We start from the raw sequence: 92,152 nt of genomic DNA on the forward strand, positions 1-92,152 counted from the left end.
CCGCGCGCTGACCGCCGCGCCGCGACCGCCGCGGATCCCGCTGTCGCTGGCGCAGCAGCGGATGTGGTTCCTCAACCGCTTCGACACCGCCTCGGCCGCCTACAACGTGCCGATCGCGGTGCGGCTGAGCGGTGCGCTGGACGTCTCGGCGCTGCGGGCCGCGATGGCGGATCTGGTGGCGCGCCACGAGATTCTGCGGACCGTGTACCCGCAGACCGACCAGGGCCCGGTGCAGGTGATCCTGCCCGCGACCCAGGCGATTCCGGAGCTCGAACTGCGCGTGGTCGATGCCGCCGCGGTCGAGTCCGAGGTGGTCGCGCTGATCAACACCAGCTTCGACGTCACCACCGAGGTGCCGGTACGGGTCGCGCTGTTCGAGGTCCGTCCCGACACCGAAACCGCAAGCGGCACCGCTGAATACGTGCTGGCCATGGTCGTGCACCACATCTCCGGCGACGGTTCGTCGGTGGGCCCGCTGACTCGCGATCTGATGACCGCCTACGCCGCCCGCGCGGCCGGGCTGGCGCCGAACTGGGCCCCGCTGGAGGTTCAGTACGCCGACTACAGCATCTGGCAGCGCGAACTGCTGGGCAGTGAGGACGATCCGGATTCGCTGGCCTCCAAGCAGGTCGCGTACTGGAAGCAGGCACTGGCCGAGTTGCCCGATCAGCTCGATCTGCCGTCGGACCGCCCGCGTCCGGCCGTACAGAGCTTCGCCGGCGGCAAGGTCGAGGTGCGCATCGATGCCGAACTGCATAGGGCGCTGATCGACCTGGCCCGCACCGAGGGCGCGACGCTGTTCATGGTCGTGCACACCGCGCTGGCGGTCCTGCTGTCGCGGCTGTCGGGCTCCGACGACATCGCCATCGGCACCCCGATGGCCGGTCGTGGCGAGGCCGTGCTCGACGATCTGATCGGCATGTTCGTCAACACCCTGGTGTTCCGGACCCAGGTCGACGCCGGTGCCGGCTTCACCGAACTGCTGGGACGGCAGCGCGATATCGACATCCAGGCCTTCGCCAACGCCGACGTGCCGTTCGAGCGGCTGGTCGAGGTGCTCAACCCGGTACGCTCCACCGCGCGGCATCCGCTGTTCCAGGTGGGTCTGTCGTTCCAGAACCTCGCGCAGGCCACGCTGGAGCTGCCGGGCCTGCGGGTCAGCGGACTGGACTTCGATACCCAGCTCTCGCAGTTCGACCTGCACCTGATCGCCACCGACCGCTACAGCGAGACCGGTGCGCCCGAGGGCATCACCGGATTCTTCACCTACGCGACCGACCTGTTCGACCACGACACGGTGGCGGGCTTCGTGGATCGGTTCGTGCGGATGCTGGGCGCGTTCGTGGCCGCACCGCATACCGCGGTCGGCGATATCGATCTGCTCGACGCCGCCGAACGCGGTGCGCTGATCTCCGCCCGCAACGCCACCGAGCACCCGGTGGACCGGTCGGCGACGCTGGCCTCGCTGCTGGACGCGACGGTCGAGACCTACTCCGAGCGCGACGCCCTGGTCGGCGCCGACGGCACCCGGGTGACCTACGCCGAACTCGACCGGCGGGTGAATGTGCTGGCACGGCACCTGATTTCGCTCGGTGTGGGACCGGAGTCGCGGGTCGCGCTGGCGATGCGCCGCTCGGTCGATCTGGTGCTCGCGATGTACGCGGTCACGGTGGCCGGCGGCGCCTATGTGCCGGTGGATCCGGATCAGCCGGCCGAACGCACCGGCTACATCCTCGACACCGCCGACGTGGTGTGTGTCCTCACCGATGCCGACGCCGGATTCGAGACCGATGTCGCACCGGTGGTCCGGGTTGACGACATCGACACCGCGGGTGACGATTCGCCGATCGAGGACGACGAGCGGGTCGCGCCGCTGCTGCCGCAGCACACCGCCTACGTCATCTTCACCTCCGGTTCCACCGGGCGGCCGAAGGGTGTGGCGGTTCCGCACGCCGCGGTGGTCAACCAGTTGCTGTGGAAGATCGCCGAATTCGGCCTGGGCGCCGAGGATTCGGTGCTGCTGAAGACCGCGGCCACCTTCGACCTGTCGGTCTGGGAGTTCTGGTCCGCGGCCGTCTCCGGCGGACACCTGGTGATCGCGGCGCCGGACGGCCACCGCGACCCGGCCTACCTCAACGAGCTGATGGCCCGCGAAGCGGTCACCACGCTGCACGTGGTGCCCTCGATGCTGGACGCGCTGCTCACCGAATCCGATGGGAAGCTGACGAATTCGCTGCGTCGCGTGCTGGCGATCGGTGAGGCGCTGCCGGGTGCGACCGCCCAGCGGTTCCGCCGCGACAACGCCGCCGAACTGTTCAACCTGTACGGCCCGACCGAGGCCGCGGTCTCGATCACGAGCCATCGCGTCACCGCGGACGAACAGCAGTCGGTGTCGATCGGTGCGCCGGAGTGGAACAGCCAGGTCTACGTGCTGGATTCACGTCTGCACCCGGTGCCGGACGGCGTCTCCGGTGAGCTGTATCTGGCCGGTGCGCAGCTGGCCCGCGGCTACTTCGCGCGGCCGGATCTGACCGCGGACCGGTTCGTGGCCAACCCCTTCCAGCCGGGCGCCCGGATGTACCGCACCGGTGACCTGGTGAGCTGGAATGCCCGGGGCGAACTGGAATATCAGGGCCGCACCGACTTCCAGGTCAAGATCCGCGGCTTCCGCATCGAACTCGGCGAGATCGAGTCGGCGCTGCTCGGCCTGGACGAGGTCGCGCAGGTCGCGGTGCTGGCGAAGTCGGACCCGCGCATCGGCGACCGGCTGGTGGCGTATCTGGTCCCGGCCGGCGACAGCCTGGACATCGACGCGGTGAAGGCGGCACTGAACGCGGCGCTGCCGTCGTACATGGTGCCCTCGGCCTTCGTCGAACTGGACGCGTTGCCGCTGAACATCAACGGCAAACTCGACCGGCGCGCGCTGCCCGAACCGGAATTCGAGACCACTGCCTTCCGGGCGCCCTCGACACCGATCGAAGAGGCGGTCGCCTCGGTGTACGCCGATGTGCTGTCGGTCGAGCGCGTCGGCGCCGACGACGACTTCTTCGCCCTCGGCGGTAACTCGCTGCTGGCCACTCAGGTCGCCGCGCGCCTCGGTGCGCTGCTCGACACCCGGGTGCCGGTGCGGGCGCTGTTCGAATCCTCGACGGTGGCCGGGCTGGCCGCCAAGGTCGAACAGCAGGCCGGTGCCGGCGGTCGCCCGCCGCTGACGGCCGGACCGCGCCCCGAGCACATCCCGCTGTCACTGGCGCAGAACCGCATGTGGTTCCTCAACCAGTTCGACACCACCTCGTCGGTGGACAACATCCCGGTAGCGATCCGGCTCTCCGGCGCGCTGGATGTGTCCGCGCTGCGCGAGGCGGTCGCCGATCTCATCGCACGCCACGAGATCCTGCGGACGGTCTACCCCGAGACCGCCGCCGGTCCGGTGCAGCGGGTGCTGTCGCCGGCCGAGGTGGCGATCGATCTCGAGCCGGTGCGGATCGAGGAGTCCGGCGTGGTCGAGGCCGTCACCGCCGCGGTGACGACCGGCTTCGACGTGACCACGCAGATTCCGTTCCACATCCGTCTGTTCCAGGTCACCGACACCGACTTCGTGCTGGTCTTCGTCGCGCACCACATCGCGGCCGACGGCTGGTCGATGGGCCCGCTGACCCGGGATCTGATGGTGGCCTACGCCTCGCGCGCCGAGGGTGCGGCACCGGCGTGGGCGCCGATGCCGGTGCAGTACGCCGACTTCAGCATCTGGCAGCGCAATCTGCTCGGCTCCGAGGACGATCCGGAGAGCCTGCTCAGCGCCCAGGCCGACTACTGGCGGCAGGCGCTGGCCGGAATTCCGGACGAGCTGAACCTGCCCGCGGACCGGCCGCGGCCGACCGTGCAGTCGTTCCAGGGCGGGCGGGTGCTGTTCCCGATCGGTACCGAGCTCTACGAGGGACTGCAGCGCACCGCGCGCGAGCAGAACGCGACGCTGTTCATGGTCGTGCACACCGCACTCGCACTGTTCCTGGCGCGGATGTCGGGGACCGACGACATCGCGATCGGCACCCCGATCGCGGGCCGCGGCGAGGCCGAACTCGACGATCTGATCGGCATGTTCGTCAACACGCTGGTGCTACGCACCCACGTGCGCGGCGAGCTGACCTTCGGTGAGCTGCTGAGCCACGCCAAGGACGCGGACCTGCAGGCCTTCGCGCACGCGGACATCCCGTTCGAGCGGTTGGTCGAACTGCTCAATCCGGAGCGCTCCACCGCGCGGCATCCGCTGTTCCAGGTGGCGCTGTCGTTCGAGAACCTGCCCGAGAGCACGTTCGAACTGCCCGGATTGCACGTCTCGGCGCTCGATTTCGACGTCGACACCGCGAAATTCGATCTGTCGCTGACGGTTCGCGAATCCGACGACGATCGCAACGGCATGTACGCCGAATTCTCCTACGCGCGTGACCTTTTCGACGACGCCACGGTGGAGGTCTTCGCGCAGCGGTTCACCCGCCTGCTCGAGGCGATCGTCGGGCAGCCGCAGACCCCGGTCGGCGATCTGTCGCTGCTGGCCGCCGAGGAGTACGAGCTGCTCACTCACGTCCACGGCGACGAGGTGATGGCCACCGGACTGCTGCCGGATCTGATGAGCCACGGCGTCCGGCTCGGCCGCGATCGAATCGCGGTGCGCTACAACGGTGAATCGATCACCTACGGCGAACTCGACGACCGGTCCTCGCGCCTGGCGCGGGTGCTGATCGAACGCGGTGTCGGACCCGAGCAACTGGTCGCGGTCTCCTTCCCGCGTTCCTACGAGATGGTGCTGGCCGTCCTGGCCGTCACCAAGGCCGGTGGCGCGCACGTGCCGGTGGATCCGAACTATCCCGAGGATCGGGTGCGGCATATGCTCACCGATTCCGGTGCGCTGCTGGGCATCACCGGTTCGGCGTATGTCGGCGACCTGCCCGGCGACGTGGAATGGCTGGTCCTCGACGACCCCGCGACCGACGAACTGTGCGCCGCGCAGTCGGCGGCGCCGGTGACCGACGCCGATCGGCGCACTCCGTTGCAGATGGCGCATCCGGCCTATGTCATCTACACCTCGGGCTCGACCGGTAAGCCCAAGGGTGTCACCGTGACCCACGCCGGTCTCGGCGGCCTGGCGGATGTGGCGACGAGCCTGTACGGCCTGGAGCCGCAGCATCGGTTCCTGCACATCTGCTCGCCCAGCTTCGACCCGTCGGTGCTGGAGTGGGTGTGCGCGTTCTACATCGGCGCCACGCTGGTGATCACGCCGCCGCAGATCATCGGTGGCCCGGAGCTGGCGGAACTGCTGCGCACCGAGCAGGTCACCCACACCATCATCACGCCCGCGGTGCTGGGCACGATGGATCCGGCCGACCAGGAGCAGTTGCTGGTGACGTCGGTGGGTGGCGATGTGACCACGCCGGAACTGCTGGCGAAGTGGCAGCCGGGGCGTAAGTACTTCAACGCCTACGGTCCGACCGAGACGACGATCATCTCCTCGTACGCGCGGTTGTTCCCGGGCAACCACATCACCATCGGCACCCCGGTGCACGGCATGTCGGCGCTGGTTCTCGACGCCCGCATGAACCCGGTGCCGCCGGGGGTGGCCGGTGAGCTGTTCCTCTCCGGTGGTGCGGTGGCCCGCGGCTACCAGCATCGGCCGGGGCTGACCGCGGAGCGGTTCGTCGCCAACCCGTGGGGCGCGCCCGGAACCCGGATGTACCGCACCGGTGACGTGGTGCGGTGGTACGCCGAACCGGATGTGCGCGCCGGCAATATCGCCCGCCCGGAGGTGCCGTGGGAGCTGGATTACGTCGGCCGCACCGACTTCCAGGTGAAGATCCGCGGTTTCCGCATCGAACTCGGTGAGATCGACGCGGTGCTCGGCCGGCACCCGGATGTCGAATTCGCGATCACCATCGGCCGCGAAACCGCCGCCGGTGCAACGATTCTGGTGTCCTACGTGCTGGGTGTTCCGGGACGTGCGGTCGACCCCGCCGCCGTGACCGACCATGTGGCCGCGGTGCTGCCGCCGCATATGGTGCCCTCGGCGATCGTGGTCCTGGACGAGATTCCGCTGACCCCGGTCGGCAAGCTCGACCGCAAGGCGCTGCCGGAACCCCAGCTCGCGCCGCGCGAGTTCCGGGCGCCGACCAGTGCGCTCGAGGCGACCATCGCCGAGGTGTTCGCCGAGGTGCTGGGCGTCGAACAGGTCGGACTCGACGATTCGTTCTTCGCGCTCGGCGGTGACTCGATCCTGTCGATCCAGCTGGTCTCGCGGGCCAAGGCGCGCGGTGTGCTCTTCACGCCGCGGCAGGTCTTCGAACGGCGCAGCGTGGCCGCGCTGGCGGAGATCGCCACCCGCGCGGGTGAGGCCGAGCAGCAGGTGCTCGCCGAACTGCCCGGTGGCGGTGTCGGCGAGATCCCGCTGACGCCGATCATGGCCTCGATCCTCGGCACCGGATCGTCGTATCAGCGGTTCTCGCAGGCCATGGCGCTGCGACTGCCCGACGACACCGACCGGGAGACGCTGGTCGCGACCGTCGCCGCGGTCGTCGATCACCACGATGTGCTGCGGACCCGCTTGCGGCGCAACGAGTCCGCCGCCGTGGACAGCCGGGACGGGTGGACCTTCGAGGCCCTGGAACAGGGCGCGATCGACGTCGATGCCCTGGTACATCGGATCGACCTGCCCGGTGACATCTCCGACGCGGAACTGTCACGCCGGGCGAGCGTCGAATACGACGCCGCGCTGGGCCGCCTCGATCCGGCGAATGCGGTGATGACGCAGTTCCTGTGGTTCGCCTTCACCGGTGCCGGCTCATCCCGCCGGGACGTGCTCGTGATCGTCGCCCACCACTTCGTGGTCGACGGTGTGTCGTGGCGCATCCTCATCCCGGATCTCGCGGTGGCCTGGTCGCAGCTGAGGTCGGATCAGGCCGTGGCGCTGCCCGCGAACGGCACGTCCATGCGCCGCTGGGCGCACGCCCTGGTCGACGCCGCGGCCGCGCGAGCCACGGAACTGCCGTTCTGGCAGCAGATCGCGGCGTCCGAGGATCCGGTGCTGGGCGAGCGGGCCTTCGACCCGGCGGTCGACACCTTCGACACCGTCGATCGGGTCGAGGTGCTGCTGCCGGCCGAGGTGACCGATGCGGTGCTGACCGGCGTGCCGGACAAGTACCGGGCCGGTGTCGACGACGGCCTGCTGTCGGCGCTCGCGCTGGCGGTCAGCACCTGGCGCGGTGACGCCGCGGGCGGCGCCGCGCTGGTGAAGCTCGAGGGACACGGCCGCGAGGAGAGTGTGGTCCCGGGCGCCGATCTGTCGCGGACGGTGGGCTGGTTCACCAATGCCTATCCGGTGCGGCTGGATCTGGGCCACGCCGACGTCGCGGCCGCCCTGCGTGGTGGAAAAGCCCTGGGCGACATCGTGAAATCGGTGAAGGAGCAGTTGCTCGCGGTGCCGGACAAGGGCATCGGATACGGCTTGCTGCGCTACCTGAACCCGGAGACCGGTTCGGAGCTGGCGGCCGGTACCGCGCCTCAGATCAGCTTCAACTATCTGGGACGCGCGGACACCGGTGCGGGCCCGCAGACCGCAGAGACCGCCGAGAGCGGCTCGGAGCCGGTCGGATTCGACTGGGCGCCGGTGGTGGATCTGGGACAGCTGGATGCCGACATGGATCCGGATATGCCCGCCAACGCCGCGATCGACATCAACGCGATCGTCACCGACGGGCCGGAGGGCGCGCAGCTGTCCGCATCCTTCGCGTTCCCGACCGGGCTGTTCGGCAAGCAGCGCGTGCAGGAGTTCGCGGATCTGTGGGTGGCGGCGCTGACCGCGCTCGCCGACCATGTCCGGCAGCCGGAGGCGGGCGGTCTGACGCCGTCCGATCTGCCCCTGGTCGAGGTCGCGCAGTCCGAGATCGACGAGTGGGAACGGCAGTATCCGGGGCTCTCGGACGTCTGGCCACTCTCGCCGCTGCAGTCGGGTCTGCTGTTCCACGCGATGATGACCCAGCAGACCGTGGACGTCTACACCATGCAGGCCGTGGTGGATCTCGGCGGCGCGGTCGACGAGGACCGGCTGCGCGCGGCCGGTCAGGGCATCCTGGACCGGTACCCGAACCTGCGTGCCGCCTTCGTCACCGACGCCGGCGGCCGCGCGGTCCAGCTGATCTCGGATCGCGTCGAGGTGCCGTGGCATACCGTCGATCTGACGGATCTGCCGCAGCAGCAGCGGATTCCGGAGTTGAAGCGCCTGCTCGAAGAGGATCGGGCCACGCACTTCGACATGTCGCGGGCGCCGCTGCTTCGGTTCACGCTGTACCGGACCGACGGCAACGCCTTCCATCTGGCGATCACGACCCACCACATCCTGGTGGACGGCTGGTCGATGCCGCTGCTCATGCGCGATCTGCTGGTGCTCTACGCGGTGCGCGGTGATACCGCCGCACTGCCGCGGGTGTCCTCGTACCGGAACTTCCTGAGCTGGCTGGCCGGGCGCGACCGCGAGGAATCGCTGCGCACCTGGTCGCGGGCGCTGGCCGGTGCGGACGAGCCGACCCAGCTCGCACCCGCGGCGCGGGGACCCGAGCACTACGAGATCGAGAAGTTCGTCGCCGAGGTCGACGAGGCTCGCACGCGCCGGATCACCAAGTACGCCGCCGAGGTCGGGGTCACGGTCAATACGCTGGTGCAGGCCGCGTGGGGCATTCTGCTCGGCCGGCTCACCGGCCGCGACGACGTGGTGTTCGGCGCGACGGTCTCGGGCCGCCCGCCGGAGCTGACCGGGGTCGAATCCATGGTCGGCCTGTTCATCAACACGCTGCCCGTGCGCGTCGGCGTGGACGACCGCTCGTCGGTCGGTGAGTTGCTGCAGGGCCTGCAGCGCGATCAGGCCGATCTGCTCGACCACCACTACGTGGGCCTCACCGATATCCAGCGAATCGCCGGCGCCGGAGCACAATTCGACACGCTGCTGGTGTTCGAGTCGTATCCGATGGATACCGATGCGATCGCCGCGGCGAGTTCGATCGACGGCATGTCGGTGACCGGTGTCGGCACCAACGACGCGACCCACTACCCGCTGACCCTGCTGGTGACCGCCGAATCGACGATCGAGGTGACCTGGAAGTACCTGACCAGTCGCTTCACCGCCGAGGAAGTGCACACCCTGGCCGAGCGGCTGGACCGGGTGCTGGACGCGCTGACCGGCGATCCGGCGGCCGCGGTCGGCGATATCGACATCCTCGATGCCGACGAGCGGGCGCGGATCCTGGCCGGCGCGGCGGTGGCCGCCGATCCGGTCGCCGAACCCGGCCGGGTCGGCAGCCGGACGGTCGCCAAGGCGCTCGGCGATGTGGTCGAGGAGGATCCGCAGGCTCCCGCGCTGCTGTCCGGCGACGCCGAAATCGCCTATCACGAGGTGGATTCGCGGTCGTCGAAGCTGGCCCGGGTGTTGATCGGACGCGGCGTCGGCCCGGGCGACATCGTCGCGGTGGCCCTGCCGCATTCGGTGGATGCCGTGGTAGCGCTGTGGGCGATCCAGAAGGCCGGCGCCGCGGCGCTGTTCGCCGACGGCCTGTCCTTCGGGGAGATCGTCGCCGCGGGTGCCGGCTGGGGTATCGCCCTGGAGCCGGCGGCCAAGTCGGTGCGCTGGGTGGTCCCGACCGATCCGAAGGTGCGCGCGGAAATCGATGCGGCACAGGCACATCCGGTGTCCTACGCCGACCGCGTCCGGCCCCTGCAGGACGAGCATCCGGCCTTCGTGGTGCGGGCGGCCGACGGCACCCTGCGCACGCTGACCCAGGAGCAGGCCCTCGACCACGCCGACACCCTGCGCGCCGACCACGAGATCGACTACGAGTCGACCACGTACACCACGGCGACGGCGGGTCCGGCAGCGCTGGCGGAATTCCTGACCTCCGCGACCGCGGGCGCACTCTCGGTCCTGCCCAGCGGTGATATCTCCGGTGACCTGGCCGAGGGCGAGGTCAGCCACTGGTTCACCGCGGCGGGTGAGGCGACCGACGCCGCCGACGGCGAAGTGCGAGTGATCGAGTCGGAGTGAGCCGGAAAGGCCGGTGCACGGGGTGCGGTCGCATCTCGGCACCGGCTTTTCCCATCCGCCACTGCTGAACTCGGGCAGCGCTCGGAAGAAGCGTTCGCTGCGCCTTTCCACCGGAAACGGGTAGGACCGTGAGCGCCGACGTAGAGTCGAGACAGTTCACAGCACAGACCGGGCGGGGCGGCTTCTCCTCGCGTGGGCCGTGGCGAGGCTCTGCAGAGGAGGGGGACATGGAAACAATCACCGCACCCGCGCTGGAGTTGAGCGGGCTGTACAAGCGGTTCGGTGGGCCGTGGGTTGTCGACGGGGTGAGTCTGGCGGTGCCGCCGGGGTCGTTCTTCGGGCTGGTGGGGCCCAACGGCGCCGGGAAGACCACCACGTTGTCCATGGCCGTCGGATTGTTGCGGCCCGATGCCGGGCAGGCGCGGATCTTCGGCGCCGACGTGTGGGCGGATCCGGTGCGCGCCAAGACGATCGTCGGCGTATTGCCGGACGGTCTCGCGCTCCCGGAGCGGCTCACCGGACGTGAATTGCTCACCTACACCGGGCTTCTGCGCGGTCTGCCGCCGGCGACGGTGGCCGAGCGGGCGCAGGAACTGCTCGCGGTCCTCGAGCTGATCGAGGCGGAAAACACTCTGGTCGTGGACTATTCGGCCGGTATGCGCAAGAAAATCGGGCTCGCCACCGCACTGCTGCACGGACCCAAGCTGTTGGTGCTCGACGAACCGTTCGAGGCGGTGGATCCGGTGTCCGCCAGCACTATTCGCACGATTCTGCGGCGGTTCGTCACCGCCGGTGGCTCCGTGGTGCTGTCGAGTCATGTGATGGCGTTGGTGGAAAACCTGTGCGATCACCTCGCCGTCATCGACAAGGGGAGGGTGGTCGCCGCCGGTTCGGTCGCCGAGGTGCGGGGGGAGGGCAGCCTCGAGGAGGCGTTCGTCCGGCTGGTGGGCGGACGCATCGGGGGAGACGAGGGCCTGTCGTGGTTGGCGTCCTGATCCGCATGCGCTGGCGGCTGACCGTCCGCGCGATGAACAACGGACGGGCTGCGGTCGGCTTCTGGCTCGGTCTGGTCTTCGGGATACTCGCCGCCGTCGCCACCGCGGTGGTGATGGCGGCGGCCGGCCACGCCTGGGATACCCGCGCGGCGATCAATGTGGCCGCGACGCTGTACGCGGTGTGGACGCTCGGCTGGCTGGCCGGCCCGATCATCACCGGCAGCAGCGACGAAACACTGCAGCCCGAACACTTCCGGCTGCTGCCGCTGAGCTATCGCCAATTGGCGATCGGTCTCGCGGCGGTCGCCTTCACCGGGCCGGCCGGTGCGGTCAACCTGATCGCCTTCGCCGGACTGGTCGCGCTCGCAGCACAATTGGGGGTGGTACCGACCCTGTTCGCGGTGGCCGGGATGTGCCTGCAACTGATCTTCGTGGTGCTGCTCTCCCGCGCGGTACTCGCGTGGATCGGCGCCGCGATGCGTTCGCGCCGCGGTCGCGATCTCGGTGTCGTCCTGGCGGGCCTGACCGGCCTCGCCTACTACCCCCTGCAACTGCTGGTGTCCTATCTCGGGCCGCGCCTGGAGCACGTATCGCCCGGCCTGGGCGCGACCCTGCGAATCCTGCCCTCGGGATGGGCGCCCTACGCGGTCCAAGCGGCCGAGGAAGGTCACTGGTGGTTCGGCGTCGGGGCCCTGGCGGGACTCGCCGCGCTGTCGGCGCTGCTGTGGCAGGCGTGGGCGGTACTGCTGCGCCGGCGCCTCACCACCACGGCCGCGCCCGCCGGACCCGTTCGCGCACAGGCGGGTTCGGGACGCCTCGACCGGCTGGTCCGCCCGACACCGGTCGGCGCGGTGGTACTCAAGGAATTGCGCACCTGGTCGCGCGACGGCCGGCGGCGGGCGGCGCTGCTACCGCTGATGCTCATCGGCGTGGTCCTGCCGCTCTTCCTCGGACTGCAGAACGGTGGCGCGAGCCTGCCTTTCGCGGGCGTGTTCGTGGTGTGGATGGCCGCGATGGCCAGCGCCGACATGTACGCCTTCGACGGCACCGCCCTCTGGCACACCCTGGTCATTCCGGGTGCCGTGCGCGCCGACGTCCGCGGCCGCATGATCGCCTGGCTCCTGATGGTCGGCCCGCTCGCCGTGGTGCTCACACTCGTGCTCCCGGGTGCGGCCGGGCGCCCGCAGATGTATCCGTGGGCGGTATCGACGCTGCCGGTGGTGGTGGGCGTCGGCGTGGCGGCGTCGATGTTCCTGTCGGTCTACGCCGCGTATCCGCTTCCGCAGCAACGCGGTAACCCCTTTGCCGGCAATTCCGGTAATCCGGGATGTGCGCGGGCGCTGGTCCAGTTGGCGGTCGGCTTCGGTCAGCTCGTGGTGAACCTGCCGGTGCTCGGCCTGCTCGCGCTGGGCGCCTATCTCCACAACGCCCTCGTGCAATGGTCGGCGCTGCCGGTCGGAATCGTCCTGGGTGCCGGCGCCGCACTGCTCGGCGCACAGGTGGCCACCCGCCGCGTCGAAGCCCGCGGGCCGGAACTGCTGGCCGAGGTGAAACCGCGCTGAACCCCTCCGGGAGATTCGCCGGAATCTGACGATTTCGGCCGCGCCCCTGACCCTTCCGGCCGTCGCCATCGACCGGCCCGGATTCCTGGCGTTCCATTTCAGCAGGCCGCATGTGCGACCGGATGCTCCCGCTGGAAGGAACGATGATGACCGAGTACGTGACGCTCGAACACGGACGGCTCGCCTGCGATCTGGTCGGGGACGGACCGCTGGTGGTGCTGTCGCACGGCATGGGCACCCTGCGCCAGGACTTCCGCTTGCTGCTCGGGCCGCTGGCCGCGGCGGGGTACCGGGTGGTCAACGTCGATATGCGCGGGCACGGCGAGTCCGGTACGGAGTGGCCCTCGGTGACCGGGAAGGCCGCCATCAGCCGCGCCGATGTAGCGGCGGACCTGCTGGGCGTGATCCGGCACTTCGGCGGCCCGGCGGTGATCGTCGGGCACTCGCTGTCGGGCGGTTCGGCGACGATCGCCGCGGCACAGGCTCCGGAGCTGGTGAGCGGGATCGTCGAGATCGGACCCTTCACCCGCACACAGCGGCTGCACGTCGGCGCTCTGCTCGGCAGCCGCCGATACCGCCGCGGCATGGTTCGCCTCGCCCTCACCATGACACTGAAGTCGATGCCCTGGTGGCGGCGCTACCTCGACGTCGCGTATCCGACCAAGCCCGCCGACTACGACCGCTACCTCGCCGACGTGGAGAGCATGCTGCGCCGGCCCGGCCGGTTTGCGGAATTCATGAAGACCGGACAGACCACTCCCGCCGACGCGCATGCCCGATTGGCTGAGGTCCGCTGTCCCGCCCTGGTGATCATGGGTTCGGCCGACCCGGATTTCGCCGATCCCGAGGCCGAGGCGAATGCTATCGTCGCCGCGCTGCCGGACGGTGTGGGTCGCGTCGTCATGATCGAGAACGGGGGACACTACCCGCATGCGCAATCGGCAGATGATGTTGCGGCAGCGATCATTCCGTTCCTCCGCCGGTGCGCGGCGCGGGACGAGAGCGCCGAGGTCCGGCGCGCCGTGTGACGTGCGCGCCCTGGTGCGTCCCTGCCGGATGCGCGGGGGAGTCTCGCCACGGTTGGCCGTCGACCGTGGCGGCCGCCCCGCCCGGCTGCGATGATGGCGAAATGCCCGCGCCGCGCACCATCGTCTTCGTCGTCTACGAGGGCATGCAGTTGGTCGAATTGGCCGGGCCGATGGACGTTTTCGGCACCGTCAACACGATGAGCGCCGAAACCGCCTACCGACTCCTCACGGCGTCGCCGCACGGCCGGTCGATCGAGGCCGACGGCGGCCTGACCCTCGGGGTCGGGCATTCGCTGCACGACCTCGCCTCCTCCGCCGCCGAGATCGACACCCTGGTGGTCGTCGGCGGCCGGATCTCCGGGCCGGTTTCGGCGGAGGTGGTTCGCGAATTACCCGCCCTCGCAAGGAAATCCCGTCGGGTCACCTCGGTGTGTTCCGGCGCGCTGCTGCTCGCGGCGGCCGGCCTGCTCGACGGCTACCGGGCCACGACCCACTGGGGTGCGGCCGATCTACTGGCCCGCTCGTATCCTCGCGTCGTCGTCGAACCCGACCGCATCTATGTTCACGATCGCAACCGCTGGACCTCGGCGGGTGTCTCCGCCGGCATCGACCTCGCGCTGGCCCTCGTGGAGGACGACCACGGCCGGGAGATGGCTCAGCAGGTCGCTCGCGCTTTCGTCGTCTTCACCCGGCGCTCCGGCGGTCAGACGCAATTCAGCGCCCAGTTGCGCATGCAGCCGGCGCGCACCCCCGCGATTCGCGCCGTCCAGCAATGGCTGCCCGATCACCTCGCCGGCGATCTGGCGGTGTCCGCGCTGGCTCGGCGCGCGGGCATGAGCGAACGTCATTTCGCCCGCGCGTTCCGTGCCGAAACCGGTAGTACCCCAGCGGCGTTCGTCGCCGAACTGCGCCTGGAAGCGGCCCGGCGCCTGCTGGAGTCCACCGAACTCACCGTCACCGCCATCGCCCGCGTGGTCGGCTACCGCCACGGCGAAACGCTGCACCGAGCCTTCGTCCGCCGCCTCGCCACCACGCCCGAGGCCTACCGCCGGCAGTACGCCGACGCCGGCCTCGGCACGCCGGCGGCAGAGCCGGTGGTCAGCGCAGCCCGGGGATCCGCATCGTCTCCGCCATGATGCGGGCGCCCTCGTCGTTGAGGTGCAGGCCGTCGCCGCTGTCGAGATCCGGGTGGATGAAGTCGGGCCGCTCCGGATCCGCGACGGCGGCCGCCACATCGAAGACGGCGTCGAAAACCGTTGTGGTCCGCAGCCATTCGTTGACGACGACGCGCACCGGCAGGGCCGGAGCCACATTGACCTCCGGATAGATCACCCCGGCGAAGGGGCCGATCGTGTTGGCGTAGATCGGCAGTCCGGCGGCGTGTGCCCGCGCGGCGAGTTCGGTGTACCCGGCGATCAAATCTTCGGCCGCGGCCACCTCGCCCAGCCCGATGTCGTTGATGCCGAGATTGACCACCACATGGGTGACGCCCGGTACGTCGAGCACGTCGCGGTCGAACCGAGCCAGAGCGCGTTCGCCGACCTCGTCGGTGAGCAACTGGTTGCCGCCGATGCCCTGGTTGACCACCCAGCCGCGGGTCAGCATCGAATTCAGCGCGTCGACGGAGCGGCGATTCGCGCCGAGCGTGGTCCCGGCGCCGTCGAACCAGGAGTCACCGAAAGCCACCACGACGGGGGTGTCCGCGTCGGCGAGCACGTCGACACCGGTGACGTAGAAGCGCGAGGCGACCTCCTCCACCTCGGAGAGGTCCGGATCGGCGGTGTGATCACCGGCGACCACGGCGGCGATCTCCATCGGCTGATGCGAGAAGGTGGCGAGTCCGGTCGCCCCGGGCAGATACAGGCTCAGCAACAGATCGTCGCCGCCGTTCACCGCGAGATCGACGGTGTCGCTGACCATTTCGCCACCCGCCGGGATGCGCACCGTGTCCACCCCGTCGAAACGCAACACGGTATCGGTTTCGGCGATCGTGGCGAATCCGTTCTTGCGCAGGGCGATTCGAGCCGCGCCGATCTCCAGTGTGTCGCGTCCGTACCGATTGCTCAATCGCACCCGAAGCCGTCGGCCGCCACCGGCCATGTGCAGCACCTGACGCACGGTCTGATCGGTGAACTCCCGGGGTTCGGTCAACTGGAACTGCTCGTAGGGGCTGATGATCGCGGAGCGGAATCCGGCGAGCCAGGTGCTGGTCATGACATCTCCATTTAGTTGACGTGAGGAATATCCTCGCAGCAATAATATGAAAGATATTCCTCATGTCAACTATCCGCACGGCAACTGTGCGTTAGGCTGACGGCGTGGAGCACACGCACGACGCCGACGTCTTCGACGACCCGCGCCTGACCGATATCGGGATGCTGTTCGAAGCGACCAACGGGATCCGCCGCAAACTCGAGCCGAGTTGGACTGCGAACGGGCTGTCGCTGCTGGATTTCGCCGCGCTCATGCGGCTGAGCCGCTCGCCCGGCCGCCGGCTGCGGATGACCGATCTGGCCGATCAGGCACAGCTGTCGACCAGCGGCGTCACCCGTCTGGTGGACCGGCTCGAGCGCAACGGATTCGCCCGGCGCCAGCCCGATCCGAACGATCGCCGCAGCTCCTACGCCGCCCTCACCGCCGCCGGCGCGACCCGGCTGGCGAAGGTACTGCCGGAATATCTGAAGATCCTCGACACCTGGTTCTACGGTCAGCTCACCCCGGAGCAGTGCGAGGCACTGATCGGCGGCCTGCGGATCATCCGTGACGCCACCTTTCCGGAGGCGGGCCGGATCTCCGAGTGACACCTCGGCCCCGAGCTGTCGACCGGTCGCCGACCGTTCCGCAGCCGCATAGCCGAATGCTCGCGTTCACCGCACGGTCCGGTATCGCCCGGTCCCTATTGCCGAGATTCGCCCGGTTCGACTCGTAGACTCGACCGATACGAGTTACTTCCCAGCGACACCGGTCGACGACGGGAGCGGCGCATGGCTGATCACGTTCGAACAGACGCTGAACTCGGTTCGCCACCCACCGGTGCCAGACGGTGGTACGCCCTCGCGGTCCTCGCGCTGGGGCTTGCGATGGTGACGCTGGACGGCACAGTCGTCGGTGTGTCGCTGCCGACGATCATCGGTGATCTCGGACTCGATTTCACCCAGGCGCAGTGGGTCTTCTGCGTGTATTCGGTGGTGCTCGCGGTTCTGCTGATCGTCGTCGGCCGGATCGGTGACCGGTACGGCCGGCGCGTGATCTTCGTGCTCGGGGTGCTGATCTTCGTCGGCGGCAGTCTGTTGTCCGCCTCCGCGGATTCGGCGAGTCCGCTCATTTGGGGCCGGATCGTGCAGGGGATCGGCGGTGCGGCGGTCGTGGCGGGATCACTGGGCACGGTTGCGGCGATGTTCCACGGGCGCGCGCGCGTCATCGCGTTCACCGCGTGGGTGGTCGCTCCGGCCGGAGCGGCGGTCGTCGGCGCGGCGCTGGCCGGGTGGTTCATCGACTCCTTCACCTGGCCGTGGATCTTCCTGATCAACGTGCCGATCGCGGTGGTCGTGCTGCTCGGGACGGTTCTCGTGCCCGAAACCCGCATCGGCGGTTCGGCCACCGGACCGGATGTGGACGGCTGGCTGCTCAGTACGGCCGGGTTCGCGCTGGTGATCTTCGCTCTCATCGAGGGCGAGCGTTACGGCTGGGTGCGGCCGCGGCGGGAGTTCACCGTGTTCGGGGTGACCTGGTCGATGCAATCGGCGAGTTCGCCCATACCGTTCGTGCTCGCTGTCGGCGTGTTGCTGCTGGTGCTGTTCGTCTTCTGGGAAAGACACCGGGTGAGGGTGGAACATGCCGCGCTGGTGGACTTCTCGCATCTGCGCGATCCCCGGCACTGGGGTGACGGCGCGGCCCTGCTGATCGCGGCGGCACAGTTCGGAGTGCTCTTCGTGCTGCCGCTGTACCTGGTGAACTGCCTCGGGTTGTCCACGCTGCGAACGAGTTCGATTCTCGTGGTGCTGACCGGCTGCGCGCTGATCTCGGCGATCCTGACCGCCGGGCCGCTGCGGGCGGTACCTCCGCTGTGGCTGATCCGGATCGGCCTGGCGATCGCGTTGCTCGCGATGGCGGTGACCGCGCTGGCATTGACCTCGACTATTCCGGCGTGGGCCCCGACCGTGCTACTCGCCTGCTACGGAATCGGACTCGGGCTGGCCTCCGCCCCGTTGACGGCGAATATCCGGCGCACCGGCGCGGGCACCGTGGCATCGGATCCGGGATCGATCACCGCGGCCACCGCCCGGCCCGCCGGTGCCGCGCTCGGCGTGGCGGTCCTCGGCAGTATCCTCTCGATCGGTCTCGGCCACTTCCTGCCCGATCGGCTGAGCTACGTCCCCGGCCTGACCGCGCGGGCCGCCGGCGCCGTGGGTGCGGCCACCCGCGATTCGGCGGGCGACGCGATCGTCGGACTGCGTACCCAGCACGCGCCGACCGCGGTCACCGACGCGCTGGCCAACGGCTTCGCCGACGCGACTCGGGTGGCGCTGCTCGGCGTCGCGGTGGTGCTGCTGCTGGCCTTCGTGGTGGCCACGCGCATCCCGCCCGAGGCCCAGCAGATCGACACCGATCAGATCGATGCCGAACCGCCCGGTGCCGAACCGCCCGGTGCGGTGGCCCGCCACCGGGTCACCGAGCGGCCGGAGGCGGCGCGCCGGATCACCGACGAGGAGGGCGCCGCGCCGGTCGAACGCGGCGAAGCGACGTAGCGATCCCGGCGGCCGACATTCCCCCGGATCACCAGTCGATCAGATCGAGTTCGTGCAGGCGCCGGAAGACCAGCATCGAGCCGGGCGCGACATGCGGCATGGCCGCGTACTCGCCGACGGTGAAATAACGCAGTTCGGCGATCTCGCTGGTCGGCGTCGGTTCGCCGGTGAGGTCCGCGATGAAGCAGGTCATGTGCAGCGCGGTACCGGGCGTGTGCCCGTACGCCTCACATTCGAAGACGCCGAGTTCGTCGTGGGCCGCCACGTCGACACCGAGTTCCTCGCGCACCTCGCGGTACAACGCCTGCACCGGTGATTCACCGGGGTCGATCTTCCCGCCCGCCATGTAGAACACCTCTTTGCCGGTCGAACGTGCCTGCAGCAGACGGCGATTCCGGATGTGCGCGAGTGCGGCGGTGCGAATCATAAAGGGAGCCTTCACGATACGGTCGGTGCGGGCGGGGAGCTCACCGGGTGGCAGGCGCGAGCTTCCAGTGTTCGTGCAGGGCCGCGGCGATCTCGGGCAGCACGGTGACCGGGATACGCTGCTCACGCAGGATCCGGCGAATCTCGGCGACCTGTTCGCGCTTGCGGTGTTCGTAGGCGTTGGAGACCGGATGCCGCACCGGCGGAATGCTGAGCAGTACCAGTTCGTCGTGCGGTTCGTCGCCGCCGGTCAGATCCAGCGCGAGCGACCAGCGGGCGCGCTCGTCGAGGGCGAACCGCCCGGCCACCACCCGATCCCACTCCAGCCGCGATTCGGCCCACGGGGTGCGCCGGTAGATCGCGCGGTCGGTGAGAACGACGACATCGCGACCGAACAGCGCCACCAGCAGCGCGATACCCGCCACCGCGCCGGCCAGCAGTCCCGTGAAGATCCGGTTCACTCCGAACAGGGCCACCACGGCACCGCAGATCACCAGCACCGACAGCACGGCGAGCGCACTGTAGGTGAAGGTGCGGCGGCCGGTGACGACACCGGCCCGCACCGCCCGGACCGGTCCGCGGGACCGCCGGGAGATGTCGGGTCCGGATACGGGCGGGACGTCGTCGCTCATGGTGACACCTCGGAGTTCGCTCGCGTCGGACTCAGCCGCGCAGCGGGACGGCGGCCTCGGCGGTGTAGACCAGGAAGGTCAGGCTTTCCTGGAAGTACAGCTGCACGCTCTCCGCGTCGTGGGACAGGTAGCCGATCGACAGGTCCTGACCCAGTTGCAGATCGAAGTCGCCGCCGCGGGTGGTGAGCACGAAGGCACCGTCGATGGCGGGCGCCCAGATGATCTCGCCCTCGGGGATCAGCCGCTCGATATGTGTGCGGATCGGATGGCCGTGGTCGGAGGTCTCGCTCACCGCGGTGTACAGATCGGCGCTCAGCAGCACCGAATACGGCCCGTCGACACCGGCGAGGCGCAACTTGCTCAGTGCCTGTGCGATGGCCTCCGGGATGAGTCGCGGATCGCTCGGCGCGGTGACAGGGGTGTTCGACACGGCCGCGCGGATGCCGGTGATACCGGCGGCGGGGTAGCCCTCGAAGACGGCGCGGTCCTCGGCGAACGCGATCTTGCGGGCGGCATCCTTGACCGGATCCAGATCCGCGTCCTGTGCGCCGCGCTCGACGTTGTCGAGTTCCTCGCGCGAGAGAGTGAACGGCACGCGCAGCTCGACCAGCGGCGCCACCACGCGCTGGCGAGCCTGGACGCCCTGATCGGGCGCGTCGATGAGGGTGGTGCGTCCCAATCCGACCGCGGAATAGTCGGTGCCGTGCGGGCCGGACAGATCCACCACCCGGCGACCGGCGATATGACGCCGGAAGGTGCGCGTCGCCTCCTCCTCGATGGCCGACCACGCCTCGGAGGTGATCGGCGCGAGTTCACGGTGCAGATTGTTCATTGAGGGATCCTTTTCAACGTGCCGATACCGAGGGAGCCGTCGCCGGAAGACGCGGCCGCGGGCAGCTCGGCGATTCCGGCTGCCTCGAGTTCCAGGTCCTGCTCCGAAGCCGCCTCCTGTGCGGGGGCGTCCGGAAGGTCGTCGAAGAAATCGTTGGCCGGGGTGAAGAACAGGGTGCCGGTGATCGCGGTGGAGAAATCGAGAATGCGGTCGTAGGGCGCCTCGTCGCTGCCGAGGAACATGCGGACCAGCATCCGTTCGGTGACATCCGGGGTAGCGGCGTAAGCGATGTAGTACGTGCCGAATTCGCCCTCGCGGACACTGCCGAAGGGCATGTTGGCACGCAGGATCTGGCGCTCGGTGCCGTCCGGATCGATCAGGGTGTTCACCGCGACATGGGAATCCGCCGGCTTGTCCTCGTCGGACAGCTCCAGATCCTCGAGTTTGGTACGGCCGATGACGAGTTGCTGCTCCTCGACCGTCAGCGAACTCCACGCCTCCAGATCGTGCAGATATTTCTGGACGATGACATAACTACCGCCGGCGAACTCGGGATCCTCGTCGCCGATGAGTGCCGCGGCGACGGCGGCAGGACCCTCGGGATTCTCGGTGCCGTCGACGAAGCCGAGCAGATCACGCTGTTCGAAATAGCGAAACCCGGTCGTCTCGTCGATGATCGTGGCCGCACCCTTCAACCGGGAACCGATCAGCATCGCCAATTCGAAACAGGCGTCCGGCAATTCGCCCTTGATGTGAAACAGCAGATCGCCCGGCGTGGCCGGGGCCTGATGCTTCTCCCCGGCGTAGCCCGGAAATTCGTGCAACTGCGCGGGTTTCGGGCCGGCGAACAGCCGATCCCAGGCGGCGGAACCGATACTCGTCACACAGGACAGCCGCGTTTCCGGCACCCGGAACCCGATCGAGCGCCGCAGTCCCGCCAGATCCGCGAGAAGGTCGCGCACCACCGGCTCACCGCCCTCGTCGATCGTCGCGACGAGGAAGATCGCGGCGCGCGAAAGCGGATCGAGGATCGGCTGCGGCTCACCCATGATCAACAGGGTACGGTGCCGGGCCGACAGCGCGTGCGGACGGCCCGACCTCGCGAGACCGGCCTCACTTCGCGACGGTCAGCAGGAATACCGCGTCGTCGATGGCCTTCACACTGTGCCGAGCCGAGGGAATGACGAGCAGATCGCCGGGCGAGCCCTTCCACTCGTTGGTGCCACAGATCAGAATCAGGGTTCCGGTCAGGACCTGCAGGGTGGCTTCGCCGTGAGTTTCGTGCTCGGCCAGGCTCTGGCCGGCGGTCAGCGCGATGAGGGTCTGGCGCAGGCTGTGGGTGTGGCCGCCGTAGAGGGTTTGCGAACTGCGTCCACTCGTGGCGGACGCGGCCAGCTTCAGCTGCTGGCGAGCCGCCGCCGTCAGCGATTTCTTGTCCATGATCTGCCTCTCGCGGTTCAGCCGGGATCGGGGCTGTGGTCACAGGCTGGATATGGCTGAGTATGCCGGACCCACCTCGCGCGGTCGGCCGTTTCGCCGATGCGATTCGGGTTCGATACCTGCCGGGCGCGATTCAGCCGGCGGTGGCGGGGGCGGTGTCGCGGGCGAAGCGCCGGATCCGGTAGCGCAGCCCCGACCGCGACTGCGACCAGGGCGCGTCCTCCACCTGCCAGTCGCCCTCGATCGCGGGTGCGTAGGCATCGCCGGGGATATCGGCGTCGATTTCGGTGACCATCAGATCGGTCGCGTAATCCATTGCCTGCCGGTAGATTTCGCCGCCACCGATGATCCACACGGTCTCCGCGGCGGCCAGTGCGATGGCGCTCGCCACCGAATCGGCGCGTTCGGCGCCCGCTGCCGACCACTGCGATTGGCGCGTGATCACGATATTGCGCCGTCCGGGCAGCGGCCGGAAACGCGCGGGCAGCGAATCCCAGGTGCGCCGGCCCATCAGTACCGGATGATCGGCGGTGACCATTTTGAAATGCGCCACATCCTCGGGCACTCGCCACGGAATGGCGTTGTCCGCGCCGATCACGCCGGCCCGGGTCTGCGCCCAGATCAGCCCGATGCGGCTCATACCGCCACCGGTGCCTTGATCGCCGGATGATGGCGGTAGTCGAGCACTTCCACGTCGTCGAAGGTGTAGTCGAACAGGCTCGGCGCGGGCCGCAGATGCAACCGCGGGAACGGGTACGGCTCGCGGCTCAGCTGTTCGCGAACCTGCGTCAGATGGTTGTCGTAGATGTGGCAGTCGCCGCCGGTCCAGATGAAATCGCCGGGCTCCAATTCGGTCTGCTGCGCGACCATCTGGGTCAGCAGCGCGTAGCTCGCGATATTGAACGGCACCCCGAGAAAAAGGTCGGCGCTGCGCTGATACAGCTGGCAGGACAGTTTTCCGTCCGCGACGTGGAATTGGAAGAACGCGTGGCACGGGGCCAGCGCCATCTTGTCCAGATCCGCCACGTTCCACGCCGAGACGATGATCCGCCGGGAATCGGGATCGGTGCGCAGCGTCTGCAGAACCTGCGCTATCTGGTCGATGTGGGTGCCGTCCGGAGTGGGCCAGCTGCGCCACTGAACCCCGTAGACCGGCCCGAGTTCACCGTGCGCGTCGGCCCATTCGTCCCAGATCGTGACACCGTGCTCGTGCAGCCAGCGGACATTGGAATCGCCGCGCAGGAACCACAGCAATTCGTAGACGATCGATTTCAGATGCACCTTTTTCGTGGTGATCAGCGGGAAGCCGGCGGAGAGGTCGTAGCGCAGCTGATGTCCGAAAATCGAACGCGTACCCGTCCCGGTGCGGTCGGATTTCGGCGTACCGCGCTCGAGTACCAGCCGCAGCAGATCCTCGTACTGGGTGTCGTTTCCGGGCGCGCCGTCCATATCCGCAAGCCTAGCCTTCGGGCGACCACCGCCTCATCGCGTGGTGGTCCGCTGGCTAGCCTGGGGCACCGTGCGCATGCTCTATGTGATCGGAATCGGCGCCGGGGATCCCCGGCAGGTGACCGTGCAGGCGGTCGAGGCGATTCGGCAGGTCGACACGTTCTTCGTCATCGGCAAGGGGGAGACCAAGCGGGAACTGACCGAGGTCCGCGCCGCGATCCTCGCCGCACACGCCGATCCGGAACATCGCGTGGTGGCCATCGCCGATCCGCCGCGCGAACGCACGGTCTCCGGCTCCGACGACTATCGCGAGGTGGTCGAGGACTGGCATCGCCGCCGTGCCGAACTGCTGGCCGAGGCGTTCGATGCCACCGAGGGGGTCGGCGGCATTCTGGTCTGGGGCGATCCCTCGCTCTACGACAGCACCCTGCGGATGGTGCAGCGAGTGCTGGACGCGGGAACGCGATTCGAGTACGAGGTGATCCCGGGCGTCACCAGTGCCCAGGCCCTGGCGGCGGCCCACCGCATCGTGCTGCACGAGATCGGCGAACCGGTGCACATCACCACCGGTCGCCGCGTGCGCGCCGAGGGCGTGGCGGCGGACGGGCCGACACTGGTGATGCTCGACGGCGAGTGTTCGTTCACGCAGGTGCCGGGCGACGATCTGCACATCTGGTGGGGCGCCTACCTGGGGATGCCGGACGAGACGTTGATCGAGGGGCCGCTGCGCGCGGTGGAGGATCGAATCGTGCGGCGCCGCAACGAACTTCGGGAGGCGAAGGGGTGGGTCATGGACATATACCTTTTGCGCAGAATCGGTTAGCCGCCCCGCGTTCCGCGGACATGTCCGAAATAGCTCCAAAATTGCTGTGGAATAAATCGATACGAATGTGATCCACACCACCGGCCGGTTCGAATCACTGTCAATCGATCGGAATCCGACTGGAGGTTTTCATGGCAGGGCAGCATTCGGCGGCATCGGGACAGTGGTGCCGGCGCGTTGGTTCCTCACTCGTCCTCGGCGCGTTGCCACTGACCGTGGCACTGTGGCAGACGGGCGTGGCAGGGGCGGCCGCGCCGACCACCGATTCGGGTGTGGCACCGGCCGCGGGGATGCTGCCGGACGCCGGAACCGTCGCCGCCGGCGTGTCGAACGCGGCGGATGCGGTGGCACGCGCGGTCGCGCAGACCAACCCCTGGCAGTTCCAGCCGAGCGCGGCGACCGACCCGGCCGTGCCGCCGTTCGCCGCGCCGATCGCGGATCCGGAACCGAATGCCGCCACCGCCGACGCCACCGCGCCGGCCGCCGCACCCGCCCCCGGCTCCATCTCGTCGAACCGTAACGCCGCGAACAGCACTCGGGCGGTGCCCGATCTCACCGCCCCGGCGATGGTGAATCCGGGCGCACTGCATCTGCCCGATCTCGCCCATCCGGCGCCGCCGGTGGCGCCGATCAAGGCGCCCGAAGGCACCATCCGGATCGGTTCGGTCGTGACGCCGCGGCCCGACTTCATCGATCCGCAGCTGACCGGGCAGATCAACGATTCCGCCGCGCAGGCCGAAGCCGGGCTGGCGCAGACCATGGACTCCGCCGGATTCGAGCCGTCGCGTTCGGATCGCATCGCCGCGGACACCCTCGGCGGCGCGGTGATCGGGTCCAGTGTGGGCAATATCGTCAGCAGCCCCATCGCGAGCACCAGCGCGATGGTCGGCGCGGTCGCCGGTCTGATCGCCGGGATCCCATTCCTGCCGGCGGGCCTGGTCGTCATGCCGGTCGTCGGCGCCGCCATCGGTTACGCGGTGATCGCGGCGCCGGCCGCTGCCGCGGGTGCCGCGATCGGCGCCGGAGTGGGCGCGATCGAGGGTGCGGTCGCCCCCGGTGTGGCCACGCCGCAGCAGGGGCCCGCCCAGATGTGACGCGAGTCGCGTGCCGCGGTGATCGAATCGTGTGCCGCGAGGCCGACGGCCGCGTTCTCCCGGTGGGAACGCGGCCGTTCGCATCGGCCGGGTCTCCGCTCGCCGTGTGAAAGCGGCCGGTTGTCGGTGGACGCCGGTAGGCTGCGGGAATGCCCGAGTTGCCGGAGATCATGGCGCTCGAACAGTTTCTGGTCGAGCATGCCGTAGGCGCGGTTGTCGGGCGGGTCGACGTCGCGGCGCTGAGTGTGCTGAAAACGTTCGATCCGCCGGTGACCGCGCTGTCGGGACGCGACGTCACCGGTGCCGGGCACTGGGGTAAACATCTGGGCCTCGACTGCGACGGCCTGTGGTTGATCACGCATCTGTCCCGCGGCGGCTGGCTGCGCTGGATCGACGAACCGGGCGCCGCGCCGCCGAAACCGGGTAAAGGCCCGCTCGCGCTCCGGGTCCACTTCTTCACCCGCGAGGGCGCGACACCCGCCTTCGATCTCACCGAGGCGGGCACCAAGAAGCGGCTCGCGGTCTGGATCACCGAGGATCCGCAGTCGGTGCCGGGCATCGCCCGACTGGGCCCCGACGCGCTCGAGATCTCCGAGGACGGCTTCGCCGAACTCCTCGCCGGCACCTCGCAACGGTTGAAGACCGTGCTGGCCGATCAAACCGTGCTGGCCGGCATCGGCAACGCCTACTCCGACGAGATCCTGCACGCCGCCCGGCTCTCGCCCTTCGCCACCGCGTCCACGCTCGGCGCGGACAAGGTCGCCGAGTTGTACCGGGCCATGCGCGAAATCCTCACCGACGCGATCACCCGCTCCGTCGGCCAGGACGCGGCCCGGCTCAAGGGAGAGAAGCGCTCCGGCATGCAGGTGCACGCGCGGACCGGACTGCCGTGCCCGGTCTGCGGTGACACCGTGCGGGAAGTCGCCTACGCCGACAAATCGTTCCAGTACTGCCCGACCTGTCAGACCGGCGGCAAGATCCTCGCCGACCGGCGCATGTCCCGGCTGCTGAAGTAGGTCAGACCGGCGCGGGAACCCGGACTCCTTGCCAGGCAAGGCGTTTCGCACGATCCGGATCGACCTCCACCCGAGCCGGGCTGTCGATGATGCGGGTGCTGCGGCGCTGCTCGGTGTACTGCGGCCAGGACGGCAGCGGCTCGCCCTTGCGGGCGAACGAGAGCCAGTTGTCCTGGAATTCGCGCTGCACCGCGAGGAAGTCCCGATAGCCGCCGGCCGCGGTGAGCCCGCGCCCGATGGGGCTGTCCACCCCGCCGAACACCGGGATCAGATCGAGGGCGTGGGTGGCGCCGAAACCGGCCAGCTGGACCGCGCGCGGTGCGTAGTCGAGCCGATAGGCGTAGGTCGGGGCGTGGCGGCTGTGGCCCTCGAGCACCTCCACGGTGGGCCGCCAGAAGACGAAGTCGCCGCCCATGCGCACGGCGGCCCGACGCGACGGATACCCGGGATAGGCTGCCACGACCCGCTTTTCGAGGTCGGCGTCGCCGCATCGCGACAGCGCCACGTGCAGTTGTTCGGCGGTGGTGGGCAGGGAGCGATCGAAGCGTTTGAACAGGGTCGCCTCGTGGCGGTTGGTGCCGATGATCAGCGGGACGGCGTGAGCGCGCCCGGCGGCGATGGCGTCGATCGGATCCATCGGCAGGAAGTCGCCGTCGACGACCGGGGCGGCGGGGAAACTGCCCGGCTGCCGCCACAGCACATCGCCGATCGCGCGATCGGCGGCCTTGCGGATGTCGTTCGAGCCGGCGGTGCTCAGCGCCTCGGCCGCCTGTTCCGGCGTGGCGCCGAGGTTGTCGACGCAGCGCCGGGCGAAGATCCGCGCCGCCTCGGCCGTCAGCGACCAGTCCGCCGGCGCGCTCTGCGCGATGCCGCGGTGGAACAGCCCGGCCGCGGCCGGGGTGGCGAGCAGGCTGACCACCGCATGCGCGCCGGCCGATTCGCCGAAGATGGTGACATTGTTCGGATCGCCGCCGAAGGCCGCGATATTGCGCTGCACCCACCGCAGCGCCGCCACCTGGTCGCGCAGACCCAGATTCGATTCGAACGGCCTTGTCTCCGTGGAGAATTCACCGAAGTCGACGTAGCCGAATGCGCCCAGCCGATAGTTGAACGATACGACGATCACATCGCCGCGCAACGCCAGCCGGGCGCCGGAGTACAACCGCAGCGCCGAGGTGCCCAGCACGTAACCGCCACCGTGGATGAACACCATGACCGGCCGGGGTGTGGCGGCCGGTTCCGCGGGCGCGGTCACATTCAGGGTCAGGCAGTCTTCACTCGTCGGCTGCGGGCCGCGTGGTCCGATCCGGGCGCCGTCCCGCTGCTGCATCGCGGCGAATCCGTATTCGGTGGCCAAGCGCACCCCGGACCAGCTCTCGACGGGCTGCGGCGCGCGGAAACGAAGATCGCCGACCGGCGGCGCGGCGAAGGGAATCGAACGCCACTGCACGATGCGACGACGCCTGAGACCGCGGACAACGCCGTCGGCGGTCGTGATGTCAACCATTACCCGATGCTAACCGTTACTGCAGGTACCCTTCGACCTGCTTCACGGGGTTGGCCTGGGCCTCGTCCGGGTTGCCACCCTGATCGATGCGGGCCCGCCGCTGCCGCAGCAGATCCCAGCACTGATCCAGCATCACCTCGAGATCGGCCAGCTTCGCCCGCTCGGTCTCGGGATCGAGTTCCCCGCTGGTGGCCTTGGACCGCAGCTGATGCTCCTGCTTCACCAGGTCCTGGATATGGGCAAGGATGTCCTGTTCGGTCATGAGGCCATGGTACGGCGCGGGTGCGGGATGTAGTTCGGCCCTGCCCTCCGGTTGCGGACCCCTGCGGAGGCGCCACATTGATCACGTGTGCCTACTCGATGGGGCCGAGCGTACTGCTCGATTCGGTCACGCCTGGCTTCCGGATTCCGGGCCGAATTCCTCGACCCAGGCGATGTGGGATTCGGCATCATGACCCACGGATTGCGCGGCGGCCTCCACGTCGGCCAAACGGACTGCGAGACCATCCAGGTAGACCTCGGTCAGTGTTTGCCCGGCGGTGTCGCTGTCCGGGTCGATGACCCAGCTGTCGTCGAGCGCATCGGGGGTGACCTGCCGCATCTGCGCGTGCAACAGCAACTTGGTCAACTTGTCGAGTGTGTCGAGATCGCGAGCCGTCCGGTCGGCCGGGAAGCCCATTTCACGGAATCGGCGAAGGCTCTCATACTTCGACGCAATCACCGTACGCCAGTCGCTCGGAGTCAATTCGTCGTACGGGTGCGGAAGGTTGCGGGCGCCTGGGAGGTTGAGTCTTTCGGCCAGTACGTCCCGCAGGTTGGTGAGTGTCAACACCGCCTCGGCATTGTCGGCTGGTGTGTTGTACCAGGCGCTCGCTTCGATTCGGGCGAGGTTGTCGATCACGTCCTGGTACCACTCGGCTCGGTTGCGCCTATCGTATGCCGCTTTCGACGTGAGTGTTCGTTCCCGGACCGCCTCGAGCTCCGCACGCGGAGTGTAGTGCTTGCGCCACTCGATCTTTTCGTTCACGACTGTGGCGTAGTGAAGGCTGAATCCCCCTGGCGGTAGTGCGTCCTGGTACGCGTTCCCGTTGTCGATCGGCCGAACGATGAAACCGAGCTGGAGTCGCCAGTTCTTGCTCCCGCGCTCGTGTCTGTCCCAGGGGCGGACGAGCGTATCGCCCCGACCGAGCCGCTGCCCGGTCGGAGTGTGGAAGAAATCTCGCCAAGCGTCTTCGAAATCCCCGAATATATCGCTCGCGTCGAATCCGGGCACATACTCGATCAGCAACACCAGTTCGCTGCCGCCAGGCAAAATTTCATCCGCGCCCAGTACCTCGGCAGCCCGCGAGCCGGCGTCCGCGAGGGTGATGGCCGCCAGCTTCTCGGCGTCACGCTGATCGATATCGCGTACCTTCTTCTCGATGTGACGAAATCCGTTGCGGTAGTGAACAATGCACACCCCCGCGGACATCGTCGCATCTCCGGTATCGCCTTTCAGGTGCTCGCGAGCGATCTCACCCGAGACAAGGGCCTCTGCGTATTTCTCGGCGAACGTCCTTTCGTCGGCCAGGTCCTTACGCCACCAGACGTAGTCGCGGTCGCGGTAGTAGTACGCGGTGCGCTCCGGGTCCGGATGTGCTCCGGATATCGTTTCCACGACGAGGCGTCCCTGGTCGTCGATACGAACGTGCCAGTACTCGATCGACACGCCGTTTTTCGGAGCCTGTCGGCGGAACCCAGGCACCTGCAGGTCCAGCAGCGCACGTTGATCGCGCAGTGGCGATGCGACGATCACTCGGCCGTCCGAGGTGTATCCGATCGCCTCCACGATCTGCCCGTCGTCATCGATGAACGGGCTCACTCCGGCAGCTGCGAACAGCTCCGGTACGGCCATGATCGCGAGCGCTGTGCGAACCTCGTCCAGGTATGTTTTCGCGGCTTCGAGATGCCGCGGCAGCGAGCGGACGCGCTCATCCAGTTCGGAAATCGCGTCTTGATGGTCGAGCAGCTCGGTCAACGCGTCGTCGGCTACGAGCCGGCGTAGAACCGATTCGAATCGCCGGCGCTGTCGAATCCGCAGCGCTCGGACCGTGCGCGCGATTGCCTCGGGGTCGCGCTGCCGCAGCTTCGTCTCATCCAGGCCGAGCGCCTGCGCCGGTTGCAGCGCATAGGTGACCACGTCCTCGGCGTCCGCCTCAGCAGCACGAAGCGCACGACCGAGAGCGGGGGAAAGCTCTGTGGGGTCCGGAGTCGAGTCGTCACTGCCGAAGCGGTGCCACACACTCGGGACGTCACCTCGACGTCCCCGTCTGTTCCCCCGATCGACGCCCGGATCGACGAATTCGATCTCGCTCCGACCATCGAGTACTCCATCGAGCGAAGGCGGCCTGGCGCCACGGCCGCGACGTTGCGCCGGGGGCATCAGTAGCGGATCAGGTTGCGGCACGACCGGATCCCATGGCATGCCGTCGTCCGGGCGGTGGTGATAAGCGTTCGGATCGGGGGCTCGTCTCCGGTTCTTTTTCCGCGGCAGGTCGAGCGCCTCTTGGGGGGACAGTGGGTTTCCCGAAGAGGCGGGTGCTGCAGCGGGTCGATCACGGCGCCACGGTGTTGTTGCGATCGGCTCGGACTTCTCCGCAGCAGGTGCGGAGGTTTGCTGGAGTGTGCGTTCGGCGTCGTCAGGTCTGCCGAGGAGTTTGACGGGGTGTGTCCGGTGCCGGAGGGTCCGAATCGGGTGGAAGGCCGGTACGAGGTTGCCGCCACGGCTGGTCCACATCGGTTGGAGCAGGCGGCCCCGGCCCGTGCCGACAGGTACGGGCCGTCCGTCCGTGCTGGTCCAGAAGGCGGCGAAAGCGTTGCCGAACTCGTCGTAGGACGCCGTCCATGCGTTCTCACCGTTCTCGTCGCCGCTGATATTCCGCACATGCATCTCGTCCGGGTCCTCGACGAGGGTGTCGAATACGAGAATTTCGGTACCGGTTTCACCTTCGACTGCGACTACGTAGTGGATGTGACCATCGATGACCACGGCCGCGCTGTCGATGTCGTTGTCCGGATTGCGGATGATTTCGGCGGCCTCGTGGACGGGACTCTTGCCGCCGGTGTCGAACGGGCGGAGTTGGTTGCCCAGGCTCTCCTCGGTGATCCGCCAGTTGTCGCCGGCGTTCCAGCGCCGATCGGTGTCGTCGGGCTCCGATCCGAGGTCGTAGCCGAGTGCGCGGTGGATGCGGGCGACCTGAATGGCGCAGTTCCGGATGACCTCGGGGTCGGGCGCGGCCACCGGCTCGGGGGCGCGGCGTTCGGCAATATTCCGGACGACGAAGCCCGATGCGAGAGCGGTGAGCGCTCCGGCGGATATCCACTGGGCCGGGCCCATACCCAAGTTCAGAAGGCCCGCGCCGACGGCCAATCCGCCCAGTGGAGAGGCGAGTCTGCCGACCATGGCCTGCACGGAATTCGCTCGGGCATAGACCTCGCCGGGAGTGTTTTGCAGTTTGTATTTTCCTACGGATACATTGCCCGCGCCGAGGGTAGCCCAGGCCGCGACCCAGAACGGCGCGACCGTCATCACGTCGTCGGAGAGTGCTTCCGCCAGGCCGACTCCCGCCAGACCGGCGATCTTGGCCGTGAGTATCGTGTCGATGTCGAGCTTTTCACGAAGCTTCGTCGGAATGCGGCCACCGAGCAGTGTTCCCAGCGGGATCGCGGTGAGAATCGAAAATTTCTGCCATTCCGGCATCGGCGCATCCAGGATCCCCATCGAGTAATACGTCCACTCCATGCCCAGGGCGAAATTGGTGAGTCCGTGATTGGTGGCGATACGTTGCAGCATGGGTCTTTTGCGAAGTGCTCGAAAGCCCTCGCCGGCCGATTTCATGACCTGGGTACCGAGGTTCTTGCCGGTCGGCATCGGCGTCGTCGCGGTCTTCGGCATACCCCGCATCGTCCCCAGATTCCAGATTGACGACAGTCCGTTGACCACTGGTGCCAGCAGTGGCGCCGTAGTCGCCACCGCCGGACCGAATCCCGTGATGATCCGCGGTAGATACGCTTGCATGTTGTTGTAACGGGCGAGCTCCTCGGCGTTTTCCACGCCGAACATCTCACGGAAGACCTTTGCGGAGGTCTGGTCGTACAGGATCGCCCCGGCCGACATGGCCGCCGTTGCCAGACTCATCGTCAGCGGCATCGCGGGCGCACCGGTTGCGATGGCGGTGGCTTGGGCTGCCGCAGCCGTGAGTGCCAGGGTCTCGCCCGCCACCATGATCGGCCTCGCCGGTTTGTGCTCGGCGAGAATGCCCGCGAAGATCGGACCGCCCAAATACGGAAGGGTACCGACCAGCCCCACCCAGCTCGCGGCTTCCGGTCCGGCGGTGCTGAGCAGGTAGTACGGCATCATCGACTCGGTCAACAGGCTGCCGAGCGCCGACCCGACCTGACCGGAGCTTCGAAGTGCGATATCCGGCCGATTACGAAGCAACCGCCACAGCGACGATTTCTCCGGTTCCGGCGACTCTTCTGCTTCCTCGCCCCGGCCGCGCCCGTGTCCACCACCGTCGACATTGACGACGGGCAGCGCAGCCACCTGCCGCCGTGTGCGTAGCCAGCTGGGTTGGACAGAGCTGCCGCGGTCACCGAACAGGTCGCTGTCCGGATCGGGGATCAGGTGGAAGTCGGGCAGCTGGCGAGCCGGTGTCCCGGCGCGCAGATGTGTGGCGACGGTGCGGATCGCGCGGATTTCGCGCATCTCGAATGCCGGGAGTCCGGTCTGCGCCGCGGCGGCGGCGCGCCCGCGGGGCAGGCCGTGCACGAACCTCAGGGTCAGTGCCTGCCGATAGGCGGCGTTGGTGAGCTGCGCGATGGCGGGCTCGAGGGTTTGCGTCGATGTTCGCTGGACCAGCTCCCGGTCCGCGTCCACGCCGGGGCGAACCTGGGCATCGCCGAGCAGGAGAGCCGAGAGCCGTTGCACCGCACGGTAATAGGTCGCGTAATGATTAGGTCCGTACGCCTCGACCAGCTCTCGCGTCGGCAACTTCCGCAGCAGCCGCCCTTCGACCGCGGCGCGTTGCTCGGGGCCGAGTTGCGCGAGGCAACGGGTGAACGCATCGAGATCCTGTTCCAGCGCCTCGAGCACTACCTCGAACGGCTGGTTGCCCGCCCGCTGTTCGAGCAGCCGAGCGAGGCGGAGGAACGCGCCTCGCTGCGCTGTTCGTACCGCCCCCTCGGTCCGGCCCATGGCTTCCGCAGTGCGTTGGACCGACATCCCCAGTCCGAAACGCAGATCGAGCAGCCGGCGCGGCCCGGGAGCGAGCTCCTCGATCGCCGCCTGCAACCCCTCCCTGTCCTGGTCGAGCGCATTCCGGACGATCGGCGGTAGGTGCTGCACGGTCCGGCTTCGCCGCAGTGCCGCAGTCAATTCCGCGGTCGGCACTCCGTGCTCAGCTGCTGCGGATCCGGCGGGTTCGGTCGTTGCCGTCCGGATCGGGCTGTGATGCTGGGATATGAGCTCTCCGGCGTTGAGGACGAGCCATTGTTCGATATCCCGGTCTCCGATCCGGCCGATATCGCTGATCGCGCGTCGGCACGCCGCCTCGAATATTTCCTGGGCAGCTTCGGCTGACGGCGTATGGTGGCGCACCCAAGGGAATACTTTGTGCGCGAACTGTTCCCGGAGCAAGGCGACTGCTCCTCGGGTGTCGCCCCGTGCCAGGTAGTCATCGATTCGCGGTCGGACCCGGTCCGCCGGGTTCGGGCGCGCTCCTATGGGTGTGGCGGGCGTGGGGCCGCCCTCGGGTGGGCTGGGGTTCGCGTCGGCGGGGGACGCACCGATGACGTTGGCGATGAACGGAACTCGGGCGACCGCCGTCGGCGAATGACGGCGCAGGACGGTCTCGCGCACGGTCCGGGCATATCCCTCGGTTTCCGGATGGTCGCGACTCTGGAGGTAGTGGCCGAAGTCGTAGTCTCCGCTCAGCAACTCGTGCACTGCCGATACGAACCGCCAGTGCGCATCGTCCGTGGGAACGGACCTACCTGTGCGGCGGCGCAGCTGCGAGTGCAGGGCACGGTGGAGTATCTCAGGAGCGGCATCGGGCGGAGCGGCCAGCACGTCCGCGACGACCGACGTGAACCACTGGGCAATACGATTCTCCGGCGAGGATCTCGTGCCCTGGAATCCGTCGCGCAACTGTTCGGCGTGACGCAACTGATACGGCTCGATCCAGTGGTTCAGGAAGCGGTCGTACACGGGGCGGCAGGCGATCAGCGGAAGCAGGCTGTCGCCCGCGTGCCGCGCTCGGTGGTACGCCGGCGACTGTCGGTCCAGGGCGCGGCAGCCCGGGTAGTTCGCCCCGAATACCCCGTCCCGCGGGATCGGATCGAAATACCAGAACTCGGCCGGTGACTGATACTTCCTGGTCAGATCGCGATCGGCCTGGAGGACCGGCCGCGCCGCCACAGTCGGAAGGTATGCGTACTGCGGAAGTTCGTCCAGCGACAGCTCGCGCTCGACGCGGCCGATGGCGCTGGCATGTGCCGCGGTGTCCGGGCCACTCGGCCGGTCCGGCTCGTCTGCCCGCATCGTTTCGAGTTTGTAGATCGCCATCATCTCGCCGGGCGTCCGGGGCCGCAGTTGTGCGAGCAGCAACCCTCTGCCGCTCGTATTGGGAAGGCCGAGAACGGTTTCGGCTTCGAGGGCGGCGGCGGAGAAAGCAGCGAGCGTACTGAGCCGGGGCCCGCGCTCGGCCAGCCAATTCAGTTGCCATTCCCAGTAATCAGGGCTGTCGATCCAGGCGGGGCCATGCGGTTCGCCTGCCGCGATCCGCATCAGATCATCGATGTAGGCGAAGCTCGGGTCCAAACCGAGTAGTTCCGCTGCGAGCCGGTGGGGTTCGGGTACATACAGGGTCGGCCTGCTGCCGATGGGATCTGTCGGCCGCGATCCGATCTCATCCGGCGATCGGACGCTCGGGAGGTCGGGTGATTGCTCGGTGTTACGAGGCTGATCATGTGGCGCGTCGAGAGCGTCTCGATCCTTGTCGACCGTGATCGCGACCGGCTCGGACCACGGAGTACGCGCATGCGGGTTTACCTGTGGTTCAGCTTCCTCGGCAGCTTCTGTCGCCCGGCTACGGTCGAGCGCATAGGCCTCGGGTATGTCCGGTCGGTTGTGGAAGAAGACGCCGCCGTGTTGGAGTGAGGTGAGGCGTTGTCGTCGTCTGGGGGTGGGTTTGTTGTCCATGGCGTCGTCGAGTTGTGCCATGGCGGTGCGGTGTTCGGCGAGGATGGTGTCGGCGATGCGGAGTAGGTGTTGTGTGGCGGCTTCGGGGTCGGTGGGTTGTTGTTCTCGCTCGGCGCGGGCGTGAGCTTTGGCGGCGAGGTCGCGCGCTAGACGAGGATCGCCGAGTTGGGCCATGAGGTGGTGGTAGACCCGGCTGTTCTCGGCCGAGTGCGCCGGTTCGTCCGAAATCTCGGTGGGCCGGGCCGGATTCGCTGCGGCGCGCTCCTCGTCGGTTCCTTTCCTCGCAGCCGCGATTGCTTCGTCATCAACGGGTCCGGCTGAACCTGGACCCGCCGTTGCCTGAGCAGGTTCGGCTCGGGGCGTGCCGGACCATCGGCTGTTCCAGGGGGTGTGCGCAGTTCGGCCTGCTGATTCAGTTGTGTCGGACGACGGCCGCGCCCCGATGGTGGGTTCGGTCGATGTCATGCCGCGTCGTTCGGCCTCGGCCGCGGCCAGCTCGCTGATGTTGCGGTGGACTATCACTTCGCCCTCGGTCGGTGTCAGGACGTCGACCTCGGCAGCCACCACCGATTCTGCCTCGGCCTCGTCCGGCACGAGAGCGCCGTCCTCCTCGCGGATGCCGTACGAACTGAATTGCTCTGCCCACCATGCCCGCAAAGCTCGGACGTCGTCGGAGCCGTAGCTCTCCTCGAAATGCCGACTGACCACCTCGTGGGCGCTCGGCGCGTCGACGGGCAGGAGCCGGCGCAGTGCATGCGCCAATTCGTGGATGGCCAGGCAGAAGTACACCCGCGCGAGATCGACTCGCAGCCGTCCGGCAGCCACCTGCCGTATCGCCTCGGCATGCATTCGAACCGGTGCCGTCATCCACAATTCGTTGAATTCGATGCCGTCGAAGGAAAATTGGCCGAATACACCGGCATCCTCGGGAATGATCTTGATTTCGGACAAGTCTGCGAGAATCGGGAATCGGGCGATCATGTGCCGGATGCCCGCAATGAGCTCACCGGCGGTGGCCGCAGTGATGCCGGGGTTGTCGAGACCGATGATGTCGATGCCGTGGTCGGCTCGTAGCGTTGCGGCCATAGCCGACTTGGCCCGTTGTTCGGCCGGCGTCACAGGGCGGTACTCGGTCGTGAGTTGCGCTCGGTCCCTGTCCTTCAGGGCTTGGCGCTGCGGCGCGACCTCGGTCAGCAGGTCGTGAAGCACCTGCTCTCCGACGGACGTGTCCCGGGGATCGTGCTCCATGGCCGCGAAGGCTCCCGCCAGCGCGGCCGCTGCATCCAATCTGCCTTTCCCGTTGGGCCCGTAGTCGCGGAATTGGCTGTTCGACCAGGCGAATGCCTCACGCGGAGACCACCGTGTCGGCCCTTGATGACTGCTCTCATGGTGGTCGACAAGCGTCAACTTGGCTTCCCGTTGTGCGGACAGCCGAGTCGCGACATTGAGTGCGTAGCCGAACTCACGTCGGACCAGCCCGAGGACCGGCTCCTCGACGGCCCCCACTGCCCGCCCGCTGTCGATCAGCGCGGCCCATCCCGAAGCGAAGAGCTCGCGGTCGGTTGCGACGGCCTCGGATACCGTGATGGACCGCGTGTACGGGTAACTCGTGTCGGTTCCGTCGACGTGGTCGCTCACGGCGAGCGGACGCGTACCCGGGATGGGGCCGAATCCGATCCGCAGCAGTTGGACGTACGGGTATTTCGTCAACAGTTGGTCTATCGCCCGAGCGAGCTCGCGGGTGACTTCCACTGTGATCCCGGGTAAGTCGAATCCGAACATGCGGACCGCGCGTCTGCGCCACAACTCGGCGGCGACCGCGGCGCCGGTCGCGCAGGACTCGAACGGGTCGGCCGCGGTCCGATCGATAGCGCCGGTCGCGACCACCGCATCGCGTGCCGCGCGAGCCAAGCGCCGATGTTGCTCACGCAGTTTTTCCGGGTAGCCGGGATCGTCGAACGGCAGTCGCTGTTCCGCGGTGGCGATGCGCCAATGGCGTTGAAGCCGCCCATTGTGAATTCGGCTACTCAGGTCGTCGACGAAGTCGTCGGTCGAGACATCTGTCCCGGAGTTCACCGCCGCGAGCACGATCGGCACCGCGCTCTCCGCCAGTCGCACATATTCGGACAGCATGTCGTTCGGAAGATCGTGGAAGTCCGTGGTGGCCCGCGAAATTCGGGTGCTGCCGTCGTGTGCTTCGATCCAGGCCGAGTCGGTCGTCGTGTCGAGCACGGCGCCGTATCCAGCGTCTTCAGGTGGTTCAGTGGCCGCAACCGCGTACAGCCGAGCTGCCGATCCGACGACCAGCGCACGCGGAGGGAGTGTGGGAACGTGGCTGCTCGGCTCTTCGGATCGGGACTCGGAAACGTGTTTCCCCTCCTCGTCCACCTGGCCGGGCGCTTCTCCGGCATCGCGCCGCACGGAGTTCGCTGTCGATGTGGTCGCCGCGGCCCGGTCGGCCTCCGGCGGTGCGGGTGGGTCGGATTTCCGGTCGGGGCCTGTGCGCGCGTTGGGTTCGTGGGGGTCGTCCGGGTTTACGGCGGTGACAATTTCGGGAGCGAAGCGGTTGCCCGACAGCTTTCCGATCCAAGATTCACCGGAGGGCGTCGTGCGAGCGCGACCCGGCCACGATCGCCGAGTCCAAGAGGCAAATCCGTCGCCTTGTGGAGGTGTGGACGAAGGAGTCGCCGGTTTCTCGGAATCGTCGGGTGATCCGGTGATTTCGTGGGAGGCGTGCCGGATGACGACCTCACTGTCGGCAGGCCGGCTGAGCGGCGTGAGCACACCGCCGACGCGGCGGTACTTCGCCGTGTAGGCGAAATCCGCTCTCCGATAGCGGGATCGCCATTCGGTGTAGGGCCTGATGCGGTGGCGTCCGCCGTCGATGAGGGTGTCGTAGACAAAGACCTTGCCCTCGATCTTGTTGAGCAGGTAGGCGTGGGCGCGATTGCGGCTGCCGTCCTCCTCTACCGTGCCGACAACGACGACGACAGTATCGAGCTGAGGGTCGGCGACCAAGTCGTCGTATGCCGAGCGCATCGGGTCGTCGAGTGTGTTGTCGGGGTCGGCCCACAGCAGCCCGGCGGCGATGCCGCGTTCCAGGCCCATGGCATTGATCGCGCCGTTCGGATCGACCACGGCGGTGTCCAGCCCGAGCATGAGCAGCATGCGCGTGATCCAGGGGACGCAATCGAGGACTTGAGATGGAAGATCTCCGGTCGCGTTGTGCGAGTCCGGCGGGTGATGGGTCGACGAGTGTGCGTCGTTGTCCTCGAAGTCGGACGCGGGGCGGGTCAGGTCGAACCAGGTGACCTGGCGCCACGGCCCGGCCGGTTCGTCGAGGATGCGCACACCGGCCCGGAGGAACGTCGAACCGTCCGGTGCCGCAACGGATTCCGGAGGCGTAATGGACTTCTCGTCGTCGACGGCAACCACATCGACGCGCACCCGGTCGGCGGTGTTCTCGGCCACCATCGATACCGGGCCGACGAGTGCGCCCAGCATCAGTCGCAGCGCCGAGAGGATCGAGTCCCGGGCGACGGTTGCGGCGCCCGGCGGCCAGTCGCGGATCTGCGAAAGCAACCACTCGCCGGCCTGCGCGAGATCAGTCGCCGATTCCGATGTGCGAGCGGTCGTTCGAAGAGCAATTGTGTTGCCGGGCGTTGCCGCTATCGGCTCCGGGGCCGGCGGTCGCGCACCGGGGCGATCCTCGGTGGGTACGTCCTCGACCCAAGCGCCACCGGATTCCGCCAGCCACGCTCTCAGCCGCGAGTGCACCGCCGCCAGTGCCGCGGCGGTCCGCACTCGGTCGCTGCCGAGGCGCACCGATTCCCAGCGCGCGGTCACGCCCGAATCGGCCGTGATGAATTCAACCGTGAAGGTAGCCGGTTCGCAGCGCGGCACGAGGAGTTCAGCGGTGACCGCGACGCCGTCGACAGAGCGCGTGATTCCGGTGACCTGCACCGCTACCGAGCGTCGGCGGCCCCAGGGCGCACGAGTGACGAAATAGCCGGAAAGCAGCGGCGCCGAGTTCGTACCCAGTGCTTGCAGCACGGCGGCTGCGGCCGGCGGCGTGCCGCTGTCGTTCCACAGCGATTCCGTGCGATTTCCGGCCGCCGGGGCGCACCGGGACAGATCGGCCCCCGCAGTGTGGAGTGCGTCCAGAACCTGTGCCTGTCCGCGGTAGTCGAGGGCGCGGCTCGGCGACATGACCGGCGAGAGGTCGATCGCGGTGATCGCGCCATGGATGCGCCAGTTACCCATCCCGGCGATGTCGCCGAGCGAACCGCCCTGCGCGAGATACGCCTCGAGCACGTCTGCCTGCCAGCCTGCAGCGGTGATGAACTCGCCGGACGTGGTGAGCAGAAAGCCCTGCGAGCCGAGGGTGTCGATCGCTGCACCGTCCGCGCGGACCGGACGGCCGCGCCGGTCGATATGCAGTCGTACCAGGTCGAGATCGACGGCACCGAGCCCGGGGACGTAGCCGGGTAGCGACATCGGGGTGTACTCGGCGCGGCTCGGCGGCGGCGCCTCCTCGCCCGCATCGATGTCGGCGATGATGTTCTCCGGCGGGTTGAACCCTGCGAAATCGACACCTGAGCGGGCCAGCCAGGGCGCGATTCGATCACGGTGAAAAGATTCGATCGCCGAGCCCACGAATTGGTTGTCGGAACTGTCCTCGCGCACGTAATAGGCGATGGTGGCATCGCGCCCATGAAGCAGGTGCAGGGATATTTGCCCGGGCGTCGCGTTCCCGCGCAGCGAACCGACCGCCAGTTCCACGACCAGACCGGTGTCGGTGGCGTGCCAGTCGGTGATGTCGACCCAGTGATCGGTCGAGGCGCCGGAGAACAGAGTGTCGACCGCCGGATCGCCGTCGAAGACGCCGAGTCCCCGGCGCTCGATCAACTGCTCGACAGTGGGTACCCGAGTCTCGGGTATCCACAGATAGCCCGCTGTCCCGTTCCTGACGGTCAGATTCTCGGCTGGAACTCGATGCGACAGTTCGAACATCGCCTGCGCCGCGAACCGCGCACTCAGTGCCGATCGGGACCCGGCGTTCGCAATGAGGCCGCTGCCGAGCTCGACCTCGATCCGGCGGCCGTCCACGACCTGCCAGGCGCCGAACGCGAACGGTACCTGTCGTGGGTCCGGGAACGAACTCCACAACAGCCAATGCTTGGCCGGAGTGGAGCGGATCGTATTGCCGACGAAGAAGAACTGCTCCCAGCCGCCGGAGTTGTATGGGTTACCGTCCTCGTCGCACAACACCCCCTCGGCGTCGAAATGCAGATCGTGATAGCGGATCCGACGCCCTTCTTCAGGGTGGTAGGAGGACTGGTCTTCCATCTCGACCGTCACGTAGGCGGCCCGCCGAGCGGGGCCTCCCGGATCACCGGGCACCGGAGTCGAAGATTCGGACCGGTCTTCCGGGCGGCGCCCGATCGGGGTGTCGCGCTCGGTGTGGACGCGGGAGTCGCCGACGACGTCGGTTGTGTCGACCTCTTGCACCAGGGTGTGTTCGTCCGCGTCGGGGCCGAAGTACGCCGTGATGGCTCCTGAACCGGAATCATTCTCGGCAACAACGACATGCGACTCCGCCAGCCACGGATCGATCAGTTCCGAACGCAGCTGCGCCCAGGCTGCAGCGACCTCGGTGGCAGCGGGTGACGAGGTGGGCTCGATGAAGGCGGCGGTGATGGTGTCGCCGTGCCGGGTGAGAGTCATCGTGAATTCGACTCTGCCGCCGTTCATCGAAGTGACGGGTAAGGCGATCGACAGCTGTGCCGGCGCCGATTCGACCACGGTGGGGTACACCCAGAATCGGGTTGTGGCACAAGCGAAGACCGACTCAGGATGCGCGTAGGGCTCGGTCATGAGCTCCATGGCCGAATGCATCGGCGCGGGTAAGCGGAAGATGCTGCCATGGAATGTGCCACTGAGGTTCATCGCGGTGAGGTCCACTCCGTGCTCGGCGAGCCAGTGGAGCGTCTGCATGACGAATTTCATGCGCTCCTCGAGCGTGTCCGGGAACGCCCGGCTGGTCAGAAGCGCCTCCTGCGGAACACCGTTGACCATTCGGCCCCAGAGCCCGGCCCCGATCGGAGCGTCGGCGGGATCGGCATAGGTGCTGAACAGGATTTCGTGCGGATGGACGAAGTCGTAGGAATCGTCGTCGTCGTCCAATTCCGGGAAGTCGTCTGCCCCGGCGACCCGGAAATCGTCCGGCTCGACGCCGATCAGAAAGAATTCGTAGTCATCGCTGTTGTGCGGCGTCCCGTCCCCGTCGCAAAACAGGCCGTTCCGGATAATCAGCTTCCGTACTCGCGTATTCTCCGCGAGCCTCGGCTGGTACGCATCGGGTGAAACGGGCGTCGCCACAGCGTATTCCGGCCGTGCCGCTTCGCCACGCGGCCCGTTGATGGAATTGCCCGGCAACGGCCGGTCGGGATCGCCGGAGGGGGCGTGCAGCGCCTCCAGCCTCCCCCTTGTCGTGGTGAGATAGGAAACGAAGGTTTCCTTCGGATCCGATTCGATGTATCCGGGTTTCCAGTCCCGGTAGGGACGGATGCCGGGAGAGGGCAGCAGTGAGTCGAAGACGAAGAGTTCTCCCTCGATATCGAGCAGAAGATAGGCGTGATCGGTGCCCTCCTTGCCGACGACCACCACCGCACCGTCAGCAGGATGGTCGGGGTCGTAAACGTTGTCGGCGATGCTGCGCAGCGGATCGGCCGGGCCGAATTCATCGGCTGCGGGCTCGGTAACGATGTCGTGGGCCGGAACGAGCGTGAGCTCCGCATGGATGCCACGTTCGAGCGAGTGCGGGTCGTCGGCATTCAGCGGGAGCTCGGGGGCCTCCTCGAGGCCGACCGCCCTGGTGAGCCGTGAGACATAGGGGACGCACGCCCGGAGCAACGCGGTGATTTTCCGGATCTTGCGCCGCGCGCTGCCGAGGTGGTCTTCCACCGTATGCGGACTGACACCCAACTGCTCGGCGATCTCCCGCTTCGACAGACCTTGTTCGGACAATGCGAGAATGTGACTCTCGCGGTTTGTCAGCCGCGCTCGGCGAGATGCGTCCGGCTGCTCCGTGACCGGAGACGGCGCTCGTCCCGGCCGGGGGTGTGCGGAATGCCCGGCCGGTGAGATGTCATCGAGCAGGCCCGAGCGACGGGCGATCTCGACGATCTCGGCGCGACCTTCGCCGTGGAGTTCGCGGGTCACATCGGCTACCAGGGACTTCAACGAGTCTACCGAAACGCCCAGCTCGGCAGCGATCTCCCGATAAGTCAGGTCCTGTGCGAGCAAACGGACGAGTCTCCGTTGGTACGGCGTCAGACGGAAATCCCTGGTCGGTCGGGCGGATGGTTTGCCCGACCAGTTGTCGAGGATCCGCCAAGGCTGGTGACCGGTGGGTGCCACCGGGAGGGAAACGGTGACGCCATGGCGTTCGGCGAGCAGAATGGCGAGATCCCGTGCGGTTGACCACAGTTCGAGCGGTTCGGTCATCGGATCCGTGGGAATGTCGTGCGGCGCCGTCGAATCGCGCCGCGCCGGCCAGAACCTGGCGAGCCGTAACTGTCGATTGAGGGAGAGTGCGGCGCGCAGCTGGCGCACTTCGTGGGTGGAGACATTCGCCAGTGTCAGTGCGAGTGTGTCGTCTCCGGACATTCCGGCGCCGCGCAGCACGAAATCTGTCAAGTGCCGCAAGAATTCGGCGGCCGGCCGGTGTTCGGCGATCACATTGCGCGCGACGAGATCCACCCGTTCCGTCACCGTCCGGCCACCCGTCTCGGCCCCGCGCGCCGCCCGCGCACACACTTCCGCGACAATCTGCGATCCCGACGCGGCGCCGACAGTTCTGGTAGCCAGGTCGAAAATTCTGTCGGCGAAGTGGTTTCGGAGCGTATCGGCGGTGATGGGCCAGCTGTCTCGGCGGGTGACAGTCGGTCGGCCCCTGACGACGACGAGATAGCCTTCGTCGCGTAGCTGCCGGTACGCGTCTCGGACCGTGTACGCCTGTATCTTTTCGGGGTTCAGTTGCCGCATCAACAGCCGGGCCGAGGGCAAGGCCCGCCCCGCAACCACGTCGCCCGACAGTATCGCGTGACGCAGTTGATGCACGAGCAATCGGCGCCACTCCGGCTGCCCGGCTTCACGGCCGTCGGTGGCCTCCTCGACCATCCGCAGAATATCGACAATCGCCCGAATATCCTCGCCGGAATCCGGCAGCGCGTCCACGAGTTCCGGCATCGTGTACGTGGCAACGATCGCCTCCTCACGGGAGTGCACACCGAGTTTGACGAAGATCCGGTTGCGATAGGTGACCGCGGTTTGCCGGGTCGTGTTCAGCTCGGCCGCGATTTGATCGTCGGTGCGACCGGAGATGATCAGGCCCAGGGTCCGGAGCTCCTGCGTGCTGAGGCGCACAGCGGTGCCGCGAGTGCCTGAGTGGGACTTCCAGTCGTCGGCATTGACATCCAGCCATCCCGCGCGAATGGCGGCGCCCACCATTCCGGCGCGGTCTCCGATGCGGATCCTTTGCCCGAGGGCGCGCAGGCGCTTGTTCACCGCGTCCTTCCCGACGGGCACACCACGTATGGCGGTGAGCGCGTCGGCGACCGCACGGTTCGACAATCCGGTGGCTACCAGGAACAGCATGGTGTGCTCGTCGGGCGACAAGGCCGGTGTCTGCTCGGGTACCGCCGAAAGTTCGGTGATGTCCAGCAAGCCGTGGCGGACCGCCTCCGGCACCACGGATGCGCGCTTCGTGACATTGAGGGCCTGCAAGACCTGTGAGTAGGTCCTGCGCCCCGTGGCCCGCGACCAGCCGGTCTGTTCGATGACTCCGGACCACGACACGCCACGGGCGATCAGCCTGAGAAGCGTCTGCTGTCGTTCTCGCGATGGATCGCTTGCCATAGGGGTCCCGTTCCGGGCCAGTGATCCGGCCAGCCGGCGCAGCGCACCAGCCTCAGCCGTCCGCACTGCCTGGGGCGTCAGCGCCGAGGCCGCCCAACCCCGCGCGTTCAAGGTGTCCGCTACCTCGTTGTGCGCCAGGCCCTGTTGATAGCGCAGTGTCAGGATGCGTCGCTGAATCGGGCTCAGGGCGCGGAAGTGCTCGTCGAACTGCGATGGGATGGCTCGAGAGAACGATTCGGCGAGAGGGTCCGAGTCGTCGGCATCCTCCAGCTCTCGGTACGCGGTGGCGAGGTCGTCGCGCAACCGGCCGCTTTCCGTCACGGTGTACTGCCTGCGGGTGCTCGGCGGCGGCGGATTCGCCGGGTCCTCCGAGGGTCTGCTGCCGACCGGTGAGCGTTCGTCTCGACGTCGGGCGTTCGACCCGTTTCCGGCAGCATCCAATCGCGCCAGCATCTCCGCGTACAGGCCCGGGTCTGCACTCGAGTTGATTTCGTCCTGCGTGGCCTGCGAAACGGGGGGGCGCTGCGGCAGTTTCTCGGCGTCGGGCGCTGCCGCGCTGAGACGGGGGGCGAGGTTGCCGTCGCGGTCGAACTCGATGGTCCGGAACAGACGCTGTTTCGGTCCCAGCTTCTTGATGTATTTCTCTTGCTCGCGGCGCCAGTCGTCGAATCCTTCGGCTTTGTTCAGCAAGGTGCGGCGGTTGCGCAGATCCTTGGGTCCGTGGTCGTTGTCGGTGTTGCCGTCCCGGGACGCCGCCAGGTCGACGACGACCAGATTCGGCTTGTCGACCGAGGTGCTGTCGTTGACCAGCAGCACCATGTGGTCGTCGGCTTCGATGCTGGTGCCCGCGGCGTAGGTGTCTTTCCATTTGTAGACCAGGACGGTGATACCGCCGGGCCGGGATCTCAGCGATTCGGCCACCTCGTCCAACGATCCGGCACGCTGGAGCTCGGCGCCGAATGTGTCGCGCACCGTGTTGCTGTCGTGGCCCCGGAGCTTGAAGTCCGGCATCCGGAAGCGATTGGCCTTGTCGGGGCACAACACTCGCATGCCGGTGACGGCGTTGTTGACACAGTTGTTGGGGCTGAGGCGGTGGATCTCGAACACCGCGTCGAACAACGCGGCGACGGCCAGATACCGGGAGGCGGCGGCAACGATGTCGTCGGTTGTGGCCGCATCGGGGGTGTGGGGCGGCGCTGCGGTCTGGTTGGGGCCTGTATCCGGGGCGTCGGCGTTCTGGGTGTCGGCGTCCTGGTCGGGTGTGCCTGCGCGGGTCCGATCTGTGGGCGAATCGGTGGTGGAACCGGTGCCGGTGTCTGTGACGGTGGTCGATGAGATGGCGCCGGTCAGCTGATCGCCGACTGCTTCGCCGAGGATGTCGCGGGCGATGATCGGGGTAATGCCGGCGGCCGGGTAGCCCAGCGCCGCTGCGAGGGCATCGCGTGCCTGAGTGTGCAGCGGGTCGAGGGTGCGCAGGCCTTCGGCGCCCTCGAGGTCTGCTATCGGGATTCCGAATTCGGCGGCAAGGTCCCGGCGCAACGTCCCTGGTTGGATCAGCGCGTCCGCGGCGCTCTGCCCCTCCCGCGTACTGGCTGCAGCGGGGGCGGTGGACATGACGTGGTGCTGTAGCGCCACGGCTGTGGCGGGCGCGATACCGGCCCGGTCGAGTAGTTCACGAATCGGGTCGGTGGCACCGTCGCGTTCGAGTTCGGCGATCCGGTCGGCGACGGCCGCAGCCGGGATTCCCAGCAGTCCGGCCAGGCGCGCCGCCGGGTCGGAGTCGGGTTGGTCGTAGAGCCCGGTATCGGCTTCGGCGAGCGCCAGGTAGGCGTTGCCGGTCGAGACGGCGTGATGGCGGACGAACTCGGCAGTCGAGTGCCGCAGCGCCCGCTGCTGCAGTTCGGGCACCAGCTCACGGACGGCTTGTCGCGCCGCCACCAGCGCGTCATGGTTCTGGGGAGTGGGGTCGGTCGCGTGCGCGGCCACCGCCTTCTCGTAGACGACAACGGTCTCCCGTACGCCGCGCAGGTGCATGGCATTGCGGATCAGCGCGTCCTGTGCCGACATCACCACCTGCGCGCTGCCGCGCTGCCCGTTCCGTGCGGTGCGGTTCTTGGCCTGTTCGTGGATGTAGGACTGCTCCGGGGCCTCCGTCATCCAGACGTGCATGCCGCCCTTGGCCTTCACCGCCTCCGACACCGAGATGTCGACCCCGCGCTGGCCCTGCCGGTTGATCACCAGGATCTTGCCCTGCTCACCGGCCTCGTCGAACACCTTCTGCAACTGGGCTTCCCAGTCCGCGCCCCAGCCGATGATCCGTTTGGCGTCCACCGCTTCGATCGCATCTCTCGGCACGCCCGCGCGCACCAGCGCCTCGACCTGACGGGCGACCAAATCGTTGCGGTGACAGAGGATCTCCTGAAACCGGCCCTTGCCGTCGGCTCGCATCTCGTTCGCGTATTCTGCGATCGTGCGCAGTTTGGCGTGTGTGCTCTCGACCACATCGTGCTGGCCCTCCACCAGCTGATGGGTCTGCGACCGCCCGACCTCGTGCGCCGGCTCCAGGTTGTAGATCTTCTGCAGCACCGGGTTCAGGTCGGTGAGAGTGCCGGATGCACCTGTCACTTCATCGAAGAAGGATTCGCTTCCGACACGGTAGATTTCGACCGAATCGATACGCTTGGCGGACTCGGCATCCGCGCGCACGACGATCCGATGCTCCTCGGCGCTCTCCCTGCGGCTCTCGGCCGCGCGGATCTCCTTGGCCTCGATGGCCTGCGCGAGGCTCGCCTTACCCGGCTCCGCGCTCCACCGTGATTCGCTCGAGGTCTTCGGGTTGCGTTGCAGCCCATGTTCGGCCTGATCGATGATGACGATCTTGCCCGTGTCCATTTCGTAGTGGACACCCTTACGGACGAGGAACTCTGCGTGGGCCGCGGTCTCCAGCCGGGAGGCCCCCATTCCATCCAGCCAGTCTTGTCCGCCGGGCAGCGCCTCGACCTTCGCCCGCCCCTCGGGGGTCAGCTCGGGTTGACCGTCGTACCAGTACATGACCTCCGGTGTGCCGTCGGCCTGCATGCCGATTTCCTCGGCTATTCGCCTGAGGCCGAAATCGTCGTGCGTCAGCGACCCGTCCGCCAGTGCCTTGGTGAGAAAGTCGTGTGCGCCGAACACCTGCTGGGCCGTGACCTCCGGCGCCGCCTGCTCGGCACCTTCCGACCGGAGGAACTGCCGTTCGCCCCGGTCGATGATGCCGTCCATCTCGTCGATCAGCGCATGGCGCGGTGGCTTGATACCGGCGTTGCACAGATGCCCGACTGTCTCGCCGGTCGCGACCACGATCGCAGGCCGCCCCTTCGTGATCGGCCCGAAACCGTTCTGCTGATCGGCGCGGAACACGTCGATCCCGAATGTGCCCAGCACATTCGGGATGTCGGCGAATTCCTCATCGCCGGTCAACAGCTTCCGATACGTGCTGACTTCGCGATTGGCCAGTCCATCGGTGGTGGTCACGAGCAGAACCGAGCCGTGTTGCACCGCACGTTGGATTGCGCCGGCCATGAATACCAGCGATTTGCCCTCGCCGGGTTTCATTTCCACCGGACGCGATTTCATCGCGTAGACGGCTTCCGCCTGTTCGACCCGCAACACCATTCCGCCGGGCACTTTCTCGCTGATGGTGCCGCGCCGGATGATCTCCATCGTCGCCAGCAACGACTGGTGCTCATCGCCGCTGTGCAGGCCGGCCATCAGCACGTCGTCCGGAAGGTTGGACAGGCGTTGACCTTCCGGAACATGCTCGGCGGAGGCCTGGTGGAAGTCGATCAGCAGATCGACCGCCTTGTCGCGGTCGCTGCGCGGCATACCGGCGGCGTCGGCGAGACTGTCGTGATCGGCCGACGGAACGCTCTGCTCGTCGTGCACCGACGACGAATGTTCTTCCACGGCAGGTGTTTCGGTGCCGTCCGCCTCGGTCCGGCCGGAGCCTTCGGGTCTTTCCTGACCGGACTGCTCGGCAGTCTCCTCTCGCTGCGGGGTCGCATGCTCTTCGCCACTCGACGATCCGGGTTCGCCACGAGCACTGGACGATCCGGGTTCGCCGCGAGCACTGGGCGATCCCGGTTCGCCGCGAGCGCCGGGAGTTCCCGCCTCGCCCGCAGCAGCTGGATGGGGTCGTGCCGATGTTTGCGTACCGGCACCGTCCGCGACCGCCGTGTGTTCTCCGGCCGGGCTCGGCTCGGCTTTCGCGTCCGCGCTGTTTCCTGTTGGCGCGCCGGCCTTTTCGTGAAACTCGCCGACCGGGCGTGGCGGGGCGCTCGTCGGGAGCTTCGGCGGCGGCGAGGTCTCGCCCACCGCCTCGACCGATCGGGGTGCGGTCGCCTTCCCTGCGGCGACCGGCTTCTCGGCCGGTGGCCGCTCGACCGGAGCCGCCGTCTCGGAATGTGTTCCCGACCGCGCCGCGGCGGCGTCGGAAGATGCGGGACGGATGGGTTGCCCGGGCTGTCGACCACCGGCTCCGTCGGCCGCGATCGTTGGGCCCTGCTCGCGTGAGGGTGGTTCCGCGGCCCCGGTCTTTTCCGTGGTTCCGCCACGCTCACCTGCGGTCTTCGTGGTCTCCGCGGTCGAGCCCCAGGCCTTCTGCGCGTCCGCCCACGCCCGTTTCGATTCCGCCGACACCTCGACCGGTCGCCGAGGTGTCGCGGCTTTCCCGTCGTGCCCTGCCGAGATCGCGTCGGGCGGTGTGAATGTCGCGCCGCCGTCGATCGCCGACGGATGGGCTCCGCTGCGGGAATACACGCCCCCGGCGAATGCGCCGTTGAGCAGCGGCGCGAGCACCTGGTCGTAATGCTGCGGCCAACCAGCCACCAGCGACGCCGCACCCAAACCCGATATCGCGCCGGCGGTACCGTGCACCAGGCCCAAGGCCAAGCGACTGCTGCCGATCCGGGGGAACACCATCGGCGCGAACTTGCCGGCGACCATGCCGCCCACCGCTCCACCCGCGCCGGCCAAGGCGGCGACTTCGATCGACTTCAGATCGATTCCGGTCGGATTCGTGCCGTCCGATCCGATGATGTCGGCGGTGCGATCGCCGGTGGCGACCTGCAGCGCCTGCACACCCGCGTCGACGCCTACGGGCAGCGCGGCCGCCTTGCCCAGCATGGTGACGAACTGCAGGGGCCCCATGCTGCTCAGCCGTGCAGCCGCCTCCGCGCCGCCCGTCGCAATTGCCCGCTCCATACTCGTGCGCATCACGGCAGCCTCGGCGCGTCCCTCGGCCAGCACGGTCTCCACGGCCGGTGCTGCCGCAATCTGTCCGGCCGGCCCCGCTGCTGCAGCCCCGGCCATCAATCCGTAGATCTTCCATGCCAAGTGGATTCCGAACGCGAACATCACGCACAGCCACTTCTCCGCGTCATTGGCTGCTTGCTGCGCTTGATCGGCCAGGGTGTTCACGTCATCGCCGAGCCGGGCCGCACCCTTTCGGTACGACCGCAATGCCTCGCGCAATTTGTCGGCCAGCTCTCCGGCTGAATCTTCTTGTGCCAAAAGGTCTTCGATATCGGTCGAATGGTTTTCCAGCTCGCGGGCGCGGGCCCGGAACTCTGCAACCATGCGGCGCATCTCGGAAATGTCGGCGCGCGGGAGCTCTCCGCCGAACACCACCATCTCGATCGGAGTCCGCAGGAATCCGGGCAGACTTTCGAAAGTGTTCCGCAGCTCCACGACCGGGCTGAACAGCGAACCGTCCACCGGCACCACCTACACCGGTCGAGACGCCGCGGCGACCAGCACCGCATGGAGCAATCTCGCCTGTATGCCCGCTTCCTCGCCGTGCTGCACCACCTCGGCGAACGCGATGCCGAGCGCCTCACCCACATCGAATTCGCTCGAGGCTGAGGTATTCCCGGCCAGCCCGGCTCGCCAGTCCCGGTAACCGCTCACCACTTCGGCGAGGGTGCGGTCCGGCTGCAGGCGCAGGTATTCCGCGATCAGAACACGTTGCGCCTGCTTGCGCGCTACGCCGCCGCCTGCGGCGTCGAGGGCCCGGCCGAATTCCCGAAGCGTCGCCGGATAGATGTCCGATCGCGCCGGCTCGCCGTCGGGTTCCACGGTGGGGGCGGCTGCCGCCGGCTCTTGCGCGGTGCGCCGGTCGAGCGTCATCGAGCCGGCGGCGTCCTCGATGCCCGGTTCACGACTCCATCGCACCGTGCCGAGTTCGCCGCCGAGCTCCGCCACCGCGATCGAATCCAGACCGATCATCGGATAGTCGGTGAGCACCCGGTCCACCGCCGCCACGAAGTCTCGTATCGGCGGCAGCTGGAGGCCGGGTGTGTCGAACCCGGTCACCTGTACACCGTGGCGCTCGGCCAATGTGCGCGCCAGCCAACCGATCATCGGGTCGGACGCCTGCTGCTGGCGAGAGCGGCGCCGATCACCCGCACGTGCCTTGTCGCGGGACGAGCGGTCGGATCGTGGCGGGGAACCGTGCCGGGGATTTGCCTCCGGCTTGCCGGGAGATCCGGGCTTTCCAGGGCCTTCGGCTCTTCCTGGTGTGCCGGGATGGCGAGGCGGCTGTTGCCCGCCCCACGGAGTATCGCCCCGTTTCGTAGGTCCCGCGCCACTCCCGGACGAGGCGTCCGCAGCTCGCGGCGCGCCGCGCCGGTCGGCCGGAGGTAGCCCCGACGAGGAGGAGGGCGGTGCCGAAACGGATGAGGGCCGGCGACCGGAGTCGCCGGAGGGAGGGCGCCCGTCCCGCCCGGAAGGATCGGACTCCGGCCGGTCCCGATTCCACGGCGAGCGGGACTCCGTCCCGTCCTGTGGGTCGGTCGGAGAACCGTTCGGTGACCGCGAACCACCGGCCGGGGGCTGGTCGGCGCCCTGCGCCCCGCCGGTGGGATGCGCCGGACCGCCGGCGACCGGAGAGTTCCGCGCCGGGGAGACCGCGGCGGGGTTGTACGGGACCTGTGGACCGGCATCGGCCGGCGACGGCCGGTCGACCGGGGTATCCGGCGCAACCGTGGCCGAACTCCCGGTGCCCGGATCCCGATTCCCCGCGGCGTCGGCCAGCCGGGCGGCGCCGCCGGCATCCTGCGCGTCGAATTCGTTTGCGACACCGATTATTCCGGATGCCGTGCTGTGCAGCCCCTTCTCCATCGCGCGCACGTTGGCGAGCATCTGATCGGCATGCGGTGTGAACTGCTCGGCGAACTGACGGCCCATATAGTCGTCGCCCCAGCTGCCCTGGGCCTGGTCCAGGCAATCCCGTAGTCCGGCATAGGTCTGCCCCACCCGGTCGGCGAGTTCGGCCAGCCGGGCACCCCGTTCGCGCAGGCCGGCCAGGTCCAATCGAAGTTCGCCGCTCATATCCCGCCTCGAGCCGTCACATCCGGTCGCCGACCCGCAGGCGGAACCGTCGCTCGAAGTCGGTCACGAAAACCGACAGCGGCACCGACGAACTCGATCGCTCCACGGCGCCGTCGTCGGCGACATAGAAGACCGCACGGTCCAGGGCGATGTCGTTGTCCGGCACCGGCGATCGCACCATCCAGCCCACGCTGATCCGGTCGGCGCGCAGGGACGACGGAGGATAATCCGCGGTGTCGTACCCTCGCTCGCGGATGTGATCGCGAACCAGTTTCAACGCCTCCGCTTCGCTGATCCCCGCGACCGCGCCGGCCGTCAGATCCGCGAGTGCGAACTGGAACAGCGCACCGGCGACGTCGACCTCGGTCTCGTCACCGACCGCCTGCACGATCGCCTCCCGTGTCACCGCGGCGGCCTGCGCCGCCGACACCAGCAACTCGGCAGCATCCGGCGACGACTGCTCCACCACGTCGGCGACCACTCGCGCCACCGTGTCGGCAGTCCACACCGCGGGCAGCGCCGCCGCGCATTCCGACATCGGAGCGGATCCGCCCCGGTACCACCGCCCCTTCTCCCACCAGTAACAAAACGACAGCATGCCGGTCATCACCCGCGGATCGAGCACCGGGTCGGCCACCCAATCAGGTGCTCCCGCAAACACATTCGGCATCGCGCCACCACCGTTGTAGGCGAGGTCCAACGCGGGGGCCTCCCATACTCCACCCGACAGCACCGCCCGGTCTCCGGGGAGCAGCGTCAACGTCGAACCGCTGTGTCCCGCACTTTCGAAGACGCCCACGGATGGACCGATCCGTGGCCCCCGTTCCGAGCCGGCCGCCACGAAGGCCGAGGCCAGCACCGCCCACCGCGCCCACAGTGTTCGCAGGTCCGGCAACTCGCCGGTCACCGGCACCGCCCGCACGCCCGCACTCCGGTCCGCCCGCATTCCGTCCCAGGCGGCGCGCGGCGGCCTCGACTGGGATTCACCGCGCCCGATGTAAGCCGCCAACCACACCGGCAGCCGGCCGCGCGGATACCTTTCCAGGTCGGCCAGATACGCCTGTGGTGCGAACAGTTGCTCACCGGGAAACGGCTCGGCCCCGTGATCGACGACGACCTCGACGTCCTCCGCGTCGGCGCGCACCACCATCCGCCACCACGGCTCGCTCTCCAGCTCGGCCGAAACCTGCCGGTGCCGGCGCACCGACGCCCACACCTCATCCGACACCTGACACCTGACCGGCCCGTGCCCGTCATCGACCACGAACAACGCCGATTCGGTGACAACGGTCAACGCGAACGATGCCTCCAGCCGCTGCCATCCCGGCGGCGCGAGCTCGCGCAAGCCGGCGGTGATCCGGTCCACCACGTCCGCGAGATCCTCACCCCCGGAACCGCTCACCACACACTCCCCGATCCACGAACCGCCGATACGCGACCACGCTCGCAGCTGCGCACCTCGACCTCGGGAGGAGTAGAAGCAATTTCCACAACCGCCTCGATCTATCGCTCGTCAGGGTCGCACTCGGTTCGAGAATTTCGTACCCCGAGGCCAGCACGCAACCGAGCTGCTATTGCCACCCGTGAAAAGGGGGCCGCATCGGACCGGCGTATGACGCGGCCGCGAGGCATTCGGCGGCGATGGTGATCGCGGCGCGCAGTTCGGCGGAGGGTAGGGCCGCGTAGCCGATCGGGGCGCCGAAGGTGTGCGGTCGATCGGCGTGATGGCGGGCGAGGCCGTCGAGCCGTACCCCGCGATCACGAGCGTGGGCGATCGCGGCTTCCTCGACCGCGGCGGATTCGAGCGGGACGAGCACATGTGATCCGGCATGGTCGCCGACGACATCGAGCCCGCGGGCGCGAAGTTCGGCAACCACGAGTGCCCGGCGCGGCGGCATCTCACGGCGCAGGCGGCGCAGATGACGGGCCAGGTCGCCGTGCCGGGCGAGCTCGGCGAACACCAGCTGACCGGCGGGAGCCGGACAGGTGCCGGTGCTTTCCCGGTGGGCCGTCACGGCGTCCGTGACAGCCCGGGAGGCGACGAGCCAGCCGACGCCGAGCGTGGTGGACAGGATTTTGGAGGTGGTGCCGAGATGGATGACCCGACTCGGGTCGAGGCTCGCCAGCAATGGCAAAGGCGCACTGTCGTAACGCAATTCGCCGTCGTAGTCGTCCTCGATGATCAGCGCGCCGGTACGCCGGGCGAAGTCGATCAGTTCGACGCGGCGGGCGGCGGGCATCCGGGCGCCGAGCGGGAACTGATGGGCCGGGGTGCAGTAGACGGCGCGCACACCGGCGGGAATTCTGTCCACTCGAATGCCCTTGTCGTCCAACGGTATCGGCAGTACCTCGATACCCGCGGCGCGGAAGGCGCCGACCGCGCGGAGGTAGCCGGGATCTTCGACGGCCACGGTGTCGCCGCGGCGCAGCACGGCGTGGGCGAGTTCGCCGACCGCCGAACTGGTGCCGGAGGTGGCGAGGATGACACTGTCGCTGCCGGGAGCGAGGCCGCGATGGCGGAGCAGATGTTCGGTGATCATGGCGAGGTAATCCGGTTCGCCGCCGCGGTCCTTGCGTGCCGACGGCAGCCGGTCACTCGCGGCGCGCCAGGCGCGACGCCAGGCCGCGCGGTCTATCGCCGCCACGCAGGGTGCGCCCGGGGCCAGGTCGAGCAGTTCGCCGACGGCATCCGAAAGAGCGCTCGCCGCAACGGGTTCCGGTACCGATGCCGGTGCGGCGGTGAGGTAGGTGCCCGAGCCGTGCCGTCCCGAGATCCAGCCCTCGGCATGTAATTGGTCGTAGGCGGCGGTGACCACCGTGCGGCTGACGCCCAGGCGTTCGGCCAGAGCGCGGGACGAAGGGAGTCGCTCGCCGCCTCGCAGCCGGCCGGCCGTCGCCGCGGCGCGCAGTTCGTCGGCCACCTGGACCGACAGCGGGCGTGGTGCATCGCGATCGATCGACAGCGGGAGGTCCTCCACGATGCTCCCTTCGGCTCGAATGCCCCACTGCGACGATCGCGCGGCGTCCGCACAAGTGGACTTCCGAAATAGCTCCTGATTGGCCATATGATGATGCCACCCGATCGTAGACCCTGGTCATATGCCAGGAACACCCACGCGCCCGAAGCTCTCGCCGACCCCGCGCAGCACAGTCACCCGCTATCGGGACCGCGCCGCCACCGACCGCTCGGCCCTGGACGAGGTGCTCGACGCCGGACTGATCTGCCATATCGGGGTGACCCTGCACGGCGCGCCCGTCGTGCTGCCGACGGTCTACGGCCGCAGCGCGGACACGCTGTACCTGCACGGATCCACCGGCGCCGGCAACCTGCGCGCCGCCCTCACCGGGGACATCTGTGTCGCGGTGAGTCTGGTCGATGCGATCGTGTACGCCCGTGCGGCCATGCACTTTTCGATGAATTACCGCTCCGCCGTGATCCACGGGCGCCCGGTCGAAGTCACCGACCCCGAGGAGCGGCTACGCGCGTTGCGCGTCATCGTCGACCATTCCGCCCCCGGCGCCTGGGATACCGTGCGTGCGCCCGACAAGAAGGAGCTGGCGGCCACCCTGGTCCTGGCCCTCGACCTCACCGAGGCCTCGGTGAAGATCCGCGCCGGCGATCCCTCCGACGATCCCGCCGACCTGAACAGCGACGCCTGGGCGGGCCTGCTCCCGGTCCGTCAGGTCTTCGGCACTCCGATCCCGGCGCCGGACCTGGTACGCCCGGGCGCCGTCCCGGACCACGTGACGACGCGGATCCTCACCACGCGGTGACCGGTACCTCGAATCGTTCGATCGCCTTCCGTGCGAAATCGACCAGCGCATCGGAGGATTCGATTCGCTCCTGATCCAGGCCCACCAGAGCGAGGGTGTACGTGTGCCCGATCCGGCACAGGTAGGCCGCGAGGCGGGTGCGGGGGAGCGCCGTCGGTTGCAGTCCGGGATGGATGGCCCGGGCGGCGACGCCGGTGCAGCGATGCGGGCCCAGCTGTGCCAGCGAGGCCGGGAGGGTGCCGATGTTCGAGCACAGAATGTCACGTTCGCCCGCACCCCGGGAGAGCCGGTGCGCGACGCGCGCGGGCAGCACCTGCAGCAGTTCCGCGGGCATGCCCGGGGGACCGGACATACGGTATTCGTATGCGGCACGGCACTTCTCACGCAGGGTCGCGGGAGTATCGGTGCGCTCGACCACCACTTCGGTCATGGCCATGTCGTTGTTGACGCGGCGATCGTCGCGGGTATCGACGGGAACGGCGGCGGTTATCGGCGAGTCGGGAAAACCGCTGTCCCACAGCATCTTCGCGACGACGTGGAGGAACAGGCTGTTCGCCGTTCCGCCCCGCCCCGCCGCGGCGAGCTCCCAGTCCGCCGCCGGAAATTGCAGGACCGCATCGGTTGTCGTCGCCGTCTCGGCGCTGCGGCACGCTCCGTCACCGGGTTCCCGTGGCACCCCGTGTCGCAGGGCGCGCGCACTGCCGGACAACACGGTGCTCCACTGCCTGGCCGCATCGGACCAATCCGACTGCGGTGCCGCATAATCCGTGAGCGGCGAGCCGGACAGCGCGTGGTCGACGGCCAGCGCCAGGCCGCGTCCATCGGCGAGGGCATGCGAACACGTCAGTGCCACCACCGAACCGCCCTCGCGCAGCGCCGCCGCGGACAGCCGCCACCCCGGCCCGAATTCCGGATCCAGATCGTAGCCCTGTTCGTCGGCCCAGCTCAGCAGGTCGGCGGTGGCGATACCGCCGCCGGCGATGCGCAACGGATGGGCGCCGTCGTTGCGCCGCCAGTACGGCCGCGCACCCGGAACTCGGGGGCGGACGACGCGGCGGCCGAGGGGGCCGACGCGCAGGGCGGCGTGGATCTGTTCCAGCAGCCGCCTGTCGATCGGGTCGGCGGTGCGCCACAATCCCTGCAGCGCACTGGGAGTGCCGAGACCGCGATGGGCGCGCAGAAAGATCTCGTCGACTACGCTGAGCCGGCCCATCGCCGTTCAGGCCGACGATCCGTGGCGGCCCGCTCCGCCGGCGAACCGCTGCGCGCCCTCGAGCGCACCGTCGGCCAGCGCGGTGAAGCCGTAGCGGAACTCGCGGGCCATCGCCTCCGATTCGTCCAGCCCCCACTGCTCCAGCGCCGACATCCGGTCCGAACGCAGGCAGGTCTGCGGCAGGGCGGCCAGCTCCGCCGCGAGTCGCTCTGCGGCGGAACGGGATTCACCGGGGCCGACGACCCGGTTGACCAGCCCGATCTGCAAAGCCTCGGGTGCGGCGACAGCTCGGCCGGTGAGGATCATGTCCATCGCCCGGCCCGCGCCGACGATGCGCGGTAAGCGCACCGTGCCACCGTCGATCAGCGGGACGCCCCAGCGGCGGCAGAACACACCGAATGTGCTGTCCTGCTCGGCGATCCGCATATCGCACCACAGCGCCAGTTCCAGCCCGCCGGCTACGGCATAGCCGGAGACGGCGGCGATCACCGGCTTGGACAGCGTCATGCGGGTGGGGCCCATGGGGCCGTCGCCGTCCTCGGCCGCCCGGTTGGACTTCTCGGTGCCCAGCGATTTCAGATCCGCCCCGGCGCAGAAGGTACCGCCCGCGCCCCAGAGCACCGCGACCGCCGCGGTGTCGTCGGCATCGAATTCGCGGAACGCGGCGGCCAGCGCCTGTGCGGTCGGTCCGTCGACGGCATTGCGTGCCTCGGGGCGATCCAGGATCACCGTGAAGACCGGCCCGCTGCGCTCGATTCGTACGCTCACGAATTCGACCATACGGCCCGCCCCGGCCCTTGCGTCAAGAAATGAATTTGTGATTCACTTCTTGCGTGGCGTACCGCAGAACCCCCGCCGTGCAGGCGCGACTGGACGCACAGTCGCGCGCGATCGTGCACGCGGCCATGAAGGTGCTCTCGGAGCAGGGCTTCGGCGGGCTGTCGATGGCCACCGTCGCGGCGGAGGCCGGAGTCGCCACGGGAACCGTCTACAAGAGTTTCAGCGGGAAGGCCGAGTTGGTCACCGCTGTGTTCCGGGACGTCGTCACGCGCGAGGTCGCCGCGGTCGCACAGGCCGGGGCGGAGGGCGGCGTCGTCGAGCGCGTCACCGCCGCGGTGGAGACTTTCGCCGGGCGCGCGCTGAAGAATCCCAAACTCGCCTACGTCCTGCTCGCCGAACCCGTGGACGCGAGCGTCGATACCGAACGCCTGCGCTTCCGCAGGGCCTTCGCCGAAACCTTCGAGTCCGCGATCGCCGACGGTGTCGGCGCCGGGCAACTGCCGCCCCAGGACCCGCGCACCACCGCCACCGCCCTGGTCGGCGCCATCGGTGAGGTGCTGGTCGGACCGTTGGCCGAGCAGCTGCAGAGCGAATCCGTGGTGCCCGAACTCGTCGCCTTCGCGCTGCGCGCGCTCGGCGCGCACGAATAGGAGAACTCATATGGCCACCCACGAAGTGTTCAACCAGGTCCCGCCGATCACCCCGTTCGACTTCTCCCGCAACCCGGCCCTGATCGAAGGCCTGCACCGTGAGGGTGCGGGCTGGGCCGAAGCCGAGGTGCGCGAACTGGGCGCGCTGGCAGGAAGTTTCGAGGCGCAGGAGTGGGGCCGGCTGGCCAACGAGTACCCGCCGGTGCTGCACACCCACGACCGCTACGGCAATCGGGTGGACGAGGTGGAGTTCCACCCCTACTGGCACAACCTGATGGACGTCGCCGTACGGCACGGCCTGCACGGCAGCCCCTGGCTCGACGATCGGCCCGGCGCGCACGTCGCCCGCGCCGCGAAGTTCTACACCTGGGGCGTCGCCGATGCCGGACACATGTGTCCCATCTCCATGACCTACGCCGCGGTTCCGGCACTGCGCCACAATCCCGAACTGGCCGCTCGCTTCGAGCCGCTACTCGGTTCGCGCACCTACGATTTCGGCCTGCGTGAGCCCTCGACGAAGGCCGGGCTGATCGCCGGGATGTCGATGACGGAGAAGCAGGGCGGCTCCGATGTGCGGGCCAACACCACCACGGCCACACCGCAATCCGACGGTACCTATCGCATCGTCGGGCACAAGTGGTTCACCTCCGCGCCGATGTCGGATATGTTCCTGACGCTGGCGCAAGCGCCCGGCGGCCTGTCCTGCTTCCTGCTGCCGCGCGTGCTGCCCGACGGCACCCGTAACGCGCTGCGGCTGCAGCGCCTGAAGGACAAGCTGGGCAACAAGTCCAACGCGTCCTCGGAAATCGAGTACGAGAACGCGACAGGCTGGCTGGTCGGCGCCGAGGGCGCGGGTGTGAAGACCATCATCGAGATGGTGAACATGACCCGTCTCGACTGTGTGATCGGCTCCGCGACCGGCATGCGCACCGGCGTGGTCTACGCCGCTCACCACGCCCGGCATCGGGAAGCGTTCGGCGCCAAGCTCGTCGACCAGCCCGCCATGCGCAATGTGCTGGCCGACCTGGTCATCGAATCCGATGCCGCGACGACGGTGATGCTGCGGCTGGCCGGTGCCACCGACCGCGCCGCGACCGATCCCGCCGAGGCGGCGCTGCGTCGAATCGCATTGGCGGTGACCAAGTATTGGGTCTGCAAGCGTGCCCCCGCACACGCGGCCGAGGCGCTGGAATGCTTCGGCGGCAACGGCTATGTCGAGGAATCCGGTATGCCGCGGCTCTATCGGGAGGCGCCGCTGATGTCGATCTGGGAGGGCTCGGGCAATGTGGCGGCGTTGGACGCCCTGCGCGCCATGGGCCGGCAGCCGGAGACGGTCGAGGCCTACTTCAACGAGGTCTCGCTGGCCCGCGGCGCCAACCACCACCTCGACGACGCGATCGACCGGATCGGCAAGGAGCTCACCGACCTCAGTGATATCGAGTTCCGCGCCCGGCGGGTGATCGAACTGATGGCGTTGGTGTTGCAGGGCGCGCAGCTGGTGCGCCACGGCCATGCCGCCGTGGCGGATGCCTTCTGCGCCAGCCGATTCGGTGGCGACTGGGGAATCGCCTTCGGCACCCTCCCGGTGGGAGTGGATACCGAGGCGATCCTGCAGCGCGCCTTCGTCTGATCCGAATTCGTCTGATCCGGATTCGCCCGATCCGGCTCAGCCCACCGGTTCGCTCGACATCTCCCACGGGGCCTGCGGCAGTACGTCGCCGGTCTCGAGCAGGGACTTGAGGTTGGCCAGCACGGCCGGCCAGCCGCTCGAAATGCCTTGCAGCATCTCCTGATTCGGCAGATTCTCGTGCGTGACGGTGAGCCGGACGATATCGCGGTGCGGTTCGACGAGGAAGGTGACCAGCGACGGCGAGCGGTCGGCGTCGGGCATATCCTCGAAGGTCACCACGAGGCGGTGCGGCGGATCCGATTCGATCACCTCGCCGACGACGTCGACGGCCCCCGAGCCGTCGATGCGACGGTGTTCCCAGCTCGAACCCGGTTGCCAGTCCGACACATTCGCGTGTCCCCAGTATCGAGCGGTGAGATCGGCGTCGGTCAGTGCCTTCCACACCTGGTCGGCGCTGGCACGGATATAGGTGACGTAGACGTAGTTGGGCACGGTGGTGCTCATGGCGTACTCCTCAGCCTGGTTTTTGATGGCCCGGATCGCATCCAGTCGCGGCCTGTCGAAGACGGAGATCCATCGTTGTTCGATGTCGTGGATAGGTGCCGGATTGATGTAGTGCACCCGTTCCCGCCCGCGTCGCAGCACGGTGACCAGTCCCGCTCGCACCAGGATGTCGAGATGCTGCGTCAGTGACTGGCGCGCCATCTCCACCCGCTCGCACAGTTCGCGCAGAGTCTGCCCGTTCTGCGCGCGAAGCCGATCCAGCACCAGCCGCCGCGTCGGGTCGGCCAATGCCTTGAAGACCACGTCCAAATCCGGTTCGGGTTGCACGGGGAAAATTATGCAGGCATTTACCTGCATAAGTCAACGGGTCGGGTGAGCAAGCAGGCGAAGATACGGCGCCGTTGGGCGTTACCGATGTCAGGGCGCGGCGGCGATGGCCAGGCCGATCAGCGCGACCACCTTCAGCAGCTCGAGCCCGATGTACCAGTAGTGCGCCGTCGAGCGCGGTCCGTCCTCACCGGCCAGGACCCGATTCGAACGCCGGGTCAGCGGCGGCCGGACCGCCACCACCTGTATCGCCAGCACGACCGCCGCGCCGATCAGCCATCCCCAGGTCGCCCCGCTCGGGCCTACTACGGCTGCCGAAATCAGCAACAGCACCGCCAAGACGGCCTCGGTGATGTTGAGCGCCTTGAACACCAGCCGACCTATACCCAGCCCGAGGGCGAGCGTCACTCCCGGCGCGCGGAACTTCAGCGGCGCCTCCAGGAAGGAGATGGCCAGCACCATGCCGAGCCACAGCATCGGCAGGAACCACAGCAGATGTTGTGCAACCGAGGTCATATTCCGGACGTTACAACGGGGCATCGGGCCAATGGCAGTGCCCTGCTCACATTCCCGGCATGAGATCAATTACGCATCCGGGCGGGGTATTTTCCGTGGTGGTGGGTCAGCGGTGGCCGCGATACCACCGAATCAGCGCATCGGTCGACGAATCCGATTGCGGTGCCGGATCTTCCGCGGAGGTGAGCAGCGGCTCCAGGGCGAGCGCCTGCTGTTTGCCCAGCTCCACGCCCCACTGGTCGAAACTGTCGATTCCCCAGATGGTGCCCTCGACGAAGACCTGATGTTCGTAGAGCGCGATCAACTGCCCGACGACCGACGGGGTGAGTTGCGGGGCCAGGATCGTGGTGGAGGGGCGGTTACCGGGCATCACGCGATGCGGCACCAGGGCCGGATCGAACCCCGGAGTTCCGCCGTCCTCGGCCTCGATCTCCGCCGCCGTGCGCCCGAAGGCCAGCACCTTCGTCTGCGCGAACAGATTGCTCATCAGAATGTCGTGCATGCTGCCGGAGCCGTCGCGCGTCGCGAGATCGTCGGTGGGACGGGCGAATCCGATGAAATCGGCCGGCACCAGCCGGGTGCCCTGATGCAGCAGCTGGTAGAAGGCGTGCTGCCCGTTCGTTCCGGGCTCACCCCAGAAGATCTCGCCGGTCGAGGTCGTCACCGGACTGCCGTCCAGCCGTACCGATTTGCCGTTCGACTCCATGGTCAGCTGCTGCAGATAGGCCGGGAAGCGCGCCAGATCGTTGGAGTACGGCAGCACCGCGCGCGACTGGGCACCGAAGAAATTCGAGTACCAGACCCCGAGCAGGCCGAGCAGGATCGGCGCATTGCGCTCCGGCGGCGCGGAGACGAAATGTTCGTCGACACTGTGCATTCCGGCCAGGAATTCGGCGAACCGCTCCTTCCCGATTACCGCCATCATCGACAGCCCGATCGCGGAATCCACCGAATAACGGCCGCCGACCCAATCCCAGAACTCGAACATATTCGCGGTATCGATACCGAAATCGGCCACCCGCTGCGCGTGGCTGGACACCGCCACGAAATGTTTGGCGACCGCGTCCTCGCCGAGCGCCGCGACCAGCCAGCGCCGCGCCGCGGTGGCGTTGGTGAGCGTCTCCAGCGTCGAAAACGTCTTGGAGGCAACGACGAAGAGAGTGCGCGCCGGATCGAGGCCGTCGAGTTTCGCGGTCAGATCCGCCGGATCGATATTGGAGACGAATCGTGCCGAGATCCCGGCATCCGCGTAGTGCCGCAACGCTTGATACAGCATGGCGGGACCCAGATCCGAGCCGCCGATGCCGATGTTCACCACCGTGGAAATGCGTTCACCGCCGGCGCCGCGCCACTGTCCCGACCGCACCGCATCGGTGAAATCGCCCATCCGGCGCAGGACTTCGTGCACCTGCGCACCCGCGTCGGCGCCGTCGATCATCATCGACGCGCCGGCCGGCAGGCGCAGTGCCACATGTCCCACCGCGCGGTCCTCGGAGGTGTTGATGTGCTCGCCCGCGAACATCGCGTCGCGGCGCCGCGCCACACCCGCCGTCTCCGCCAGATCGAGCAGCAGATCCAGGGTTTCGCGCGTGATGCGGTGCTTGCTGTAGTCGATGTGGAGATCGCCGACCTCGACGGTCAGCTCGCGTCCCCGGTCCGGATCCTCGGCGAAGAATTCGCGCAGATGCCGGTCGGCCACGGCCGAATAGTGATCGTGCAGTTTCCGCCAGGCCGCCGTCGCGGTGATGTCGCTGCTCACTCCCGCGAGATTACAGACCTGTTCCCGTATGCGCAGGGAGTGATGTCGCCGGCTCTCTCGCAGATGGTCACCGCCCACCCGGCAGTTGCCCGCGCCCGCGTCCATCGCGGCCTACCCTGAGCACATGGTGTCGCAAACCGAGTTACTCGAATCCGTCCCCACTCAACTCTGGATCGGCGGGCCGGTGGATGCCACCGGTGGCGCCACCTTCGCGGTCGAGAATCCGGCGACCGGAGAGCCCCTCGCACACGTCGCCGACGCCACGCCCGAGGACGCCGTGCGGGCCCTCGACGCGGCCGTGGCCGCTCAGGACAGCTGGGCGGCGACCCCGGCCCGCGAACGCGGTGAGATCCTGCGCGCGGTCTACGAGCGGATCGTCGAGCGTACCGAGGACTTCGCACTGCTGATGACCCTGGAAATGGGTAAGGCGCTGCCGGAGAGCCGCAACGAGGTGCGCTACGGCGCCGAATTCTTCCGCTGGTTCAGCGAGGAGGCGGTCCGGGTGCACGGCCGCTACCAGACCGCGCCCACCGGCACCGGTCGCATCGTGGTCCACAAGCAGCCGGTCGGACCGTGCCTGGCCATCACCCCCTGGAATTTCCCGCTCGCGATGGGTACCCGCAAGATCGGCCCAGCCCTGGCCGCCGGCTGCACGATGATCGTCAAGCCGGCCTCGGCCACGCCGCTGACCATGCTGCTGCTGGCGAAGCTGTGCAGTGAGGCCGGGCTGCCGGACGGCGTGTTGTCGGTGATCACCTCCAGCCACTCGGGCGCGGTGACCGAGCCGCTGATCAACGATCCGCGGCTGCGCAAACTCACCTTCACCGGCTCGACCGGGGTCGGCAAGAAACTGGTCGAGAAGTCCGCCAACGGCCTGCTGCGCACCTCGATGGAGCTGGGCGGCAACGCCCCGTTCGTGGTCTTCGACGACGCCGACATCGATGCCGCGGTGCAGGGCGCGATGCTGGCGAAGCTGCGCAACGGCGGCGAGGCCTGTACCGCCGCCAACCGGTTCCACGTGCACAACTCGGTCCGCGCGGAGTTCACCGACAAACTCGTCGCCGCCATGCAGGAGGTCAAGCTCGGCCCGGGTGACGACCCGTCGACCACCCTCGGTCCGCTGATCAACCAGGACCAGCTCGACACCGTCAGCGAACTGGTCGAGGACGCGGTCGAACGCGGCGCCGAGGTGCGCATCGGTGGTAAGGCGCCCGGCGGGACCGGGTACTACTACCCGGCGACCGTGCTGTGCGAGGTACCCGAGCAGGCCCGCATTCTCAGCGAGGAGGTGTTCGGCCCGGTCGCGCCGATCGTCGGATTCGATACCGAGGAGGAGGGCCTCGCCGCCGCCAACGACACCGAATTCGGTCTGGTCGCTTACGTGTACACCCGCGATCTGGATCGTGCGCTGCGCATCGCGGAGGGGCTGGAGAGCGGAATGGTCGGCATCAACCGCGGCGTCATCTCCGATCCGGCGGCGCCGTTCGGCGGGGTCAAGGCCTCCGGATTCGGCCGGGAGGGCGGCTTCGAGGGAATCGAGGAGTATCTGTCGACGAAGTACATCGCCCTGCCCTGATCCGGCGGTTCCCGGATACGAAACGGCCGCCCCGGGGGATCGGCACCCGGGGCGGCCTGGGGTCGCGGAGTTCGTCGAGACGATCGCCGCGTGGTCTCGAGGGCTGCCTGTTCGGCAGTCCGGTCAGTGGCCGAGGCGGCTGTAGATCAGTGGCCGAGGCGGCCGCGGCCCAAGCGGAGCAGCAGCATGGCCAGCGTGTGACCTTCCTGGCCCAGTTCGCTGAAGCGCTCCAGCACCTTCATCTCGCGAGAGTGCACCAGGCGCGGGCCACCGTTGGCCATACGGGTGCGGCCGATGATGCGCGAGACCTCGGTGCGCCGCTTGATGGCCGCGAGAATCTCGGCGTCGAGGCGATCGATCTCCTTGCGGAGCTTCTCGATCTCCGCCTCGCTACTCGGCAACGTCGCATCGGAACCGGTCGCGGGCTGATCAATCGGCTCAGTAGAGGTGCTCATACTTTCTTCTCCTCGTGTCAGAACTTCGATCGGCGTGCGGCCCTGCCCCGTTACCGATCTAGTTCCTCCACCGTGAAACAGACCTGTTCGGCCTTGAATTGTCCCCCGTCGAGTGTGCGCTCACGTGCGAAATCGGCGACCACGAATACCTTCGTACGCCTGAACAGCAGAGGTCGTGAGCGCGCTGGTCATGTGGCCAGTCTGCCACGTGGGGCAAGTGAGGCAAAGTTCTCGTCGTTGAGAATGCGTTGAGATCGCGGTCGAGAATGCGCTGAGATCGCGCCGGACTACAGCATGTCGGTGGCCGCCGGTAGCGTGGATGGACGATGGAGACGACGGTGGCGGGAACAGCGGCGGGGACGGCAACGGTGAGTACGGCGGCAACGCGAGGAGCGGTCGGGTCCGCGCAGGCCGAGGGGCAGGCGCAGCGCCTGCTCGAGGGCTTGAATCCGCAGCAGCGGGCGGCGGTCGTGCACGCGGGTTCGCCACTGCTGATCGTGGCCGGCGCCGGCTCCGGGAAGACCGCGGTCCTCACCCGGCGCATCGCCTATCTGCTGGCCGAACGCGGCGTCACGCCCGGGCAGATCCTCGCCATCACGTTCACCAACAAGGCCGCCGCGGAGATGCGCGAGCGCGTGACCGACCTGGTCGGTCCGCGTGCGGCCGCCATGTGGGTGTCCACCTTCCACTCCTCCTGCGTGCGCATCCTGCGCATGCAGGCGAACCTGCTGCCCGGCGCGTTGAACTCGAACTTCTCCATCTACGACGCCGACGACTCGCGCCGCCTGCTGGCGATGATCATTCGCGACCAGAATCTGGATCCGAAGAAGTATTCGCCGCGACTGCTCGCGACCGCGATCTCCAATCTCAAGAACGAGCTCATCGACCCCGAAACGGCCACGGCGGACGCGGAATCCGACGAGACCGAACTGCCCGGCATCGTCGCCCGCGTCTACACCGAATACCAGCGGCGGCTACGCGCGGCCAATGCCTTCGACTTCGACGATCTGATCGGCGAGACGGTCGCGCTTCTGCAGAGCCACCCGCAGGTCGCCGAGTACTACCGCCGTCGCTTCCGGCATGTGCTGGTCGACGAGTACCAGGACACCAACCACGCCCAGTACGTACTGGTGCGTGAGCTGGTCGGCCATCATGTGCGACCGCCGGCCGGCGAACTCGCCGACGCCGACGCGGGTGCCGAGGCCGCAGATCCGGAATTCACACCGGCGCGCCGCGACGATGTGGTGCCGCCCAGCGAACTGTGCGTGGTCGGTGACGCCGACCAGTCCATCTACGCGTTCCGCGGGGCGACCATCCGCAATATCGAGGAATTCGAGCGCGATTTCCCGGACGCGGAAACGATTCTGCTGGAACAGAACTACCGGTCCACCCAGCACATTCTCTCGGCGGCCAATGCGCTCATCTCCCGCAACGAGAATCGGCGCGACAAGAAGTTGTGGACCGATTCCGGCGAGGGTGATCTGATCGTCGGCTACGTCGCCGACAACGAACACGACGAGGCGTCGTTCGTCGCGCGCGAGATCGACCGGCTGGTCGAACAGGGCGACTACAACTACGGCGATGTCGCGGTGTTCTATCGCACCAACAACAATTCGCGCGCGCTGGAAGAGATCTTCATCCGCATGGGCCTGCCCTACAAGGTGGTCGGCGGAGTCCGGTTCTACGAGCGCAAGGAGGTCCGCGATGTGGTCGCCTACCTGCGTGTGCTGGAGAACCCCGACGATGCGGTGAGCCTGCGTCGCATCCTCAACACGCCGCGCCGGGGGATCGGTGACCGCGCCGAGGCCTGTGTGGCGGTGCACGCCGAACAGCGCGATATCGGCTTCGCGGCCGCGCTGCGCGACGCCGCCGACGGCAAGGTGGCCCTGCTGAACACCCGCGCGCAGCGTGCGATCGCCGGCTTCCTCGATCTGCTCGACGAGATCCGCGCCGCGGGCGTTACCGGGGACACCGAATTCCCGGATGTGGGCAATGTCGTCGAGGCGGTGCTGGACAAGACCGGCTACCGCGCCGAACTGGAGGCCTCCGACGATCCGCAGGACGGCGCCCGGCTGGACAACCTGAACGAATTGGTCAGCGTAGCAAGGGAATTCAGTTCCGAGGCGCGCAACAATGTGGAGGCCGCCCGTGAGGAGGGCCTGCTGCCCGAGGCGGCCGACGGCGAGCCGGACCCCGGTTCTCTCGCGGCGTTCCTGGAACGGGTCTCGCTGGTGGCCGATACCGATCAGATCCCGGACGAGGGCTCCGGCGTGGTCACCCTGATGACCCTGCATACCGCGAAGGGACTGGAGTTCCCGGTGGTGTTCGTGACGGGCTGGGAGGACGGACAGTTCCCGCATATGCGCGCGCTGGGCGATCCGGCCGAACTGGCCGAGGAACGCCGCCTGGCCTACGTCGGCATCACCCGCGCCCGGAAACGGCTCTACCTGTCCCGTGCGGTGGTGCGGTCCGGGTGGGGACAGGCGGTGTCGAATCCGGAGTCCCGCTTCCTGCAGGAGATTCCGGGCCATCTGATGGATTGGCAGCGTCTGGAGCCGACTCCGCCTTCGGGCGGACGTGGCTTCCGCCGCCGCGGCGAGGACGACGGCCTGGAACGCGATTGGACCCGCGGCGACGGCTGGTCCCAGCAGCGCCCCGGCCTGCGCGACCGCAGTCCCGCCCGGCCCGCGGCCAAACACAACAACTCCGGCCTCGTCCTCGCGGTGGGTGACCGCGTCAGCGACGACAAGTACGGCCTCGGCCGAGTGGTCGCCGCCGAGGGCTTCGGCGCCCTCGCCACGGTCACCATCGACTTCGGCACCGCCGGCAAGATCCGCCTCATCCCGCAGTACAGCCGGACCCTGGTCAAGCTCTGAGCGGCGGTTCCGGCGGGCTCGCGCTCAGCGGCGCGCCGGGACCACGGCCTTGACCATGACGAGTTCCACGCGGTCGTCCGAGTCGAGATCGGTGCGCTGGAACCGTTCGGCGTCTTCGCCGGGCCCGGTCTCGAATTCGAATCCGTTACGGCGGTACAGCGCGATGGCGGGCTCGTTGTCGGCGAAGACACCGAGCCGGAGCGTGGTGTAGCCGCATTCGGCAGCCCAGCGCTCGACAGTCGTCAGCAGCAGATCGCCGACGCCCAAACCCCGCGCGGACGGGTCGACCCACATCGAAATCACCCTGGCCGCAGTATCTTCCGGCCCGGGCACCCCGCTGGTTATTCCCACCGGTTCGCCGTGGTGCAACGCCAGCAGATCGCGGGCTCCCGGGATATCCAACCGCGCGCGCCAGCGGTGCTCGCGATCGCCGTCGCCCTGCCATTCCGCCAGCCGGGTCCGGTACGCCCGCGGTGCCCCCGCCAGTGCTGCCAGCCGAACTTGGCGCCAGATGCGCCAGTCCTCAGCGCCGACCACCCTGATTTCGATCATGACGCCGGAGTGACCGCCGCCCGAACCTAGTCGCGTTCGGGGCCGAGGGAGATGCCGCGGGAGGCGAGCCAGGGGAGCGGGTCGATCTTGTCCTGGCCGTTGAGCCACACCTCGAAATGGCAGTGCGGGCCGGTGGAGAAGCCGCGGTTGCCGACGGTGGCGATCTGGTCGCCGGCCAGCACGTGTTGGCCCTCCGAGACGGTGGCGGTGTCGACGTGGCCGTAGACCGTGATGGTGCCGTCGGCGTGCCGCAGGCGGACCCACATGCCGAAACCGGAGGCCGGGCCGGCGCTGATCACCTCGCCGTCCTCGACCGCGTAGATCGGGGTACCGATCGGGGCGGCGATGTCGACACCCAGGTGCTGCACACCCCAGCGGCTACCGAAGCCGGAGGTGAAGGTGCCGTTGGCGAATTTGGAGAACAGGGGACGCAGTTTCGCCGATTCCTGGGCCGCGAGTCCGGCGGCGAATTCCTGGCCGTGCTGCAGGATGTCCTGGAACTGACTGAGATCCGCGACCGGCGCGACATTGAGAACCTGCGGCGATTGCGGATTACCCGCCTGGGTGCTGACCGCCTGGGCCGCGATCTCGTGAACCTGACCGGCGGCGTCGTAGTCGGCGGTCGCATTGTGGTGCTGGCTGCCGGACTCCATTCCGGCCTGTCCGGCGGCGACCACCGCGCCGGCGGCGACCGCCACCACGGCGGCACGGCCCTTGAGCGCGGCCGGTGGGGTCGGCACCCGGTGTGCGCCGCTGAACCGCTTCGGGCCCTCCGCGGTGGCGCCGGCCTCTTCGGCCTCGGCGCCGTCACGCTTCCAGGGGCTGCGCAGCCGGGCCAGGTTGAACGGTTCGTTGCCGGCGGGCTCGTCGTAGCCGTCGGCGGCCTCGTAGTCGGCCTCGTCCTCGGGGTAGTGCACGCCCCGGCTGTCGTCGTAACCGGGATCGGCGGCGGCCCATTCATCGGTCCGCGGCCACTGCGGATCGGCGGTCCAGTCACCGTCGGGCCGGGCCTGGGCGCCCCACGGCTGCCACTGCCCGGAATCGTCCGAACCGGTTGCGCCCCAGGTGTTCTCGGTCGAGTGTGCGGTGGTCGCGGTGAGACCGACGACGGCCGCGCCACCGGACGGCATCCAGCTGTCGGCACGCCCCGGCATACTGCGCACGGGCGCGGCCGCGGGCTCCTCGGAACGGGTACCGGTGTAACCGCCGAAGGATTGGTTACCACCGAAGTATGGATGCTGGTCGAGGGATTCACCGTCGGCGCGGTAACGGCGAGCGGACTGCGGCCGATGCCCGGGTTGTAGGCGACCGTGACTCATCGGCGGACTCCGAGACCGGATAACGCGGGGGAGCCGGATGACGCGGGACGCGCTGCGCCGGTACAACGGCTCGCTACCTGCGGAGCACTGTGCTGCAACAAGCCTGCCGTCCTCCTGATCGGTGCGGTGTACGCGGCCTCATCCGGGTGGGTTCGCCGATGTCTTGTACCAGGTGTTCTACCAGCTGGGTCTTCCGACCGAGTGACGAGTATTCCCGTCACGCCTGTGATCTGGCTGTGACATCGACCGCATCGACGGTAACGAAACGATTGCAGGTGGGCAAGCGCTCCGCTCGATAAGGGGGTACTTGTGAGATTGATCACGTCTGGCTCTCGGAATATCTCACATCCCGCTGGGCACGCGAGTGAGAACAGGCAACTACACTATGTAGTAGCCAATGTGGCAATTCGGACCATCGTCCGCCCTACCTGGCGGCGTGTCAGCAAGCTACTCGCCAGTAGCCTTGGCCAGCGGTTTTGCCCGGGCGGATGCCCGCTCGTGACCTGCGCCACTTAGGCTGTATGCGGCTGATTTCGGCGACATCGAACTGATTAGAGTCCGACTCGACCCGCTTCCGACGACGGGCCGCCAACAAAGTCGTTGTCACAACAACGCAGACGAGACGGTGAGTACATGGATCTCTTCGAATATCAGGCGAAGGAACTCTTCGTGAAGCACGGAGTGCCTTCGTCGGAGGGCCGCGTCACGGACTCGGCCGAGGACGCCCGTGCCATCGCGACCGAAATCGGCAAGCCTGTGATGATCAAGTCGCAGGTCAAGGTCGGTGGCCGCGGTAAGGCCGGTGGTGTGAAGTACGCCGCCACCCCGGACGACGCCTTCACCCACGCCTCCAACATCCTGGGCCTGGACATCAAGGGCCACGTGACCAAGAAGATCCTGGTCGCCGAGGCCAAGGACATCGCGGAGGAGTACTACATCTCCTTCCTGCTCGATCGCGCCAACCGCACCTACCTGGCCATGTGCTCGGTCGAGGGCGGTATGGAGATCGAAGAGGTCGCCGCCACCAAGCCCGACCGCCTGGCCAAGGTGCCGGTCGACGCCGTCAAGGGTGTGGACCTGGCCTTCGCGCGCTCCATCGCCGAGCAGGGCCACCTGCCCGCCGACGTGCTGGACGCCGCCGCGGTGACCATTCAGAAGCTGTGGGAGGTCTTCGTCGCCGAAGACGCGACCCTGGTCGAGGTGAACCCGCTGGTCCGCACGCCGGAGAACGAGATCCTGGCGCTGGACGGCAAGGTCACCCTGGACGAGAACGCCGACTTCCGCCACCCCGACCACGCCGAGTTCGCCGATCGTGACGCCACCGATCCGCTGGAGCTCAAGGCCAAGGAGAACGACCTCAACTACGTCAAGCTCGACGGTGAGGTCGGCATCATCGGCAACGGTGCCGGCCTGGTCATGTCGACCCTGGACGTCGTCGCCTACGCCGGTGAGAAGCACGACGGCGTGAAGCCGGCCAACTTCCTCGACATCGGTGGTGGCGCCTCGGCCGAGGTGATGGCCAACGGTCTCGACGTGATCCTCAACGACGCGCAGGTCAAGAGCGTGTTCGTGAACGTGTTCGGCGGCATCACCGCGTGTGACGCGGTGGCCAACGGCATCGTCAAGGCCCTGGAGATCCTGGGGTCGGAGGCGAACAAGCCGCTGGTCGTCCGCCTCGACGGCAACAAGGTCGAGGAGGGTCGCAAGATCCTCGTCGATGCCAACCACCCGCTGGTCACCCTCGCCCAGACCATGGACGAAGGCGCCGACAAGGCCGCTGAACTGGCTGCGGCCAAGTAAAGGACGAACGAGAAATGTCTATCTTCCTGAACAAGGACTCCAAGGTCATCGTCCAGGGCATCACCGGCGGTGAGGGCACCAAGCACACCGCGCTGATGCTGAAGGCGGGCACCCAGGTCGTCGGTGGCGTCAACGCCCGTAAGGCCGGCACCACCGTCTCGCACACCGCCAAGGACGGCTCGGCCGTCGAGCTGCCGGTGTTCGGCACCGTCGCCGAGGCCATCAAGGAGACCGGCGCCGACGTGTCGATCGCCTTCGTGCCGCCGAAGTTCGCCAAGGACGCCATCATCGAGGCCATCGATGCGGAGATCCCGCTGCTGGTGGTCATCACCGAGGGCATCCCGGTGCAGGACACCGCCTACGCGTGGGCCTACAACGTGGAGAAGGGCAACAAGACCCGGATCATCGGCCCCAACTGCCCCGGCATCATCACCCCGGGCGAGTCGCTGGTGGGCATCACCCCGGCCAACATCACCGGTAAGGGTCCGATCGGCCTGGTGTCGAAGTCGGGCACCCTGACCTACCAGATGATGTACGAGCTGCGTGACTTCGGCTTCTCGACCTCCATCGGCATCGGTGGCGACCCGGTCATCGGCACCACCCACATCGACGCCATCGAGGCGTTCGAGAAGGACCCGGAGACCAAGCTCATCGTCATGATCGGCGAGATCGGCGGCGACGCCGAGGAGCGGGCCGCGGCCTACATCAAGGAGAACGTGACCAAGCCGGTCGTCGGCTACGTCGCGGGCTTCACCGCGCCGGAGGGCAAGACCATGGGCCACGCCGGCGCCATCGTGTCCGGTTCCTCGGGTACCGCGGCCGCGAAGAAGGAGGCCCTCGAGGCCGCGGGCGTGAAGGTCGGCAAGACCCCGTCCGAGACCGCCGCCCTGGCGCGCGAGATCCTGGAGAAGGCCTCGATCACCGCCTGATCGCAGGTACTGCGAAGGCCGCCTTGTTGCGACAAGGCGGCCTTCTTTCATCTCGGCAGGTGAACGACGTGCTGCCGGGCAGTGGGCAGGTCGGCAGCGGTTGTCGTGGGCAGGGAACAACCGTCGTTCAGGGTGCCGGGAGCAGGTGGCACAGGCCCAGCGTCCGCACCACCGTGCAGAACATTTCCGAAACGTCCATCCGATACCTCCGATCGTCTTCGGTGACAACACGATCGAGACGGGTATGCGGTTCATAGTGAATTCTCGAGCTTGCCGCCAGTGGCGTCGTGGCCGTGACCGGCGCGCTCGAGTGCAGTAGCGTCAAGGGCATTCAGCCTGAAAGCCGATGAAGGACTCGATAGGAGACGACCACATGTCCTACCCGACCGGGGGATCCGGGTACAACGCGCCCAATCAGACGCCCGGGCCCACACCCTCGTCCGCCCCGAGCTTCGGCCAGCAGCCGACAGGTAGTACCGGCGGCGGCTCGGGGCTTTCGGCGTTGAGCGGCAAGGGTCTGACGTTCTACCTGACCGTCGGAATCGCCGCGCTGGGCGTAATCAACTTCTTCCTGGGCTTCCTCGATTTCTCGACCTTCGACGAGGGCGCGATGAACAGCTCCAAGGAGCCCGACAAGGGCATGAGCCTGTTCCAGGAGGGCGGCACGGCCCCGCTGTTGCTGCTGCTGTTCGCGGGTCTCGTGGCCGGTATCGCCTTGCTGCCCAAGCAGGAAGCCAAGAACGGGGTGGTCGCGGCGGCTTCGGCGGCCGGCTTCCTCGGCGTCCTGTTCCAGGCGTTCGTGACGCCGACGCTGTACAAGACCGCGGGCACCGCCTGGGTCCTGGTCTTCCTGGCGCTCGTGCAGCTCGCCGCCGCCGTGGTCGCGCTGCTGTTCGAGACCGGTATCCTCTCCGCGCCCGAGGCCAAGCCAGCGGCCGCCGCTCCCGGCCCCGGCGGGTCGAGCGCCTACGGCCAGCAGTCCTCCTACGGCCAGAGCCAGCCGGCCCAGCAGCAGTCCTACGGTCAGGCCCAGGCCGGCCAGCAGGCCGCTTACGGCCAGTACGGCCAGCAGTACGGCCAGGCGCAGAGTCAGGCCCAGCAGCAGGCAGGTCAGCAGCAGGCCGGCTACGGGCAGTACGGCCAGCAGTACGCCCAGGGGCAGTACGGCCAGCAGCCCTCGCCGTACGGCCAGCCCGGACAGCAGCCCTACGGTCAGCCGGGCCAGCAGGGTTACGGCCAGCAGGGTGCCCAGTCGCCCTACGGTCAGCGCCCGCAGACCGGTGGTGACGAGGCCGCGACCCAGCACTTCGGCGCCGCGGGCCAGCAGCCCGGCCAGCCCGGCCAGCAGTACGGTTCGCTGAACTTCGGTCAGCAGGGCCAGCAGGGCCAGGCGGGGCAGACCGGTCAGCCCGGCGCCCAGCCGTTCGGTGGCGAGCAGACCGGCAACCCGGCCGCCGACGCCACCAAGGCCTTCCGTCCCGAGGACGACCAGAAGTAGATCCGCTCCGACGCGACGATCGGCGAGTCAGGCGCTCTTCACGGCGCGCCTGACTCGCCGATCCGTTTCCAGCTGACACCCTGACATGTCGGTGGTCGTGTCGTGCTTCGGCGAGTCAACCGGACGAGTCAACCAGGATCCCGCGAGGTAGTTCTATGAAGTCCGCACTGGTCCGATGGGCCGACCTTCGCGAACAGCGGGCCGGCGCGAGACCGGCGCAGGCTCACTCGCACGGCGATGCGCCGCAGCGGCGGAGCGGTCACGGCCCGGGCGCGGACGGACCCGAGGATCCGGTATTCCTCTCACTGAGTCCCGAGCGGGCCAAGGTGCTGCTCATCATCGCGGCTCGCGCGTCGAGTTTCACCGTGGTCGCCATCGTGGCGATCGTGCTGGTCACGCTGATGGCCGCGGGCAGCGGTTTGACCGGCGCGTCCGGCGCGATCGCGGCCGGATGGCTGGCCGTGCATCAGGTCCCGGTCGTGGTCGGCAAGACCTCACTCGGCCTGCTGCCGCTGCTGCCGACCGCGGTGGTGTTGTGGCTGACCATGCGCGACTGCGCGCATGCCGTCTCGCCGCGCTCCTCGCGGGCCGATCTGGGCTGGATCGTCGGCGCCGCGCTCGCGGGCCCGCTGCTGGTCACCGCCGTCTGCCTGGCCGTGGCCGAGGACGCCGCGACGGCCGTGCCCCTGCAGTCGCCCGATACGCTCACCGCCTTCTGCTGTGTGGGGGGTTTACATCTGCTCGCGGCGGCCACCGGGATCGCGACCAGGCCCAATGCGCTACGCGACCGGATCGCCTCTTATCTGCCGGACTGGGTTTTCGCCGGGGCGCGGGCGGCGGCGCGGGCGCTGTGGCGGCTGCTGCTCGGCGGGGCGATCCTCACGCTGGTGTCGTTCGTGCTGCACTGGTCGGTGATCGGCGATACCTATGCGGCCGCAGGGAATTTCGCGGGTGTCGTCGGGTTGACCGTGCTGTCGCTGGCCTATCTGCCGAACGTCGTGATCGCGGCGACCAGCGTTCTGATCGGTGCGGACGTGCACATCGGCGCCGGGGCGCTGAGCGTCTTCTCGGTCGCCGGGGCGCCGGTGCCCGCGCTGCCGGTACTCGCGGCGGTGCCGAGCGGGCCCGCGGCCGCCTGGTGGCCGGTGTTGCTGCTGGTTCCGGCGGCGGTCGGCGTGCGTGGCGGGCTGGACTGCGCGCGCGACTCCGCCGACGAGGTGCGCAGTCCGTGGGCGACGGTGTTCTCGGCGGCGCTCGCGGCGCTCGCCATGGTGCTGCTGGGACTTCCGGCGGGCGGCGCGGTCGGGTCGTTCGGCGAGATCGGTCCCGGCGTGCTGGTCACCGCGGGATTGACCTTCGCCTGGCTGACCGTGGCCGGATATCTCGGATTGCTGTGTGGGAGAAGGATTCTCGGAATTCCGCCCGCTGTGGTCGAGCCGGGGTTCGGCGGGCGTTCCGGCCACCGCGGCCGGTACCTGCCCACCGACTACTCGCGAGACGAGTACGACATTGACGAGAACGACATTGACGAGAACGACGGAGACGAGAACGACGGAGACGAGTACGACAGGGGCGGGTACGACCACGAGCACCGGGATCACGGCTACGACCCGGACTTCGACCGTGACGACGACTACGACGACCGCGCCGAGCCGGGCTACATCGACCAGCTGTACGACGACCCGCGCTATGTCGAATACGAATTCGAGGACGATGTCGACGGTATCGCCGTCGAGGACGACTATCCACGACCGGCTTACCGCCGCACCGGCTCCGTCGAGGTGGTGGAGGTCGACGGCGAACTGCTCGACGACGATCTCGCGCCCGCGCACGCCGATCCGGACGACGAATTCGACGCCGGGAACTCCGACATCGTCGACGCCGAAGTGGTAGAGGGTGACCTGCCGGAGAGTCCCGGCAGGGGCGGTCGTTAGGCTCTAACCCGGCGGACCTCGGGTTCGCCGCCCTCCGGCAGCCCCGACGCACAGGGAGTAGAGCGCTGACCACCCCGCCCGCCCAGCTGGTCCCTCCGACCGCGCCTGCGACCCTTGTCGTACTCGCCTCGGGCACGGGATCGCTGCTGCAATCGCTGATCACGGCCACCGAGCGCCCGGACTACCCGGCGCGCATCGCCGCCGTGGGCGTGGACCGGATCTGCGCGGCGACCGACCATGCGGTGCGGGCCGGCATTCCGGCTTTCCGTGTCGCCCCCGCCGACCATCCCGATCGGTCCGCCTGGGATATCGCGCTCACCGACGCGGTTGCTGCCTACGCCCCCGACCTGGTGGTGTCGGCGGGATTCATGCGCCTGTTCGGCCCGAAATTCCTGGAGCGATTCGAGGGCCGGATCATCAACACCCATCCCGCGCTGCTGCCGGCCTTCCCGGGCGCGCACGGGGTGCGCGACGCGTTGGCATACGGAGTGCGGGTGACGGGTTCGACCGTGCATCTGGTCGACGCGGGCGTCGACACCGGACCGATCCTCGCTCAGGAGCCGGTCGCGGTGCTGCCCGGCGACGACGAGGCGAGTTTGCACGAGCGCATCAAAGTTGTGGAGCGTCGGCTGCTGGCGGAGACCGTCGCCGCCGTCGCCACGCGAGGCATTGTCTGCGACGGACGAAAGGCAGTAATTCCAGATGAGTGAGGCCCCGGTTAGTGCACGCAGGGCGATCCGCAGGGCGTTGGTGAGCGTCTATGACAAAACCGGGCTCATCGAGCTGGCCACCGGACTGAACGAGGCCGGTGTCGAGCTGGTGTCGACCGGTTCGACCGCCGCCCGCATCGCCGATGCCGGAATTCCGGTGACCAAGGTCGAAGACCTCACCGGTTTCCCCGAAACCCTCGACGGCCGGGTGAAGACGCTGCATCCCCGCGTGCACGCCGGCATCCTCGCCGACACCCGCAAGCAGGAACACCTCGATCAGCTGGTGGAGCTGGGCGTCGAGGCATTCCAGCTGGTGGTGGTGAACCTGTATCCGTTCACACAGACCGTCGCCAGTGGCGCCACACCCGACGAATGCGTCGAGCAGATCGATATCGGCGGTCCGTCGATGGTGCGAGCGGCCGCGAAGAACCACCCCTCGGTCGCGGTCGTGGTCGACACCGGTGACTACGACGACGTGCTGGCGGCGGTGCGCGGTGGCGGTTTCACCCTCGCCGAGCGAACCACGCTGGCGGCCAAGGCTTTCCAGCACACCGCGAGTTACGACGTCGCGGTCGCGAGCTGGATGACCAACGTGCTGACCGCCGACGATTCCGCGGACTCCGACGCGGACAGCCGGTTCCCGTCCTGGATGGGCGGTGTGTGGACCCGCGACGCGGTGCTGCGCTACGGCGAGAATCCGCATCAGGCGGCGGCGCTGTATCGCAACGACTCCGGCCCGGCCGGGCTGGCGCAGGCGAAGCAGGTGCACGGCAAGGAGATGTCGTACAACAACTACACCGATGCCGATGCCGCCTGGCGGGCCGCCTGGGACCACGCCGAACCCGCGGTGGCCATCGTGAAGCACGCCAATCCGTGCGGCATCGCGGTCGGTGCCGATATCGCCGAAGCGCACCGCAAGGCGCACGCCTGCGATCCGGTGAGTGCGTTCGGCGGCGTGATCGCGGCCAACCGCCAGGTCACCGTCGAGATGGCCGAACAGGTGGCCGAGATCTTCACCGAGGTCATCGTGGCTCCGGGCTACGCCGACGGCGCGGTGGAGGTGCTGCAGCGCAAGAAGAACGTGCGCATCCTGATCGCCGACGAGCCCCGGCGCGGTGGCGTCGAACTGCGGCCGATCAGCGGCGGCGCGCTGCTGCAGCAGACCGATATCGTCGACGCGGACGGTGACGACCCCGTCAACTGGACGCTCGCCACCGGCGAAGCGGCCGATGCCGAAACCCTCGCCGACCTCGAATTCGCCTGGCGCGCATGCCGGGCCGTGAAATCGAATGCGATTCTGCTGGCCCACGACGGCGCCTCGGTCGGGGTCGGCATGGGGCAGGTCAACCGGGTCGACGCCGTCCATCTGGCGGTGCTGCGCGCCGGTGACCGCGCCAAGGGGTCGGTGGCGGCCTCCGACGCCTACTTCCCGTTCCCCGACGGTCCGCAGCAGCTGATCGCCGCGGGCGTGAAAGCCATTGTGCAGCCGGGTGGTTCGGTGCGCGATCAGCTGACCATCGATGCCTGCCGGGAGGCCGGAGTCACGATGTACCTCACCGGGGCGCGTCACTTCGCGCACTGATCGGTGAACACGAACGTCGCCGCCCGCCGGAGTCTCCGGCGGGCGGCGACGTCGTTCGACGGGGCCGTTCGCTGACCCGGGCGAATCAGTTCGCGCTCAACACTTTCCGGTCGCCCAGCGGCTTCTTCAGCGGAATCTCCAGGGTGCCGAAGACGGCGATCATGGTGCACATGCGCCCGGCCGCCTCGGGCAGGGTGCCGGCCTTCAGGGCGACGGTGACGGTGCTGTCGGTTTCGGTGGTGGTCGCGTCCACGCCGTAACACTCCGGTGAGCCGATCTGGAAATTCACCGCGATCCGGTCCGGAGCCACCCGGCTCCAACTGTCGAACGGCAGCGGGTGCGGATTGGTGATCGTCGAGTTGGCGGTGAACATCCGGCCGGGCTGCGGTGGATTCTGCTCGGTGGGAGTGCTCACCGCGGCTGTCGTCGTATTCGCTTGTGCCCCACCGTTGTCGGAGTTCCCGCAGGCGGTGACCAGGAGGGCCGGTAGTGCGAGGAGCGCGAGTGCCGCCGCTGCGATGCGGCGTCGTCCGGGGATGGAGTCCATGGAGTCACCCTATCGGCGGGGGCGAGGTGGCTGTGAGCCACGTCCCAGTGAACATTCTGCGAACGCCGGCGCGTAACTGCTGCGAAATCCGGGGCGCGCCAAGTAGTGTTCGCAAACGATGAGCGAATGCGGTTCTGCGCCATCGAATCACCGATCGACACGACCTCTTCTCGAAAGGATCCACCGCGTGGGCGACACGTTGCAGGTAGGCGAGGAACTCGGCCTGGGTCAGGCCCTTCAGGGCGGCGCGTACACGCTGACTCTCCAAAATGACGGCAACTTGGTGCTTTCCGAGCCCGACGGCACCGTCGTGTGGGCGACCATGACCCATGAGCGGGGCGTCGAGCGCGCCGTACTGCAGGAGGACGGCAACTTCGTGCTGTACTCCGGCAGCGGGCCCGTCTGGGCCACCGATACCAACGGGCAGGCCGCCGATCATCTGGTCCTGCAATCGGACCGCAACCTCGTCCTGTACGGCCGGGACGGCGCCTCGCTGTGGGCGTCGGGTACCAACACCGACAGCCCGATCGTGGTCGAGGAGCCGGTCGCCGCTCCGGCCGCCGAGCAGGTGCCTCCGCCGCCGGCGGCGCCGGAACCCCGCACCTACACCGTGGAGTCCGGTGACACGCTGTGGGCCATCGCGGAACGGTTCTACGGCGACGGCAACCGCTACCTGGAGATCGCCGGGGCGAGCGGCATCGAGAATCCGGATGTCATCAACGAGGGTCAGCTGCTGACCATTCCCTGACCGGGAAACGACCGAGCGCCCCCGATGCCGCGGTATCGGGGGCGCTCGTTTGTCCGTTCGCTACCTGCTGGTGAACGGCAGCAGCGCCATCTCGCGCGCGTTCTTCACCGCGACCGCCACCTGCCGCTGCTGCTGCGGGGTGAGTCCGGTGACGCGGCGGCTACGGATCTTGCCGCGGTCGGAGATGAACGTGCGCAGCAGGTTCACATCCTTGTAGTCGACGGTTTCGACGCCGGCCGCGATCAGCGGGTTCTTCTTGGGCCGCCGGGCCTGTTCGGCGCGGATCCGCTTCGACGGTGCTCGCTTGACTGCCATGTGGGCCATCCTTTCTCGGCGTGAGCTCTGGTCCTACGCTGTCGCGCGGGCGCCCCGACCGCTCCTGCCGGTTCCTTCCGACGAGATCTGCGATGGTCTACCAACTCGATTTGTGTACACCGGGCAGCTCCCCCCGGTGGGCCAGCTCGCGCACACGTACCCGGGATAGTCCGAACTTGCGGAGATGACCGCGGGGGCGGCCATCGGTGGCGTCCCGATTGCGCAATCGTACCGGACTGGCGTCGCGCGGCAGCCGCTGCAGCGCGAGCTGCGCTGCGGCCCGGCGATCGTCGTCGGTGGCCGGATCGCGGATCAGCTCCTTGAGCTCGGCGCGGCGTTCGGCGTAGCGGGCCACGATGTCGCGGCGTTGCTCGTTGCGCGCGATCTTGGATTTCTTCGCCATCACCGCTCCTCGCGGAATTCGACGTGCCGGCGCAGCAGCGGATCGTATTTGCGCAGCACCATGCGGTCGGGGTCGTTGCGGCGGTTCTTGCGGGTGACGTAGGTGTACCCGGTACCGGCCGTCGACCGCAGTTTCACGATGGGACGGATCTCGTTGCTGCGCGCCATCAGACCTTTTCCCCGCGACCCCGGATCCGGGCCACGACCGCTTCGATCCCGTCGCGGTCGATGGTCTTGATGCCCTTGGCCGAGACCCGCAACGTGATGCGGCGGCCCTCGCTGGGCAGGAAGTAGGTCTTGCGCTGGATGTTCGGATCCCAGCGCCGGTTGGTCCGAACGTGGGAGTGCGAGACGGACTTACCGAAGCCCGGCTTGCGGCCGGTGACCTGGCAGTGGGCCGACATGGGGCTCCTTTCTGAAAATGATTTTCGACAACGGTCGCTGCAGACTGTACCGTGAGGCTGTAGCAAATGAAAATCGTTATCGAAAGGGGTTCCGGTGCTGTCACATCCCGACCGCCGCACGCCCGTCGTGCTGCTGGCGGGCTTCCAGGGGCCGGTCGCGGACGGCATGGACCACATCGCACAACTGCTGGGCGCGGCGCCCGGCACGGTCGTCGTGCGACACGATCTGAGTTCGCTGCGGGAAGGCGTGGTGCGTCGCCGGGTGCGCCTCGACGGCCGGGAGACCGCGAGCGTGCACGAACTCGCGCACGGCTGCGTCTCCTGCACCCTGCGCGCCGATCTGCTGCCGCTGCTGTGCCGGTTGGCGGCCCGGGATTCGGTGCGCCGCATCGTGATCGCGCTCGACCCGGCCTTCGAGGCGGAAGCCGTATGCCACGCGATCGACACCGTACCCGTGGTCGGCCTGGTGGGCCGCGTGGACGGCCCTGCCGGTCGCGATGTGCGGATCGAGGCGGTGGTCACCGGCCTCGATGCGCGCAGCTGGCCGGCGGACGCGCTGAGTGACGAGACCGTCGACGAACGGGCGGGAGGGCCTGGGGACGACGATCGAACCGTGGCGCAGCTCGCCGTCGGACAGGTCGAATTCGCCGATGCGCTGGTGGTTTTCGCGGCCGATCAGGTGAGCGACGCGGAGCGCGACGTGGTGCGGGCGGTCGTGGATCGGCTGGTGCCCCGGGCTCCGTCGATCTGGGCCGGTGACGGGCGCGACATCGCCGCGGCGCGCATCGAGATGCTACTCGACCGCATTCCCGCCGATTCCCGGCGCGGCCGCGTCTTCGACGCACATGCGCCGCTGTTGCGTGGCCGGCCGCCGCTGGTGGAGGAACACGGTGTGGCGTTGATCGAATTCGCCACCGCTCGCCCATTTCATCCGAGCCGCCTGCACGAAGCGCTGGATATGCTCTTCGAGGGTGTGATCACCGCGCGCGGGCGGATATGGCTGGCGACTCAGCCCGAGCGTGTGGTGTGGCTGGAATCCGCCGGTGGCGGATTGCGGGTCGGCGACGCGGGACGGTGGCTCGCGGCGATGAGTCCCGCGGAACTGGCGTGTGTCGACCCCGATCGGCGCGCGCTGGCGGCACTGCGCTGGGACGAGGATTTCGGGGACCGTGACATCTCGCTGGTGATCCTCACCTGCGGCGCCGATGCGGACGAGATCCGTACCGCGCTGCACTGGGCCTTGCTCGACGAGGGCGAGATGATCCTGCTGCGCAATGCGCCGGATCTGGTCGCGCACTGGGCCGATCCGTTCGGCGAATTCCACGAGGACCCTTGCGAGACAACACAATCCGACAACTCGAGCGGCCGCGGTGTCGATTCCCGGCCGAATGAAAGGTAGGGCGATGAAATCAGGGATTCACCCGGAGTACCACCCGGTGGTCTTCGAGGATGTGAGCACCGGCACACGCTTCCTCACTCGTTCGACGGCGACGAGCGTCCGCACCGTCGAATGGTCCGACGGCAACAGCTATCCGCTGATCACCGTCGATGTCACCGCGGATTCCCACCCGTTCTGGACCGGCGCGCACCGCGTCCTCGACACCCAGGGCCGGGTGGAGAAATTCGAACGCAAATACGGCAGGCGCACACCGCGTCCCGACTCGGTGCGCGGGGAGAACTGATATGGCGGTCCCGAAGCGACGCCTGTCGCGCGCCAATACCCACAGCCGGCGTTCGAATTGGAAGGCGACTGCTCCCGACCTGGTGCCGGTGAGTGTCGGGGGTGTCGTCCACAAGGTCCCGCGCCGGTTGGTCGCGGCCGTCCGGCGTGGGCTGGTCGACCCGAAGCGGCTGTAGGACACACGTTTCGATCAGTCGATGGTTTGTATCATTTGCCTGAATCGAGCGATCACTTGGTTATCGAACAAACCGGAGTCAGCGGGGATATCGTCGCCGCTGGGCTTGCGATGTGGTAGCTGGAACGTGAATCGGCAACTGCTGGTTGGTTTTTGGCGTCGGAAAAAGTCCGGTGGAAACGCTGCCTTCCGAGGCCGATGCCGGTACCCTCGTGGCTGAGGGCGGGTTCTCCTGGTGACAGGAGAACCCGCTCATCGCCACTTTCGGGGCCTTTCACCCCTGTCGTTCGAAAGAGGGCGGCGCTTCGAGGGCTCGTTGCCCGGGCTGTGGAGCCTCGTCCGGCTTCGGTCGCAGCGCGTCGAGCAGTGACTCCCAGCGCGCGATCTGCTCGCCGATTACCGCCGCCGGATTCTCCAGCAGGGCGGCCACCAGCGACAGCGGCCACGGCAATTCGGCCGGCGGCGGCGTCTGTCCGGTCAGTTCCAGCACGGTCGTCTCCAGGTCGGCGATCTCGGTGCGCAGCTCGCCGATCTGCCGTAGCGCGGCACCCAGCGCCTCGACGACCGTCCGCTCCGAAATGGCGCCGCCGTCCGTGCCATCGTCGTCGCCCAGCTGGGGCCAGCCCGCCAAACCGGGGCCACGCAGCTGAACCTGTACATCGCGCAACATCGCTTCCTGCTCCGGAGTCACATCCGGTACCTCTCTCATCGCTTCCGCGGCGGGCCGAATTGCCTGCTCCACACTGTAATTCGCGGAGCCCCTCCCGTGCATCGAGACCGGGGCGCCCATGCCGTGGGGCGACGGTTCCGGCGTGGCCGTGAGGGGTGCGGACGCCACCGCGATTCGGAGGTGGAAGAGGCCGGTTCGCGGGCGGCTGCACATTTGCCAACTGGTGCTCATCGGCCCGAAAATGTCCGAATTTTCAGCTTCTTAACATTCCTGGCATCTTCTTGGCGGCTTATTAACGGCCTTTGTTACGTGTTCGTAATGGGGTCACGACAGCCTGTCTAAGGGTTTCGATTTCGAGCTCAGGCGCCAGGGTATCGGCGCCGCAAACTGCTGAAGAAAGTGTATGAGGGAATGAAGCTCAGGAAGTTCGCCGCAACATCGGCTCTGGTCATCGCTGCTCTTGGGATCTCCACAGGCACCGCATTCGCAGCCCCCGCTCCGGCCGCCAACCCCGATATTCATTACACGGCAAACGTTGTCGACAAATCCGTCGTGGTGAAGACCGACGCCGGATCGCTGACGACCGAAGGCAACGAGTTCCAGGTTCGCGACAACCAGGGCAAGGTAGTAGCCGGATTTCCGCTGAGCTATCAGCACGACGGTCTGGAGTACCCGATCGCCGCGCAGATCGACGGCAATCAGGCCACGCTGGTCCCGAGCACCGACCGCGCTGCCGCCCACCCGGCGCAGATGCTGCACGACGTGGCCAGCCGTTCGGATCTCGACGCGGCCAACCAGAGCGCGATCAACGAGCTCGGTATCGCCACCAGCATCGGCACCCTCGTCGGCACCGCGATCGGCCTGGCCGGCGGCTGCGTGCTCGGCGCTGTCCTCGGCACCCCGTTCCTGGTCGTTCCGGGCTGGATCGGCGGCTGCCTGACCGGTGCCGCCCTGGGCGCCCCGCTGGGTGCCGCGGCCGGTCTGGTCGGCGTCGGCGGTATCTCCGGCGTGCTGGTCGCGATCGAGTACTTCAACCGGATCAACGCGCCCGCCGAATCGTAATCTCGGACAGCGCAACGCAATCGGGGCGGGCCCTACGGCCCGCCCCGATTCTCGTCTGTGTGCGGCTCGGCCCCGTCCGGCCGGCCGGCGCGGAGGGGTTCAGCCCACCGGTTGCGGCGTCCGTCCCGCGGGCCGCGCCTTGGCGGCCGGCGACGCGGTCTGCCCGGCAGTGGAATTCGCCGCCTGAGCCAGTTGCCGCGAGCGGGTGGTGCCGGTGCGGTCGGGTGCGACCAGGACCGCGGTGATCGGTACCGCGAGCGACAGCGTGCCCACCACGAAGACCGGGACGAAGAGGGTGAACAGATCGTCGCCGCCGGGTTGGCCGACCGCGGTGTCGAGATGGACGTGTACCCCGGCCTGACCGAGGTAGTGCACAGCGGTGACCGCCACCGCGTACAGCACGGCCGCACCGGCCAGGGGTAGCATCGCGGCGAAACGCGTGGTGGCCCAGAGCAAACCGATCGAGGCCACGATGGCCAGCGCTCCCGCCGCCAGCGACATCCAGATGTTCACATCGACCGATCCCTGCACTCGGATCGCGCCCATGGCGAGCAGATGCATGATCCCGATGCCGAGGCCCATCACCACGCCGCCGGTGATCACCCGCACGATCGTGCTCACCTTGCCCGTGATCACCAGTCCCGCCAGGACCCCCGCCACCGCGACGACCGTCGCTACGACCATCCGGGTGATGTCGTAACGGATCTCACCGGTCGACACCCCGATGCCGAGCATGGTGACGTAGACCGCCAGCCAGGTGCCGACGCCGCCGATGGACACTGCCGCCGCGGTGAGCCACACCATCCGGAACCGCGCGGTGACCGAGAGCGTCGACTGGCGAACACACGCCAGTCCTACGACCGCGCCGGCCGCGGAAACCCCGAGTGCCAGGCCCAGCACCCAGTACCCCATGGTGAAGTAGTTCATCGCTTCCCCTCCGCTCGCACCGCTCAGCTCTGTCCCACCGTCGCGTGGGTGGCGGTCAACCGCTGAATCGCGTATTCGGTGACCGCGGCGAGCGCCCGCCGCACCTCCCCGGCGTCACGGGCGTCGATGTCGACCACCGGCACACCCTCGCGGATCGACAGCGCCTCACGCAGTTCGGCGACCGGGAAACGCGGTGCGCTCGGAAATCTGTTGACGGCCACCAGGAACGGGAGCCCGCGCGCCTCGAAGAAGTCGACCGCGGCGAAGCTGTCCTCGATCCGGCGCGTGTCGACCAGCACGACGGCGCCGATCGCACCGCGGATCAGGTCGTCCCACATGAACCAGAATCGGCGCTGTCCGGGCGTGCCGAACAGGTACAGCGTCAGATTGCCGGGCAAGATGATGCGGCCGAAATCCATGGCCACCGTGGTGGTTTCCTTGCCCGGGGTGGCGGACAGGTCGTCGATACCGTCGGATACGCCGGTCACCATGGCCTCGGTGCGCAGCGGCACGATCTCCGAGACCGCACCGACGAAGGTGGTCTTCCCGGCGCCGAACCCGCCCGCGACCACGATCTTGGTCGAGGCGGTGCGGCTGTCGAGCTCCGGGTGGGGCGGCGTCGGAGCCGTCGAGTTCTGAAAGTGCATGGGGGGATTCTGGTATGGAAGCGGCGGTTGTGGGTGTGAGCCGGGGGAATTGGCTCCGGGCTGAGCGATCTGCGAAGAATTCGTCTGCGGTAGCGGCGGATAACGCTCGGCAGTCGAGGGCGCCGCGGCGTTCTGGGGCGGTGCCGTGGTGTCAAAGGGCACGGAGTCCACGCAGGGTCCTCTCCATCAGGGATCGCCGCTCGTCGAAACTGGCGTCCTCGCTGAGCGTGGTGTGCACCCGGAGGGTTCCGGCCACCACGAGGTCGCCGATCACCACCCGGATCATGCCCAGGGGACGTTGCAGATGGGCGGCGATTTCGGCGACCGAGAGCCGACCCGCGCCCAGACGCAGAATATCTGTTCGAATATCGCCTGCGGGCCAATCGAATTGATTGGCGTAGGGCAGTGTTTCCACGACGGCCTCGAGGGGCAGTTCGACCGCGGGCTCGGTGCGCCCAGCGGTCAGCGCATAAGGACGGACGCGTGTGGTTGGCCGGCCGGACCCGGCTCCGAACGAGCTGGACATCGCAATCGTCAGACCGCCGAACGGGCCGTGGCTTGCACGACCGATCCGACTCGATCGACGAGCAGGGCCATCTCGTAACCGATGCGGCCGATGTCGTGCTGCTTGTTGGCCAGCACCGCCAGGTGCGAGCCGTTGCCGACGCTCATCACCAGCAGGTAGCCGCGCTGCATGTCGACGATCGACTGCATCACCTTGCCGCCGTTGAACAATTGCGCCGCCCCCGCCGACAGACTCGCCAGACCGGCGGTCACCGCGGAGAGCTGTTCGGCGCGATCGGACGGGAGATGCGGGCTGGTCGCCTGGAGCAGGCCGTCGGCCGACACGAGCACCGCGTGCGAGACTCCAGGCACCTCTCTGGTGAAGCGGGTGACGAGCCAGTTCATATTCTCGTCTGTGGTGTTCTGCGCAGTGTCGGTCATGCAAAGCCTCCGTCGTTCTGCTGAGCGTTGTTCCGCCCGGCCGGGTCGTAGCCGGCCGTATCGGCCGGGTCGTACTGGGCCGTGTTGTCTCGGACGCTGACGCGGCCGCTGCGGACGCCGCTCAAATGCCTGGACAAGTTGTTGCGGATTTCCTCCGGATCCCGAGCCTCGACGACATCCTCCTGCGTCAGTCCGCCGGGCACCAGCTGCGCACCGGGCCGGCGGATGGGCAGGCCACCCGAGGTACGGGTGGTCGCGGTCGGGCTGCTGGCGTCCGCTGCCGCCGCCCAGCCCTCGTCGGCGGGAGACGACCAGGCGCCGGTCGGCGCGTTCGAGGACGGTTCGACCAGCCATTCCGACACCATGCGCTGATAGATCGGCGTGGGGGATTCCGGTTTGGCCGGCGCCTGAGCATCCTGCTGGTGGGCATCGTGCTGGTAGGCGTCGGGCCGGGGTGGCGCGAGGGTCGCGCCGTGGCGGGACAGCGGCGCCGGTTCGCGGTCCGGAGCGCGCTGCGCCGGGGCCATGATCGCCGTTTCGGCCCAGATATCGATGGGCTGCGGCTGCGGCTGCGGCCGCGGATCGGCCGGGGCGGGACGCCGGGGCGGCGCGATCTGTTCCAGGTCGCGGTCGGTCACCGGGTTCCACGGATCGGAGGCCGGAGCGAAACTTTCGCCGCGGCCCGCGGTTTCGGGCTCCTCGGCCTCGGCGCGCTCGTCGCGGGGAGGCTCCTCGGCGCGGTCGTCGTGGAAAACGTCCTCACGTCCGGTCTCGGCACCGCGCAGTACGCCGTCGTCGACGGGTTCCGCCGCTCGGTTGTCGGTCTCCGCGACATCGGGCAGCGGGGTGAGCCGGGTGACCGGGGCCGCGGTTTCGGAGTCCGACTGACCGGCCGGGCGTCGCTGCGGCAGTCCGGCGCTGGTGAATCGGGCCGGCTCCGAACTGTCCCCGAACCGGTCCGGCGGATTCGGCACCGCGGTGAGAGTGCGGCCCGGAGCGGGGAACTCGGTGACCGGGGAGGGGAAGTCCGCGATCGGCGTGGTGAAGGTCGAGATGGCCGGCGGGACCACGGCCTCCGCGGGCGAGACCAGCGCACCCGGTAGATGCACGCTGGCCGTGATGCCCGGCTGCTGTGCCATCGTGGAGGTGCGGCGCAGGCCGACCGTGATGGTGTGCCGTGCCGCCAGCCGTCCGACCACGAAAAGACCCATGCGGCGCGCGGTTTCGATGGTGACCTCACCACCGGAGGCCAGGCGCTCGTTGATCGCGCGCATATCCTCGGCGGACATGCCGAGGCCGCGGTCGGTGATCTCGATCAGATATCCGCCGTCCACCGCGCGCGACACCGAGACCGCCACCGGCGTGTTCGGCGGCGAGTAGCGCAGCGAGTTGTCGATCAGCTCGGCCAGCAGATGCTCGATGTCGACGGCGGGCTCACCGGCGACGATACCGTCGGGCACCGAACCGATTTCGACGCGCTGATAGTCCTCGACCTGGGAGACCGCACTCCACAGCATGTCCGACAGCGGTACCGGCGGCAGATGGCCGCGGCGCAACGCGGTACCGGCGAGCACCAGCAGGTTGTCGCCGTTTCGGCGCATGCGGGTGGCGAGGTGGTCGAGGCGGAACAGGCTCTGCAGCCGATCGGAGTCGTCCTCGTCGCGTTCCAGATCCTCGATCAGCGACAGCTGCTGTTCGACCAGCGATTGGCTACGCCGCGAGAGCGTTTCGAACATGTTGCTGATCTGCAGGCGCAGGCGGGCCTGTTCGGCGGCGAGGAACAGCGCCTGGCGGTGCATGTCGTCGACCGCTCGGGCCAGCTGACCGATCTCCTCGGTGGTCTGCACGTCGACCGGGACGATCTCCGGAGTCGCGCCGCCGCCGCGCACGACCGCGAGCTCGGCGGGCAGGTCGGTATGCGCGACCTGCAGCGAATCGCGGCGCAGGCGGCGAATCGGGACGACCAGCGAGCGGGCGACCGCCAGCGCCAGGGCCAGACCGGCCAGCAGGGTCACGACCACCAGCGCCACATCGCGCAGGACCGTGCCGCGCGCGTCGACCGAGCGGTCCGACAGTCCGGAGTCGATCAGGTCGACCAGATGGTTGGTGGCCTCGTTGTAGGTGTCGGTACTGGTCTGCATCGACTGCACGACACCGGGCACGTTGATCGGCTCGACCGCGTTCTGACTCATCGCCGCGATACGCGTCTGCAGCGCGCCCAGCAGCACATCCGGCTTCAGCGCCGATTCCGGCTGCACGACCGCGTACTGGTTGATCATGGTGAGTTCGGCGCCGGTGGCGGTCAGGACCTGGGCCAGCACGGCCGGGTTGTTGCCGATCTCACCGCTCTCGAGGGCCAGCTGCTGCTGCGTGAACATCTGGCGGGCGATGGCGATGACACCCATCTGCACGTAATAGCGCTCGAGGGTCGTCTCCTTCGGCGTCGCCAGGGACGAGACGGCGTTGCTGACGTGGCCGTTCACCTCGCTCGCCTGTTTGACGACCTCCTGCGGCGCGCCGCCGTGCAGGCTGTTGCGCAACGTGCGCCCGGCCGCCAGCGCCTCGGTGAGTTCGGTGGCGACCCGCTTGTCGGTCGCCGAATTCTGCAGCGCCGTCTGCAGATCCGCCGCGGCCTGGTCGAACCGGGCCGCGGCCTGGTCCAGCGCCGACTGCGGAACGTGTTCGCCGTTGCCGAGGGTCACGGCGAGATTGTTGGCCGCCGAACCGAAGTCGAGGGTCGGCCGAATGATCCGCGCCTGCTCACTGGCCGTGTTCAGCTGTGAGATGGTGCCGAGTTCGTCCTTGATTCGAAGAACGGCGAATGCCGATGCCAGCACGACCGGCAGCAGTAGCACGATGCCGACCTTGCTAGTCACGGACAGATTGGACAGACTCCTCTGCCATGGCCGCGGTGCAGTGCCCATCCCGCTTCCGTCGCCTCCGCTCGCGCACGTGCCCCGGGTTCCGGCCGCCGCCCGCGTCTGGCCGTTCGGGTCCAACGGGTTGAGAACCAACTAGAGGTTTACTTTTACCGCAGGCAACATACCGCGAGAACACGTTCGCGGCAATTTGGAGGGGTCCGGCGACAACGGTCTAAAACGGCTCGGCGCAACAACTTTCGTGTGCAACAGATACTTCTCGGAACTATTTTCGATGATTCCGCAGGTCACCTGTTGTGGATGCGCGGCGTGTCGAATGGTCGGTTCTCAGTCGGCTCTCAGTCGATCCGGTCAAACTGGAGGCCATGCGCATTCTGGTAGTCGACGATGATCGCGCGGTGCGCGAGTCGCTGCGCCGGTCGCTCACCTTCAATGGATATTCCGTCGAGCTGGCGGTCGACGGCGTCGACGCCTTGGAGAAGGTCAGCGCGTCCCGGCCCGACGCATTGGTGCTCGATGTGATGATGCCGCGGCTGGACGGCCTGGAGGTATGCCGCCGCCTGCGCAGCACCGGTGACGATCTGCCGATTCTCGTGCTGACCGCCCGGGATTCGGTATCGGAGCGAGTGGCCGGCCTCGACGCCGGCGCCGACGACTATCTGCCCAAACCGTTCGCGCTGGAGGAATTGCTGGCGCGTTTGCGCGCGCTGTTGCGCCGCACCGCCCCCGACGCGGCCACCGATTCCTCGGAGACGATGCGTTTCGCGGATCTGTCCCTGGACCCGGTGACGCGCGAGGTATCGCGCGGGGAGCGCGCCATCAGCCTGACCCGCACCGAATTCTCGCTGCTGGAAATGCTGATGGCGAATCCGCGCCGGGTGCTGACGCGCAGCCGCATTCTGGAAGAGGTCTGGGGCTACGACTTTCCGACCTCCGGTAATGCGCTCGAGGTCTATATCGGCTATCTGCGCCGCAAAACCGAGGCCGAGGGGGAGCCGCGATTGATCCACACCGTGCGCGGGGTGGGTTACGTGCTGCGCGAGACTCCTCCGTAGGCCGGGTCGTCGTGGCAAGAGCTCATCCTGGGCACGGCGGCCGCCCCGATCGTGTGGCTCGGCTGGGGCCGCGCCCCGATCCGCACGAGATGCGCCCGCCGATGCCGCTGACCCGCTCGGTGTCGCTGCGCTGGCGGGTGACCCTGCTGGCCGCCTCGGTGGTGGCGATCGCCGTCGCGGTGACCTCGATCGCCGCCTACGCACTGGTCGCCCGCGCCCTGTACGCCGATGTGGACAGTCAGTTGCGCAGCCGCTCGGAGGTGATGGTCAAGAACAACATCGACCTGCAGGGCTTCCAGGCGATCATCATGTTCAGCAGCCTGTACTCCAACGATATCGGCATCGCGCTGATCTATCCCGACGTCGATGTGCCCTATGCCCCGCCGCAACCGATGGATCCGCCGATCGGCCCGGCCGAGATGGCGGTGGCGCACGGAAAGGCCGATGTCTCGCTGCGGACCGCGAACAATCAGCGCGTACTCGCCCGGCGCACGAAATCCGGTGCGACACTGGTTATTTCGCGGTCGCTGGAACCCACCCGTGAAGTACTCGACCGGCTCGCGTGGCTGCTGTTCACGATCGGCGGTTGCGGCGTGCTGGTCGCCGGGGCCGCCGGTGCGACGGTCGGGCGGACGGGGCTGCGGCCCATCGCCCGATTGACCGCGGCCACCGAACGCGTCGCGCGCACCGACGATCTGGCGCCGATTCCGGTCACCGGTGACGACGAACTGGCGCGGCTCACCGAGAGTTTCAATCTGATGTTGCGGGCGCTCGCCGAATCTCGCGACCGGCAACGGCGGCTGGTCGCCGACGCCGGACACGAATTGCGTACGCCGCTGACCTCGCTGCGCACCAATATGGAACTGCTCATCGCCTCCTCGCGCCCGGACGCACCGCCGATTCCCGAGGAGGATATGGCCGGGCTGCGCGCGGATGTGATCGCCCAGATCGAGGAGTTGTCCACGCTGGTCGGTGACCTGGTGGACCTGGCTCGCGAGGACGCGCCCGAAACCGTCTACGAGCGGGTCGATCTCGGCGAAGTCGCCGAGCGCGCGCTGGAACGGGTGCGGCGGCGGCGCGTGGACGTCGAATTCTCGGCGCAGCTGCGGCCGTGGTTCGTCTACGGCCACGACGCCGGACTCGAGCGGGCCATCCTCAACGTGCTCGACAACGCGGCGAAGTGGAGTCCGCCGGAGGCGCAGGTCGTCCTGACCATGCGCGAAACCGGGCCGGGGCTCATGGAAATCGCGATCGACGATGCCGGGCCGGGCATTCCGCCGGAGGAACGGGAACTGGTCTTCGAACGCTTCTACCGCACCACGGCGTCGCGATCGATGCCCGGATCCGGACTGGGGCTGGCCATCGTGAAGCAGGTGGTGTCCAAGCACGGCGGCACGATCACCGTGGACACCTCCGAACGCGGTGGCACGCTGGTGCGCATCGTCCTTCCCGGCGAACCGCCGACCGCCGCCGACCGCCGGGAGTGATCAGCGGCGATCCGGAATCGATGGGCGCGCGTGGGGCGGCCCCATAAACTGGCACGCATGCGTACCGTCCCGCGGAAACCCGGCTGCGGCGGCCGGATACGGCAGGGAGTCACGGAGAACTGAAAGCACGGTCTCAGTCCGCTCTCAGTCGCTGTCACCAGGCTGGGCGACAGACTCGAGGAGAAACGAGAAATATGACCGAGGATTCGAGGGACAGGCGCGACGAGCCGACCGGTTCGACTCCCCAGTCGGGAGGGCCCGAGCCGACGTCGCCGTCGAGTGGGGCGCAGCCCGCTTCGCCGGAGGGCGATGCCGGAAACGCGTCGCGCGGGTGGGGACAACCGTCGCAATGGGCAGGGCCGTCGTCGCAGGCCGGTGGTGCCGAAGCCGGTGCGCAGTCGCCGGGACCGGCGGGTCCGAGTGGGGGACCGCAGGAACAGCCCGCGCACACCGCGCCGATGCCGCCGTACAACCCGTACGCCGCGCCGGGCCACGCCTCGGGTCAGGGCTATCAGCAGCCCGGCTCGTACCCCTCCGGTACGCCCTACGCCGCCACCGGCGAACATCGCGCGGGCGAACCGTATCCACCCGGCGTCGATCCCAGCGGTGCCCACGCCGGGACACCTCGCCGCCGCGGCCGGGCGGGGCTGCTCGCCGGCGCCGT

General features: G+C 68.1%; 61 protein-coding genes and 1 pseudogene. 29 read left to right on the top strand and 33 right to left on the bottom strand.

The window, feature by feature from the left end; all coding sequences use genetic code 11:
* From NN2_RS15180 to NN2_RS15200, 5 genes are all read left to right on the top strand, one after another.
* Nucleotides 1-10,078 (top strand): non-ribosomal peptide synthetase (locus tag NN2_RS15180; protein ID WP_156511340.1); only part of this gene is annotated, 10,078 nt, incomplete at its 5' end.
* Nucleotides 10,079-10,305: 227 nt separating this feature from the next.
* On the top strand, nt 10,306-11,073 hold the full coding sequence (locus tag NN2_RS15185; RefSeq protein ID WP_030517160.1) for an ABC transporter ATP-binding protein: 768 nt from the start codon (nt 10,306-10,308) through the stop codon (nt 11,071-11,073).
* Nucleotides 11,058-12,635 carry a hypothetical protein gene (locus NN2_RS15190; RefSeq protein WP_063014204.1) on the top strand — a complete coding sequence of 526 codons (1,578 nt, stop codon included), beginning with the start codon at nt 11,058-11,060 and terminating at the stop codon, nt 12,633-12,635. Before NN2_RS15185 ends, NN2_RS15190 begins: the two co-directional genes overlap by 16 nt.
* 146 nt (nt 12,636-12,781) lie before the next feature.
* Nucleotides 12,782-13,663, top strand: a complete 882-nt coding sequence (locus tag NN2_RS15195; protein WP_063014276.1) for an alpha/beta fold hydrolase — start codon at nt 12,782-12,784, stop codon at nt 13,661-13,663.
* A 101-nt stretch (nt 13,664-13,764) separates the two neighbouring features.
* A complete protein-coding gene (locus NN2_RS15200; RefSeq protein WP_082857008.1) occupies nt 13,765-14,799 on the top strand; it encodes a GlxA family transcriptional regulator in 1,035 nt (344 codons plus the stop codon).
* Here NN2_RS15200 and NN2_RS15205 read toward each other — a convergent pair.
* Nucleotides 14,762-15,877, bottom strand: a complete 1,116-nt coding sequence (locus NN2_RS15205) for a GDSL-type esterase/lipase family protein (RefSeq protein WP_063014206.1) — start codon at nt 15,875-15,877, stop codon at nt 14,762-14,764. The genes NN2_RS15200 and NN2_RS15205 overlap by 38 nt on opposite strands.
* Nucleotides 15,878-15,981: 104 nt before the next feature.
* Here NN2_RS15205 and NN2_RS15210 point away from each other — a divergent pair, with 104 nt between their 5' ends.
* Together NN2_RS15210 and NN2_RS15215 are read left to right on the top strand one after the other, a co-directional pair.
* Nucleotides 15,982-16,464, top strand: coding sequence for a MarR family winged helix-turn-helix transcriptional regulator (locus NN2_RS15210; RefSeq protein WP_227463085.1), 483 nt, complete (start codon nt 15,982-15,984; stop codon nt 16,462-16,464).
* A 183-nt stretch (nt 16,465-16,647) separates the two neighbouring features.
* The gene (locus NN2_RS15215) at nt 16,648-18,411 is read left to right on the top strand and encodes an MFS transporter (protein ID WP_082857004.1); all 1,764 of its coding nucleotides are present in this window, start codon (nt 16,648-16,650) and stop codon (nt 18,409-18,411) included.
* Nucleotides 18,412-18,439: 28 nt separating this feature from the next.
* Here the strand turns inward: NN2_RS15215 and NN2_RS15220 are convergent, their stop codons facing one another.
* The 7 genes from NN2_RS15220 to NN2_RS15250 form a co-directional block, all read right to left on the bottom strand.
* Nucleotides 18,440-18,838, bottom strand: a complete 399-nt coding sequence (locus NN2_RS15220) for an NUDIX hydrolase (RefSeq protein ID WP_063014210.1) — start codon at nt 18,836-18,838, stop codon at nt 18,440-18,442.
* Between the two features lie 40 nt (nt 18,839-18,878).
* Nucleotides 18,879-19,469: a hypothetical protein gene (locus tag NN2_RS15225; protein WP_245007884.1), complete on the bottom strand. Its 591-nt coding sequence runs from the start codon at nt 19,467-19,469 to the stop codon at nt 18,879-18,881.
* A gap of 31 nt (nt 19,470-19,500) precedes the next feature.
* Nucleotides 19,501-20,301: a family 1 encapsulin nanocompartment shell protein gene (locus NN2_RS15230; RefSeq protein WP_063014212.1), complete on the bottom strand. Its 801-nt coding sequence runs from the start codon at nt 20,299-20,301 to the stop codon at nt 19,501-19,503.
* A complete protein-coding gene (locus tag NN2_RS15235; protein WP_063014213.1) occupies nt 20,298-21,350 on the bottom strand; it encodes a Dyp-type peroxidase in 1,053 nt (350 codons plus the stop codon). Before NN2_RS15235 ends, NN2_RS15230 begins: the two co-directional genes overlap by 4 nt.
* 64 nt (nt 21,351-21,414) lie before the next feature.
* On the bottom strand, nt 21,415-21,741 hold the full coding sequence (locus NN2_RS15240; RefSeq protein ID WP_030517171.1) for a cupin domain-containing protein: 327 nt from the start codon (nt 21,739-21,741) through the stop codon (nt 21,415-21,417).
* Between the two features lie 133 nt (nt 21,742-21,874).
* Nucleotides 21,875-22,381, bottom strand: coding sequence for a dihydrofolate reductase (locus NN2_RS15245; protein ID WP_063014214.1), 507 nt, complete (start codon nt 22,379-22,381; stop codon nt 21,875-21,877).
* Entirely contained in the window at nt 22,378-23,190 is an 813-nt protein-coding gene (locus NN2_RS15250; protein ID WP_063014215.1) for a thymidylate synthase, read from the bottom strand. Before NN2_RS15250 ends, NN2_RS15245 begins: the two co-directional genes overlap by 4 nt.
* A gap of 70 nt (nt 23,191-23,260) precedes the next feature.
* On the opposite strand from NN2_RS15250, the gene cobF reads away from it, so the two are divergent.
* The 3 genes from cobF (at nt 23,261) to NN2_RS15265 (ending at nt 26,123) form a co-directional block, all read left to right on the top strand.
* Nucleotides 23,261-24,013, top strand: coding sequence for a precorrin-6A synthase (deacetylating) (cobF, locus tag NN2_RS15255; protein WP_063014282.1), 753 nt, complete (start codon nt 23,261-23,263; stop codon nt 24,011-24,013).
* 131 nt (nt 24,014-24,144) lie between these two features.
* Entirely contained in the window at nt 24,145-25,107 is a 963-nt protein-coding gene (locus NN2_RS15260) for a DUF4564 domain-containing protein (protein ID WP_063014217.1), read from the top strand.
* 149 nt (nt 25,108-25,256) lie between these two features.
* Nucleotides 25,257-26,123, top strand: coding sequence for an Fpg/Nei family DNA glycosylase (locus NN2_RS15265; protein ID WP_030517176.1), 867 nt, complete (start codon nt 25,257-25,259; stop codon nt 26,121-26,123).
* A 1-nt stretch (nt 26,124) separates the two neighbouring features.
* Here NN2_RS15265 and NN2_RS15270 read toward each other — a convergent pair whose 3' ends face one another.
* From NN2_RS15270 to pdxR, 6 genes are all read right to left on the bottom strand, one after another.
* Nucleotides 26,125-27,630 carry a carboxylesterase/lipase family protein gene (locus NN2_RS15270; protein ID WP_063014219.1) on the bottom strand — a complete coding sequence of 502 codons (1,506 nt, stop codon included), beginning with the start codon at nt 27,628-27,630 and terminating at the stop codon, nt 26,125-26,127.
* 16 nt (nt 27,631-27,646) lie between these two features.
* Entirely contained in the window at nt 27,647-27,892 is a 246-nt protein-coding gene (locus tag NN2_RS15275; protein ID WP_030517178.1) for a DUF2630 family protein, read from the bottom strand.
* Nucleotides 27,893-28,018: 126 nt separating this feature from the next.
* A complete protein-coding gene (locus NN2_RS15280) occupies nt 28,019-49,546 on the bottom strand; it encodes a LuxR C-terminal-related transcriptional regulator (RefSeq protein ID WP_156511341.1) in 21,528 nt (7,175 codons plus the stop codon).
* 9 nt (nt 49,547-49,555) lie between these two features.
* Nucleotides 49,556-51,160 (bottom strand): hypothetical protein, encoded by a 1,605-nt coding sequence (locus NN2_RS15285; RefSeq protein ID WP_063014224.1) that lies wholly within the window; start codon nt 51,158-51,160, stop codon nt 49,556-49,558.
* A gap of 16 nt (nt 51,161-51,176) precedes the next feature.
* Nucleotides 51,177-52,562: a hypothetical protein gene (locus tag NN2_RS15290; protein ID WP_082955844.1), complete on the bottom strand. Its 1,386-nt coding sequence runs from the start codon at nt 52,560-52,562 to the stop codon at nt 51,177-51,179.
* A 169-nt stretch (nt 52,563-52,731) separates the two neighbouring features.
* A complete protein-coding gene (pdxR, locus tag NN2_RS15295; protein WP_245658711.1) occupies nt 52,732-54,138 on the bottom strand; it encodes a MocR-like pyridoxine biosynthesis transcription factor PdxR in 1,407 nt (468 codons plus the stop codon).
* Nucleotides 54,139-54,259: 121 nt separating this feature from the next.
* On the opposite strand from pdxR, the gene NN2_RS15300 reads away from it, so the two are divergent.
* Nucleotides 54,260-54,934, top strand: coding sequence for a pyridoxamine 5'-phosphate oxidase family protein (locus NN2_RS15300; protein ID WP_063014226.1), 675 nt, complete (start codon nt 54,260-54,262; stop codon nt 54,932-54,934).
* On the opposite strand, the gene NN2_RS15305 is transcribed toward NN2_RS15300, so the two are convergent.
* A complete protein-coding gene (locus NN2_RS15305; protein WP_063014228.1) occupies nt 54,921-56,147 on the bottom strand; it encodes a WS/DGAT/MGAT family O-acyltransferase in 1,227 nt (408 codons plus the stop codon). The genes NN2_RS15300 and NN2_RS15305 overlap by 14 nt on opposite strands.
* A gap of 6 nt (nt 56,148-56,153) precedes the next feature.
* On the bottom strand, nt 56,154-56,927 hold the full coding sequence (locus NN2_RS15310; protein WP_036524266.1) for a crotonase/enoyl-CoA hydratase family protein: 774 nt from the start codon (nt 56,925-56,927) through the stop codon (nt 56,154-56,156).
* A gap of 53 nt (nt 56,928-56,980) precedes the next feature.
* On the opposite strand from NN2_RS15310, the gene NN2_RS15315 reads away from it, so the two are divergent.
* Nucleotides 56,981-57,577 (top strand): TetR/AcrR family transcriptional regulator, encoded by a 597-nt coding sequence (locus NN2_RS15315; RefSeq protein ID WP_063014230.1) that lies wholly within the window; start codon nt 56,981-56,983, stop codon nt 57,575-57,577.
* Between the two features lie 10 nt (nt 57,578-57,587).
* Nucleotides 57,588-59,207 carry an acyl-CoA dehydrogenase family protein gene (locus NN2_RS15320; RefSeq protein ID WP_063014232.1) on the top strand — a complete coding sequence of 540 codons (1,620 nt, stop codon included), beginning with the start codon at nt 57,588-57,590 and terminating at the stop codon, nt 59,205-59,207.
* 36 nt (nt 59,208-59,243) lie between these two features.
* Here the strand turns inward: NN2_RS15320 and NN2_RS15325 are convergent, their stop codons facing one another.
* From NN2_RS15325 to pgi, 3 genes are all read right to left on the bottom strand, one after another.
* On the bottom strand, nt 59,244-60,014 hold the full coding sequence (locus NN2_RS15325) for an ArsR/SmtB family transcription factor (RefSeq protein WP_218022029.1): 771 nt from the start codon (nt 60,012-60,014) through the stop codon (nt 59,244-59,246).
* 114 nt (nt 60,015-60,128) lie between these two features.
* Entirely contained in the window at nt 60,129-60,554 is a 426-nt protein-coding gene (locus NN2_RS15330; protein WP_063014237.1) for a hypothetical protein, read from the bottom strand.
* A 106-nt stretch (nt 60,555-60,660) separates the two neighbouring features.
* Nucleotides 60,661-62,313 carry a glucose-6-phosphate isomerase gene (gene pgi / locus NN2_RS15335; RefSeq protein ID WP_063014288.1) on the bottom strand — a complete coding sequence of 551 codons (1,653 nt, stop codon included), beginning with the start codon at nt 62,311-62,313 and terminating at the stop codon, nt 60,661-60,663.
* Nucleotides 62,314-62,437: 124 nt separating this feature from the next.
* On the opposite strand from pgi, the gene NN2_RS15340 reads away from it, so the two are divergent.
* Entirely contained in the window at nt 62,438-63,889 is a 1,452-nt protein-coding gene (locus tag NN2_RS15340) for an NAD-dependent succinate-semialdehyde dehydrogenase (protein ID WP_030515072.1), read from the top strand.
* Nucleotides 63,890-64,035: 146 nt separating this feature from the next.
* Here the strand turns inward: NN2_RS15340 and NN2_RS15345 are convergent, their stop codons facing one another.
* Nucleotides 64,036-64,344, bottom strand: coding sequence for a chorismate mutase (locus tag NN2_RS15345; RefSeq protein ID WP_036505489.1), 309 nt, complete (start codon nt 64,342-64,344; stop codon nt 64,036-64,038).
* A gap of 326 nt (nt 64,345-64,670) precedes the next feature.
* On the opposite strand from NN2_RS15345, the gene pcrA reads away from it, so the two are divergent.
* Nucleotides 64,671-67,220, top strand: coding sequence for a DNA helicase PcrA (gene pcrA / locus NN2_RS15350; RefSeq protein ID WP_063014239.1), 2,550 nt, complete (start codon nt 64,671-64,673; stop codon nt 67,218-67,220).
* Between the two features lie 24 nt (nt 67,221-67,244).
* Here the strand turns inward: pcrA and NN2_RS15355 are convergent, their stop codons facing one another.
* Together NN2_RS15355 and NN2_RS39205 are read right to left on the bottom strand one after the other, a co-directional pair.
* Nucleotides 67,245-67,772 (bottom strand): GNAT family N-acetyltransferase, encoded by a 528-nt coding sequence (locus NN2_RS15355; RefSeq protein WP_063014241.1) that lies wholly within the window; start codon nt 67,770-67,772, stop codon nt 67,245-67,247.
* 26 nt (nt 67,773-67,798) lie between these two features.
* On the bottom strand, nt 67,799-69,091 hold the full coding sequence (locus NN2_RS39205) for a M23 family metallopeptidase (RefSeq protein WP_063014243.1): 1,293 nt from the start codon (nt 69,089-69,091) through the stop codon (nt 67,799-67,801).
* Between the two features lie 633 nt (nt 69,092-69,724).
* Here NN2_RS39205 and sucC point away from each other — a divergent pair.
* The 6 genes from sucC to purH all read left to right on the top strand — a co-directional run bounded on the left by sucC (nt 69,725) and on the right by purH (nt 77,544).
* A complete protein-coding gene (gene sucC / locus NN2_RS15365; RefSeq protein ID WP_063014245.1) occupies nt 69,725-70,891 on the top strand; it encodes an ADP-forming succinate--CoA ligase subunit beta in 1,167 nt (388 codons plus the stop codon).
* A gap of 14 nt (nt 70,892-70,905) precedes the next feature.
* Entirely contained in the window at nt 70,906-71,820 is a 915-nt protein-coding gene (sucD, locus tag NN2_RS15370; protein ID WP_030515078.1) for a succinate--CoA ligase subunit alpha, read from the top strand.
* 346 nt (nt 71,821-72,166) lie between these two features.
* Nucleotides 72,167-73,318, top strand: a complete 1,152-nt coding sequence (locus NN2_RS38950) for a DUF5336 domain-containing protein (RefSeq protein ID WP_281208772.1) — start codon at nt 72,167-72,169, stop codon at nt 73,316-73,318.
* Nucleotides 73,319-73,473: 155 nt separating this feature from the next.
* A complete protein-coding gene (locus tag NN2_RS15380; protein WP_063014248.1) occupies nt 73,474-75,252 on the top strand; it encodes a cell division protein PerM in 1,779 nt (592 codons plus the stop codon).
* A 65-nt stretch (nt 75,253-75,317) separates the two neighbouring features.
* Nucleotides 75,318-75,962, top strand: coding sequence for a phosphoribosylglycinamide formyltransferase (purN, locus tag NN2_RS15385; protein ID WP_174554974.1), 645 nt, complete (start codon nt 75,318-75,320; stop codon nt 75,960-75,962).
* Nucleotides 75,955-77,544 carry a bifunctional phosphoribosylaminoimidazolecarboxamide formyltransferase/IMP cyclohydrolase gene (gene purH / locus NN2_RS15390; RefSeq protein WP_063014258.1) on the top strand — a complete coding sequence of 530 codons (1,590 nt, stop codon included), beginning with the start codon at nt 75,955-75,957 and terminating at the stop codon, nt 77,542-77,544. The genes purN and purH overlap by 8 nt, the downstream gene beginning before the upstream one ends.
* 85 nt (nt 77,545-77,629) lie before the next feature.
* Here purH and NN2_RS15395 read toward each other — a convergent pair whose 3' ends face one another.
* Nucleotides 77,630-78,091 carry a hypothetical protein gene (locus NN2_RS15395; RefSeq protein ID WP_051755844.1) on the bottom strand — a complete coding sequence of 154 codons (462 nt, stop codon included), beginning with the start codon at nt 78,089-78,091 and terminating at the stop codon, nt 77,630-77,632.
* 187 nt (nt 78,092-78,278) lie between these two features.
* Here NN2_RS15395 and NN2_RS15400 point away from each other — a divergent pair, with 187 nt between their 5' ends.
* Nucleotides 78,279-78,839 (top strand): LysM peptidoglycan-binding domain-containing protein, encoded by a 561-nt coding sequence (locus NN2_RS15400; protein ID WP_063014260.1) that lies wholly within the window; start codon nt 78,279-78,281, stop codon nt 78,837-78,839.
* 60 nt (nt 78,840-78,899) lie between these two features.
* Here NN2_RS15400 and rpsR read toward each other — a convergent pair whose 3' ends face one another.
* The 4 genes from rpsR to rpmB form a co-directional block, all read right to left on the bottom strand.
* Nucleotides 78,900-79,154: a 30S ribosomal protein S18 gene (rpsR, locus tag NN2_RS15405; RefSeq protein WP_040722001.1), complete on the bottom strand. Its 255-nt coding sequence runs from the start codon at nt 79,152-79,154 to the stop codon at nt 78,900-78,902.
* 97 nt (nt 79,155-79,251) lie between these two features.
* Entirely contained in the window at nt 79,252-79,557 is a 306-nt protein-coding gene (gene rpsN, locus NN2_RS15410) for a 30S ribosomal protein S14 (RefSeq protein WP_030515086.1), read from the bottom strand.
* Complete coding sequence (gene rpmG, locus NN2_RS15415; RefSeq protein ID WP_062964848.1) at nt 79,557-79,724, bottom strand: 50S ribosomal protein L33; 168 nt, start codon at nt 79,722-79,724, stop codon at nt 79,557-79,559. The genes rpsN and rpmG overlap by 1 nt, the downstream gene beginning before the upstream one ends.
* Nucleotides 79,724-79,960 carry a 50S ribosomal protein L28 gene (rpmB, locus tag NN2_RS15420; RefSeq protein WP_063014262.1) on the bottom strand — a complete coding sequence of 79 codons (237 nt, stop codon included), beginning with the start codon at nt 79,958-79,960 and terminating at the stop codon, nt 79,724-79,726. Before rpmB ends, rpmG begins: the two co-directional genes overlap by 1 nt.
* A gap of 94 nt (nt 79,961-80,054) precedes the next feature.
* On the opposite strand from rpmB, the gene mrf reads away from it, so the two are divergent.
* Genes mrf through rpmF form a run of 3 tightly spaced genes read left to right on the top strand, consistent with a single transcriptional unit; the run spans nt 80,055 to nt 81,817 of the window.
* Nucleotides 80,055-81,359 carry a ribosome hibernation factor-recruiting GTPase MRF gene (mrf, locus tag NN2_RS15425; protein WP_245658713.1) on the top strand — a complete coding sequence of 435 codons (1,305 nt, stop codon included), beginning with the start codon at nt 80,055-80,057 and terminating at the stop codon, nt 81,357-81,359.
* Between the two features lie 4 nt (nt 81,360-81,363).
* A complete protein-coding gene (locus NN2_RS15430) occupies nt 81,364-81,642 on the top strand; it encodes a type B 50S ribosomal protein L31 (RefSeq protein ID WP_063014264.1) in 279 nt (92 codons plus the stop codon).
* 1 nt (nt 81,643) lies between these two features.
* Entirely contained in the window at nt 81,644-81,817 is a 174-nt protein-coding gene (gene rpmF, locus NN2_RS15435) for a 50S ribosomal protein L32 (RefSeq protein WP_063014266.1), read from the top strand.
* 273 nt (nt 81,818-82,090) lie between these two features.
* Here the strand turns inward: rpmF and NN2_RS15440 are convergent, their stop codons facing one another.
* Nucleotides 82,091-82,525, bottom strand: coding sequence for a hypothetical protein (locus NN2_RS15440; RefSeq protein WP_169812412.1), 435 nt, complete (start codon nt 82,523-82,525; stop codon nt 82,091-82,093).
* A 372-nt stretch (nt 82,526-82,897) separates the two neighbouring features.
* Here NN2_RS15440 and NN2_RS15445 point away from each other — a divergent pair, with 372 nt between their 5' ends.
* Nucleotides 82,898-83,548 (top strand): DUF8020 domain-containing protein, encoded by a 651-nt coding sequence (locus NN2_RS15445; protein WP_063014270.1) that lies wholly within the window; start codon nt 82,898-82,900, stop codon nt 83,546-83,548.
* Between the two features lie 99 nt (nt 83,549-83,647).
* Here the strand turns inward: NN2_RS15445 and NN2_RS15450 are convergent, their stop codons facing one another.
* The 5 genes from NN2_RS15450 to NN2_RS15470 all read right to left on the bottom strand — a co-directional run bounded on the left by NN2_RS15450 (nt 83,648) and on the right by NN2_RS15470 (nt 88,943).
* A complete protein-coding gene (locus NN2_RS15450; RefSeq protein WP_063014272.1) occupies nt 83,648-84,475 on the bottom strand; it encodes an MHYT domain-containing protein in 828 nt (275 codons plus the stop codon).
* A 23-nt stretch (nt 84,476-84,498) separates the two neighbouring features.
* On the bottom strand, nt 84,499-85,122 hold the full coding sequence (locus NN2_RS15455) for a GTP-binding protein (protein ID WP_051755848.1): 624 nt from the start codon (nt 85,120-85,122) through the stop codon (nt 84,499-84,501).
* A 151-nt stretch (nt 85,123-85,273) separates the two neighbouring features.
* On the bottom strand, nt 85,274-85,648 hold the full coding sequence (locus NN2_RS15460; protein ID WP_030515096.1) for a DUF742 domain-containing protein: 375 nt from the start codon (nt 85,646-85,648) through the stop codon (nt 85,274-85,276).
* 8 nt (nt 85,649-85,656) lie between these two features.
* Entirely contained in the window at nt 85,657-86,067 is a 411-nt protein-coding gene (locus NN2_RS15465; protein ID WP_174554973.1) for a roadblock/LC7 domain-containing protein, read from the bottom strand.
* Nucleotides 86,064-88,943: a HAMP domain-containing sensor histidine kinase gene (locus NN2_RS15470; RefSeq protein ID WP_063910771.1), complete on the bottom strand. Its 2,880-nt coding sequence runs from the start codon at nt 88,941-88,943 to the stop codon at nt 86,064-86,066. Before NN2_RS15470 ends, NN2_RS15465 begins: the two co-directional genes overlap by 4 nt.
* 368 nt (nt 88,944-89,311) lie before the next feature.
* Between NN2_RS15470 and NN2_RS15475 the strand changes: the two genes are divergently transcribed.
* The 3 genes and pseudogenes from NN2_RS15475 to NN2_RS37200 form a co-directional block, all read left to right on the top strand.
* Nucleotides 89,312-90,001 carry a response regulator transcription factor gene (locus NN2_RS15475; RefSeq protein ID WP_030515099.1) on the top strand — a complete coding sequence of 230 codons (690 nt, stop codon included), beginning with the start codon at nt 89,312-89,314 and terminating at the stop codon, nt 89,999-90,001.
* 89 nt (nt 90,002-90,090) lie between these two features.
* Nucleotides 90,091-91,488 carry a sensor histidine kinase gene (locus NN2_RS15480; RefSeq protein ID WP_082857009.1) on the top strand — a complete coding sequence of 466 codons (1,398 nt, stop codon included), beginning with the start codon at nt 90,091-90,093 and terminating at the stop codon, nt 91,486-91,488.
* Nucleotides 91,489-91,682: 194 nt separating this feature from the next.
* A pseudogene (locus NN2_RS37200) lies at nt 91,683-92,152 on the top strand (hypothetical protein); the annotation flags it as partial.

It is taken from the genome of Nocardia nova NBRC 15556 (assembly GCF_001613005.1).
Taxonomy (GTDB): Bacteria; Actinomycetota; Actinomycetes; order Mycobacteriales; family Mycobacteriaceae; genus Nocardia; species Nocardia nova.

Coding starts and splice junctions, on each gene's coding strand:
- NN2_RS15205 (WP_063014206.1), bottom strand. CDS start 15,877: ATGACCAGCACCTGGCTCGCCGGATTCCGCTCCGCGATCATCAGCCCC.
- NN2_RS15440 (WP_169812412.1), bottom strand. CDS start 82,525: ATGAGAGAGGTACCGGATGTGACTCCGGAGCAGGAAGCGATGTTGCGC.
- NN2_RS15340 (WP_030515072.1), top strand. CDS start 62,438: ATGGTGTCGCAAACCGAGTTACTCGAATCCGTCCCCACTCAACTCTGG.
- NN2_RS15465 (WP_174554973.1), bottom strand. CDS start 86,067: ATGACCGACACTGCGCAGAACACCACAGACGAGAATATGAACTGGCTC.
- NN2_RS15310 (WP_036524266.1), bottom strand. CDS start 56,927: ATGGTCGAATTCGTGAGCGTACGAATCGAGCGCAGCGGGCCGGTCTTC.
- NN2_RS15430 (WP_063014264.1), top strand. CDS start 81,364: ATGAAATCAGGGATTCACCCGGAGTACCACCCGGTGGTCTTCGAGGAT.
- rpmG (WP_062964848.1), bottom strand. CDS start 79,724: ATGGCGCGCAGCAACGAGATCCGTCCCATCGTGAAACTGCGGTCGACG.
- NN2_RS15345 (WP_036505489.1), bottom strand. CDS start 64,344: ATGAGCACCTCTACTGAGCCGATTGATCAGCCCGCGACCGGTTCCGAT.
- NN2_RS15285 (WP_063014224.1), bottom strand. CDS start 51,160: ATGAGCGGCGAACTTCGATTGGACCTGGCCGGCCTGCGCGAACGGGGT.
- rpsN (WP_030515086.1), bottom strand. CDS start 79,557: ATGGCGAAGAAATCCAAGATCGCGCGCAACGAGCAACGCCGCGACATC.
- NN2_RS15455 (WP_051755848.1), bottom strand. CDS start 85,122: ATGCACTTTCAGAACTCGACGGCTCCGACGCCGCCCCACCCGGAGCTC.
- NN2_RS15330 (WP_063014237.1), bottom strand. CDS start 60,554: ATGACCTCGGTTGCACAACATCTGCTGTGGTTCCTGCCGATGCTGTGG.
- NN2_RS15270 (WP_063014219.1), bottom strand. CDS start 27,630: ATGGTTGACATCACGACCGCCGACGGCGTTGTCCGCGGTCTCAGGCGT.
- NN2_RS15265 (WP_030517176.1), top strand. CDS start 25,257: ATGCCCGAGTTGCCGGAGATCATGGCGCTCGAACAGTTTCTGGTCGAG.
- NN2_RS15355 (WP_063014241.1), bottom strand. CDS start 67,772: ATGATCGAAATCAGGGTGGTCGGCGCTGAGGACTGGCGCATCTGGCGC.
- NN2_RS15200 (WP_082857008.1), top strand. CDS start 13,765: ATGCCCGCGCCGCGCACCATCGTCTTCGTCGTCTACGAGGGCATGCAG.
- NN2_RS15275 (WP_030517178.1), bottom strand. CDS start 27,892: ATGACCGAACAGGACATCCTTGCCCATATCCAGGACCTGGTGAAGCAG.
- NN2_RS15220 (WP_063014210.1), bottom strand. CDS start 18,838: ATGATTCGCACCGCCGCACTCGCGCACATCCGGAATCGCCGTCTGCTG.
- NN2_RS15250 (WP_063014215.1), bottom strand. CDS start 23,190: ATGGACGGCGCGCCCGGAAACGACACCCAGTACGAGGATCTGCTGCGG.
- NN2_RS15225 (WP_245007884.1), bottom strand. CDS start 19,469: ATGAGCGACGACGTCCCGCCCGTATCCGGACCCGACATCTCCCGGCGG.
- NN2_RS15395 (WP_051755844.1), bottom strand. CDS start 78,091: ATGGACTCCATCCCCGGACGACGCCGCATCGCAGCGGCGGCACTCGCG.
- NN2_RS39205 (WP_063014243.1), bottom strand. CDS start 69,091: ATGAGTCACGGTCGCCTACAACCCGGGCATCGGCCGCAGTCCGCTCGC.
- NN2_RS15260 (WP_063014217.1), top strand. CDS start 24,145: ATGGCAGGGCAGCATTCGGCGGCATCGGGACAGTGGTGCCGGCGCGTT.
- NN2_RS15305 (WP_063014228.1), bottom strand. CDS start 56,147: ATGGGCCGGCTCAGCGTAGTCGACGAGATCTTTCTGCGCGCCCATCGC.
- rpmF (WP_063014266.1), top strand. CDS start 81,644: ATGGCGGTCCCGAAGCGACGCCTGTCGCGCGCCAATACCCACAGCCGG.
- NN2_RS15230 (WP_063014212.1), bottom strand. CDS start 20,301: ATGAACAATCTGCACCGTGAACTCGCGCCGATCACCTCCGAGGCGTGG.
- NN2_RS15195 (WP_063014276.1), top strand. CDS start 12,782: ATGACCGAGTACGTGACGCTCGAACACGGACGGCTCGCCTGCGATCTG.
- NN2_RS15480 (WP_082857009.1), top strand. CDS start 90,091: ATGCGCCCGCCGATGCCGCTGACCCGCTCGGTGTCGCTGCGCTGGCGG.
- NN2_RS15240 (WP_030517171.1), bottom strand. CDS start 21,741: ATGGACAAGAAATCGCTGACGGCGGCGGCTCGCCAGCAGCTGAAGCTG.
- purH (WP_063014258.1), top strand. CDS start 75,955: ATGAGTGAGGCCCCGGTTAGTGCACGCAGGGCGATCCGCAGGGCGTTG.
- NN2_RS15185 (WP_030517160.1), top strand. CDS start 10,306: ATGGAAACAATCACCGCACCCGCGCTGGAGTTGAGCGGGCTGTACAAG.
- NN2_RS15320 (WP_063014232.1), top strand. CDS start 57,588: ATGGCCACCCACGAAGTGTTCAACCAGGTCCCGCCGATCACCCCGTTC.
- NN2_RS15475 (WP_030515099.1), top strand. CDS start 89,312: ATGCGCATTCTGGTAGTCGACGATGATCGCGCGGTGCGCGAGTCGCTG.
- NN2_RS15445 (WP_063014270.1), top strand. CDS start 82,898: ATGAAGCTCAGGAAGTTCGCCGCAACATCGGCTCTGGTCATCGCTGCT.
- NN2_RS15380 (WP_063014248.1), top strand. CDS start 73,474: ATGAAGTCCGCACTGGTCCGATGGGCCGACCTTCGCGAACAGCGGGCC.
- sucC (WP_063014245.1), top strand. CDS start 69,725: ATGGATCTCTTCGAATATCAGGCGAAGGAACTCTTCGTGAAGCACGGA.
- sucD (WP_030515078.1), top strand. CDS start 70,906: ATGTCTATCTTCCTGAACAAGGACTCCAAGGTCATCGTCCAGGGCATC.
- NN2_RS15245 (WP_063014214.1), bottom strand. CDS start 22,381: ATGAGCCGCATCGGGCTGATCTGGGCGCAGACCCGGGCCGGCGTGATC.
- NN2_RS38950 (WP_281208772.1), top strand. CDS start 72,167: ATGAAGGACTCGATAGGAGACGACCACATGTCCTACCCGACCGGGGGA.
- NN2_RS15450 (WP_063014272.1), bottom strand. CDS start 84,475: ATGAACTACTTCACCATGGGGTACTGGGTGCTGGGCCTGGCACTCGGG.
- NN2_RS15300 (WP_063014226.1), top strand. CDS start 54,260: ATGCCAGGAACACCCACGCGCCCGAAGCTCTCGCCGACCCCGCGCAGC.
- NN2_RS15460 (WP_030515096.1), bottom strand. CDS start 85,648: ATGTCCAGCTCGTTCGGAGCCGGGTCCGGCCGGCCAACCACACGCGTC.
- NN2_RS15235 (WP_063014213.1), bottom strand. CDS start 21,350: ATGGGTGAGCCGCAGCCGATCCTCGATCCGCTTTCGCGCGCCGCGATC.
- rpmB (WP_063014262.1), bottom strand. CDS start 79,960: ATGTCGGCCCACTGCCAGGTCACCGGCCGCAAGCCGGGCTTCGGTAAG.
- NN2_RS15215 (WP_082857004.1), top strand. CDS start 16,648: ATGGCTGATCACGTTCGAACAGACGCTGAACTCGGTTCGCCACCCACC.
- pcrA (WP_063014239.1), top strand. CDS start 64,671: ATGGAGACGACGGTGGCGGGAACAGCGGCGGGGACGGCAACGGTGAGT.
- rpsR (WP_040722001.1), bottom strand. CDS start 79,154: ATGGCAGTCAAGCGAGCACCGTCGAAGCGGATCCGCGCCGAACAGGCC.